Annotated in this window: 104 protein-coding genes, 2 tRNA genes and 1 CRISPR repeat array (1 of these 107 cut by a window edge); of the genes, 37 read left to right on the top strand and 69 right to left on the bottom strand. The window is 62.3% G+C overall.

Going from position 1 to position 114,870, the window contains the following annotated elements:
- From F2P47_RS02405 to F2P47_RS02420, 4 genes are all read right to left on the bottom strand, one after another.
- Nucleotides 1–806 carry the 5' portion of a glutamine synthetase family protein gene (locus F2P47_RS02405; protein WP_152214566.1) on the bottom strand. It extends 559 nt beyond the left edge of the window, so 806 of the gene's 1,365 nt are visible here — the first part of the coding sequence; the start codon lies at nt 804–806; its stop codon lies off the left edge, out of view.
- Nucleotides 807–808: 2 nt separating this feature from the next.
- Complete coding sequence (locus F2P47_RS02410) at nt 809–2,179, bottom strand: aspartate aminotransferase family protein (RefSeq protein WP_152214567.1); 1,371 nt, start codon at nt 2,177–2,179, stop codon at nt 809–811.
- Between the two features lie 127 nt (nt 2,180–2,306).
- Nucleotides 2,307–2,996, bottom strand: a complete 690-nt coding sequence (locus F2P47_RS02415; protein ID WP_152214568.1) for a VOC family protein — start codon at nt 2,994–2,996, stop codon at nt 2,307–2,309.
- A 29-nt stretch (nt 2,997–3,025) separates the two neighbouring features.
- On the bottom strand, nt 3,026–3,676 hold the full coding sequence (locus F2P47_RS02420; protein WP_185680900.1) for a TetR/AcrR family transcriptional regulator: 651 nt from the start codon (nt 3,674–3,676) through the stop codon (nt 3,026–3,028).
- Nucleotides 3,677–3,769: 93 nt separating this feature from the next.
- On the opposite strand from F2P47_RS02420, the gene F2P47_RS02425 reads away from it, so the two are divergent.
- Both F2P47_RS02425 and F2P47_RS02430 read left to right on the top strand, forming a co-directional pair.
- The gene (locus tag F2P47_RS02425; RefSeq protein WP_152214570.1) at nt 3,770–4,921 is read left to right on the top strand and encodes an alpha/beta hydrolase family protein; all 1,152 of its coding nucleotides are present in this window, start codon (nt 3,770–3,772) and stop codon (nt 4,919–4,921) included.
- A 249-nt stretch (nt 4,922–5,170) separates the two neighbouring features.
- Nucleotides 5,171–5,806, top strand: coding sequence for a class I SAM-dependent methyltransferase (locus tag F2P47_RS02430; RefSeq protein ID WP_204886477.1), 636 nt, complete (start codon nt 5,171–5,173; stop codon nt 5,804–5,806).
- On the opposite strand, the gene F2P47_RS02435 is transcribed toward F2P47_RS02430, so the two are convergent.
- Nucleotides 5,803–6,957, bottom strand: coding sequence for a hypothetical protein (locus F2P47_RS02435; RefSeq protein WP_152214572.1), 1,155 nt, complete (start codon nt 6,955–6,957; stop codon nt 5,803–5,805). The two genes, F2P47_RS02430 and F2P47_RS02435, sit on opposite strands and share 4 nt — an antisense overlap.
- A gap of 179 nt (nt 6,958–7,136) precedes the next feature.
- Between F2P47_RS02435 and F2P47_RS02440 the strand changes: the two genes are divergently transcribed.
- Together F2P47_RS02440 and F2P47_RS02445 are read left to right on the top strand one after the other, a co-directional pair.
- Nucleotides 7,137–7,874 carry a DUF707 domain-containing protein gene (locus F2P47_RS02440; RefSeq protein ID WP_185680901.1) on the top strand — a complete coding sequence of 246 codons (738 nt, stop codon included), beginning with the start codon at nt 7,137–7,139 and terminating at the stop codon, nt 7,872–7,874.
- Nucleotides 7,875–7,880: 6 nt separating this feature from the next.
- Nucleotides 7,881–8,654, top strand: coding sequence for a DUF3431 domain-containing protein (locus tag F2P47_RS02445; RefSeq protein ID WP_152214574.1), 774 nt, complete (start codon nt 7,881–7,883; stop codon nt 8,652–8,654).
- On the opposite strand, the gene galE is transcribed toward F2P47_RS02445, so the two are convergent.
- The 5 genes from galE to F2P47_RS02470 all read right to left on the bottom strand — a co-directional run bounded on the left by galE (nt 8,598) and on the right by F2P47_RS02470 (nt 13,921).
- Nucleotides 8,598–9,653 carry a UDP-glucose 4-epimerase GalE gene (gene galE / locus F2P47_RS02450; RefSeq protein ID WP_152214575.1) on the bottom strand — a complete coding sequence of 352 codons (1,056 nt, stop codon included), beginning with the start codon at nt 9,651–9,653 and terminating at the stop codon, nt 8,598–8,600. The genes F2P47_RS02445 and galE overlap by 57 nt on opposite strands.
- Entirely contained in the window at nt 9,650–10,753 is a 1,104-nt protein-coding gene (locus F2P47_RS02455) for an FAD-dependent oxidoreductase (protein ID WP_152214576.1), read from the bottom strand. Before F2P47_RS02455 ends, galE begins: the two co-directional genes overlap by 4 nt.
- A gap of 151 nt (nt 10,754–10,904) precedes the next feature.
- Nucleotides 10,905–11,495, bottom strand: coding sequence for a hypothetical protein (locus F2P47_RS02460; RefSeq protein WP_152214577.1), 591 nt, complete (start codon nt 11,493–11,495; stop codon nt 10,905–10,907).
- 173 nt (nt 11,496–11,668) lie between these two features.
- On the bottom strand, nt 11,669–12,376 hold the full coding sequence (locus tag F2P47_RS02465; RefSeq protein WP_152214578.1) for an FkbM family methyltransferase: 708 nt from the start codon (nt 12,374–12,376) through the stop codon (nt 11,669–11,671).
- A 24-nt stretch (nt 12,377–12,400) separates the two neighbouring features.
- Nucleotides 12,401–13,921 (bottom strand): class I adenylate-forming enzyme family protein, encoded by a 1,521-nt coding sequence (locus F2P47_RS02470; protein ID WP_152214579.1) that lies wholly within the window; start codon nt 13,919–13,921, stop codon nt 12,401–12,403.
- A 492-nt stretch (nt 13,922–14,413) separates the two neighbouring features.
- Between F2P47_RS02470 and F2P47_RS02475 the strand changes: the two genes are divergently transcribed.
- From F2P47_RS02475 to F2P47_RS02490, 4 genes are all read left to right on the top strand, one after another.
- Nucleotides 14,414–14,854, top strand: coding sequence for a cupin domain-containing protein (locus F2P47_RS02475; protein ID WP_152214580.1), 441 nt, complete (start codon nt 14,414–14,416; stop codon nt 14,852–14,854).
- 15 nt (nt 14,855–14,869) lie between these two features.
- Nucleotides 14,870–15,277: a cupin domain-containing protein gene (locus F2P47_RS02480; protein WP_246176703.1), complete on the top strand. Its 408-nt coding sequence runs from the start codon at nt 14,870–14,872 to the stop codon at nt 15,275–15,277.
- A gap of 188 nt (nt 15,278–15,465) precedes the next feature.
- On the top strand, nt 15,466–17,097 hold the full coding sequence (locus F2P47_RS02485; RefSeq protein ID WP_152214581.1) for a recombinase family protein: 1,632 nt from the start codon (nt 15,466–15,468) through the stop codon (nt 17,095–17,097).
- A gap of 628 nt (nt 17,098–17,725) precedes the next feature.
- On the top strand, nt 17,726–18,976 hold the full coding sequence (locus tag F2P47_RS02490; RefSeq protein WP_152214582.1) for a tyrosine-type recombinase/integrase: 1,251 nt from the start codon (nt 17,726–17,728) through the stop codon (nt 18,974–18,976).
- 227 nt (nt 18,977–19,203) lie between these two features.
- On the opposite strand, the gene F2P47_RS02495 is transcribed toward F2P47_RS02490, so the two are convergent.
- The 14 genes from F2P47_RS02495 to F2P47_RS02555 all read right to left on the bottom strand — a co-directional run bounded on the left by F2P47_RS02495 (nt 19,204) and on the right by F2P47_RS02555 (nt 42,213).
- A complete protein-coding gene (locus tag F2P47_RS02495; RefSeq protein WP_152214583.1) occupies nt 19,204–20,460 on the bottom strand; it encodes a type II toxin-antitoxin system HipA family toxin in 1,257 nt (418 codons plus the stop codon).
- The gene (locus F2P47_RS02500) at nt 20,457–20,699 is read right to left on the bottom strand and encodes a helix-turn-helix transcriptional regulator (RefSeq protein ID WP_152214584.1); all 243 of its coding nucleotides are present in this window, start codon (nt 20,697–20,699) and stop codon (nt 20,457–20,459) included. The genes F2P47_RS02495 and F2P47_RS02500 overlap by 4 nt, the downstream gene beginning before the upstream one ends.
- 365 nt (nt 20,700–21,064) lie before the next feature.
- A tRNA-Gly gene (locus F2P47_RS02505) sits at nt 21,065–21,139 on the bottom strand.
- A gap of 287 nt (nt 21,140–21,426) precedes the next feature.
- Nucleotides 21,427–31,122: a CRISPR direct-repeat array (repeat unit 32 nt; unit sequence GTTTCGATCCGCGCCCCCGCGTGAGGGGCGAC).
- A 216-nt stretch (nt 31,123–31,338) separates the two neighbouring features.
- Nucleotides 31,339–31,629, bottom strand: coding sequence for a CRISPR-associated endonuclease Cas2 (gene cas2 / locus F2P47_RS02510; RefSeq protein WP_152214585.1), 291 nt, complete (start codon nt 31,627–31,629; stop codon nt 31,339–31,341).
- 6 nt (nt 31,630–31,635) lie between these two features.
- The gene (gene cas1c, locus F2P47_RS02515; protein ID WP_152214586.1) at nt 31,636–32,670 is read right to left on the bottom strand and encodes a type I-C CRISPR-associated endonuclease Cas1c; all 1,035 of its coding nucleotides are present in this window, start codon (nt 32,668–32,670) and stop codon (nt 31,636–31,638) included.
- Nucleotides 32,667–33,341, bottom strand: a complete 675-nt coding sequence (gene cas4 / locus F2P47_RS02520) for a CRISPR-associated protein Cas4 (RefSeq protein ID WP_152214587.1) — start codon at nt 33,339–33,341, stop codon at nt 32,667–32,669. The genes cas1c and cas4 overlap by 4 nt, the downstream gene beginning before the upstream one ends.
- A 4-nt stretch (nt 33,342–33,345) precedes the next feature.
- Nucleotides 33,346–34,299 carry a type I-C CRISPR-associated protein Cas7/Csd2 gene (gene cas7c, locus F2P47_RS02525; protein WP_152214588.1) on the bottom strand — a complete coding sequence of 318 codons (954 nt, stop codon included), beginning with the start codon at nt 34,297–34,299 and terminating at the stop codon, nt 33,346–33,348.
- The gene (gene cas8c, locus F2P47_RS02530) at nt 34,299–36,077 is read right to left on the bottom strand and encodes a type I-C CRISPR-associated protein Cas8c/Csd1 (RefSeq protein WP_152214589.1); all 1,779 of its coding nucleotides are present in this window, start codon (nt 36,075–36,077) and stop codon (nt 34,299–34,301) included. The genes cas7c and cas8c overlap by 1 nt, the downstream gene beginning before the upstream one ends.
- Nucleotides 36,074–36,766, bottom strand: coding sequence for a type I-C CRISPR-associated protein Cas5c (gene cas5c, locus F2P47_RS02535; protein WP_152214590.1), 693 nt, complete (start codon nt 36,764–36,766; stop codon nt 36,074–36,076). Before cas5c ends, cas8c begins: the two co-directional genes overlap by 4 nt.
- A gap of 55 nt (nt 36,767–36,821) precedes the next feature.
- Nucleotides 36,822–39,074, bottom strand: a complete 2,253-nt coding sequence (locus F2P47_RS02540; protein WP_152214591.1) for a CRISPR-associated endonuclease Cas3'' — start codon at nt 39,072–39,074, stop codon at nt 36,822–36,824.
- Between the two features lie 532 nt (nt 39,075–39,606).
- Nucleotides 39,607–40,719, bottom strand: a complete 1,113-nt coding sequence (locus F2P47_RS02545) for a tyrosine-type recombinase/integrase (RefSeq protein WP_185680902.1) — start codon at nt 40,717–40,719, stop codon at nt 39,607–39,609.
- A gap of 61 nt (nt 40,720–40,780) precedes the next feature.
- Complete coding sequence (locus F2P47_RS17570) at nt 40,781–41,200, bottom strand: hypothetical protein (protein ID WP_185680903.1); 420 nt, start codon at nt 41,198–41,200, stop codon at nt 40,781–40,783.
- An 85-nt stretch (nt 41,201–41,285) separates the two neighbouring features.
- Complete coding sequence (locus F2P47_RS02550) at nt 41,286–41,516, bottom strand: helix-turn-helix transcriptional regulator (RefSeq protein WP_204886479.1); 231 nt, start codon at nt 41,514–41,516, stop codon at nt 41,286–41,288.
- A 607-nt stretch (nt 41,517–42,123) separates the two neighbouring features.
- Nucleotides 42,124–42,213, bottom strand: a tRNA-Ser gene (locus F2P47_RS02555).
- A 170-nt stretch (nt 42,214–42,383) separates the two neighbouring features.
- On the opposite strand from F2P47_RS02555, the gene F2P47_RS02560 reads away from it, so the two are divergent.
- The 8 genes from F2P47_RS02560 to F2P47_RS02595 all read left to right on the top strand — a co-directional run bounded on the left by F2P47_RS02560 (nt 42,384) and on the right by F2P47_RS02595 (nt 48,870).
- Nucleotides 42,384–43,151 carry a CDP-alcohol phosphatidyltransferase family protein gene (locus F2P47_RS02560; RefSeq protein WP_152214593.1) on the top strand — a complete coding sequence of 256 codons (768 nt, stop codon included), beginning with the start codon at nt 42,384–42,386 and terminating at the stop codon, nt 43,149–43,151.
- Nucleotides 43,152–43,278: 127 nt separating this feature from the next.
- The gene (gene rplU, locus F2P47_RS02565) at nt 43,279–43,590 is read left to right on the top strand and encodes a 50S ribosomal protein L21 (protein ID WP_152214594.1); all 312 of its coding nucleotides are present in this window, start codon (nt 43,279–43,281) and stop codon (nt 43,588–43,590) included.
- A gap of 17 nt (nt 43,591–43,607) precedes the next feature.
- Nucleotides 43,608–43,886 (top strand): 50S ribosomal protein L27, encoded by a 279-nt coding sequence (rpmA, locus tag F2P47_RS02570; RefSeq protein WP_152214595.1) that lies wholly within the window; start codon nt 43,608–43,610, stop codon nt 43,884–43,886.
- 205 nt (nt 43,887–44,091) lie between these two features.
- Nucleotides 44,092–44,658, top strand: a complete 567-nt coding sequence (locus tag F2P47_RS02575) for a GNAT family N-acetyltransferase (RefSeq protein WP_152214596.1) — start codon at nt 44,092–44,094, stop codon at nt 44,656–44,658.
- Complete coding sequence (gene obgE, locus F2P47_RS02580) at nt 44,655–45,698, top strand: GTPase ObgE (RefSeq protein WP_152214597.1); 1,044 nt, start codon at nt 44,655–44,657, stop codon at nt 45,696–45,698. Before F2P47_RS02575 ends, obgE begins: the two co-directional genes overlap by 4 nt.
- A 31-nt stretch (nt 45,699–45,729) precedes the next feature.
- Entirely contained in the window at nt 45,730–46,848 is a 1,119-nt protein-coding gene (gene proB / locus F2P47_RS02585) for a glutamate 5-kinase (RefSeq protein WP_152214598.1), read from the top strand.
- A gap of 155 nt (nt 46,849–47,003) precedes the next feature.
- Nucleotides 47,004–48,245, top strand: a complete 1,242-nt coding sequence (locus F2P47_RS02590) for a glutamate-5-semialdehyde dehydrogenase (protein ID WP_152214785.1) — start codon at nt 47,004–47,006, stop codon at nt 48,243–48,245.
- 16 nt (nt 48,246–48,261) lie between these two features.
- Nucleotides 48,262–48,870 carry a nicotinate-nucleotide adenylyltransferase gene (locus F2P47_RS02595; protein ID WP_152214599.1) on the top strand — a complete coding sequence of 203 codons (609 nt, stop codon included), beginning with the start codon at nt 48,262–48,264 and terminating at the stop codon, nt 48,868–48,870.
- Between the two features lie 114 nt (nt 48,871–48,984).
- On the opposite strand, the gene F2P47_RS02600 is transcribed toward F2P47_RS02595, so the two are convergent.
- A complete protein-coding gene (locus tag F2P47_RS02600; RefSeq protein WP_152214600.1) occupies nt 48,985–49,251 on the bottom strand; it encodes a hypothetical protein in 267 nt (88 codons plus the stop codon).
- Nucleotides 49,252–49,351: 100 nt separating this feature from the next.
- Between F2P47_RS02600 and rsfS the strand changes: the two genes are divergently transcribed.
- The 7 genes from rsfS (at nt 49,352) to F2P47_RS02635 (ending at nt 56,494) form a co-directional block, all read left to right on the top strand.
- Entirely contained in the window at nt 49,352–49,675 is a 324-nt protein-coding gene (gene rsfS / locus F2P47_RS02605) for a ribosome silencing factor (protein ID WP_152214601.1), read from the top strand.
- 84 nt (nt 49,676–49,759) lie between these two features.
- Nucleotides 49,760–50,242, top strand: coding sequence for a 23S rRNA (pseudouridine(1915)-N(3))-methyltransferase RlmH (rlmH, locus tag F2P47_RS02610; RefSeq protein WP_152214602.1), 483 nt, complete (start codon nt 49,760–49,762; stop codon nt 50,240–50,242).
- Between the two features lie 147 nt (nt 50,243–50,389).
- Entirely contained in the window at nt 50,390–51,943 is a 1,554-nt protein-coding gene (gpmI, locus tag F2P47_RS02615; RefSeq protein ID WP_185680904.1) for a 2,3-bisphosphoglycerate-independent phosphoglycerate mutase, read from the top strand.
- The gene (locus F2P47_RS02620) at nt 51,930–53,309 is read left to right on the top strand and encodes a murein hydrolase activator EnvC family protein (protein ID WP_152214604.1); all 1,380 of its coding nucleotides are present in this window, start codon (nt 51,930–51,932) and stop codon (nt 53,307–53,309) included. Before gpmI ends, F2P47_RS02620 begins: the two co-directional genes overlap by 14 nt.
- The gene (locus F2P47_RS02625) at nt 53,310–54,635 is read left to right on the top strand and encodes a S41 family peptidase (RefSeq protein WP_152214605.1); all 1,326 of its coding nucleotides are present in this window, start codon (nt 53,310–53,312) and stop codon (nt 54,633–54,635) included. It begins immediately after the preceding gene.
- Nucleotides 54,636–54,735: 100 nt separating this feature from the next.
- Nucleotides 54,736–55,959, top strand: a complete 1,224-nt coding sequence (locus tag F2P47_RS02630; RefSeq protein WP_152214606.1) for a divergent polysaccharide deacetylase family protein — start codon at nt 54,736–54,738, stop codon at nt 55,957–55,959.
- Between the two features lie 16 nt (nt 55,960–55,975).
- Nucleotides 55,976–56,494, top strand: a complete 519-nt coding sequence (locus F2P47_RS02635; RefSeq protein WP_152214607.1) for an RNA pyrophosphohydrolase — start codon at nt 55,976–55,978, stop codon at nt 56,492–56,494.
- On the opposite strand, the gene F2P47_RS02640 is transcribed toward F2P47_RS02635, so the two are convergent.
- The gene (locus F2P47_RS02640) at nt 56,491–57,603 is read right to left on the bottom strand and encodes a hypothetical protein (RefSeq protein ID WP_185680905.1); all 1,113 of its coding nucleotides are present in this window, start codon (nt 57,601–57,603) and stop codon (nt 56,491–56,493) included. The genes F2P47_RS02635 and F2P47_RS02640 overlap by 4 nt on opposite strands.
- A gap of 275 nt (nt 57,604–57,878) precedes the next feature.
- On the opposite strand from F2P47_RS02640, the gene F2P47_RS02645 reads away from it, so the two are divergent.
- Nucleotides 57,879–58,697, top strand: a complete 819-nt coding sequence (locus tag F2P47_RS02645) for a peptidoglycan DD-metalloendopeptidase family protein (RefSeq protein WP_185680906.1) — start codon at nt 57,879–57,881, stop codon at nt 58,695–58,697.
- A gap of 2 nt (nt 58,698–58,699) precedes the next feature.
- Here F2P47_RS02645 and F2P47_RS02650 read toward each other — a convergent pair whose 3' ends face one another.
- From F2P47_RS02650 to F2P47_RS02685, 9 genes are all read right to left on the bottom strand, one after another.
- On the bottom strand, nt 58,700–59,524 hold the full coding sequence (locus F2P47_RS02650) for a ferritin-like domain-containing protein (RefSeq protein ID WP_152214610.1): 825 nt from the start codon (nt 59,522–59,524) through the stop codon (nt 58,700–58,702).
- A 198-nt stretch (nt 59,525–59,722) separates the two neighbouring features.
- A complete protein-coding gene (locus tag F2P47_RS02655) occupies nt 59,723–60,121 on the bottom strand; it encodes a F0F1 ATP synthase subunit epsilon (protein ID WP_152214611.1) in 399 nt (132 codons plus the stop codon).
- Nucleotides 60,122–60,146: 25 nt separating this feature from the next.
- Nucleotides 60,147–61,583, bottom strand: a complete 1,437-nt coding sequence (gene atpD, locus F2P47_RS02660) for a F0F1 ATP synthase subunit beta (protein ID WP_152214612.1) — start codon at nt 61,581–61,583, stop codon at nt 60,147–60,149.
- Between the two features lie 35 nt (nt 61,584–61,618).
- Nucleotides 61,619–62,503 carry a F0F1 ATP synthase subunit gamma gene (locus F2P47_RS02665; RefSeq protein WP_152214613.1) on the bottom strand — a complete coding sequence of 295 codons (885 nt, stop codon included), beginning with the start codon at nt 62,501–62,503 and terminating at the stop codon, nt 61,619–61,621.
- Nucleotides 62,504–62,525: 22 nt separating this feature from the next.
- Nucleotides 62,526–64,055, bottom strand: a complete 1,530-nt coding sequence (atpA, locus tag F2P47_RS02670; RefSeq protein WP_152214614.1) for a F0F1 ATP synthase subunit alpha — start codon at nt 64,053–64,055, stop codon at nt 62,526–62,528.
- Nucleotides 64,055–64,612, bottom strand: coding sequence for a F0F1 ATP synthase subunit delta (locus tag F2P47_RS02675; protein WP_185680907.1), 558 nt, complete (start codon nt 64,610–64,612; stop codon nt 64,055–64,057). The genes atpA and F2P47_RS02675 overlap by 1 nt, the downstream gene beginning before the upstream one ends.
- Before the next feature lie 266 nt (nt 64,613–64,878).
- Nucleotides 64,879–65,535, bottom strand: a complete 657-nt coding sequence (locus F2P47_RS02680) for an FkbM family methyltransferase (RefSeq protein WP_343032300.1) — start codon at nt 65,533–65,535, stop codon at nt 64,879–64,881.
- Nucleotides 65,441–66,082, bottom strand: a complete 642-nt coding sequence (locus F2P47_RS17865; protein ID WP_246176704.1) for a glycosyltransferase family protein — start codon at nt 66,080–66,082, stop codon at nt 65,441–65,443. Before F2P47_RS17865 ends, F2P47_RS02680 begins: the two co-directional genes overlap by 95 nt.
- 207 nt (nt 66,083–66,289) lie before the next feature.
- Complete coding sequence (locus F2P47_RS02685; RefSeq protein ID WP_152214616.1) at nt 66,290–68,467, bottom strand: primosomal protein N'; 2,178 nt, start codon at nt 68,465–68,467, stop codon at nt 66,290–66,292.
- Between the two features lie 184 nt (nt 68,468–68,651).
- Here F2P47_RS02685 and fsa point away from each other — a divergent pair, with 184 nt between their 5' ends.
- The 3 genes from fsa (at nt 68,652) to F2P47_RS02700 (ending at nt 71,089) form a co-directional block, all read left to right on the top strand.
- Nucleotides 68,652–69,305, top strand: coding sequence for a fructose-6-phosphate aldolase (gene fsa, locus F2P47_RS02690; protein WP_152214617.1), 654 nt, complete (start codon nt 68,652–68,654; stop codon nt 69,303–69,305).
- 78 nt (nt 69,306–69,383) lie between these two features.
- The gene (locus F2P47_RS02695) at nt 69,384–70,124 is read left to right on the top strand and encodes a DUF484 family protein (RefSeq protein ID WP_152214618.1); all 741 of its coding nucleotides are present in this window, start codon (nt 69,384–69,386) and stop codon (nt 70,122–70,124) included.
- Complete coding sequence (locus tag F2P47_RS02700; RefSeq protein WP_152214619.1) at nt 70,097–71,089, top strand: tyrosine recombinase XerC; 993 nt, start codon at nt 70,097–70,099, stop codon at nt 71,087–71,089. The genes F2P47_RS02695 and F2P47_RS02700 overlap by 28 nt, the downstream gene beginning before the upstream one ends.
- A gap of 15 nt (nt 71,090–71,104) precedes the next feature.
- Here the strand turns inward: F2P47_RS02700 and lpdA are convergent, their stop codons facing one another.
- The 5 genes from lpdA to sucC form a co-directional block, all read right to left on the bottom strand.
- A complete protein-coding gene (gene lpdA / locus F2P47_RS02705; RefSeq protein ID WP_152214620.1) occupies nt 71,105–72,496 on the bottom strand; it encodes a dihydrolipoyl dehydrogenase in 1,392 nt (463 codons plus the stop codon).
- 36 nt (nt 72,497–72,532) lie between these two features.
- The gene (gene odhB, locus F2P47_RS02710; RefSeq protein WP_152214621.1) at nt 72,533–73,771 is read right to left on the bottom strand and encodes a 2-oxoglutarate dehydrogenase complex dihydrolipoyllysine-residue succinyltransferase; all 1,239 of its coding nucleotides are present in this window, start codon (nt 73,769–73,771) and stop codon (nt 72,533–72,535) included.
- 26 nt (nt 73,772–73,797) lie between these two features.
- On the bottom strand, nt 73,798–76,737 hold the full coding sequence (locus F2P47_RS02715) for a 2-oxoglutarate dehydrogenase E1 component (protein WP_152214622.1): 2,940 nt from the start codon (nt 76,735–76,737) through the stop codon (nt 73,798–73,800).
- Between the two features lie 134 nt (nt 76,738–76,871).
- A complete protein-coding gene (gene sucD / locus F2P47_RS02720; protein ID WP_152214623.1) occupies nt 76,872–77,750 on the bottom strand; it encodes a succinate--CoA ligase subunit alpha in 879 nt (292 codons plus the stop codon).
- On the bottom strand, nt 77,751–78,920 hold the full coding sequence (sucC, locus tag F2P47_RS02725; RefSeq protein ID WP_152214624.1) for an ADP-forming succinate--CoA ligase subunit beta: 1,170 nt from the start codon (nt 78,918–78,920) through the stop codon (nt 77,751–77,753).
- A gap of 427 nt (nt 78,921–79,347) precedes the next feature.
- On the opposite strand from sucC, the gene F2P47_RS02730 reads away from it, so the two are divergent.
- Nucleotides 79,348–81,324: an LTA synthase family protein gene (locus F2P47_RS02730; protein WP_185680909.1), complete on the top strand. Its 1,977-nt coding sequence runs from the start codon at nt 79,348–79,350 to the stop codon at nt 81,322–81,324.
- A 21-nt stretch (nt 81,325–81,345) separates the two neighbouring features.
- Here F2P47_RS02730 and F2P47_RS02735 read toward each other — a convergent pair whose 3' ends face one another.
- The 3 genes from F2P47_RS02735 to mdh form a co-directional block, all read right to left on the bottom strand.
- On the bottom strand, nt 81,346–82,500 hold the full coding sequence (locus tag F2P47_RS02735) for an MBL fold metallo-hydrolase (protein ID WP_185680910.1): 1,155 nt from the start codon (nt 82,498–82,500) through the stop codon (nt 81,346–81,348).
- A gap of 132 nt (nt 82,501–82,632) precedes the next feature.
- A complete protein-coding gene (locus F2P47_RS02740; protein WP_185680911.1) occupies nt 82,633–83,262 on the bottom strand; it encodes a beta/gamma crystallin-related protein in 630 nt (209 codons plus the stop codon).
- Nucleotides 83,263–83,401: 139 nt separating this feature from the next.
- On the bottom strand, nt 83,402–84,394 hold the full coding sequence (mdh, locus tag F2P47_RS02745; protein ID WP_152214628.1) for a malate dehydrogenase: 993 nt from the start codon (nt 84,392–84,394) through the stop codon (nt 83,402–83,404).
- A gap of 416 nt (nt 84,395–84,810) precedes the next feature.
- Between mdh and F2P47_RS02750 the strand changes: the two genes are divergently transcribed.
- Nucleotides 84,811–85,371, top strand: coding sequence for a PadR family transcriptional regulator (locus F2P47_RS02750; protein ID WP_246176705.1), 561 nt, complete (start codon nt 84,811–84,813; stop codon nt 85,369–85,371).
- A 14-nt stretch (nt 85,372–85,385) separates the two neighbouring features.
- Nucleotides 85,386–86,042 carry an O-methyltransferase gene (locus tag F2P47_RS02755; RefSeq protein WP_152214629.1) on the top strand — a complete coding sequence of 219 codons (657 nt, stop codon included), beginning with the start codon at nt 85,386–85,388 and terminating at the stop codon, nt 86,040–86,042.
- A 3-nt stretch (nt 86,043–86,045) separates the two neighbouring features.
- On the opposite strand, the gene zapE is transcribed toward F2P47_RS02755, so the two are convergent.
- Nucleotides 86,046–87,164, bottom strand: coding sequence for a cell division protein ZapE (zapE, locus tag F2P47_RS02760; protein WP_185680927.1), 1,119 nt, complete (start codon nt 87,162–87,164; stop codon nt 86,046–86,048).
- 405 nt (nt 87,165–87,569) lie between these two features.
- Here zapE and F2P47_RS17575 point away from each other — a divergent pair, with 405 nt between their 5' ends.
- The gene (locus F2P47_RS17575; protein WP_185680912.1) at nt 87,570–87,830 is read left to right on the top strand and encodes a hypothetical protein; all 261 of its coding nucleotides are present in this window, start codon (nt 87,570–87,572) and stop codon (nt 87,828–87,830) included.
- A 55-nt stretch (nt 87,831–87,885) separates the two neighbouring features.
- On the opposite strand, the gene arsB is transcribed toward F2P47_RS17575, so the two are convergent.
- Genes arsB through F2P47_RS02785 form a run of 4 tightly spaced genes read right to left on the bottom strand, consistent with a single transcriptional unit; the run spans nt 87,886 to nt 90,303 of the window.
- A complete protein-coding gene (arsB, locus tag F2P47_RS02770) occupies nt 87,886–88,938 on the bottom strand; it encodes an ACR3 family arsenite efflux transporter (RefSeq protein WP_152214630.1) in 1,053 nt (350 codons plus the stop codon).
- The gene (locus F2P47_RS02775; RefSeq protein WP_152214631.1) at nt 88,938–89,450 is read right to left on the bottom strand and encodes an arsenate reductase ArsC; all 513 of its coding nucleotides are present in this window, start codon (nt 89,448–89,450) and stop codon (nt 88,938–88,940) included. Before F2P47_RS02775 ends, arsB begins: the two co-directional genes overlap by 1 nt.
- A gap of 5 nt (nt 89,451–89,455) precedes the next feature.
- Nucleotides 89,456–89,944, bottom strand: coding sequence for an ArsI/CadI family heavy metal resistance metalloenzyme (locus tag F2P47_RS02780; RefSeq protein ID WP_152214632.1), 489 nt, complete (start codon nt 89,942–89,944; stop codon nt 89,456–89,458).
- Nucleotides 89,944–90,303, bottom strand: coding sequence for an ArsR/SmtB family transcription factor (locus F2P47_RS02785; protein WP_152214633.1), 360 nt, complete (start codon nt 90,301–90,303; stop codon nt 89,944–89,946). Before F2P47_RS02785 ends, F2P47_RS02780 begins: the two co-directional genes overlap by 1 nt.
- A 271-nt stretch (nt 90,304–90,574) precedes the next feature.
- Between F2P47_RS02785 and F2P47_RS02790 the strand changes: the two genes are divergently transcribed.
- A complete protein-coding gene (locus F2P47_RS02790; protein ID WP_152214634.1) occupies nt 90,575–91,105 on the top strand; it encodes a hypothetical protein in 531 nt (176 codons plus the stop codon).
- 3 nt (nt 91,106–91,108) lie between these two features.
- On the opposite strand, the gene F2P47_RS02795 is transcribed toward F2P47_RS02790, so the two are convergent.
- The 8 genes from F2P47_RS02795 to F2P47_RS02830 all read right to left on the bottom strand — a co-directional run bounded on the left by F2P47_RS02795 (nt 91,109) and on the right by F2P47_RS02830 (nt 97,864).
- Nucleotides 91,109–91,504, bottom strand: coding sequence for a GFA family protein (locus F2P47_RS02795; protein ID WP_152214635.1), 396 nt, complete (start codon nt 91,502–91,504; stop codon nt 91,109–91,111).
- Between the two features lie 156 nt (nt 91,505–91,660).
- Nucleotides 91,661–92,434: a succinate dehydrogenase iron-sulfur subunit gene (locus F2P47_RS02800; RefSeq protein ID WP_152214636.1), complete on the bottom strand. Its 774-nt coding sequence runs from the start codon at nt 92,432–92,434 to the stop codon at nt 91,661–91,663.
- A gap of 18 nt (nt 92,435–92,452) precedes the next feature.
- On the bottom strand, nt 92,453–94,240 hold the full coding sequence (gene sdhA / locus F2P47_RS02805; RefSeq protein WP_152214637.1) for a succinate dehydrogenase flavoprotein subunit: 1,788 nt from the start codon (nt 94,238–94,240) through the stop codon (nt 92,453–92,455).
- A 22-nt stretch (nt 94,241–94,262) separates the two neighbouring features.
- A complete protein-coding gene (gene sdhD, locus F2P47_RS02810; RefSeq protein ID WP_152214638.1) occupies nt 94,263–94,625 on the bottom strand; it encodes a succinate dehydrogenase, hydrophobic membrane anchor protein in 363 nt (120 codons plus the stop codon).
- A complete protein-coding gene (gene sdhC, locus F2P47_RS02815; protein WP_152214639.1) occupies nt 94,625–95,029 on the bottom strand; it encodes a succinate dehydrogenase, cytochrome b556 subunit in 405 nt (134 codons plus the stop codon). The genes sdhD and sdhC overlap by 1 nt, the downstream gene beginning before the upstream one ends.
- Nucleotides 95,030–95,265: 236 nt before the next feature.
- A complete protein-coding gene (locus F2P47_RS02820) occupies nt 95,266–95,805 on the bottom strand; it encodes a PAS domain-containing protein (protein ID WP_185680913.1) in 540 nt (179 codons plus the stop codon).
- 122 nt (nt 95,806–95,927) lie between these two features.
- On the bottom strand, nt 95,928–96,977 hold the full coding sequence (locus F2P47_RS02825) for a MaoC family dehydratase (protein WP_152214641.1): 1,050 nt from the start codon (nt 96,975–96,977) through the stop codon (nt 95,928–95,930).
- The gene (locus F2P47_RS02830; RefSeq protein WP_152214642.1) at nt 96,974–97,864 is read right to left on the bottom strand and encodes an HpcH/HpaI aldolase/citrate lyase family protein; all 891 of its coding nucleotides are present in this window, start codon (nt 97,862–97,864) and stop codon (nt 96,974–96,976) included. The genes F2P47_RS02825 and F2P47_RS02830 overlap by 4 nt, the downstream gene beginning before the upstream one ends.
- 106 nt (nt 97,865–97,970) lie before the next feature.
- Here F2P47_RS02830 and pdxY point away from each other — a divergent pair, with 106 nt between their 5' ends.
- Nucleotides 97,971–98,816 carry a pyridoxal kinase gene (gene pdxY, locus F2P47_RS02835; protein WP_152214643.1) on the top strand — a complete coding sequence of 282 codons (846 nt, stop codon included), beginning with the start codon at nt 97,971–97,973 and terminating at the stop codon, nt 98,814–98,816.
- Nucleotides 98,817–98,829: 13 nt separating this feature from the next.
- On the opposite strand, the gene F2P47_RS02840 is transcribed toward pdxY, so the two are convergent.
- The 12 genes from F2P47_RS02840 to F2P47_RS02895 form a co-directional block, all read right to left on the bottom strand.
- Nucleotides 98,830–99,852 (bottom strand): aspartate-semialdehyde dehydrogenase, encoded by a 1,023-nt coding sequence (locus F2P47_RS02840; RefSeq protein WP_152214644.1) that lies wholly within the window; start codon nt 99,850–99,852, stop codon nt 98,830–98,832.
- A 20-nt stretch (nt 99,853–99,872) separates the two neighbouring features.
- A complete protein-coding gene (leuB, locus tag F2P47_RS02845; RefSeq protein ID WP_152214645.1) occupies nt 99,873–100,979 on the bottom strand; it encodes a 3-isopropylmalate dehydrogenase in 1,107 nt (368 codons plus the stop codon).
- A 109-nt stretch (nt 100,980–101,088) separates the two neighbouring features.
- Nucleotides 101,089–101,694, bottom strand: coding sequence for a 3-isopropylmalate dehydratase small subunit (gene leuD, locus F2P47_RS02850; RefSeq protein WP_152214646.1), 606 nt, complete (start codon nt 101,692–101,694; stop codon nt 101,089–101,091).
- A gap of 108 nt (nt 101,695–101,802) precedes the next feature.
- The gene (gene leuC, locus F2P47_RS02855; protein ID WP_152214647.1) at nt 101,803–103,209 is read right to left on the bottom strand and encodes a 3-isopropylmalate dehydratase large subunit; all 1,407 of its coding nucleotides are present in this window, start codon (nt 103,207–103,209) and stop codon (nt 101,803–101,805) included.
- Between the two features lie 153 nt (nt 103,210–103,362).
- Nucleotides 103,363–103,758: a 50S ribosomal protein L19 gene (gene rplS, locus F2P47_RS02860; protein ID WP_152214648.1), complete on the bottom strand. Its 396-nt coding sequence runs from the start codon at nt 103,756–103,758 to the stop codon at nt 103,363–103,365.
- Between the two features lie 102 nt (nt 103,759–103,860).
- The gene (trmD, locus tag F2P47_RS02865) at nt 103,861–104,586 is read right to left on the bottom strand and encodes a tRNA (guanosine(37)-N1)-methyltransferase TrmD (RefSeq protein WP_152214649.1); all 726 of its coding nucleotides are present in this window, start codon (nt 104,584–104,586) and stop codon (nt 103,861–103,863) included.
- Nucleotides 104,576–105,151 carry a ribosome maturation factor RimM gene (rimM, locus tag F2P47_RS02870; RefSeq protein ID WP_152214650.1) on the bottom strand — a complete coding sequence of 192 codons (576 nt, stop codon included), beginning with the start codon at nt 105,149–105,151 and terminating at the stop codon, nt 104,576–104,578. Before rimM ends, trmD begins: the two co-directional genes overlap by 11 nt.
- A gap of 15 nt (nt 105,152–105,166) precedes the next feature.
- On the bottom strand, nt 105,167–105,553 hold the full coding sequence (rpsP, locus tag F2P47_RS02875) for a 30S ribosomal protein S16 (protein WP_152214651.1): 387 nt from the start codon (nt 105,551–105,553) through the stop codon (nt 105,167–105,169).
- A 96-nt stretch (nt 105,554–105,649) separates the two neighbouring features.
- Nucleotides 105,650–107,203, bottom strand: a complete 1,554-nt coding sequence (ffh, locus tag F2P47_RS02880) for a signal recognition particle protein (RefSeq protein WP_152214652.1) — start codon at nt 107,201–107,203, stop codon at nt 105,650–105,652.
- Nucleotides 107,204–107,505: 302 nt separating this feature from the next.
- Nucleotides 107,506–107,700: a hypothetical protein gene (locus F2P47_RS02885; RefSeq protein ID WP_152214653.1), complete on the bottom strand. Its 195-nt coding sequence runs from the start codon at nt 107,698–107,700 to the stop codon at nt 107,506–107,508.
- Nucleotides 107,701–107,946: 246 nt separating this feature from the next.
- Entirely contained in the window at nt 107,947–108,435 is a 489-nt protein-coding gene (locus tag F2P47_RS02890; protein WP_152214654.1) for a CinA family protein, read from the bottom strand.
- Nucleotides 108,436–108,439: 4 nt separating this feature from the next.
- Nucleotides 108,440–109,288 (bottom strand): PIG-L family deacetylase, encoded by an 849-nt coding sequence (locus F2P47_RS02895; protein WP_152214655.1) that lies wholly within the window; start codon nt 109,286–109,288, stop codon nt 108,440–108,442.
- A gap of 122 nt (nt 109,289–109,410) precedes the next feature.
- On the opposite strand from F2P47_RS02895, the gene dapF reads away from it, so the two are divergent.
- From dapF to F2P47_RS02915, 4 genes are read left to right on the top strand one after another with little or no spacing between them, the layout of a single operon-like run.
- Nucleotides 109,411–110,283, top strand: coding sequence for a diaminopimelate epimerase (dapF, locus tag F2P47_RS02900; RefSeq protein WP_204886482.1), 873 nt, complete (start codon nt 109,411–109,413; stop codon nt 110,281–110,283).
- Complete coding sequence (gene mtaB, locus F2P47_RS02905) at nt 110,280–111,560, top strand: tRNA (N(6)-L-threonylcarbamoyladenosine(37)-C(2))-methylthiotransferase MtaB (RefSeq protein ID WP_152214656.1); 1,281 nt, start codon at nt 110,280–110,282, stop codon at nt 111,558–111,560. Before dapF ends, mtaB begins: the two co-directional genes overlap by 4 nt.
- Nucleotides 111,557–112,510, top strand: coding sequence for a signal recognition particle-docking protein FtsY (gene ftsY, locus F2P47_RS02910; RefSeq protein ID WP_152214657.1), 954 nt, complete (start codon nt 111,557–111,559; stop codon nt 112,508–112,510). Before mtaB ends, ftsY begins: the two co-directional genes overlap by 4 nt.
- A 2-nt stretch (nt 112,511–112,512) precedes the next feature.
- Nucleotides 112,513–113,139 carry a septation protein A gene (locus F2P47_RS02915; RefSeq protein ID WP_152214658.1) on the top strand — a complete coding sequence of 209 codons (627 nt, stop codon included), beginning with the start codon at nt 112,513–112,515 and terminating at the stop codon, nt 113,137–113,139.
- A 3-nt stretch (nt 113,140–113,142) separates the two neighbouring features.
- On the opposite strand, the gene F2P47_RS02920 is transcribed toward F2P47_RS02915, so the two are convergent.
- A complete protein-coding gene (locus F2P47_RS02920) occupies nt 113,143–114,765 on the bottom strand; it encodes an MFS transporter (protein WP_152214790.1) in 1,623 nt (540 codons plus the stop codon).
- Nucleotides 114,766–114,870: the final 105 nt, after the last annotated feature.

The following is a 114,870-nucleotide window of genomic DNA, read 5'->3' on the forward strand; positions in this document are numbered from 1 at the left end:
AGCGAGACATGCACATGCATGCCGCCGCCGGAGAGTTCCGCATAAGGCTTTGCCATGAAGGTCGCGACATAGCCATGCCGGTCCGCCACGCCTTTCACCAGACGCTTGTAGAGAATGGCGTCGTCCGCCGCGCGCATCGCATCGGCGCAATGAGCGAGCACGATTTCGAGCTGGCCCGGCGCATATTCGGAAATCAGCGTGCGCGCGGGCAGCCCCATCTTCTTCGCGCCCGCAAAGACGTCATTGAGGAAGGGCGAGAAATCTTCGAGATCCTGCATCAGATAGGCCTGAAGATGCGAGGGAGCGAAGCCGTTCGGCGCGGCGGCAGGCTTTGGCTTGCCGGAAAGGGCCGCTTCGCGATCGATCAGATAGAATTCGAGTTCGATGGCGACGACGGGCTTGAGGCCCTGCGCTTCGAGACTGTCGACCACGCGGGCAAGCGCATGGCGCGGATCGGCAGGCGTCGGCGAGCCGTCGCGTTCGTAGGACTCAAGAATGAGTTGCGCGGTCGGCACTTCATGCCAGGGCGCATGGGTGATCGTGCCCGCAACGGGCAAGCAGGGCCGGTCGGAATCGCCCTCTTCCCAGACCAGACCGGTTTCGAGCACGTCCGCACCCAGAATGTCGAGCGACTGAATGGAGCAGGGAAGCGGACGGCCATCGCGATAAGCGGCGGCGAGTTCTTCCGGGCGCAGCACCTTTCCCCGCGCGACGCCCGAAGGGTCGGTCAGGAAAGCCTGAATCTGAACGATTTCCGGATGAGCGGCGAGAAACTCGACCGCTTCCTTTTCATCTGCACGCGCCATGGTCAAATCTCTGCCTCGCCGCAGAGCACGGCGAGCGCTTCGCCGAAACGGGCAATGAGCCCATCGACATCCGCTTCCGTCGTGCTCGGCGCAACGAGGGTCATGTTGTGGAACGGCGTCACCAGCACGTTCCGGTTGAGAAGGAAAAGATGGATCGCGCGTTCGACCGTGTGGTCGATCGCGGCCGCTGCTTCGGCGCCATTTTCGAGCGGGCGCGCGGAGAAGACGAGTTCGGCCCGGGCACCGATCTGCGTGACCGTCCAGGGGAGCCCCGCCCGTGCGACTTCAGCGCGAAGACCTTCGGCCAACCGCTTCGCAAGCCGGGTCATGTGTTCATAGGCGGCGGAGGTCATTACCTCTTCAAGGCAGGCGCGCATCGCGGCCAGCGCCAGCATGTTGCCAGACAGCGTGGTGCCGATGCCGGAATAGCCGGGCGTCTTCGTATCGAGAACGCGGCGCATTTCGGCTTCGACATTTGCGGTGAACCCGAAGACGGCCGTTGGAAGACCGCCCGCAACGGGCTTTCCGAGCACAAAGAAGTCGGGATGGAGATCATGCGCGCGGGTGTAGCCGCCGGGGCCGGTCGAGATCGTATGCGTCTCGTCGAGACAGACCAGCGTGCCGTGTTTACGCGCGGCGGCGAGCAGCCCCTTGATGAAGCCGTGCTTCGGCAACACCATGGCCGTATTGGTGAGCGCCGGTTCAGTCAGGACAAGCGCAATGTCGCCAGCGGCCAGCAGCTTCTCGACGGCGTCGAGATCGTTGAAAGGCGCGGCAACGCTCATCTGCGCGATGTCCTGCACCTGACCGAGAAGGCTCGGCTTCATTTTCGTCTTGCCGCCCTCGAGCTTCACGAAGGCGTCTTCCACCTGACCGTGATAGCAGCCATCGAAAACGAGGATCTTCTGCCTGTTGGTAATAGCCCGCGCCCAGCGCACGACCGCGCGGTTCGCATCGCTTGCCGTCGCCGTCACCTGCCAGAAGGGCAGACCGAAATGGGCTGCGAGAAGCGAGCCGACCTTTGCCGTGAGTTCCGAAGGAAGCATGGCGGTGAGCCCATGCATCGCCTGTTCAGCAATCGCCTTGGCGACCGGCGCGGGCGAATGGCCGAACATGGCGCCCGTGTCGCCGAGGCAGAAATCGGCATAGGCGTGGCCGTCCACATCGGTGACGGTGGAGCCTTTGGCCTCGCGTACAAAAAGGGGGAACGGCGTTTCCCAATCGAGCATCCAGTGGAGGGGGACACCGCCAGGGAAATGCTTTCCCGCCTCTTCCGCCATGCGGCGGGAGACAGGATGCCGCTCGGCAAACCGCGCGCGTTCAGCGGCGATGAGGGCTTCCGCCCGCTGCCTGATTTCCGGCGAGATGGCCATTTTTCGAAAAGAACCCCGGCGACGGCACTAGAGCCAACTTCTTTAGCTCAGAGCTTGCCATGCCGCCTAGGGACATAGGAAGAGCCAGCCTCGCGCCCCCTCCCCTGAGCGCGAGGCCGGTGGCGCGTCACACCGTCTCAGCGACGGGCGGCGCCGTATAGGAAGCCGACTTGGTGATGACCTCGTCGGGAACCTGAAGCATCTGGAGATAGACCTCTTTCGGATAAGCCATATGCGGCATTTCCGGGTCATAGGGCGGCTGCGGGACCGGGCTCGGGCCGCTGTAGGGAGCAGGCGCCTTGAAGCGGGCTGCCTCCTCCGCCGAAATGCCCGCCTTGGCAAGCACAGTGGGATCGATCCACTTCGCCGGATCGACCGCCACGTCGGAAGTCGCGACTTCGAGCGTCATGTGATCCGGACCTGCAAAATAGATCGAGCGGCACATGCCGTGATCGATCGGGCCGATAACATTGACGCCGTGACTGCGGATGCGGTCGCGAATGGCGACAAGGTCGCCATCGGAATCGACGCGGAAGGCGAGATGCTGAAGCGTTCCCGCCGCGCTCGGCAATGCGCCGCTGCCCGCATGGGTGCGGCCGATCTCGATCGGGATCTTGTCTACGTCGGGAAGCTGCACGATCGAGAAATAGCTGTGATCGTTCATGCGCAGGAACGCGTGCAAACCGCCCGGCACGCCATGCATGTCGAACAGCGCGACCAGCGGACAGCCAAGAACCTCCGAAAAAAAGGCGATGTGTTTCTTGATGTCGGAGGCCATGAAGGCCAGATGGTGAATACCCGTCGTTAGCTGAGTCATCCTGTCTCCTCCCATGATGATCTTCGCCTCTATATATCTCGCTCGCTCTTGACGAAGCCGCTGAGCAGAGCGTCAAGAACGAGGCTTTCATGCGCGGCACGACCTTCCGCCGTGTCGGGATCGAAGCCGAAAGTGTCGCGCATCAGCGGCGCGAGATTGATGACGCCTGCGGCGCCCGCCTGCAGCGTGATGACGATCATTTCCGGCGGAAATGGCTTCAGTACACCCGCCTCGATAGCGGCACTCGCAAGCGCGGCAAGCCGCCGGTTGCGATGGCCAAGCACGTGCTCGTCGAGCCAGGCGAGACGCTCGCCGCCCGCCATGCCTTCGAGCGCGACGACGCGGCCAAGCGCCGGATGCTTCCAGCTGATGCGCAGGAAGAAGCGCATGGCGATGCGCAATTGCGCGAGCGGCGATGCGTCCTGCGCGGCGTCGAGCATGCGCTCTTCTTCGGCGATCACCTCGCCGAGGCCGAGCATGGCGCTCCGCCAGAGCTGGTCCTTGTCCTGAAAATGATAATGCAGCGTCGCCTGCGAAAGTCCCGCCGCTTCCGCAATGTCCGACATGGTGACGCGCTCGAAGCCGAGCCGCGAAAACTGGTCGAGCGCGACTTCGCGAATCCGGGCGGCCGTACGCTCGCCCTTCCCCGCCGAAACAGTCGCCGTACCCGCTGCGGCCATATCTGACTCCAAAATCAGTTTTGTTGATTTTATAGTCAAAAAAGATAATTTCAGCAATGACAACGACGACTGCGCCCTGGGGAGGAGATCGCAATGAAGGTGGTACGCGAGCCATATGGCTTTGTTCATGCGGATACGAGCCGGCTGAAGGAGGTCTATGGCGGGCCCACCGGCCAGGTCTTCGTGGAGTGCATGAGGATCAGGCCCGAGACGGGCGAGTCGAAGACCGCAATCCTGTTCAGTCATCCGGTCGGCGGCGGCTCGTTCCTGCCGCTCGTGACCGCGCTCGCGGCGGCGGGCCGCCATGTCATCTATTGCAACCCGCGCTACCGGGGCAACGACACGGCGCTCATCATGGAAAAATGCGTTCTCGACCTCGGCGCCTGCATCGCCGACCTCAAGAAGCGCTTCGGCTATGAAAAAGTGGTGCTGGGCGGCTGGTCCGGCGGCGGCTCGCTCTCTCTCTTCTATCAGGATCAGGCCGAGCATCCGACCATCACCGAAACACCGGCCGGCGACCCGGTGGACATCAGGGGCGCGCGGCTCCAGCCCGCCGACGCCGTGCTGCTGCTTGCGGCCCATATCAGCCGCTCGGTCACGATGACGGAATGGCTCGACCCCTCGATCCTCGACGAGGACAAGCCTTTCGAGCGGGACCGCGAGCTCAACATCTACGATCCGCAAAACCCGAACCAGCCGCCCTATTCGGACGCCTTCGTGCGGCGCTTCCGCGAGGCGCAGATCGCCCGCAACCGCCGCATCACGGCGCGGGTGAAGGCAACGCTTGCGGACCTCAAGGCAAAGGGCGACCCCGATGCCGAACGGCCCTTTTGCGTCTATGGCACCATGTGCGACGTGCGCTGGACCGACCCGATGCAGGACCCTTCGGATCGCCGTCCCGGCACCTGCTATCTCGGAGAACCGAAGATCGCCAATGACGGCCCTGTGGGTCTCGGCCGCTTCACCACGCTGCGCTCCTGGCTGTCGCAATGGAGCTATGACGAGAGCCGCGCGAACGGCATCGTCAACGCGGGCCACATTTCCGTTCCCGTGTTCGTCATCAACAATACGGCGGATCTCGCCTGCACACCGAGCCACGCACAGCGCCTCTACGACGCTGTCGCGTCGAAGGACAAGTCGATCGTCCAGATCGAGGGCGCGGACCACTACTATATCGAAAAGCCCGAACTGCTCCCGAAAGCAGTCGCCGCAGTAAGCGCCTGGCTCGACGCCCACGGCTTCTAGTCGAACGACGACACGCTACACCTGAAAAGGCCGCGCTCCGGCGACCTCGCTGGAGCGGCAAGCGGACGTGCGCGGTTCGAAAGGCATAGCCAGATCGCTATCATAGCGGATCGGTGAAAACTCACTATCGGCCGCAATTGGTGCATGCTTTCGAATGGATGAACGGGTTCACCACGCCTTGGGGCGGGCAACAGCAAGCCTTCGACGATCCGCAGGGAGAACAGGGAATTGACTATGTCCGACGCTCGCATGGAAACATCAGACAACGGATATGTGTTTACCGCCCATTGGTTCGAATACAACGCCAAGAACCTATGGGAGAGGCTGATCCCGCAAGTCAAACCGCAGAAAATTCTCGAGATAGGCTCATTCGAGGGCGCGAGCGCCTGCTACCTCATCGACAAGCTGGGGCCTGAATATCCTCTCGAAATCCATTGCATCGATAGCTGGGAGGGTGGCATCGAGCACCAGACGAGAGGGGTCGACATGAATTCGACCGAGAAGCTCTTCCATGACAATCTGCGTCTTGCGATCGCCGCCTCGCCCAATCCCGTCGATCTGGTCGTTCACAAGGAACGCTCCGACAGCGCGCTCGCCAAGCTTCTCAGCGCCGGAAAGGCCGGCTATTTCGATTTCATCTATGTCGACGGTTCGCACCAGGCGCCCGATGTCCTCTTCGATGCGGTCGTGGGCTTCAAGCTGCTGCGGATCGGCGGGACAATGGCATTTGACGATTATCTCTGGGCGGAACCTCTGCCGGGCGGCAAGGATCCCCTTCGAATGCCGAAACCTGCGATCGACGCTTTCGTCAACCTGAACCTCCGGAAGCTCCAGCTGCTCAATGCGCCCTGTATTCAACTCTATGTTCAGAAGATCGCCGACTAGGCCGAGGGAGCATCGCTCGGTTGCGACGCCACCAGGACCGCCGCCAGGTCCCTTATCCTTTGGGCCTCTGCCCTGAAGGCTTCAACCTGCATCGCGGCCGCCGCCTCGTTCATAGCCAGCTTGGCAAGGGCGATCATGGCGTTCCACTGCCGACGCTCTCTGGCAATTTCAGACCTCATGAGCGCGTTTTGCGCACGCTCGAGAGACAGTTGCCCGGCGAGAAGCCGCACCAGCCCCCTCAGCTCAGCAGAATAGATGCACGCCTGCTCTATGGAAGCGAGATTCTCCGGCTTCTCGTAGCGGCCCCAGTCCGGCTCAAGGTCCCCCATTCGAATGTCGTCGCGGCGGCTTGTCAGCTCAGCATTCGAATCTTCGAATTGTCCCTGGAACATTCTCGCTATTTCCATGCCGACAAAGATCGGCTCGCTGCGCGGAAGATTTTGCACCACCGAATCGCTGAAGAGAAACGGGATCTGAAGAGCATTTCCCAGCGCAATGATGTTCGAGCCGACCGACGTGTTTTGATTTCCAATCACCTTGAGGGCCGCGCGATCAATTGAAAATTGTTCAAAAATATAATCCGCAAACGGCAAATCGCGCTTATAGGAAAAGCACCGGACATTCTCTCGACCGAAGACGCTCTCCCATCGGTCGACGGCCGCATTATAGTCGAAAACAAGGCGGTTTCTGGACTGGCCGTAGAACCACCTCTTGTTGATCTTGACGCCCAGCTTCGAAGCGGTCGAAGCAAAAGAGATGACCGTGTCGATCTGGGGACGTAGATACAGCGCTATCCGGACATCATCGAAATAGTCTTTCAGAAATTCTGCCAGCTGGGCGACCATCTCCCTTGAAGACAGCTTGAAGTGCATATCTTCGAAGGACATGACGCAGACGTTGCATCCGGCCTTCTGCCGGTTTTCAAACTCCGCCGTGAAAGCGCCTAGCGCATTTTGCCGAAAGTATTCAGGCGCCAGCACAGGATCGACGAGGAAGGAGTGGCTGATGCCCTCCGGCCGTCTGTCGACGGCTGAAAAGGAGGTCGGGTACCAGATGCCATTCGCGTTCAGGACGTCCCGGTTTTCGCCGAGCCAGGCCTGCGCGGTCGTGGTGCCGGTTTTGACGGTTCCAATATGCAGGATGAGCTTCATGTCGTTAGCCAGCCAGTCTCACAGATCCCGATCGCGCAGAGATTCCAAAGGTTCCTCAGCATAAGACTGATCAGGCCGGAGCACCGCAAGCCCATGCACCCATTCCCCGGGGCTGGTGCTTTTCCAAAATGGACATACCATGCGCGGTCGGCAAATCAGGCGGGACGACAGGGGTAAGGATGCAACGCGAAAATCTGGTGGTGGTGCGCGCAGGCGACAAGTCGCTGCACCCGCAATGGCTGACCAATGGTGCCCGCAGCTGGGATCTTGCGGTCAGCTATTACGGCGACTACCCGGAGCGCTACAAGGACCAGTACGACCTCCTGCATCTCTACAAGGGGCCGAAGTGGGAGGGGCTTGCCGACTTCATCGCCGGGCACCGCGATCTCGTACGAAAATATCGTTATGTCTGGTTCCCGGACGACGACATCTTTACCACGGCGGAAAACATCGACCGGCTGTTCGAGGTTTGCGCCGACGCCGGCTTCACCGTCGCCCAGCCCGCGCTGACGCGCTACAGCTACTATACTTGGCCGATTACGCGGCGACAGCGCCGCGCAATCTATCGGCGAACCAACTTCGTGGAGATCATGGCGCCGTGCTTCCGGGTTGAGACCCTGGCACTGTTCGAGCCGACCTTCACGCTCAGCTCATCATGCTGGGGTATCGAGTGGCTCTGGTGGGACATGGCGGTAAAGGCCACTGTAGCACGCTTCGGCATTGTGGATTGCGCGGCGGTCTACCACACGCGCCCAGTGGGATCGGCCGGAAGCGGCGGCGCGACGGCCTCTCCCTGGGATGAAAAGCGCAAACTCATGGACGCTTACAAGCTGCAGGAGACGGAGCCGCGCGTATTGGGAACATTTCCGTCGACATGGCGGCAATTTCTATCGCGGCTGTTGCCCAGGGAAAAGTGACGGCTGATGAATATCCAGATCGTGGTCGCCAAATACAAGGAACCCATCGATTGGGTGCGGAAGCTCTCGCGCGACTATTCGCCCATCGTCTATGACAAGTCGCGCAAGAATCTCCATTGGCCTGTCCGCTTCACGATCAGGAACCTCGAAAATGCCGGACGCGAAGCACACACCTATCTGCACTACATGCTGCATGACTACGCGCCCGGAAAATTCGACCGCATCGTCTTCACGCAAGCCGACCCCTTCGAGCACTCGCCTGATTTTCTGAAGCTCCTCGACCGGAACGACGAATGGAAAGACATCCAACCGCTGAGCTGGGGCTACATGCCGCTACACGGAATACCGCCGCGAAAGACCTTGGAGCGGGAGGTTTCCGAATTCATAGGCGATGCCCGCGTCCGCACGGAAGTCTATTCACTGCATAGCTGGGCGCCGATCGGCTACCTTGACGCTGGCGCCGCTGCCATTCTCGACAAATACAACGAGGCGAACGGGTTGGAGCCGGGCGAGAATATAGGCGCGCATTTCCTACGCAAATGCGGACTGGAGAGATTGAGCGAGGAAGCGTCGCGCGCGCATATCGGCAGATTCGCCTATGGCGCAATCTTCTCGGTGGCGGACGGGGTTCTGGCCCATTTCGTCGAGACAAACCGGCCGCAGATTGAACAGATCCTCGATGTGACCAGACAGGATCAGATCAATGCGTGGATGTTCGAGAGACTATGGCTCCACTTCATGGGCCTGCCCTTCATTCGTCTGCCCGACGGGGACGCGTGACATCCAGTCCCAGGCCGTCTGCACGATTGACGACAAATCACCGTATTGAGCGTTCCAGCCCAGAATTTTCCCGGCAAGGCTCGCATCGCCGACCAGCACCGCAGGATCGCCCACACGACGCCGCGCCGAGCGATACCGGATCGGCACGCCGGTCACCGCTTCGCAGGTACGAATGACGTCCAGCACGCTGAACCCATTGCCATTGGCCAGATTGTAGAACTCCGCCGGACGGTCATGCTTCACCGCCCCACTCAACAATCGCTCGGCGGCGAGGAGATGAGCGCGGCAGAGATCGCTCACATGAATGTAGTCGCGCACGCAGCTTCCATCCGGCGTGTCAAAGTCGGTGCCATACACTTCGAGCATCGTCGCCGCGGGGTTACCGCCCGTCTTCACGCGCAAGGCTTCCGCCAGTACCAGCGGGATGAGATGCGTCTCCGGCTCATGTCGCTCGCCGGCACGGCCCTCCCTGTCGCACCCAGCCGCGTTGAAGTAGCGCAAGCCAACGCTTTGCAGCCCATAGGCCTCGCCGAAATCGCGCAGAACCTGCTCCACCATGAGCTTGCTCCGCCCATAGGGATTGATAGGGTTTTGCGAGTGATCTTCGGCAATCGGCACACTCTCCGGCTCGCCATAAGTGGCGCAGGTGGACGAAAAAACGAATTTCCCCACACCATGCTGACGCATGGCGGCAAGCAGGTTCAACGTGCCGAGCACATTATTCTGATAATAGAGATCGGGCTGCACCACAGACTCGCCCACATAGGCGAGCGCGGCGAAATGCATGACAAGATCGAAGGATTGCCCGGCGAAACAGTGGGCGAGCTCTTGCGGCGCGCGCAGATCGCCGACCACAAGGCGCGCGCCGTTCACCGCATCCGCATGACCTCGCGACAGATTGTCGAAGACCACGACCTCGTGCCCCTCATCCTGCAGCGCCAGCACCATGTGCGAGCCGATATAACCGGCGCCGCCAACGACGAGGATTTTTTTCTTCATGATGCGCCCTCCACCGCCGCTTGCCCGATGAGACGCCGCGCCAGCAGACGCGCGCGCGCAATAGCCTGATCCATGTCGTAATAGCGATACTCGCCAAGACGTCCGCAGATCAACACATCCTTGAGCGCCGAAGCGCGCTCGCGATACCTCGCATAAAGCTCGCTATTGGCCTGATCGGGAAAGGGATACTCATATTCCGCCGGATCATCAGGCGTGAAGGGTATTTCCCGTGTCAGCACGGTGCCGCGAATATGGCGCGCCGTTTCGGGCTCCATCATCTGCTTCCATTCGAGAGTACGGATATGGTCGCCATTCAGCGGGTCGGGATTGTTCACCTGCCCGCAGGGTTGCAGCAGATCGGCGTCGACGAAATATTCATGCACGCGGCGCTGTCCGCGATAGACGAGATGTCCCATGTCGAACCCGAAGAACTCGTCGATCGAGCCGGTGAAGACAAGACCCCTGCACGGCTTGAACGCGTCGCGCCGCCTCAGGTAATCCGTATTGAGCTCAACCGGAATGCCATCGAGCATCGCCTCGACCATGCGCGTATAGCCTTCCACCGGAATGCCCTGATGAATGTGGCGCATGAGGCGCGGCTCATCGTCTTCACGCACATCGAAACGCTTGACGAGCCCGGCTGAAAGCGCCGTCGCGGGGACGCCCCACTGCTTCTCCGTGTAGCCCTTCACGAACTTCTCATAGACCAGCCGCGGCATGAGGCCGAGTGCCGCCTCCTCGAAGTTCGCCGGATCGCCGGTGAATTCAGGCCGCCAATCCTTGCCGATCGTCCGCAGAATGTAGCTCCCGGCGATCGGCCAGTTCTCGTGTCGCTCATCGATCAGCGATTTTATGGCGGGCTCATACTTATAGAAGCGCGCGAAGCGATTGACGAATTTCCAGAGGTCGTCGTCATTGGTACGGAAGTAATGCGGCCCGTAAGTGTGGATGCTGATGCCGCTCGGGTGCAGATGATCGTGAACATTGCCAGCGACATGATCACGGCGGTCGAGCACCAGCACACGACACCCCGCATCGCGGAGCGCACGGGCTATCACCGCCCCGGTCAACCCTGCCCCCACTACAATGTAGTCGCTCATGCCTGCTGGTCCCTGATCGAAGCCATGCCGAAGCGCGCGACCGCGCGCCTGAGACTATTCCCAGAGTCCGTCTGCCGACTTTCCGGAAACGCCGGACCCGCTCCAGAGTGATGCGATTCAATGGACATTATCTATCGGGATTCGCCAATGTCTAAACATCGCGGGAGCCGATCAGGGGCCAGTTTCTGATTTTCCGCGCCATACGCCTTTTATAGTCCGCCGAACCCATCCACTCGACCCGCAGTCGCAAATATGGAAAACGAAGTGACGCGGTGAATCTCGAGAGCGCGGAACTTTTGGCCGCGACCTCCCTGCTTTCCTTCGCATCCGGGCCGGCTGACTTCTCAACATGCGAAAAGGCCCGCTCGACCGCATCGCGCAACCTGGCGTCGATCCAGGCCGCATTGGCAACCTGTTCCAGATAGCCCTCCAGGAGGTCGGCTTTGTCGAGATAATCACGCTGCGAATAGAAAGCGAAAATGGCCTTCGGATCGACACAGCCGGCAAAGAACTCGCAGATGGAGAAGGCGCCATCGACAACCCCGCTGGGCTGTGGAACCAGTTTCACTTTCGGGATGCGGCCAAGTTCGTTCAGGAAAAGAAGATCGCTCTGCTCTTCCGTGTTCATCCAGATCTGGTATTCGTCGACAATATCCTCAGAAAGAATCTGAGGAACCAGCAACCGCATATAACGGCGGCGGCCGGCAGGCGTAACACAAACGATACGAAATCCGTCCAGCAACGAAAGCCTCCCCGACCGACAATGACGGCCGATCCACGCTGCATCTTGTAACGCGTCTACATCGACGCAACAAGAACGCCATTCGGCATTGACCGGATTGAACTTTCCGACCAAAGGCGGTCAGCGGGAAAACCATATCACATCTTGGTACGGATAAATCGGACATGAAAGGTCTATGCGCGTCGTTCGTAAACGGTATTCACGAACACCATTTCTTTCGCGTCATAAATCAGCTGCCTGGCCGGCCGGTATCCGATTGATCGCATATATTCATTATATCTCAGCGCCCTGTCATCGATCTCCAGAATAATCAGTGGAGAGCACCTCTCGATAAGTTGCGCAGCGCCATCGAGAATTCGGAATTCATACCCTTCAGTATCGAGGTGTATGATCGAAAACTGATGGTCGGGGAAAAGGTCGTCCAGCCTGAAGACCTTACATTCCTGCGATTCTCCATTTGCAATCGTCAGTTCGCAGGTTTCGGATCTGGGTCCGAGCGCAATCCCGTTTTCAAGCACCTTGACGTGTCTGGTCGTCGACACATCGCCCAGGCCGCAATTGCGAAGGTCCACATTCTTCAGATTATTGATTTCAACCGTCTTCCTGGCACAGAAATAATTTTCATTATTCGGCTCGAAGGTAAAGATCGTACCGGGGCACCCCCTCGATAGAGCCGGCAGGAAATCCCCGAACCCGGCGCCGGCATGGATGACATCCATGCCTTTATGATTGCCGATTATGAAATCTATCGTGCCCGGCTCATGCACCCTCCCGGCCAGAATCGCCTGCGACGTGTAAGTGTATGATGAAGAAGTTGGAACGCAGAACTTCCCGTGCTCGTTATTCACCACTCGATACTCATATTCCTCTTCGATCATCATAGGGCGGCCTCCTCATATTGGAACCTATACCGTCTTGTCGCGGCCTTCCGACGACAAGATCTGGCGCCTGACCTCGTGGCGCAAAATTTTCCCCATCTCGTTTCGTGCAAGAGGCCGGAGGAAGTGAACCTTCACCCTGGAGAAGAACTTGCCAGTCCCGCGCAGCATCGAGGCGATCTTCGCTTGGTCGAACGCATGGTTCGACTCCAGAACGACGTGAAGTTCCTCCTCGCCACAATCTGAAAACATCGACAAGACGCAGACCGCCACGCCTAAGTAGTTCATCAATGGCTCCTCGAGCGACAAGGGCGATACCTTGAACCCCCCAACATTCAGAAGATCCGACACGCGGCCCTGCAGCACGAGGCGGCCGTCAGGTTTAATGAACGCCATATCTCCGGGATAGAAAAAGCCGTCTCTGAAGCATTCGATGGTCGCCGGCGCGTTATTGATATAGGCGTCCACCAGACCGCGGACACCGACGCGCACCCGACCCGTGGTCCCTTGCGGCGCCGGCGCATCATGCTCGTCAACGATCTCAACCAAACGATCCGCAACAAGGCTGTGACTGCGCATATCCCCGATGTCGCGAATAGGAGTGTGTGCAATGACGCCGCCCTCGGTCGACGCAAGGAGGTTGAATAGTCGGGGCGTGATTCTGGCTTTGACCTGCTCGACCTGCTTGTCTGTCATCGCGCCACCGCCAACAGTCAACCGGAGTTGATCATTATACGGAAAGGAGCCCTCGGCTGCGCTGAGAACACTCGCCAACGTGGACGGAACCATGACGGCATGTGTGAGACCCGGTTGCCCCAATGCCAGATGAATATCCCGGCGCTGTTCGAGCACCACCGTGCCACCGACGGTCCAAGGGCTCGCAGCCCAGCGATATCCCGCAGCCGTCCAGGCCGGGAAATCGAACGCGCACAGAACCGTCTCATGATTCATGCCGATGACCTCGGTCTTACGCCGCAAGAACACAGCGTCGGCCTTCGCTGTCATCAGCACCAGCTTGTAATCGCCCGTCGTGCCGGAGGTGCGCAGCAAATGTCCCCCGGCGCCTGAAGTGGATGGCCCTTGATCCAGATCTAGTGCCTCTCCGCCCGCAAGAACAACCTGGACAAGCTCAAGTCCTCTCTGCTCGCAGCGCGAGGCAAGGCTGGGCCACGTGCTGCCCGCGAAGCTGACGACAACGCGCCTGCCCTCCACCACGATCTCATCGAGAGCCGTCGGCCCTGGTACCTGGACCGTCGTCAGGCCGAGGCTGCGCAACGCAAGGCTGCTGATCCAGAACTCAAGCAGGTTTCCGGTCGCGATGATCGCATAGCCGTCTCCGACGCAATTGCGCCGGACGAAAAAATCGCGCGCAAGTGAAATAAGAAGACGGAATTCACCATAGGAAACAGCTCTGCCCCCGTGAACAATGGCCGGCTTATCTGGGCATTGCTTGGCCCAATGAAAAATCGCCTCGGCAATCATGACGCATTCAAATTTTACCCGATAAAAACATGTCTCACTGAAGAACGACAGGCGGCGCTCACGCAAGGTCAATTGCTTCCATTTAGCACGAGTAAATAAACTCAGGCGCCAACGCCGCTATAACCAGGCGACAAGCGAAGCGGCCGACCTCCACGAATGGACGAACGAGAAATCCCTTTCCTCCGACGAAGACCTTCGGTCGGATAGCCTGGGTTCTCGCTTTCTGCTGGGGTTGGATGGGCGGGCTCGCGTCAACCGCTATGCGGTGGCCCTTCTACGGCCTGAGAGCCTTTGGTTCTACGGCATCGCTCGCCTGGTGTGGCGCGAAGGAGTCGCAACAAACCAACCAGCAAAAGCTGCTCTTTGGCCTTCTTGCCATAGCAGCATGGCGGTTGGTTCTGGTTCTGGCCAATATGTTCCTCTAGAGCCAATTGAGTCAGGCGCCTTGGTCGGCCTTCAAGGACACCCTTGGCCGCATTTCTTGAGCAGGATCAGTGACGCTCGACTCTCCTTTGTGAAGCATGGAAGTGCGCTACGCACACCTGAAGGGAGGAGACGATGATGAGTTTTTTCACCCGTACCATTCCGCCCCTGATAATAGGCGGCATTGCACTTTGCGCCCTGGCCGCCCAAGCGGCCGATACGACAGGTATTGTCGCCTACAAGGGCAAGGTATTGCTCGATACGAATACCGACGTTCTGGGCAAGCCGGTAAAATACCCGGAAGGCAAGCCCCGGATCATTTCGGAGATGATTACTCTTCCGGTTGGCGCGACGAGCGAGCCCAACATCCATCAAACGCCAATGTATCTGCAGGTACTCGAAGGCGAACTGACCGTGGACTACGGGACATACGGCAAAAAGGTCTATCGGGCGGGCGAGGCCTTCATCGAGGCGCAAGGCGTGCCACATCACGGCCAGAACACCGGCTCGGGACCGTTAAAGTTCCTCGCCGTTTACATGGGGGCCGAAGGCATCGCCAACGAAGCGAAGCCCTGAACGGCCCTTGGAAACTTGCGACAGATCGAAGCCGGACTGCGATTTAGTGGCGAAGCGCAGGACGGCACCGCTCAGTTAATCCGCAAAGACGAGCAAATGGAAGTTGTCCGCAGCGGCACACGACATGGCCATACCTATCGATTGCTGTCCTACAGCAAGGGACGCAAAAAGACGCTTGAGCCATTCATGATCGAGATGGACAAGGCGGGCGACGTATACCCCCGGTTCCGCCACGAAGGAACCGAGTTCATTTATATGCTCTCCGGTTCAATGGAATACCGCTTCGGCGAAACAACCTACCTGCTGGAACCTGGAGACGCACTGACATTCTCGGCCCACATCGAACATGGTCCGCAGCGCCTGATGAACGATCGAATAAAATTTCTGTCGATCATTTTTTATGACGAGAACATTGATATTTGACGCTGCAACCGAGACTCCCCTAGACGTCGCTCGCAGATTCCCCGCTGAAGGATCACGCTGCAGTCAACGCCGCATTCCTCGGTGCCTAATTCCCGACAAGATCGATTACGGAATGTGCGTTCATCTTCGCCGCTACCCGGCTTCGACCAAGTGCTAATCTGGCACCGGGCGTGTAGCGGAGGTCGCCCATGGCTAAAGAGCCGGTGAAGCCTCAGCGCTGCGCGATCTACACCCGCAAGTCCTCCGAAGAAGGTCTCGAGCAGGAGTTCAATTCGCTCGACGCCCAGCGCGAAGCGGGCGAGGCTTATATCAAGTCTCAGTCACATGAAGGCTGGAAGCTCATCAAGACCGCCTATGATGACGGCGGCTTCTCCGGTGGCAATGTCGAACGCCCGGGACTTCGACGCCTCACGGCCGATATCGAGGCGCGCAAGATCGATATCGTCGTTGTGTACAAAGTCGACCGGCTGACGCGATCACTCTCGGACTTCGCCCGGTTGATCCAGGTCTTCGAACAGAACGACGTCTCCTTCGTTTCGGTAACCCAGCAATTCAACACGACGACCTCAATGGGCCGCCTGATGCTGAACGTGCTCCTCTCCTTCGCCCAGTTCGAGCGCGAGGTCACCGGCGAGCGCATCCGGGACAAGATTGCCGCTTCAAAGAAGAAGGGCATGTGGATGGGAGGCACGGTCCCCATGGGCTACGAGGCCCGGGACAGGAAGCTGCTCATCAAGGAGAAAGACGCGGAAGTCGTTCGCCACATCTTCCGGCGCTACCTCGAACTTGGGAATGTCTCGAGCCTCATGCATGAGCTGAGAGCGCAGGGCACCAGGACGAGGGCCTATACAAGTGAAGCCGGACGCGCCTTTGGCGGACGCCTGTTCAGCCGGGGGCATCTCTACGCCATCCTGAACAACCGCCTCTACCTCGGCGAGATTGTCCATAAGGGTGTCTCTCATCCCGGCGAGCACGAAGCAGTTATCGATCAAACCCTCTGGGATGAGGTCCAGAAGACGCTCGCCTCAAACCGGCACTCTTTCAAAACTGATCTGCGGGTCGAAAGCCCATCCTTCCTGAAGGGGCTCCTCCAAGACTCGGTCGGTAACCGCATGAGCCCAAGCCACGGGCAGAAGAGGCATCACCGCTATCGTTATTATGTCAGCCGCGCCATCCTCGAAGATCGACCAGATGATGCCGGCGCCGTGTCGCGCATCCCCGCGCATGAGCTTGAGCGGCTTGTCGAACGAGAGGTTATGAGAGCCCTCGCCGAGACTGAAGCAACCAGGCTCCAGGCGGGTGAACTCAGCCGGCTTGAGGAAGGACCACGTCGGACTCAGCTGCGCGATCTCATGCGAAAAGTCGTCCTGCGGCACGATACGATCCTCATCGAGATGCAACAGCTCGACGATGCTCAAACCGAAGGCGATCAAGGGCAGGAGCCGCTTATCCTCACCCTGCCATTCGTGCTGCAGAAGCGCGGCGGCAAGTCAAAGCTCGTTACGCACGGGAATGAGCCGGCCTTCATCGAGGGGCCGAGGCAGGTTCTAATCGACGCCATCGCCAAAGCCTGGGGCTGGCGACGCCGGCTTGAAGCCGGGTCAGTGGAATCCGTAACGGCAATTGCCAAAGAGGAAGGCGTCAAGCTCACCTATATCAGCCGCATGCTGCGCTTCGCCTATCTCGCCCCGGACATCATCGAAGCGATCCTCGATGGAACGGCGCCGGACACCTTCAGCGGCATGGCACTGCGTATCCCCCTGCCCCTCGATTGGAACGAGCAGCGCCGCGCCTTCGGGTTTGAGCAAGTTCCTGCATAGCGCACCGATGACACAGGGTGCAGCCAGTCGTCACGAGTAGATTGGCGAACAGCGGCGAGGAGCGCCTCGCTATGGTCCAGATCCCAGCTCCCGCGCTCGGGCCGTCCCCTTTTCAACTGAGAAAGCCTGATCGCAATCTAAGGACGAGCGCCGCGAGGATCCGACTACATGCCCCGCGGAACGACAGCTCGAACCGGGCGTCAATTGAGCCCGGACTACGGTCCGGGCGAGCAGCAAGTCGGCAGCAGAGGGGCTCTCCGACAGGGTTCAACTCAACCACCGGAATTGGCTCTGGAGAAACAGCGCATGAAATACCGTGGGCGCACCGATTTCTGCCTCTCTGCGGTCGCACGATCGGCAAAAGCACGAGCCAAGCCCCGGAAAGATCGGGGGAATTAGGATCGAGGAGAATTGGAGGGATTTCACACGGACTTAGTGGCGGAGAGGGAGTCCGCCATTTAGCTATCTCAATCAATCTCACGCCATCAAATTTCATCCTATATTTTCTTTTAAAAACATAATGTTATACGATTCCATCGATTCAACCCGTATCACTCGGCATCGATAAATCTCACGTCTCGTGTGGGGCTGAGTGTGGGGCCGAGAGCTGAAATTTTCTGAGGAATCGATGGCGCAACTGACCGACACAAAAGCCCGCAACATCACCCCGGACACAAAGCCCCTCGCCGCCGGAGGCGTGTCCGGTCTTTACCTCTTCCCCTCTGCAACTCGGGGCAAGGGCAAATGGATTTTCCGTTTCATTTCGCCCGCCACCGGCAAGCGAAGGGACATGGGACTTGGAACCTACCCGGAGGTTGGCATCGCCGCGGCCCGGAAGGCCGGGCTTGAGGCCCGTATGGTGATCCAGCAAGGAACCGATCCGCTTGAAGCACGGCGCGCCGAGGAAGCCGAAAGACGCGCCCGCTGGGAGATGCCCACCTTCGAGAAAGCCGCGAGGAAAGTTCACGCGGAAATCAAAGACGGCTTCCGCAACGCCAAGCACGCCGACCAATGGCTGAACACATTGGAGACGTACATCTTCCCAGTTCTGGGCGCCCGCCTCGTGAATGAGCTCAAGGCATCGGATTTTGCGGAGGCGTTGAAGCCGATCTGGCTTTCCAAACCTGAAACTGCCTCTCGTGTCCGGCAGAGATGCGACACAGTGATGAAGTGGTGCGCGGCTCAGGACTTCATTGTGGCGAGCCCGGTGGGCGTCGTCGGCAAGCTGCTGGCCAAACAACCCGGCAAGCGGGAGAGGGTGACCCACCACCCTGCCGTCCCCTGGCGCGATCTGCCCTCGCTCGCCCTGCGTCTGTTCAGTAATGACCGGCCCAGCGCGGGCAAGTTGATGCTCGAACTGCTCATTCTGACCGCTACCCGCTCAGGAGAGGTTCGAGGCATGCAATGGGATGAGATCGACTTCAAAGGCGCGACTTGGACAATCCCGGCATCGCGAATGAAGGCGAAGCAATTTCACAGAGTGCCGCTCCCGTCTCGCGCAATCGAGATACTGAAGCGGCAGCGCAAAATGGTTGATGAAGAATGCCCGCTGGTCTTTCCCTCTCGCCGGAATACACCCCTCAGCGACATGACGCTGACGAAACTCCTGCGGGACGCAGAAGTGAGCAGCGACACGCTTGGCCGCGTGGCGACGGCCCACGGGTTCAGATCCGCATTCAGGGATTGGGCGTCAGAGAACGGATATCCGCGGGACCTGGCTGAACGTGCCCTCGCCCACACTATCCGCAACTCGACAGAAGCCGCCTATCACCGCACCGATCTGCTCGAGCAGAGGCGGAAGATGATGGAGGATTGGGCACGGCTTTTGCTGAGCGAGAGTGTCACTGAATATAGAGAGCGAAGGAAATTGGCGATTTAGCCCTTCAGGTTAGAAATCCTGCGGCATAAGGGCCGACCATCGAGCCCGACAGACGCCGAGCCAACGTGCAATTTGAATCAGTTGGTGGGGTCGGTCATTCAAGTCCGACGCGTAGGAGATCGGCGAACAAACGGGCAAGCACTGGATGGTTTGAACCTGCGTGTGGCCGAGCAGGTTGCCGATCATCGGCAGTGTTACAACGCCCATTTAAAGAACAGGCCAGTTCATCATCCAAGAGTCGCTGCACATCGTGCGGCCCTATCAAGGGCAAGATTAGCAAACCGACCAAGCGCAGCCTCATCAAGGCCCGGACTTGCCAGCGTCCCAGCGACCTCCTTCGCCGTAGCCGTTACCCGCTCACAAATCTCACCGACCCGCCGTCGGATAAATGGCAAGCCGAGGCCTGTGTCGGCCGCGAAGGCGGCCCAGCCTCTTGCATCAAGATCGGCAAGCGTCGCCCGCTTACCGATCTTCATCGCAAATCTTGGTGACAGCTCGGGATATGCGACGGTCGCCAACAGATCATAGAGCGGAGCAAGACGAGCGCCTTCGGCTTCGTAGAGAAGCGAGAAGTTCTTGCCGTGCGCGTCCGCGTTCCCGACGATCACATTGAAGATCACGGCATCGAGCAGTTTCAACACATCGACCGCAGGCCTTGCAGCGACGCGGCGGAGAAGTCCGAAGCAATCCTGCAAGGTTGGACCGCCCTCGCTGGCATATTTGGTTTCCGGCGGCACGCCCAGCGCCTGGCAGAAATCCTCCTGGTGAATTCGGCGCACGACCCCATCGTCACCGATGGCGCGGTCATATCTTCGAACCAGCAGGAATGTTCGATCCCTCACAACACGCGCTTCCACCGGCGCGACATCCAAGCCAACGGCAGCGGCAAGACGCATCACGAAGACCTCGTTCTCGGTCGTGGCCGACAAGCGCGCAATCGGGGGCTTGAGAATGTGAGTTGTGGGCTGGCCAGGCGCTGGCAGGGCGACTGCGCCATCCATCAGAACAACCGGCACTTTGGATTGCGCACCGGCGAGCGAGAGGCGCAACCCTTCCTCACCCGCGAGTAGCGGGCGAATGGGCAGCGCGTCCAGCACGCGGATCAAGCCTGCGTCGTCGAGCGGGATTGGCTGCTGATTCAGAGCGGGTGCGGTTGGCGCTTCGCCTGGCGGCAAAAGCTGGAGCGCGCCAGCAACGTCGCCGCCGAGTCGATCGAGAAGAGCAAAATCGTTTCCACGTGAAACGCCAAGCGCCTGAGCCGCCGCGTCGCGCTGGCTTTCCTCGGGCAGCAGACCACCGAAGAACGGACGGCACTCGCGACGGCTGAAGGGCTCTACCCGCTTCGGGAGCGACGCCGACAGAGAGTGTGCGTCGTCGTCATTGAGCCAGTCCTGCGCATAGGCGAAGCCGAGTTCACCATGCTGATCTTGTGTCAGCCGCCCTACGAGACGCCCGTCCCACCAGACCTCAAGGGTGCGCGTCATGTCTTCCGCGTTCCTTTGGTTTCGGGTGGCGGCGTGACCTCCAGTGAGCACCCCAGTGCCGCCAAGACTTGAAGTGTCTTGCCGATTTGCGCGGTTGCCTTGCCTGCTTCGAGATCGACGACGAAGCGCAGGCCGACACCCGCCGCGCCCGCAAGTTCGTCCTGCCGCAGTCCAGCGGCTTTGCGGGTGGTTCGAACGATGTTGCCGATTTCTGCAGGCGTGAGTGTTTTTCTGGCCATGACATTTACCGAACGGGAAAATATCATGGATTTCTGACGGGTGTCTACAAAAATTTCCCGCTCAGGAAATATACCGTGACAAACCGGCTCCAATGCCCCCAATATTCCCGTACGGGAATATTTAATTCAGATCGACGCCCTTGAGCAAAGTCATCCAGAAATTCGGATGCGTCCGGCGTCACAGGGCCTGCGAGACAGAATTGACGCTCTAGTCAAAAGAAGATTTTGGTCTCATCACAGCGACTCTGCGTCGGATTGTGCATAGGTTGCAGCGGTCGGCATCAAAACGTTTTGCATCATTGCCGGGCACCGTATCCAGATGGTTAAACCCGTTTAGCAGGTGATTAGGTGGCACACGTCTACGATGGAGCGGCTGGAGGGATTCGAACCCTCGACCCTCTGGATGGAAGCCAGATGCTCTACCTCTGAGCTACAGCCGCATATCGAACATTGGCGCTCTGTAGCGAGTTTTGCTCGCCCATCCGATCTCGACCGTCAATTTCTAGGCGATCCCTCAACGGAAGTCATTGTTGACAACACGGATCATCCGCAGCGGGATGTTCCCACTGAACAATCTAGATCAAATTTTAACTTGGGTTCCGATATTGCGCTGACCATCCCTCACTGAGTGGTCCGGTTGGGATGTTAGTTCAGGGCCTGCTGTAGCACTATATCGTGAGTGCGCCGGAGCTGGTCCAGCTTGCGCAAGCGGAGACGGCAAGCGCGAGTTTCGATCCACGCCCCCGCGTGAGGGGCGACGCGCGCTCGAGTGGCTCGTCGAGGACAAGATCGCGTTTCGATCCGCGCCCCCGCGTGAGGGGCGACCAGGACCGCGACAAGCTCGCCGCGTCTGGTGACCAGTTTCGATCCGCGCCCCCGCGTGAGGGGCGACTTGGTGCGTCGGCTGAGGATCAGCCTAGCTGGGAGTTTCGATCCGCGCCCCCGCGTGAGGGGCGACACGTTGCCCGGCACATTGACGACGACAAGGAAAAGTTTCGATCCGCGCCCCCGCGTGAGGGGCGACCGCGCGTACCGGCGGCCGATAGCGTAGACAGTGATGTTTCGATCCGCGCCCCCGCGTGAGGGGCGACTGGCTCGACCCGGGAGCCTGGACGGCGTACATGGAGTTTCGATCCGCGCCCCCGCGTGAGGGGCGACTCGTTTCCTCAGCCGCCTTCTGGCAGGCTTCGTTGTTTCGATCCGCGCCCCCGCGTGAGGGGCGACCTCACGAAATCAAAGAGGGCGTCGTCATTACCGAGGTTTCGATCCGCGCCCCCGCGTGAGGGGCGACCCCTCGCCGCCTCCTATTCCGACTTCTTTCGGATGTTTCGATCCGCGCCCCCGCGTGAGGGGCGACCATCGGCCATTTTTGCCCTCGATTTATCCAAGATGTTTCGATCCGCGCCCCCGCGTGAGGGGCGACACGTGAACCGCCTGCCCCAGCTCGACGATGACGCGTTTCGATCCGCGCCCCCGCGTGAGGGGCGACAAGACGCCGGCCTGCCCGCCAGCCTGATCTTCAAGTTTCGATCCGCGCCCCCGCGTGAGGGGCGACGCGCTGTTCGTTACTGCGGGCGTGGACGTGCAAGAGTTTCGATCCGCGCCCCCGCGTGAGGGGCGACGAGATCAGCGGCGATGCCTGGCGCTCATGGATCGTTTCGATCCGCGCCCCCGCGTGAGGGGCGACACGCATGCAAAGCTCACAACCATCCTCTGGATGGGTTTCGATCCGCGCCCCCGCGTGAGGGGCGACTCGTCGGAATCTTTGGTTCCATCCTCTTGGTGTGGTTTCGATCCGCGCCCCCGCGTGAGGGGCGACCACCCGCAAGACGGAATGGTACGGCACGAGCGGAGTTTCGATCCGCGCCCCCGCGTGAGGGGCGACCCTCGTTTTGAGAGAAAAATCATCATATACGATGTTTCGATCCGCGCCCCCGCGTGAGGGGCGACGATCGGCATCGGCGGAATCGTTGAGGCCCTTGCTGTTTCGATCCGCGCCCCCGCGTGAGGGGCGACGCCATGCCTGAGCCGCAATTGCGGTATTGATTGGTTTCGATCCGCGCCCCCGCGTGAGGGGCGACTATCCCGCACCGCCGCCCTGGTCACCGGATTGGCTGTTTCGATCCGCGCCCCCGCGTGAGGGGCGACCGGCAGGAGGGCATGCACTAGCTCGGCCGGAAGAGTTTCGATCCGCGCCCCCGCGTGAGGGGCGACCCTGGCCGCGTGGTTCGGACATCGGTTCGGCGGTGTTTCGATCCGCGCCCCCGCGTGAGGGGCGACTCGCGGCCAGCGTGTCGACGCCATACTTCCGCATGTTTCGATCCGCGCCCCCGCGTGAGGGGCGACCCGCCCGCGCCGCACGATGGTCTCCATCATGCCGAGTTTCGATCCGCGCCCCCGCGTGAGGGGCGACCTTTCGGAACGTTCCCGGTCTATCTGCTTCAGCAGTTTCGATCCGCGCCCCCGCGTGAGGGGCGACTATTGGTCGAGGTCGGGGACGTGATATTGCTCGGTTTCGATCCGCGCCCCCGCGTGAGGGGCGACGTCTCGTCGGCCGACGCCAACGACATCGCCAAGGTTTCGATCCGCGCCCCCGCGTGAGGGGCGACTATGTGCTCGGCGCGGCCGAGACGTGGCTTGAGGCGTTTCGATCCGCGCCCCCGCGTGAGGGGCGACAGTCCTGCGAGCACATGGCTCGCCTGCTCGGCGAGTTTCGATCCGCGCCCCCGCGTGAGGGGCGACGGCGGCGAGCAGCTTGTCCAGCGACGACGTGTCGTTTCGATCCGCGCCCCCGCGTGAGGGGCGACCAGCGAAAGTGACCGTCCCGAAGCCGTCCGAGGTTTCGATCCGCGCCCCCGCGTGAGGGGCGACCGGCGGCGAGCAAGGTCTATGACCTCTTCGTCTGGTTTCGATCCGCGCCCCCGCGTGAGGGGCGACGACGTTGCACGAAATCGGCCGGGCGATCTGGGATGTTTCGATCCGCGCCCCCGCGTGAGGGGCGACCATGTCTTTCGTCTTCCAACCTGCGTTGGAGGACGTTTCGATCCGCGCCCCCGCGTGAGGGGCGACTCCTCGGGCAGGCCCGCATCGTCGATCGCTTCGGCGTTTCGATCCGCGCCCCCGCGTGAGGGGCGACCCTCCGGCAGGCCCGCGTCGTCGATTGCTTCGGCGTTTCGATCCGCGCCCCCGCGTGAGGGGCGACCGTAGGTCTTGGTCGAGCGATACGTCAGCATCAGTTTCGATCCGCGCCCCCGCGTGAGGGGCGACGTCGGCGTCGGTCCCCAAAGCTCGCGGGTATAGCGTTTCGATCCGCGCCCCCGCGTGAGGGGCGACCGCGTCCATACGCCGATGGTGCTTTCGGTGCAGGTTTCGATCCGCGCCCCCGCGTGAGGGGCGACCATCGTGCCTACCGCGCTCCGCCCGCAGGATCAGGTTTCGATCCGCGCCCCCGCGTGAGGGGCGACCGGTTGACCCGGAGCGCGCCCGCGAAGCCGAGCAGGTTTCGATCCGCGCCCCCGCGTGAGGGGCGACTATACAAATCCATCCGCCTGACCAGTTCAGACTGTTTCGATCCGCGCCCCCGCGTGAGGGGCGACCTAGTCCGCCTACATTGGTCTGGACTTGTACCGTGTTTCGATCCGCGCCCCCGCGTGAGGGGCGACATTGGGGCAACGGAAGCCGAGTGACTCTTTTTGCCGTTTCGATCCGCGCCCCCGCGTGAGGGGCGACCGCATCGGCCTCAACCAGCAGCCGGGGGAATGGTGGTTTCGATCCGCGCCCCCGCGTGAGGGGCGACCTCGCATTGCGGCGATAGGTGACGATGCGCGCCAGAGTTTCGATCCGCGCCCCCGCGTGAGGGGCGACAGCCTCGTCGACGCGCATCGTCTGCGTGCCATTGAGTTTCGATCCGCGCCCCCGCGTGAGGGGCGACAGCACTTCATACCCGTCTGTGGCATCAATTACCGGTTTCGATCCGCGCCCCCGCGTGAGGGGCGACGCCCGGCTTCGGCCGGGCCTTTCCGAATGCCACGTTTCGATCCGCGCCCCCGCGTGAGGGGCGACGCGCTTATCGTCGAGATACGCCTCTTCGAGTTTGGCGTTTCGATCCGCGCCCCCGCGTGAGGGGCGACCCGCACAAGGTCAAGACCGCTACCGACCTCAAGGTGTTTCGATCCGCGCCCCCGCGTGAGGGGCGACGACCGAGCGCGTCGACGAGACTGCGCTCGTGGAGGTTTCGATCCGCGCCCCCGCGTGAGGGGCGACCTGTGGCAGACCTCGAAAAACTAAAGGTGGAAGTTTCGATCCGCGCCCCCGCGTGAGGGGCGACGCCGGTTGGCGCGTCATTGTTGCGCGTACACCCGTTTCGATCCGCGCCCCCGCGTGAGGGGCGACCGGCGATCTGAGCCGCAAGCTGCGCCTCAACAGTGTTTCGATCCGCGCCCCCGCGTGAGGGGCGACCCTGTGCGTAGTTGCGGGCATACCTATTGTTGATGTTTCGATCCGCGCCCCCGCGTGAGGGGCGACCCTTCTGGTCGATCACGTCGGCGAGCACCGACAAGTTTCGATCCGCGCCCCCGCGTGAGGGGCGACGTGCGCCGCCTCACGAAGCGCCATGCTTCGGAAAGTTTCGATCCGCGCCCCCGCGTGAGGGGCGACCAGCGAGCCGCGCGCGCAGCGCGAGGGTCTGGAAGTTTCGATCCGCGCCCCCGCGTGAGGGGCGACTGGTGTGGGGCGCATCTCAATGACCTCCTACGAAGTTTCGATCCGCGCCCCCGCGTGAGGGGCGACCGCCGCACGCTGCTTTTGATGCCCCGCTGGGGACAGTTTCGATCCGCGCCCCCGCGTGAGGGGCGACAAGGTGCAAGGCAAGCGCGCGATCCTTGCGAAGTTTCGATCCGCGCCCCCGCGTGAGGGGCGACCCCGTGCGACGGTTCATCACTTCGCCGTAGGCGGTGTTTCGATCCGCGCCCCCGCGTGAGGGGCGACACGGCGATCTGAGCCGCAAGCTGCGCCTCAGTAGTGTTTCGATCCGCGCCCCCGCGTGAGGGGCGACCAAGTCTTCCGGCGGTTTCGCTGGAACGTATGCCGTTTCGATCCGCGCCCCCGCGTGAGGGGCGACCTGCGCCGCGCGCACCGGCTTCACAGCCTTATTCGGTTTCGATCCGCGCCCCCGCGTGAGGGGCGACAGGTCGACAGAGAACGCATGTGCCAGCGACTTGAGGTTTCGATCCGCGCCCCCGCGTGAGGGGCGACAGCGAAGACCCGCGTGCCTTCCGCTGCTTCGAGGTGTTTCGATCCGCGCCCCCGCGTGAGGGGCGACCCACCGCCGGAGCCCGGTGGCGCACCACGATCACGTTTCGATCCGCGCCCCCGCGTGAGGGGCGACCGACCAACCTCGAAATGATCGTTTACGAGGCGAAGTTTCGATCCGCGCCCCCGCGTGAGGGGCGACCAGATACTCGGTAGCCCATTGTCCTTTGGACCAGAGTTTCGATCCGCGCCCCCGCGTGAGGGGCGACCCGAAAAGACGCTGTATTATCTCGACCTCATCGCCGTTTCGATCCGCGCCCCCGCGTGAGGGGCGACGCCGCGAGAAGCTGGCCCACGGCGCGTGTCAGGCTGTTTCGATCCGCGCCCCCGCGTGAGGGGCGACATTGGCTCGTGGACATATGCGGACGCCTCTCGTGGGTTTCGATCCGCGCCCCCGCGTGAGGGGCGACCCGACGCGCGACGCATTTCCAAGCTTGTGCTGGTGTTTCGATCCGCGCCCCCGCGTGAGGGGCGACCGTAGCCATCAGTGCAGCGAGCTAAGCGTCCTGTTTCGATCCGCGCCCCCGCGTGAGGGGCGACTTGGCTCGTGGACATATGCGGACGCCTCTCATGGGTTTCGATCCGCGCCCCCGCGTGAGGGGCGACCAAGACGTGAGTTTCGTTCGGGCGCCAGCGGATGTTTCGATCCGCGCCCCCGCGTGAGGGGCGACGCGAGGAAATGCGGGGCGACATGATCGACCACAGGTTTCGATCCGCGCCCCCGCGTGAGGGGCGACCGACGCGCGACGCATTTCCAAGCTTGTGCTGATGTTTCGATCTGCGCCCCCGCGTGAGGGGCGACTGGCCCATTTTGCTTTATCGGCGGGTTGATAGGCGTTTCGATCCGCGCCCCCGCGTGAGGGGCGACCTCGGCAAATATTTCCGACATTGAGCGGGGGCGGGGTTTCGATCCGCGCCCCCGCGTGAGGGGCGACGCCGACGCGCGACGCATTTCCAAGCTTGTGCTGATGTTTCGATCCGCGCCCCCGCGTGAGGGGCGACGACCCACGACTACGACCCGCTTGACGGCTGAGCCGTTTCGATCCGCGCCCCCGCGTGAGGGGCGACGCTCCAACCATGGCCCCGATCGTCAACCAGAACAGCGTTTCGATCCGCGCCCCCGCGTGAGGGGCGACACCTCACCCGAGACGTTCAGGTCCAGCTTGTCGGTTTCGATCCGCGCCCCCGCGTGAGGGGCGACTCTGCCGCTTTTGCCAGCGATGCGCGAAGCGCCCGGTTTCGATCCGCGCCCCCGCGTGAGGGGCGACAGCCGGGGCAACGAGGCATGGGCCGGTGGACATGGTTTCGATCCGCGCCCCCGCGTGAGGGGCGACAGGAGCTGCATGAGCGGCTTGCCGGCGTCATCATCGTTTCGATCCGCGCCCCCGCGTGAGGGGCGACCGGGCGTCCGTGAGGTCTTCAAGGGCTTCGAGATGTTTCGATCCGCGCCCCCGCGTGAGGGGCGACGTCGCAGGCGGAAAGAAGAGCATCACGCTGACGACGTTTCGATCCGCGCCCCCGCGTGAGGGGCGACAGTGCTTCGTCATAAAATCCGCCAGTCTGTGCGCTGTTTCGATCCGCGCCCCCGCGTGAGGGGCGACACCTCGCCGCGAGGCACGCTCGTGCGCCTCAGGAGTTTCGATCCGCGCCCCCGCGTGAGGGGCGACCTTCTTCGGCCGTGCGAGCGACGTACTCATCGCCGTTTCGATCCGCGCCCCCGCGTGAGGGGCGACCCGGGCGTCCGTGAGGTCTTCAAGGGCTTCGTGATGTTTCGATCCGCGCCCCCGCGTGAGGGGCGACGCTTTCGCATCTGGCGGCCGGTACCGATGGCAGGGTTTCGATCCGCGCCCCCGCGTGAGGGGCGACGATAGGGCCGTCTTGCCGCCGCCAGTAGGAAGCTGTTTCGATCCGCGCCCCCGCGTGAGGGGCGACCACAAGGAAGTTCGTGCCCGCTACTACGACAAGGTTTCGATCCGCGCCCCCGCGTGAGGGGCGACGACTGCCAGACTGACGGGCACTATCTCTGCGCGGTTTCGATCCGCGCCCCCGCGTGAGGGGCGACATTGGCTCGTGGACATATGCGGACGCCTCTCGTGGGTTTCGATCCGCGCCCCCGCGTGAGGGGCGACCATTGGCTCGTGGACATATGCGGACGCCTCTCGTGGGTTTCGATCCGCGCCCCCGCGTGAGGGGCGACAACCACATGTTCGGGAGCGCGAAATGAGCAAGAGGTTTCGATCCGCGCCCCCGCGTGAGGGGCGACGCCTCCAGGAATGAGACGTTATAGGCATCGCGCACGTTTCGATCCGCGCCCCCGCGTGAGGGGCGACGCCGACGCGCGACGCATTTCCAAGCTCGTGCTGATGTTTCGATCCGCGCCCCCGCGTGAGGGGCGACCTCGACGCAGTGGGTGCCGAGGGCGAGCGATATGCGTTTCGATCCGCGCCCCCGCGTGAGGGGCGACCCCTTGCGCGCCATCGATGGTGCTAGGCCCTTCAAGTTTCGATCCGCGCCCCCGCGTGAGGGGCGACCAAGGGCCGTGACTGGCGTTCGTTCGGTGTGTGGTTTCGATCCGCGCCCCCGCGTGAGGGGCGACCAAGGGCATCGACGCGCTGTTTCCGAACGCGGATGTTTCGATCCGCGCCCCCGCGTGAGGGGCGACCGCTCCAACCATGGCCCCGATCGTCAACCCGAACAGCGTTTCGATCCGCGCCCCCGCGTGAGGGGCGACCCGACAACGCGACCGACAACGCGACCGACAGTGCGGTTTCGATCCGCGCCCCCGCGTGAGGGGCGACGGCGCAGGTGCGCAAGATCGGTGATAAGACGAAGTTTCGATCCGCGCCCCCGCGTGAGGGGCGACGCCACCGCGCATGATGCGCTCGGCGAATGAGGCGTTTCGATCCGCGCCCCCGCGTGAGGGGCGACCGACGGCCACGTAGTACTCGCCGGCGGCGATCGGGTTTCGATCCGCGCCCCCGCGTGAGGGGCGACCAATCTCGGTCGCGGTCCGCACCGTGTCGAGCTGCGTTTCGATCCGCGCCCCCGCGTGAGGGGCGACAGCCGCGAAGCGTGCGCAGCAACATCAAGTGGATGTTTCGATCCGCGCCCCCGCGTGAGGGGCGACCACGATGTCGAGCGGTATCAGCTCATGGTTTCGGTTTCGATCCGCGCCCCCGCGTGAGGGGCGACGCCGCCGCGACGAATGACGGCTCGCCGATCGGGGGTTTCGATCCGCGCCCCCGCGTGAGGGGCGACGTGCACGCGCAAGTCCATCATCAACGAGTGCATGTTTCGATCCGCGCCCCCGCGTGAGGGGCGACTTGTCCGCCTGTGGTGCCCTTGGCGATCTTACCCCCCGTTTCGATCCGCGCCCCCGCGTGAGGGGCGACCGCAGAACACGACGTTCTTGGTTTCGTTTTCGGTGTTTCGATCCGCGCCCCCGCGTGAGGGGCGACGCTCTACGCCATGTACCTGCTCGTCACGGCTCGAGTTTCGATCCGCGCCCCCGCGTGAGGGGCGACAACGGGCATAGCCCCCGCCATTCTCGCCCGTCGCGTTTCGATCCGCGCCCCCGCGTGAGGGGCGACCTCAGGGCGGGGCTCCCGGCTCACGTTGGTGGTGGGTTTCGATCCGCGCCCCCGCGTGAGGGGCGACGGCTCGAGGTCTACTGGGAATGGGGCTCGGGTCAGTTTCGATCCGCGCCCCCGCGTGAGGGGCGACCCGACGCGCGACGCATTTCCAAGCTCGTGCTGATGTTTCGATCCGCGCCCCCGCGTGAGGGGCGACAAGGCCCTCGGGGTGGACCTGATAGATCGGCTTGTTTCGATCCGCGCCCCCGCGTGAGGGGCGACTCGCTAACCCCTTATAATATATATCTTTTTAAAAGTTTCGATCCGCGCCCCCGCGTGAGGGGCGACCTTTTCATGATAGTTCCCTCGTTCTCGATTGCCGGTTTCGATCCGCGCCCCCGCGTGAGGGGCGACAACGAAAAGAGCCCGTCGTTCACCGTGTCGGACGAGTTTCGATCCGCGCCCCCGCGTGAGGGGCGACTAGCGAGCGGGCGGCGGATGAGATCGCCTGCATGGTTTCGATCCGCGCCCCCGCGTGAGGGGCGACCACAACACTTGCTCGGCTTGCGGAGAACAATGCGTTTCGATCCGCGCCCCCGCGTGAGGGGCGACGCCGCCGCGACGAATGACGGCTCGCCGATCGGGGGTTTCGATCCGCGCCCCCGCGTGAGGGGCGACGGGGCGAGGACAGTGATTTCGTCCGCGTCCGCGTGTTTCGATCCGCGCCCCCGCGTGAGGGGCGACGCTCATGCCGTCACCTTTGCTGCCCGCGCCTCGATGTTTCGATCCGCGCCCCCGCGTGAGGGGCGACCGAGCCACGGCATGCCCTTGGGGCCGACGGCGTCGTTTCGATCCGCGCCCCCGCGTGAGGGGCGACCCGGCAATGGTCAGGTGATCGTGGTCGAGGGCGAGTTTCGATCCGCGCCCCCGCGTGAGGGGCGACCCGGTACGGCTTCCCGGCGCACACCGCGCACCTGGTTTCGATCCGCGCCCCCGCGTGAGGGGCGACCAGCCACGTGTGCGCGGCCCATTCGTATCATGGTTGTTTCGATCCGCGCCCCCGCGTGAGGGGCGACGTCAGGCTGCAATCGGTCGATGATGACGACGGGCGGTTTCGATCCGCGCCCCCGCGTGAGGGGCGACGGCTGGGGGTGCATCATGGCTGAGGTAATGCCGGTTTCGATCCGCGCCCCCGCGTGAGGGGCGACCGGAGAAAAGAGTGGAACGCGCGGCAAGGAAAGGGTTTCGATCCGCGCCCCCGCGTGAGGGGCGACCAGCGCCGAGAAGCCCAAGGCCGCTCGAGAGCAGAGTTTCGATCCGCGCCCCCGCGTGAGGGGCGACGGACGACTGCCCGAAGAGCGACGAAAGCCCGAACGGTTTCGATCCGCGCCCCCGCGTGAGGGGCGACCCCGACACGGCGGACGTTCAGACCGGCATCCAGAACGTTTCGATCCGCGCCCCCGCGTGAGGGGCGACGGAAACACCTGCGGGCTTATCGTCCATCGGCAGGTTTCGATCCGCGCCCCCGCGTGAGGGGCGACGGTAGATTTGTAACCTGATGACAGAGTTGAGAAAATAGCGCCGATAGCGCGAATCTGCCCAAAGGTGAACAGCAGGCCTGCCCTCCTTCCATTGCCATCCAGAATTTGCTCACGATTTCAAAGAGCTGGTGCCAGTGCGAACCTGTCGGGAATCTCCGGCACCCTTGGGGTTCGCGCCGACTCGATCGGGAGACGCAAGTTGCTCACGCCTCACGCCTACACGATCAGCGTACCCCCTAGATCCTGAGCCGGCCTGGCGCCAACATGCTCCACCTTACGGCGCCAATTCGAACCCAGATAGTAGTAGCGCAGGCTGTCCGATTTCGGATTGATGAGTGCTTCCAGCTGTGCTTTCAGCATGGCCCACTGCGCCGGATCCACCTCGATCTCAAACACCGAATATTGTACGCGCTGACCGAAATCGCGGCAGGCTTTGGCCACAGCCCGCAGCCGGCCCGGCCCGCCCGCCTCCGAAGTGGCGACATCGTAGGTGACAAGCACAAGCATGGCGGTCTATTTCCAGAACCAGGGAGGATAAGCATCGAGATCGCCGCGAAGATGACGCGCAAGCATTTGCGCCTGCAGATACGGCACAAGCCCGAGTGGTGCTTTCTCCTCGAGGAAGAGGTGTTGTCGCTCTTCCTTCTTGCGGCTCTGCCAGGCGGCAAGAACCGTCTTGCGCGCCTCGTCGCGGAGCAGCACTGCGCCGCCTTCCCGCGTTTCGAAATCTCCGGCGCGAAGCTGGCGCCGGTTGATCAGCGACAGCGCCAGCCTGTCGGCAAGCACCGGACGAAGCTCCTCCATCAGGTCGAGCGCCAGACTTGGCCGGCCGGGACGATCGCGATGCAAAAATCCAACCGACGGATCGAGACCGACGCTCTCGCAGGCGCTACGGCAATCATGCGTCAGAAGCGTGTAAAGAAACGACAGAAGGGCGTTAACGGGGTCCAGAGGAGGACGCCGGGAGCGCCCTGTCCAGCGCATCTCGGGGTCCGGCGTCCTGATCAACCGGTCGAAGACTGAAAAGTAGAGATTGGCCGCTTCTCCTTCTGAACCACGCAACTGATCCGTCCCTTCGTTCGACAGTTCCACCCTCCGCAGGATGTCGGCCATCCGCCCCACCACGCTTGATATTGTCGAGCGGCTGGCGGCATCGAACTCATCGCCATAGTCGCGCAGCGCGCGCATCAGCACCGAGCGTTGGTTGGCGACCTTGCCCACGACGATGGACCTGACAATGGCCTCCGGAGTTTCCGATACGCGATATTGCGCGCGCCGCAGCAAAACATTGCCTGTTGTCGGGCCCTCCACGCGCGCCTGGAAGCGGCCGTTACGATCCAGAAGGACGATGGAAATGCCGGCCGTCGCGCAAGCCGCCATCAATGCAGGGGAGACATATATCGGACCGAAAACCACCGCCGAAGCCAGCATGTGCAGAGGCACACGAGCTCGCTCCTCGCCCTCGACCTCTGCGACCAGATTCGCGCCGTCCTTGCGCAGCGTCGCGCCCTCCGTAGTGATGTAAACCGTGTTAAGCAGCTTTTTCACGATGTTGGCTTCTCAGCAATGAGGCGAGAGACCATTCTGGCTCGCCACTCGCGAACCGGCCGTGTCACCGCGTCCGGCCGGCAAAGTTCAAGTAGCGAACAGGCCCGGCATCGTGTCCGGAGGACGGTCGGAGGCGGCGTGACGCCAGACGCGAAGACATCCGCCACCGCTGCCACCGTATCTTCCGTCAACCGGCGCAGTTCTGCGTCGAAGGGCACGACAAGGCGGCGTTTGGTCTCGGCATAGAAAAGAGCGCCCTCCGGCACTGAAACCCGCATCATTTCTTCTAGACATAGTGCCTGCGCGCAGAGCTGCACTTCGTCTGCCCGGTGCAGCTTCGGTTTGCCGCGCTTGAATTCGACAGGATAGGGCACTTCGGCGCCGTCCACGCCCCGGTGAAACTCGACGAGATCGGCGGTGCCCGCAATGTTGAGACGCCTGGAGGCCAGGGGCAGTGCCATCACGCGGCGTACGCCGCGCGCCCTGCGCGATCCCCCTTTGTCGGTAACAGAATGCAGAACCTGACCTTCCGCCGTAAAACGATTCTCGGCCCAAGCGCGTTCAATATGGATCAGCGCCGTTTGCCGCAAACAATAGACCGCATGCTGAAGAGCGGAGAGCGGGACAGGATCACTCTCTTCGGTGAAAGGTTCTCCCGTACCGTTCTCCATCGTTTCACAGCTTCTCCATGATTTCGATACCGGCCGGGAGGTTCCCCCGGTCAATCGAAACGATGTAATCCGCGAAGGTGCGGGCCGGTGCATAATTGCTGATTCGGCTGTCGACTTCGCGGAATTCGCCGTCGATGTTGCGGCCGACCTTTACGCGATCGAAGAGCGCATGAGCCGGCGTATTGCCCAGCGCGTTCTCGTGCTTGAACACAATGAGCTTGCGCGTCGACATTTCGCCGCGTGCAGCGGAGCGATCATGCTCGAACATGCTCGACAAGGCTTCGAACAAAAGTGTGAGATCGGAATCGGAAAAACCCGTGCGTTCGGCAAGTTTGGCCGAAATGAAGCCATGTGCCCGGTAAAGCGCGTAAGGTACGATATATTTGCGCCCCATGGTCCGGTTGTCGGTGCGGTCGTTTTCATCTTCACCGCCCTCCGCACGCTGTTTCTTCTCGGCTTCGTTTGTCGCCGCCATGCGCGTAATCGAAATTTCTTGTGGCACGATCGGCTCGATGGAACTCGCGAAGGTTATCTGCACCGGGCCGCGCACCTGCCCGGCATTGATGCCCGTCGACATGACGGCGCCGAAGGTGCGGACGTCGAAGAAGTTGCGGCACATGAAGTCACGAAGCAGTATGGCTTCAGCGTCGTCCTTCGGATTGAGTTTGGGCTCCTTATCGACCTTTGGGTCGTTGGGACGAAGCGCCTTGTAGGCTTGCCGGTGCTTGTCGTTGAGAATGGCCGCCTCCTCGACATAGATGTGGTGACCCTCAGCAGCCCCCTTTGCAAGGTCGACATAGTTACGCACCTTCCGCTTGAGGCTTACATCCGAAACCAGGCCGTGGTTGGTTTCAGGGTCGAGCCGCGGCAGATTGCCGGCGTCGGGATCGCCGTTAGGGTTTCCCTTGGCGACGTCAAAGAGCAGAACAAAATCATAGCGGTTGGTAATCGCGGTCATTATGCGGCCTCCTCCGTGTCTGCCGTAGCACGTTTGCGGAAGAATTCTCCGCGCTGATGGTAGTAGCCGAGCCCGAACATCGCCTGCTCGGCGGCGTTGAGCGAGGCCGGGAACGGATCGTCTTCCGGCGTCATCGCTTCCATGATCGCGCCGATCGCGCGTTCCAGATTGATGCGCTGGCCGGGACGCTTCTTGCCCACCTTCGCAAGATGGTTGGCCGATCCGCGATCGAGCAGGGCAAAAACATTTCGTGGCGTTGCCGAGGCCGAGCCGTAGAATTTATCCTTGATGGTCGCGTTGACATTACGGCCGAGCGCCGCAGTCTGCGCCTGCTCATAGACGGCGAAGAGTCGCCCGAGCAGATAGCCTTTGTTCCTGTTTTCCGGATCAAGTGCCACAGGCACCTCCCTGCGTTTGTCGCCACTATTCGGCTTCATTCCAAAGTTTCGGACGAGTACCGCCCGCAGAATGCTCGCGCGCAGCGCATTGATCTCTCCATCGGCGCGAATGCGCGCCAGCACGGTCGAAAGCAGCGTCAGCGGATAGCGGGTTCCGCTCAGGATCGACCGCATCCACTCGCCGGCGAGATTGGGCGGCACGTTTTCGCTTTTGCCCAATAGTGCCAATTCCCGCAGATGCCGCCAAAGCGACGGATACGGCTCGCGCCAGGCCGGTTCGACGCGCATGTCGTCGACGAAACGCCGATAGTTTTCCGCCAACACGCCAAAATCGTTTTCAAAATAAAACCGGATCGACAGACGCGCGGCGTTGGGCGCGAGGCCGAGTACATAGAACCGCACGCCTTTCGACAGCTTTGCGTCGAGCGCCTCGATCGGTTCGCCCTTGCGCAGCCTTTCCAGCAGAATGGCTATCTTCTTCGCTGCCGCCTCATCTGACGCCGCGTCATCCGGGTCGCTGAACATTGCGTAGAATGTGCCTTCCGCGAGCTCAGCTGATTCCTCGTCGGAGGTGTCGGCCCAGAATACGGTCGAGGCATCGCCGATCTGGATTCGGTGTTTGCTGTCCCGTTCGAGGAAGCGATTAAGGGCGGCTGTGTAGGCGAAAGCCGCGACTTCCGAGACCGGCGCGTTGTCGCCTTGCTTGTGCTCGTAGGACTCGAATGCGTCGAGGTTGAACGAAACGATCGACCCGCCAGAGGATTGTCCGCCCCAGACGCCTTTTATGGCGGGATGCAACCTCGCGACGGGCCCCCGATTTCCCGTCACAAGGCAGACCTGGGCGTCGGTGGTGTTCTCCCCGCCGATATGGGTCCACAGAGCCTTAGCTGCCGGCCGGGCGTGGAGCCAGAGGCTCTGTGGCCGGTCCGCCTCCAGAACAAAGATCACGTTCTGGTCTTTGAGTTCGTCCGACCAGAGAGGTTCGGCAAATTGTTCGGGTGTCCATCGCCTTAAAAACAAAAGCAACGCTTTCAGCCCAGCATCGGCAGTGCCGCCTAGCTCCCTTTCGTGTCGCTCCTTGAACGCGGCGTGTTCTTGCGCCGTACGCTTTCCCTCCCCGGCTGTCACGCCAAGCACGTAAGAGGTCTTATCCCACAAGAAGCTCGGAGCAATGCCGGCTGTGCGTTTCGCAGGCTGCGGCACCGCCATGGGACGCGGCTTGCGCTTTCGACCTTCGCCGTCTCGCCAATCGATAACATTCGCAACCGAGCCATCCTCGTTCAGGCTGACGATCACGCCGATATTCTGCATCGAATAGCCGAAGGGCGGCGCATCTGGCAGGCGGTCATAGGCGCGGACGAGCGAGGCGAGGATGCTCATTTGCGAATCTCCGCCGAACCGGGCTGGGGCACCTTCATCACGCCGTCTTCGAGGACGGCGCGGAAGAACATCGACGGCTTGCCCTTTGCCCCATGGTCGATGTCCCACAGCATGAAGCCGAGATCGCGGGGTGCGCCAAAACCGAGATCCCTCGTCTTCTCCAGCGGTTCGGGCATAGGCGCGTCCGGTTCGATCAGCTCGAAGCAGGCGGCAAATTCCCGCGTGCCGAGGCAGGGCTGGTGAAAGCACTGGCCGCGCCGCGCCCGGCGGCTGAAGATGTCGAGATGCTTGCCTTCGTTGTCCTCCGCGTCGGCGCGGGGCGTCAGCTCGAAATGCGCCTCGATCACATAGGCGGGCTTGACCAGAACCGTGGAGGCGCGCTGTTGGCGGTCTTCGTCGACGAGGAGTTGCAGTCCTTCCAGATCGCCACGCTTCATCGCGCTCTTGATCTTGCTGGCAGGTGCCTTGCTGCCGACCTCATTTCGCCGAATCGACTGGAACCGGGGTGTCTCCAGGACGTGGATTGCATCGATCGCCCAGCGGATGGCGGGCTTCCAGTGGATCGCTTCAAGGATGCCACGCGCGGCGGAGGGCGTCATCACGTCGTAGCTGACGCGCTCGACTTTCATTTCGGGGCGCGTAAAGCAGCCATGGTCGCCCCATACCTTTAATCGGATGCCAAATGCCATCTTCCCCTCGCCGCTTAAAATGGCCACCACTGTCAGGCTTCTGACTCATCCTTGATCAAATTATTGAATTCTCTGTCGTCAGATATTCAGCATCTTCCCACAATAGCCCAATCTCGTCCTTATACAAATCTTCGCTTTTCAGGACAGCAAACTGATCGCCACGCAAATCCGGCCTTACGAAGGTCACATGTCCGCTGCGAATCAACAAGGCCCGAGCTCGCGGGGGCACCTGCACGACATAACTCTGCAACTTTCGCGCAAGACTGCCGGACGACAGTTGTTCGATGGAGAGTTCCGCGACAGCCTTCCTTGCCCGATCATCGAACTGAATGATCACGGGCTCCATCCTGCTTTCGATCATGCGGAACTTTTCAGCAACCGTGCGGAAGGCGAAGTCCGCACCATCCCGATTGATGACGAAATCCTTGAAAATTCCTCTTTCGTCGAGCTTTGACCCGGCCCGCCAATAGACTTCGCCGAAATAATTTTCAATTGCGTCGAGCGATAGCAGATCGTCGTGCCGGTCGACCATACGGCTCATGTCGCCGATCAGGCCGGCAATCTCGCGGGGCGGCTTGTAGTCCGGCGTGGAAAAGACGGTGACCACGCTCTCCTGCCATGGATTCCGGCCTTCCCGATTGCAGCGTCCCGCAGCCTGGACGATGCTGTCGAGTCCCGCCTCCGCGCGCCAGACCTTCGGAAAGTCGACATCCACGCCTGCCTCTATCAAGCTCGTCGCAATGACACGGCAAGTTCGTCCGTCTTTCAGTCGCTTACGTACGCCAGTGAGAATCTCACGCCGATGCGCCGCGCACTGCCGCGTTGTCAGATGCACCAACCCGTCAAGCCCTGCCTCTCCGCCTTCCCTGTAGAGCTCCAGCGCATGCTTGCGGCTGTTGACGATGACCAGCGCCTGCGGCTCCCTGCCGATGGCCCCTATCAAGGCGTGGTTATCCATCTCGCCGACGCGCTCGATGCGGGCGCGGCGCAGCCGGAGAGCGAGATCATGCGGGTCCGGCGCCAATTCACGGTCCTTCTGAAGATCGAGTCCCTCGGGAAAGCCTGGCGCGCCGAGCGCCGGCTGTGTGGCGGTACACAGAACGATCGTACAGCCGAAGAGGCACGCCAGCGTATCCAGCATGCGAACGCAAGGGATGAGCAAGTGCCGTGGAATCGTCTGCGCCTCATCAAGTATGATGATTGACCCTGCGATGTTGTGCAACTTGCGCGCCTTCGACGTCCTTGTGGCGAAGAGGCTTTCGAAGAGCTGAACATTCGTGGTTATGACAATCGGCGCCGCCCAGTCTTCCATGGCGAGCTTCAGGCGGTCGCGGCTGGTTGGTCTCCGTTTCGTGTCCGGATGCTCCTCGTCGATCGCCGAGTGATGTTCGAGAATGTGTTCGCTGCTCAGAACGTCGCGGAAGATATCCGCAGTCTGATCGACGATGGATGTGAAAGGTATCGTATAGATGATCCGGCGATGTCCGTGCGCCTTGGCGTGGTCCAGCGCAAAGCCGAGCGAAGCCAGGGTCTTGCCTCCGCCTGTCGGGACCGTCAATGTGAAGAGGCCGGGAGACATCCCGGCCTTGCCGCGCACATGGGTCAGAATGTAACCGCGCAGTTGGTTGATATCCCCGTCACCGCGCTTCCCGGTCATATAGGCGTTAAAACGGACCAGAAATTCCGGCAGCATGTCCTGAAGCGAAGCCCAATGCCGGTCGGGCTGCCGTCCATCCAACGTCGAATAGAAGCGCTCGGTATCCTTGAAATCCGCATCCACTAGGCAGGAAAAGAGAAAGCGCACGACGACCGAAAAGTCGAAACCTGCATAGGCCTTTCGTTTACCTATCGCCTCCATGAGTCGATTCGGCATCAGGCGCGCCAGATCGAAGGCAAGTTCGTCGCGCCAGACAGGGTCGAGCTTGTCCTCATAACGCTCGATCCTGCGTTCAAAGCATCCGATTTCGTCCGTATTCCGATCAGGCAGACCGGCATGGTGTCCCAGAATCCCGTAGGCAATGAATTCCACCATGGCGCCATCGGCGCTATCTGCCGCGACGAGTTTTTTCAGCAGGGCGGCCCCGGCAGTCGAATGATCGACGCGAATGTTCTGGCCTTCAAGCCTTCGTTGAAAATCCGGATTGTATTTGCCGAGATCATGGAAGAGGCCTGCTAGATATGCGGCCTTATCCAAACCGATGTGCTCAGCAAGGTCGGAAGCCAATTTGGCTACGGCCAACAAGTGCTCTTGGAGCGGTTGCCAATCGCTTTTATCTCGAGAGGTGCCGGAATGAGCAAAATACGGCATATGACCGCTGACCTGCCGGATATTTTGTACTAGATTAATAAAGAGTATTGCACAGTTGATGTCTCTTCTAGAAGGGACATTAGCGGCTTAAACGTTTGCGGTGCTGTCGCAACCCGCATCTCAGCGACTTCACTTTCTCGTCTGAACTCGGTCCGTTACCAGTTTGAGGCGAGGGCTCTGCAATCCTGAGATCGCTTTCCGATTGGAGTCGAAGGTTTTCCTGATCCTCGCTCGACAAATCGCTCATCGCCAAGCCGATCAGCCTGCTCAGATACATGCTGAGGAGATTGGCAGCGCCATCGTGTCGTCCGCGGAAAGGGGCAACTTGTCGGCCATCCTCAACTCTGGCACGCCTACGCGCTTGAATGAAGGCTTCATACGTCAGCACCCACCGTTCGGGTGACCTGAGCGCCAAGGTCGATATGGAGGCAATTCGCCGTTAGTGTCAGGCAATCCTCAACGACAGATGGTGTACGACTAACCCTCTGATTTCCTCGACAAGAGGTTCCTTCAAGCTCGTCGAGACACGGAACTATTCAGCCGACCTCTCTTGCCGTGCAAAGATTCTGGCTGCTTGCGCCAAGGCGGGATTGGCTCTGAACAAGGACAGAAAAGCCACGGTCCCCTCGTCCATAGTTTCGTCCATCGACCGGCCCAGCGCGCCAAGCACGTGCCGACGACGCTCATCTGACGGCACGCCATAGTGCTGAAGGGTTGTATTGAGCGAGTTGTGACCGAGATTGAGCGACCAGGCCCACAGCTCTTCCACCGTATCGCACATTCCGAGCCCCAAGCGGGTCAGCGTCTTTCGGAATGCGTGAGGCGTGTAGTAGCTGATGCCCGCATCCTCAAATGCGCGTTTGAATATCCGTCTTATGGGTGCGGAGTTAGACCAGCATTCGCGCGCAATCTCGCTATCGCCGTTGGCACCCAGCTCACCGTTCCGAGGAAAGAGCGGATCGTCGGGTGAATAGCCGCGCTGGCAGAGCTCCAGCGCCCAGTCCGCAACCATCTGCTCGATATCATTGCCAACAGGAAAGAATGACGTCACCTGGCTCTTCGAGAATTTGACGCGAACGACGCCTGCATCCTGAAAGACCGTCCTTGAGACCATATCGAGATGCCTGAGATGCAATGAGGCAACCGCGTTGACCCTGATCCCCGTCAAATACATGAAAGCAACAATTGCCCTGTCCCGGCGAGCATGAAGCGTTTCTCCGGGCATGGTCGAGAGGATGCGGCGGACCTCGTCCGGCGTCGGAACCGGTTTGGGAGGCAGCGTACGTGCCAGCATGACCTCACGACGCGGCGGCGCAAAATAATCCACCTCGGTCGCATTCATGCTGCGATAGCCCCTCTGCTCGACGAGCCAGGCAAAGAATGCGCGACAGTGTCCGAGCGTATGAATGATCGTAGAGGCGCTGAGGGGCTGGCCATCGGCGCGGCTCGCGCGAGTCATCAGATGGTCCTTGAAGCCGATGATCTGCTCGCGATGAAGCAGCCTGAAGTCACGATGACGCGTAAAGACCTCAAATTCGGTCAATGCTGACAGCGCCGCATCCATGCTCTTCTCACTGAGCCCTTTGGCATGCCGGAGATGCGCCTGATACGCCAGACGGCGGCGATCATTTTTCGGGTTCGACATTTCGACAATCCTGAATTGCTCAATGCACAACAACAGCGAGAACAGGGTCCTCACACTAGTGTCATTTCTCGTCTCTGCTCTTGACCGCATATTTTTCGAAGAATGCGGACGTCCCCTGCGGGCCCACAAACCGAAAGACTGCGCCACGGCAATCCGGGCACACGCCCGTGATACGAGCTGCGCCTTTGCGGGATGGGATCGCCTCAATCTCGCCGTCAAGCGGCAGCTTGGGACGCTTGCACCCGACACAGAAGAATTCATGCGGCTCCAACCGACATCGCAGATTCTGCCTTCGCTGCAGATGAAAGCGATTGAGCTCGTCGCCGCGGAACGCCACCGGCTTCTGATCGTCGATTGGGTGAAGCCCCTGCTTGATCCAGTTCAGGGGGGTGTTTCTGCTGACGTCATAGAGCGAACGGGTCGCCTTGAGGTCATAGACCCAATTTGATTTAGCCTTGTTGGGATGGTGACGGCGGCGCATCAGCAGCCTCCCTCACGGCCGATTGAAATCTCGACGTGGAGAGATGGCTGAGAAACGCCGTACCAGGCAGGCACAAGGAAGGCCATCATTTGCCCGCCCTCCTTGCGATTTCGAAGCGCAACAGGTCAGTCTCGCACCAGCGTGTGGTCCCCTTTGAAAGACGAACAGGCTCCGGAAATCCGTCCTGCTCCTTGACCCAGCGCCAGACCGTCGCAATGCCGACGCGATAGCGTGTGGCCACCTGCCTCACTGTGAAATAGCGCTCCAGCAAGTCGGCGGGCATCTGAGAGGACGGAAGAAGGGCTGCGCCCTCCATTTTGTTCGCAGACGAGACTGATTTTTCAGATGTGGTCTTGCGCGAGCTTGCGCTCTCACACCCGGCCTTCCGCCGCTTCCTGCGCACAGGCACCGCATCAGCGGGTTCAGCAGGACGCATCTCATCCGCCGCGCCGGCTTTATTAGAGGGCGCCGGAGATCGTGCCGGGGCAGGAGCCGCAACACCTTGTTCCTGCCTGTGAGGTACGGGCAGGTCGAGCTGACCGAACAGACCGGGCTGCGAATGAAGATCGTCTGGAGGAATTGGCATACGCGTCCTTCTCCCCGCTTTGCGGGCTGATGAAGGCGCGTCATGCGCTCAAACTGAAAATGCAGTCAGGCTGGCAGAGGTAAGGAAGTCCCCGATCTCGTCTGACCTAAGGAAAGGCTGAACCGATTCGGCCAATGCAGCAACTACTCGTCGCACCTCATCCCGCAGCCGGGCAACAAATCCCAACGAGGTTTTTTCAGGCGCTCCTCACCTCAAATTCGGACAAATCCCGGATCAGGCAAGCCACGCTGGCATTAATGGGATGTGGGGCTGGATGATGGGCCAGAGTATGCCGCATCATAAATATTTATATATTTCAATAGGTTGCAATGATTTTTGGCGGAGAGGGAGGGATTCGAACCCCCGATAGAGTCACCCCTATGCCGCATTTCGAGTGCGGTGCTTTCAACCACTCAGCCACCTCTCCGCGAGGTATGGGGCCGGCGGCGAAGCGCCCGGCTGCCATGTGGAAGCGGCGCGGAATGTAGACCGAGGCATTGCGCGGGCACAAGTGCCTGATCGGCCATAAATCTCTCCTTTTTACGCCCAGGCGCAGAAAGGGCGTTTTGGCGAGCCCGATCCTGCTAAACTTTCGTTATGAGCGATGCACGCACAGAGCAGAAACCATCGAGGCCCGGAGCGGAACGGCTACGCCCGCGCGTCTTCGCGGCCTGGGCTGTCCATGCCTTCACGGCGTCGGGGGCTGTGGTCGGGCTTCTCGCCATTTCGGCCCTGATTGCCGGGGACCTGCGCCTCGTGCTGCTCTGGCTGGGCGCGGCGCTCCTGATCGACGGGTTCGACGGACCCATGGCGCGCAAGGTCCGGGTCACGGAATTCGCGCCCCGCTTCGACGGCGCAATCCTCGACCACATCATCGACTACCTGAATTACACGGTGATTCCGGCCCTCATTGTCTACCGCTTCGGCATGGTCCCGCCGGGCTTCGAGATCCCCGCCGCCGCCTATATCATGACGACATCGCTCTATTGCTTCGGCAACAAGGACATGAAGACGACGGACAATTATTTCTCGGGCTTCCCGGCCGTCTGGAACCTCGTCATCCTCTATTTCTACCTGACGACGAGCGGCCCCTGGGTGAACCTGACGGCCATCGCGGTGCTGGGGGCGCTGACCTTCGTTCCCCTCAAATTCATCCATCCCTTCCGTGTCCGGGCGCTCAGGTCACTAAATCTTCTCATGACGGGCGCCTGGGGGGCGCTTACCTTCACCCTCGTCCTCGCAAGTGGGCCAAGCCTTACCCCGGCGAAAGCCATGCCGGTGGCCTATGGGGCTTTCTTGCTGGTATCTGTCTATTTCCTCGGAGTCTGCCTCTGGCGGTCGTTCCGACGGCCCGAAAGGGTCTGAAAGGGCCGGTTCCCAAGGCCTTCTCGCCTTGACAGGCAGTCTTCCCCCTGTATATTCCCCCCCAATTCGGCCCGGGCCGCGGCACTTCCGCCGCGCCTGGCCCTTTTCCGTTATATGGTGGTTTCCCATGTTCGCAGTCATCCGGACCGGCGGCAAGCAGTACAAAGTCGCTAAAGACGAACTCCTTGAAGTCGAGCGCGTCGAAGCGAACGCCGGCGACAAGATCGACCTTCCGGTCCTGATGATCGGTGGCGAAGGCAGCGCGACGAAGATCGGCGCGCCGCTCGTCGAAGGCGCGAGCGTGAAGGCCGAGGTCATCGAAATGACCCGCGGTCCGAAGCTCACCGTCTTCAAGAAGCGTCGTCGTCAGAATTATCGCCGCAAGAACGGCCATCGCCAGGATCTGATGCTCGTCAAGATCGTCGAGATCGCAGGCTGAGGCAGGAGTAGAGACAAATGGCTCATAAAAAAGCAGGCGGTTCATCCCGCAACGGTCGCGATAGCGCCGGTCGCCGTCTCGGCGTGAAGAAGTTCGGTGGTGAGGCTGTCATCTCCGGCAACATCATCATCCGTCAGCGCGGCACCAAGGTGCATCCCGGCGCCAATGTCGGCATGGGCACGGACCACACCATTTTTGCGACGACCGAAGGTGTTGTTTCCTTCCGCGCGCGCAAAAACGGCCGCACCTACGTATCCGTCATGCCGGCCGGCGCACCGGCCGCTGCGGCCGACTGAAGACGCGAGGTTTCGCCACCTCGCAGGTGGCGACCATCGAAATCGAGAGGGAGATGGGCCGCCATCTCCCTTTTTTAATGTCCTCCCTGTGCCCTTCGCAGATATCGCGGCGAGGCGCGGGAGGGCTGCGAAGGGCACTGCTCCCTCTCTGTTTTTGGCCGCGTGCCCGTTCTGCGAACGGCACTCCGGTCCGGGAGAGCACCCGATGCAGGACGTTCTGAGAACGGACCGGCTGGTCCTGAGGCACTTCAATCTCGACGACGCGCCGCGCGTTCAGGCGCTCGCCGGCAACTGGAAGGTGGCGAGCATGCTGGCTCGCGTGCCCTATCCCTACAAGGACGGCCTCGCCGAACAATGGATCGCGACGCATGACGCGCGGCGCGCTGCCAAGCAGGGCTATGCCTATGCGATCGAGCGGAATGGCGAGCTTGTGGGCTCGATCGGCCTCGACTCGTCAGACGAAGACAGCAATGCCTTCGAACTTGGCTACTGGATCGGCGAAGCCTGGTGGAGCCTCGGCATTGCGACGGAAGCCGCGAGGCGCCTCGTCGTCGAGACTTTCGCTCGGCTTCCCGTCGAAAGGCTGACGGCGGGACACTTTGTCGAGAATCATGCTTCGGGCCGCGTTCTGACCAAGCTCGGCTTCCGCTATATTGCGGAAAATGAAATCTGGTCCGAAGCGCGGCGCGCAAAGCTGCGCGGCCTCCGGATGGAACTGCCGAGGACGCGCGCGGCAACGCACAACCTTCTCGCAAGCGAGACGACAGAATGAAATTTCTCGACCAGGCGAAAATCTACATCCGGGCTGGCGACGGCGGCGCCGGCGCGGTGAGCTTTCGCCGCGAGAAGTTCCTCGAATTCGGCGGCCCCGACGGCGGCGACGGCGGCAAGGGCGGCGATGTCGTGATCGAATGCGTCGAGGGCCTGAACACGCTCATCGACTATCGCTACCAGCAGCATTTCAAAGGCAAGACCGGCATGCATGGCATGGGCCGGAACCGCCACGGCTTCAACGGCGACGACGCGGTGCTGAAGGTGCCCGTCGGCACGCAGGTCTATGACGAAGACGAGGAAACGCTGCTCGCGGACCTCACGGAAGTCGGCCAGCGCGTCGTGCTGCTCAAGGGCGGCAATGGCGGCTTCGGCAACGCGCATTTCAAGAGCTCGACCAACCGCGCGCCCCGCCGCGCCAATCCCGGCCAGGAAGGCCAGGAAATGTGGATATGGCTGCGGCTGAAGCTCATTGCCGATGCAGGCCTTGTCGGCCTGCCCAATGCAGGCAAGAGCACGTTCCTCGCCAAGGTGAGCGCGGCGAAGCCGAAGATCGCGGACTATCCCTTCACCACGTTGACGCCGGGCCTCGGTGTCGTGAGCATCGACGCGCGCACCTTCGTGCTGGCCGACATTCCCGGCCTCATCGAAGGCGCGAGCGAAGGCGCAGGGCTCGGCGACCGATTCCTCGGCCATGTGGAGCGCTGCCGCGTTCTCGTCCACCTCGTCGACGGGACGCAGGAGGATGTGGCGGAGGCCTATCACGTCATCAGGAACGAACTCGAAGCCTATGGCGCCGAGCTTGAAGACAAGCCGGAAATCCTCTGCCTCAACAAATGCGACGCGCTGTCGGAAGAAGAGCGCGAGGAAAAGCGCAAGGCGCTGGTAAAGGCGAGCCGGCGCAAGAAGGTGCATCTCATCTCCGGCGTCTCGGGCGAAGGCGTCGACAAGGTGCTGCACCTCGTCGCCGACGAGATCGCCGCCGCCAATGCCGTGGAAAAGAAGGCGGCCGAAGAGCCGGAAGAAGGATGGCGTCCATGACCGGACAAGGAGTTCGCCGCGAGGTCATGAAATGATCGCGCGTCTCAGCAATGCCCAGCGCGTCGTCGTCAAGATCGGCTCGGCCCTTCTGACCGACAAGGAAACCGGCAAGCTCAACCGCACATGGCTCCACGCATTCGTGGAAGACGTGGCGACGATGCGCGCACGTGGGCAGGAAATGCTGATCGTGTCCTCCGGCTCCATCGCGCTCGGCCGCCGCGCGCTCGGCCTTCCCTCCGGCAAGCTGAAGCTTGAGGAGAGCCAGGCGGCGGCCGCCGTCGGCCAGATCAGCCTCGCCCATGCCTATCAGGAAATCCTCAGCGCCTATGGCCGCAATTGCGCCCAGATCCTGCTGACGCTCGACGACACGGAAGAACGGCGACGCTATCTCAATGCGCGCTCGACGCTGAACACGCTGCTGCGCTTTGGCGCCGTGCCCGTCATCAATGAGAACGACACGGTGGCGACGAGCGAAATCCGCTACGGCGACAATGATCGCCTTGCCGCCCGCGTGGCGAGCATGATCTCGGCGGATTGTCTTGTGCTGCTCTCCGATGTGGACGGCCTCTATACCGCGCCTCCCTCCGAGCCCGGCGCGACGCATATTCCCGAAGTCGCCGACATCACGCCCGAGATCATGGGTATGGCGGGCGACGCCGCGAGCGAAATGAGCCGCGGCGGCATGAAGACGAAAGTCGCCGCCGCCCGCATCGCGACCGATGGCGGCTGCAACATGGCGATCGCCAATGGCCGGACGCTGCACCCGCTTCGCGCGCTGGAAGAAGGCGCGCGCTGCACATGGTTCACGGCGCGCACCACGCCTGTCGCCTCGCGCAAGCGCTGGATTTCCGGCAGCCTCAAGACCATGGGTTCGATCACCGTCGACGATGGCGCGGTCAATGCGCTGCGCCATGGGCGGAGCCTTCTCCCGGCAGGCATCACCACCGTCGAGGGTCGCTTCGAGCGCGGTGACGCGCTGAGCATCCTCGACGAACAGGGTGTCGAGATCGCGCGCGGGCTGTCAGCCTATTCGAGCGAGGATGCCCAGCGTATCAAGGGCCATAACAGCAGCGAGATCGAGGAGCTTCTGGGTTTCGCGGGCCGCGCCGAAATGGTGCACCGCGATGACCTGGTGATGACGAAGGCCTGAGACAAAGCCCGTGCCGGCCACACGTCCTTCCGGTAGCCCGGCTGTGGCCCTTGCGGTAGGGTCGACGGCGCTACACATGAGAGAACGAGCAGAAAACAGGTGGCCTCGTGAGCATTGTGAAAATCGACGCAGACCGGAACAGCGTTGCCGCCATCATGACGGAGATGGGCAAGCATGCCCGCGCCGCCGCCGAAAAGCTCAGCATGGCGCCGACCAAGCAGAAGGATGCGGGCCTCATCGGCGCCGCCATGGTCATCCGCGCCAATGTCGACGACATCCTCGCGGCCAATGCGAAGGATCTCGCCGCCGCGAAGGAGAAGGGTCTTTCCGGCGCGATGCTCGATCGCCTGCTGCTTGATGAGAAGCGCATCGAAGCCATGGCCAAGGGGCTTGAGGATATCGCCGCCCTGCCCGATCCCGTTGGCTCGAAGATCGCCGAATGGGACCGTCCGAACGGCCTCCACATCGAGCGCATCCGTGTGCCGCTCGGCGTCATCGGCATCATCTATGAAAGCCGCCCCAATGTGACGGCGGACGCGGGCGCGCTTTGCCTCAAGTCGGGCAATGCCGCGATCCTGCGCGGCGGCTCGGAGAGCAGCCATTCGAGCCGCATCATCCATGAATCGCTCGTCGAAGGCTTCATGGCCGCCAACCTGCCCGAACATGCGATCCAACTCGTTCCGACGACAGATCGCGCCGCTGTCGGCGAAATGCTGGCAGGCCTCAATGGCAATATCGACGTCATCGTGCCCCGCGGCGGCAAGAGCCTTGTCGCCCGCGTGCAGGCGGAGGCGCGTGTGCCTGTCTTCGCCCATCTTGAAGGCATCTGCCACGTCTATGTGGACAAGGACGCCGACCTCGAAATGGCGCGCAAGATCGTGATGAACGCGAAACTGCGGCGCACCGGCGTTTGCGGTTCGGCGGAAACGCTGCTCGTCGATGAAGCCTGCGCCGCGACGCATCTTCCCGTTCTGGTGAAAGACCTCATCGACGCGGGCTGCGAAGTGCGCGGCGACGAGCGCACCCGCGCGGTCGACGCCCGGGTGAAGCCAGCGACCGAAGCCGACTGGAGCACCGAATATCTCGACGCGATCATTTCCGTCCGCGTCGTGAACGGCATCGAGGAAGCCATGCGCCACATCGCGCACTATGGCTCGCACCATACGGAGTCGATCGTCACCGCGAACCAGAAGACTGCCGATCGCTTCCTCGCCACTGTGGACAGCGCCATCGTGCTTCACAACGCCTCGACGCAATTCGCCGATGGCGGCGAATTCGGCATGGGCGCGGAAATCGGCATCGCCACCGGCAAGTTCCATGCGCGCGGGCCCGTCGGCGTCGAGCAGCTGACGAGCTTCAAATATGTGGTGCGCGGCACCGGCCAGATCAGGCCGTGACGGGCGGGCGCCTCTCATGAAACGCAACGAAGCGCTGGCACCGGGCATGACGGTCGGGTTGCTCGGCGGCTCGTTCAATCCCGCGCATGAAGGCCATCTGCACCTCACGCGCATGTGCCTGAGGGCGCTCGCGCTTGACCGCATCTGGTGGCTCGTTTCGCCCCAAAACCCGCTCAAAAGCGCATCCGGCATGGCGCCGCAGGCGGCCCGCGTGAAGGCGGCGGAAGAACTCGTCGCAAAGTCGGGCGAACCGGGCATCGTCGTCACGGACATTGAAACACGGCTCCGTACGCGTTTCACCATCGACACCGTGCGCGCGCTGAAGGCACGCCACCACGATATCCGTTTCGTCTGGCTGATGGGCGCCGACAATCTGTTGCAACTTCCGCGCTGGGCGAAATGGCGCGAGCTCACCCGCGAAGTCCCGATAGCCGTCTATCCGCGGCCCGATTTCACGTTGAAGGCGCGGCTTTCGCCCGCCGCGACGATGCTGAAATCCGCAACGCTCGATCAGAGCGACGCCGCCCTTCTCGCCCACGTCGCCCCGCCCGCCCTCGTCTTTCTCGAGGGGCCTGAACATCCCGCCTCCGCGACCTCTATACGTGCAGCGCGCGGAGAGTCATAAAGGCGTTCGATTCAACGGATAGATTGAACTCGGAGCGTCCCGCCCCTAATCTTGGGGTAGCCGAATCCGCTTCGGCGGTCGGCTTCGATCCTCGAGTCAGGACAGAAGGAGCCATTACCTGAGCAGCCCCAAGAAGGACCCCAAGGTCCAGCGCAAGCCCGCAAGCGCGTCGAAGGCAGCCGCCAAGACCACGAAGCGGCCCGCAACCAAGACGGCAGCGACGGCAAAGAAAACCGCCTCGGCACCGAAGAAGGAAGCGGCCCCCAGGAAGACCGCTGCTCCGAAGAAAGCGGTAACGCCGAAGAAGGCAACGGCGCCGAAGGCAAAGGCCGCAGAAAAGGCTCCGGCAAAAAAGCCCGCCGCCAAAAAGGCGGCAGCCACGAAAGTAGCGGCCCCAAAAGCCGCGACGAAAAAACCCACCGCGAAAAAGGCCTCAAAAAAGACCGATGCCGCGCAGTCGAAGGCTGCCGCCCACCTCGCAATGGTTCTCAAGAGCCTCGATGAGGACAAAGCCGCGGATATCGTTTCCATCGACCTCGCCGGGAAGACTCCGATCGCCGACTACATGGTCGTCGCGAGCGGCACGTCGGCGCGTCATGTGGCTGCCGTCGCCGAGCATCTCATTCGCCGCCTGAAGGAAGGCGGCTATGGCGCGGCGCATGTCGAAGGCCTGCGGCAGGGCGACTGGGTGCTCATCGACAGCGGAGACGTGTTGATCCACATCTTCCGCCCCGAGGTACGCGACTTCTACAAGCTGGAAAAAATGTGGTCGGCCAACATTCCGGCCGAACAAGCCGCCGTCTAAAGGCGGCCCGCATTTCCGGCTACTGCGCGACAAGGCACAGCGGACAACCGCTGTGCCGCTTGCGCGCCCGATGAAAGGCCCCTCATGCGCATCGACATCTGCGCCGTCGGCAAGCTTCGCGCCGGACCCGAGAAAGCGCTTCTCGATGATTATGTCTCTCGCACTGAAGCCGCCGGTCGCGGTATCGGCATAACCGCGCTCAATCTGAAAGAGGTCGAGGAAAAGCGCCGGCTCGAACCAGCGCCCCTCAAGGAGAGTGAAGCGGCGCTGCTGCGCGCGGCGCTCCCTCGCGGCGCCATTCTCGTGGCGCTGGACGAGCGCGGCCGCGCCGAGCCGAGCGAAGCCTTTGCCAAGCGCCTCGGCCGGTGGCGGGACGAAGGGCAATCCGACATCGCCTTCATCATCGGTGGCGCGGCGGGCCTCGCGCCGGCGTTGCGCGAGGAAGCTGCCCATGTCCTCGCCTTCGGCCCCATGACCTGGCCGCACATGCTCGTGCGCGTGATGCTGGCCGAGCAGATCTACCGCGCCGTGACCATCCTCGCCGGACATCCCTATCATCGCGCCTGATCGCCAGACTGCAGTGCGCACGGAATGATCAATATGACTGCGATGGCGCATCGTGGTCATGGACAGGATTCACACCTTGGAATAGTTTCAGTTGTACTGCGTGGCGAACATGCAGACATTGAGTCGGGGCTGATTAATTCAAGAACTATGAGCGGATTTGTCGGCGTCAGACCTCTGGTACTCGTCCTTCTGGACGGCTGGGGCATTCGCGCGGAGCGCGAGGGAAATGCGCTTGCGATGGCGCGTACGCCGATCTATGACCGATTGGCCGCCGCTTCCGCGCAGACGCTTCTTTCCGCTTCGGGCGAGGATGTGGGCCTCGCGCCTGGAAAGCCCGGCAACGCCAAGGCGGGCTATCTGACGCTCGGCGCGGGCCGCCCGGTGGAACAATCGATCCTCCGCATCAACCGCGCCATTCAGCAGGACGATGCCCGCGCCATCAGCACCAATCCCGCGCTCACCAGGCTCATCCAGCGCGCAAGGTCGCGCGGCGGCGCTATTCATCTGATCGGCATGGTGTCGCCGGGCGGCATCGCCGGGCATCAGCATCACCTTGCGGTTCTGGCGGCGTTGCTCAGCCATGAAGGCGTGCAGGTCTGGGTCCATGCGGTCATGGACGGGCAGGACTCGGCGCGACAGGGCGGCGTCGACTATCTTGCCGAATTTTTCGACGACATCTCGGGGGCCGAACATGCGAGCCTCGGAACCATCATGGGCCGCGCCTATGCCTTCGATGAACCGAGCGAGGGCGATCTTCTGAAATCGGCGCTGAAAGCGATCCTCACCGCGGAAGCACCGCGTACGGAATATCCAGCGGCCTATCTCAACGACGCCTACAAGAAGGGCTTTGCCGACGATCGTGTGCCCCCCGCGGTCTCCGCGAAATACAGGGGCATCCGTCAGGACGACGCGGTTCTGCTCGTCAATCTGCAGCCGGACCTCGGCCGCACGCTTATCGAAGCTCTGCTCGACGGCCCTGCTGCCGGATTGCTCTCAGGCATGGCTTCGCTTTGCGAACTCGAAGGCCGCACAAAACCGCATGTCGATCCGCTCTTCGTCCTGCCACCGGTCGCGCCGACGCTCAGTGAAACCATCGCGCGCGCCGGGTGCTCGCAGCTTCTGCTGACGGAAACCATCGCCGAAACGAACCTCTCGCTTTTCATGCGTGGCGGCATCGGCGAAATCTATGACGGCGAGACGATCGGCGTCGCCGAGAGCCCCCCCTTCGCCAAGCTCGAAAAACGCCCCGATCTCGCCTCCGCCGACCTCGTCGCCGAAGCGATCGATGCGGTGCGCAAGGGCGATCGCGATTTTGTCGGGCTGCATTTGCCGAACGTCGGCATCCTTGGGCGCACCGGGAATCTGCGTGCGACGGTTGAGGCCGCCGAAGCCATCGACAAGCATCTGGGCAGGCTCGCGGCGCAGGTCGAGAAGCGGGGCGCCGTCATGGTCGTGACGAGCGCTTTCGGCAAGGGAGAGGTCATGGTGGACCCGGCGACGGGGGCGCCCTGGCGAGGGCCGACCTCTTCACGCACCCCCTTTATCCTGAACGGCACGGAGAAACACTCCACGCTTCGCCCCGGCACGCTGGCCGATGTCGCGCCGACTCTGCTCGGCCTGATGGGCCTTGAGGTTCCGGCGGGCATGACGGGACGCTCGCTCCTTGCGGGCGCAGAACAGGCCGTCCGTGTCACGGCCTGAAACCATAGCCTCGCTCGCGCTGGCCGCAATGCTAGCCCAGACGATCACCGCGCCCTGGCTCAATCCCGCGCGGGCCGAAGTCGCGGATCCCTCGACGCTTGAAAACCTGAAGCACGAACTCGACACCAGCGTCGAGCGCAAGAAGGCGCTTGAGGCGCAGTCGGAAGACGCCCGCAAGGAAATTGCCGAAATCCGCTCGCGCCTCATCGAAACGGCGGCGAATGTCCAGGCGCGCGAGAAGGATGTCTCGGCCTCCGAGGACCGGCTGACCGCGCTGAAGGCCGCCGAGGCGGCCCTGCTTCTCCGGCTCGAACATCGCCGCAGCGAGATGGCGGATCTGCTCGCAGCCCTTACCCGCCTCGACCGCCACCCCCCGCCCGCCCTCGCCGTCCGCCCCGACGACGCGCTGGGCGCGATCCGCAGCGCCATCCTGCTCGGCTCCGCAGTGCCGGAACTTCGCGCCGAAGCGCTGGCGCTGAAGGCAAAGCTCGAGGAATTGTCGCGGCTCAGAGCCAGCATCATGGCCGAGCGGAAGACCCTGGCCGATGCCCAGGCATCGCTAGAGCGCGACAGGGCGAGGCTCGAGACCCTGTTGAACAAGAAGGTCGCCCGCCAGCAGAAGCTTGTCGCAGCGGCAGAAACCGAGCAAAGCCGGGCCGAACGGCTTTCCCGTCAGGCAACCGACCTTACCGACCTGATCAGCCGGCTGGAGGCCACCGCCGCCCAGCGCATCCCCATGCCTCGACCCGACCCCGCCCGTATGAGGCCCGTGGCCACGCCCGAGCCGGTTGTCGCGGCCGGAGGGCAACCCACCTCCGCCGAGGGCGAACAGGTGGCCGCCCTGAGCCCGCCCCGCAGCGAGGGCACTTTGCCTTCATCACGCCTTTTTTCGGAGGCAAAAGGACTTGTTCGCCTGCCGGTAACCGGGCCTGTGCTAAGAGAATTTGGTGCACCCAACGGTCTTGGCGGGCGGATGCAGGGCCTCCAGATTGCAACCCGGCCCGATGCACAGGTTGTGGCGCCTTTCGACGGCAAGATCGTCTTCGCGGGCCCCTTTCGTCGCTATGGGCAACTCTTGATAATATCGGTGGGCGAGGGCTACCATGTGCTGTTGGCGGGCATGAGCAGAATCAACGGAACGGCGGGCCAGACCGTTCTTGCTGGCGAGCCCGTCGGCACCATGGGCCCGTCTCTCTCACCAGACAGTTTGGCTGAAGACGGCGGGGCAGCCGGACGGGACGGCGGCTCCGACGGAAACACGAAAGCGGGCCAAAGGCCGATGCTTTATATCGAATTCCGGAAAGATGGCGACCCGATCAATCCCCGCCCGTGGCTGATGATGAGTGACAAGAAGGCTCGTGGATAAATGAACAAGTCTGTGATCGGCGGTTTTGCGATTGGCACGATCGTCTCGGCCCTCACCGTATTTGCGTTGCAGCCGGGGAACCTCAACAGCATTGCCGAAGCGGCGGATAGCGACACCTATCGCCAGCTCAATCTTTTCGGTGACGTTTTCGAACGTGTCCGCGCCGACTATGTCGAGCCGACGGACGACGCGAAACTTGTCGAATCCGCGATCAACGGCATGTTGACCTCGCTCGATCCGCATTCGAGCTACATGAACCCCAAGAGCTTCCGCGACATGCAGGTGCAGACGCGCGGCGAGTTCGGCGGTCTCGGCATTGAGGTCACCATGGAGAATGGCGTCGTGAAGGTCGTGACGCCGATCGACGAGACGCCGGCGAGTCGCGCCGGCCTTCGCCCCAATGACTACATCACCCATATCGACGGCAAGCCGATCCTTGGCATGACGCTGAGCGATGCGGTCGACAAGATGCGTGGGCCGGTCAATACCGCGGTCACGCTGACGATCGTGCGCAAGGGCGCCGACGAACCCTTCGACGTGAAGCTCACGCGCGACATCATCACCATCAAGTCGGTGAAGTACCATCGCGAGGGTGACATCGCCTATCTGCGCATCACATCGTTCAACGAGCAGACCGGCGAACTGCTGGAAGAAGCGATCCAGACACTGAAGAAGCAGATTGGGCCTGCGAAGGTGAAGGGCTATGTCCTCGACCTGCGCAACAATCCCGGCGGCCTTCTCGAGCAGGCGATCGCCGTCAGCAGCGACTTCGTCAGCGAGGGCGAGATCGTCTCGACGCGCGGGCGCCATGCGGAAGACACGCAGCGCTACAATGCGCGGGGCGGCGATCTGACCGGCGGCAAGCCCGTGATTGTCCTCGTCAATGGCGGCTCCGCCTCGGCGTCCGAAATTGTCGCGGGCGCGCTGCAGGATCATCGCCGCGCGGTGATCCTCGGCACACGCTCCTTCGGCAAGGGTTCCGTGCAGACCATCATTCCGCTCGGCTCGGACGGCGCGCTGCGCCTGACCACGGCGCGCTACTTCACGCCTTCGGGACATTCGATCCAGGCCAAGGGCATCGTGCCGGATATTCAGGTTGAGCAGAACACCGACCCTAAGCTGAAGAAGCGCACGCTCGTCACCGGCGAAGCCGAGCTCCCCGGCCACCTTGCCGCCGAAGACGGCGCCAAGGAAATCGCAGGCTCGGATTCCTTCGTGCCCACCGACAAGAAGGATGACAAGCAGCTTCTCTATGCGATCGACCTGCTGAATGGCGTCCGCAAGGATGCCGCTTTCAAGAGCGCGTCCTCGGCGAGCGCAAACTGACGGGACGCGAGCTGAGCGAGTAAAGGGCACCAGGGGGGCGAAGGCGTGATGGCGTCGGCTGAGACACGGCTCGGGCAGGCCATGCAGCAGGACATCCGCAATGCCGCGTGATGCGTTGTCTGCCATGAATGCGGACGAGCCACGCCGCCCGGGGCTGCTCGCCATCGCGACGATCGTCGTCGCGCTTGTCTATGGCGGCACGTTGGGCTGGCTGCTCCTCTCCGACAACAGGCTCGCGGGTGAGCCGGTGGTGCGCCTCGCCGTCGCGCCTGAGCCGGCGCCGCCGCCCGCAACGCCTGCCGAGCTTCGCCCCGGCAACCCCGATGAAGAGCCGACCACGCCGAAGCCAACGACGACGCTCCCGGACACCGACCAGCCGAGCGCCGACGAGCAGGCCCTTCTTGAAGCCGCCAAGCGCGTCGAGCAGGGCGACGAGGCCGCGCCGGCCGACGGCGTCAGGATCGTCGGCGCCGAATCGACCTCAAGCGACGACACCGCGCCCACAGCCGATACCATCGGACCGCTCCGGCACGTGCCAGATCCCGCGCTCGTCGCCAATAGCGCGCAGGGGCCGTTGCCGGTCATCGCCAAGGACGGACGGCAGGCATGGAAAGTCTATGCGCGTCCGCTCCCGAAAGGCCTGGCCGAAGGCCCCCGCGTCGCCATCGTGGTCAGCGGCATGGGCATCAGCGAGAGCGCGACGGCCCATGCAATCGAGACCCTGCCGCCGGAGGTGACACTCTCCTTTGCGCCCTATGGAGCGAAGCTTCAGGACTGGATCGACAAGGCGCGCGCGGCTGGCCACGAGGTTCTGCTCGAACTGCCAATGGAGCCCTTCGGCTATCCGCAGAATGATCCGGGGCCCTATACGCTGCTCACCAATCTGCAGCCACCCGAAAATATTTCGCGCCTCGAGTGGCAGATGAGCCGCTTCACCGGCTATGCAGGCGTCATGAACTATCAGGGCGCGCGCTTCACGAGCACGGCGGCCGCCCTTTCTCCCATCCTCTCCGCCCTCAAGGGGCGCGGCCTGATGTATGTCGACAATGGCACCTCGCAGCGCAGCCTCGTGCCGAAGCTCGGTGGCGAAATCGGTCTGCCCGTCGCTCAAGGTACGCGCATGGTCGATCCAGTGCAGAACCCCGACGTGGTCAAGCAGTCGCTCTCCATGCTCGAGGACGGCGCGAAGCAATCCGGCCTCGCGGTCGGCATCGCATCGGCCTTCCCCGTCACCGTCGATGAAGTGGCGCATTGGGCAAAAGGACTGAAGGCCAAGGGCGTCGTGCTGGTTCCCGTGACGGCGACCGTCGGCGGACCCAAATAACGGGAGTGAGAGTGAAATGGTGAAGCGCGACGAGCGGAAGACCGTCGATCCCGAGAGTCTTCCCTATCGGCCCTGTGTCGGCATCATGCTCATCAACAAGGATGGCCTCGTCTGGGCGGGCAACCGCATCCAGGAAGTCGACACGGGCTCGCCCCTCACCTGGCAGATGCCGCAGGGCGGCGTCGACAAGGGAGAGGAGCCGCGCGACGCAGCCCTCCGCGAGCTGAAGGAAGAGACCGGCGTCGACAATGCCGAGATCATCGGCGAAACCTCGGACTGGCTCACCTACGACCTGCCGCCCCATCTCATCGGCCACGCGCTTAAAGGCAAATATCGCGGCCAGAAGCAGAAATGGTATGCGATGCGCTATCTGGGCCGCGATGAGGATTTCGACCTCACCGCCGATGCACATCAGGAGTTCAGCGAGTGGGCCTGGGTGCCGGTGAGCGAGCTCGTCGAACTGATCGTCCCCTTCAAGCGCGGCGTCTATGAACAGATCGTCCGCGAACTCGGGCCGCTCGCAAAACCTCTCTAGCTGCCCGCCCCCCATTCCCCAAGCGTCACCGAGATTTTCGCCGATAGCGGCAAGACCTTCTGCCTGAAGACGTAGTCCGCATAATCCCAGCGCGACGTCCGCTTGAGCGCGAATATCTGCTGAAGGTTTTTGTCGGTCGACTGGATCAGCTCCGCCAGCCGATCGAACTTCGCCTGATCGCCCGGTCTGGCCTTGGCGCGCAGCCCGGCAAGGACACCGCCCGAGGTCTGGAAAGACTCATAGGCCGCCTCGACCTCGATCGGCATCGTCATCACTCGCGAGCGTAGAAAGAGAGCCAGCCCTGCCCGCATGGTCCGCACATCGCCACGCAGCCGCGCCAGCGCATCGACACTCGATGCACTATCGGATCCGTTCGAGGTCATGATCGATTGCAGCATCAGGTCGCAGAGCCTCAGAGCTTCATCGAAGGCGGGGGCGACCTCCTCATCATAGAGCCTCAATCCGGGAAAGCGGTTGGGTGTGCCGACAAAGCTTGCCAGCGTCCGCTCCTCCGCGAGAAGCTCCTCGGAAGTTCTTCGAAATTCCGTAAGCTGAAGAAGCTGGCGGCCATCTGTCCAGCCGCGCGAATTCTTGACGATTGCGTTCTGCGACGCCTCGAAGAGCTGCACGCTGCGCTGCCATTCTGTTTTGAAGCCCACGCTGCCCGTGAGAACATATCCCCGCAGTGCAATCAGGCTCGCCTCATTCGCGGCCGCGTTGTCAGCAAGCAGCGCATCATGTCCGCGTGATGCAAAAAGCCTCGCAAGGTTCCCTTCCGGATCGACATCGAACGCGGCGGTCTGCGGCGCTGATGTATCTCTGCCCTGCGCGTTCCGCATGTAGTCGGCAAGCACCAAGCCGCCGCCGACGGCCCATACTGCCGCGAAAAGAACAATCCCCAGCTTGAGAAGAGAACCCCGCCTCAAGACCGCCGAGCTGAGGAGCCACGCTGCACCGGGACCGAATGTCGCAGCGCTCGCCTGCCGCTTGCGCCACCGGCGCTGACGGGGCCGGCGCAGCCTTGCAGGTGCGCGTTCATCAGGGCGCGGCGGAAGCCCGTAGCGGTCGCGCCAGTATTGCTCGCTCATATTCGTGGATCGACTGCGCATTCTGCTTTCGCCGTTCCCTTTCACGCCCCCTTCTACTAACGAGGTATGACCCGGAAAGTGCCGCGGGAAGGCAGAACGTCTCTTCCAGATTGATCGCCAGAAGCGAGCCCGAAGGCGAGCCCGAAGGCGAGCAATGTGCAAAAGGAGATGAAAACGCGATCACGCTGAGAGTATTGCCTTCGGTGGAACAAAAACGGCGGCCATGCGCTCTTTCCTCAAGAAGGATTTTTGTTCGGGGTAAGGATGGACCGTGTTCAGACCACCGTAGCGTTGTCATGAGCATACTGCGGCACGTCGCGAATGTTTGCCTTGGTGCCGCCTGCCTCATGGGGCTCGGCTTCAGCCTCGATCTCGATGAAGTACGCGTTTTACTTACATCGATATCGGGTGACGAAGTGCCCGCGCCCAACCTTGGCGATTGCCTGCACAATGTCGACAGGTCGTACTGGCCGCGCACCTATGCGGCAATCTGCAAGGATATTCGCGCAGGAATTGCTGCCGAACTGACGCCGGTCCCCGCGGCGGCCACACCGCTGACGAGGCCAGCCACGCACGAGCCGCCCGTGTTGGCGCCTGCCAGGTCGGCGCCAGTTGCGCGGAATTCGACGGCGGCGAATGTCGAGCCCGCAGCCCCCCGGCAAAACACCGAACCGCATTCATGCAACATCGGCGAGACCGGTATGCTGACGCTCCGGCAGGGAGACGCGATCCGGCGCCGGTCGGCGCATTTTCCCGGAGTCACGCCGACGGCGCAAAACACAGGCGGCCTCGCCCTTGGTGTGCCGCCCTACTGCGATCTCGAAAGCCCGGTCGCCGGACAAGTCCTCTTCGCAGGCGAGTTCAAGGGCTACAAGAGTGTGCTCATTATCGGCCTTGCAGGTGGGCACAGGCTCGTGATCGCAGGCCTCGGGACGCTCGCCGTCAAACGGGGCGAGGCTATCGCGCGGGGGCAAATCCTCGCCGCAAGTTCAGCCGACCCCGCGCCTGCGCTCGCAACGGCCTTTGGGGGCGAGGCAGCGTCGCTCATCTATTTCGATATGAGAAATCGCGAGGGAGGCGCCGAACCGTTGCCCTGGCTCTCCGCCGCGAGCTGACGTCAGAGCGAAGCGCTTGCCAACCGCCTCGCACGGAGGCTCCAGAAAGCCCAGACGGCCGAGCCGACGACGCGCATGACGAAGCCATGCGGCTTCAACCCGGCCGCTTTACCAACCATGGAGACAAGCCTGTCGACATGCTGGCGTCGATAAAGCCCGAGCGCGCGCTTTTCATAGGCCTTCGCAAAACGCACCCGCTCATAGGGAACGCTTCCGTCGGACGGCGTGTTGGCGGAGTAATAGGCGCAGGCCAGTTCGTCGTCATCGGCCTCCGAGACGCGTCCGATTGCGATGCGCGCGCGGGCCAGAACCGAAGGCTGGTCTTCGCCGAGCGCGTTGAACTGATCATAGAAAAGCTTGTAGTGGCGGAACTCATCCGCCGCGACATTCGCGGCGATCTGCTTCAACACCGGTTCGTCCGTCGCATCCTTGATCGCCGTGTAATAGGACGAGGTACCGCTTTCCACGACACAGCGTGCAACCAGCTCGCCGGCACGACTACCGCGCACCGACTGGATCGCGTCTGTCGGAATCTTGTAGCCGTCGCGGAAGCGTTTGAAGGCGGCCTCGAAACTGAAGCTCGGATCGGCGAGCTCGGCCCAACGGGCGAGCGCCGCACCGTGCTGCACTTCTTCCTCGCCCCAGCGATGGATGATTTCCTTCACATCCGGACGGTCGGAGAAGATATTGCAGAGATAGGTGACGTAGTCGGGCGCATTGTACTCGACCATGGCCGCGGCCTTCACCGCGCGCAGAATATCCTGATCGACCTTGGACGCATCGAAATCCGCCCATTTGATATCGTCGAGTGTCCAGTGACGGCTCATCTTTCGATCCAGCTCTTCTGCGTTCCGCTTCCCAGCCCCCTACCAAGCACTATTGGAAACCATATCGCAATGGTACCAATGGGTTAAGGCCGCAACACGCGCCAAAAAACCGCAGCCCGCCCCAACCAAGAAGCTGCGGCGCCCAAAACAAAAGGGCGGCGCCACGGCACCGCCCTTCGGTATGGATTATGGCCTCTTTCAGAGGGCGTGACGCATCTGCTTCAGATGGTCGAGCTTCTCCTGGGCCATCAGACGCGCATCGTCGCTCTTCGCGTCGGCAACATCTTCCTCGGCATAGCCAATCTCGAGATCGAGCCTCGCCTGATCGAGTTCCTCGACCGGAATCGTGTACTCGGCCAGGACCGTGAGGCCGGACGGCGTCACTTCGGCGAACCCGCCCCGCACGAAAATGCGGCGCTGCGGCTTGCCGGCCTCGTCGACGTTGATCACGCCCGGACGAAGCGTCGTCATCATGGGCGAATGACCGGCCAGAACGCCGAAGTCGCCTTCCTTGCCGGGCACGGTCACCATGTCGACATTCTCCGAGAGGAGAAGCCGTTCCGGGGACACGAGGTCGAAATGCAGCTTATCGGCCATGAGGCTCGTTCCGTCCTAGATCTGCTCAGGCAGCTTCCGCCGCGAGGCGTTCGGCCTTCTTCATCGCGTCTTCGATCGTGCCGACCATGTAGAAGGCAGCTTCCGGCAGATGGTCATAGTCGCCATCGCAGAGGCCCTTGAAGCCCTTTACGGTGTCCTTGATGTCGACGAGGCAGCCCGGCGTACCGGTGAAGACTTCGGCGACGTGGAACGGCTGCGACAGGAAGCGCTCGATCTTGCGCGCGCGGGCGACGACGAGCTTGTCCTCTTCCGACAGTTCGTCCATGCCCAGGATCGCGATGATGTCCTGCAGCGACTTGTAGCGCTGAAGGATTTCCTGTACGCGGCGGGCCGTATCGTAGTGCTCCTGACCGACGACGCGCGGCTCGAGAATACGCGAGGTCGAGTCGAGCGGGTCAACGGCGGGATAGATGCCCTTTTCCGAGATCGCACGATTGAGAACGGTCGTCGCGTCAAGATGCGCGAAGGAGGTGGCAGGCGCCGGGTCGGTCAAGTCGTCGGCGGGCACGTAAATGGCCTGCACCGAAGTGATCGAACCCTTGGTCGTCGTGGTGATGCGTTCCTGCAGCGCGCCCATGTCGGTCGCGAGCGTCGGCTGATAGCCCACGGCCGAAGGAATACGGCCGAGAAGCGCCGACACTTCCGAACCCGCCTGCGTGAAGCGGAAGATGTTGTCGACGAAGAAGAGCACGTCCTGGCCCTTGTCGCGGAAATGCTCGGCGACGGTCAGACCCGTCAGAGCGACGCGGGCGCGGGCTCCCGGGGGCTCGTTCATCTGGCCGAACACGAGGGCGCACTTCGAACCGGTCGTATCGCCGTTGTTCTCGCGCGGGTCCTTGTTCACGCCCGACTCGATCATCTCGTGATAGAGGTCGTTGCCTTCGCGGGTACGCTCACCGACGCCGGCGAACACGGAGTAGCCGCCATGCGCCTTCGCGATGTTGTTGATGAGCTCCTGGATGAGAACCGTCTTGCCCACGCCGGCGCCGCCGAAGAGGCCGATCTTGCCGCCGCGCGCATAGGGCGCGAGAAGATCGACGACCTTGATGCCCGTGACGAGCATTTCGGCTTCCGTCGACTGCTCGACGAAGGCGGGCGCGTCCTGATGGATCGCGCGGGTCGCGTCGGCCTTCACGGGGCCGGCTTCGTCCACCGGCTCGCCGATGACGTTGATGATGCGGCCGAGCGTGCCGTCGCCGACGGGAACCGAAATCGCGCTCCCCGTGTCGCGCACTTCCTGGCCGCGCACCAGACCTTCGGTCGTGTCCATCGCGATGGTGCGAACCGTGTTCTCGCCCAGATGCTGCGCGACTTCGAGAACGAGGCGATTGCCGCCATTGTTCGTCTCAAGCGCGTTCAGAATGGCCGGCAGCGCGTCGGTGAACTGGACGTCCACGACGGCACCGATGATTTGTGCGATCTTTCCGACTGGGTTGCTCATTGGGCTTCCTTAATCTTCCCGTCAGGGGCAAGTCTTTAGAGGGCTTCGGCGCCCGAAATGATTTCGATCAGTTCTTTGGTGATCATCGCCTGACGCGAGCGGTTGTAGGTGATCTGGAGCTTCTTGATCATCTCGCCCGCATTGCGCGTCGCGTTGTCCATCGCAGACATCTTGGCACCGAACTCGCCCGCGACATTCTCGAGGAGCGCCTTGAAAATCTGCACCGCGAGATTGCGCGGAAGCAGGTCCTTCAGAATTTCGGCTTCGTCCGGTTCATAGTCGTAAACAGCGCCGCCAAGGTCGACACCGCCCTGGCCTGCGGCCGGCACGCTCGCCGGGATGAGCTGCTGCGCCGTCGGCACCTGGGTCACCACGTTGACGAACTTCGAGAAGAAGATCGTCGCGACGTCGAACTCGCCGGCCTCGAACATGCCGAGCACCGCCTGAGCGATTTCCTCAGCTTGTGCAAAGCCGATCGAGCGAATTCCGGTGAACTCGTAGCTCTTCACGATCTTGTCGCCGAAAAGGCGCTTCAGCGCATCGCGGCCCTTGCGCCCGACGGTGACGATCTTCACCGTCTTGCCGTCACGCTGGAGCTTGTAGATGTGCTCGCGCGCGAGGCGCGAGATCGACGAGTTGAAACCACCGCAGAGACCGCGATCGGCGGTCGCCACGATCACGAGATGGACCAGATCGTTGCCCGTGCCCGCGAGGAGCTTCGGAGCGTCGTCACGGCCCGCCATTCCCGCAGCGAGATTGGCAAGCACATTGTCCATGCGCGTCGCATAGGGACGCGCCGCTTCCGCAGCTTCCTGCGCGCGACGAAGCTTCGCGGCGGCGACCATCTGCATCGCCTTCGTGATCTTCTGCGTCGCCTTTACGCTCGCGATGCGGTTTCTTAGGTCTTTGAGGCTCGCCATGAGGCCTTACCCGGTTCTTAGATCAGGCAAACGCCCTGGTGAAGCTTTCGACCGCAGCCTTGAGCTTGGCTTCCGTGTCGTTCGAGACCTGTTTCTCGGTGCGGATCGCATCGAGAATGCCGGTGTGGCTCGTGCGGATATTGCGCAGGAGCTCCTGCTCGTAACGACCGACATCGGAGACCGGCAGCTTGTCGAGATAGCCGTTCACGCCGGCATAGATCACGACCACCTGCTCTTCGACCTTGAGGGGCGAGAACTGGGGCTGCTTCAGCAGTTCCGTCAGGCGCGAACCACGGTTCAGAAGGCGCTGCGTGGCCGCGTCGAGATCGGAGCCGAACTGCGCGAAGGCCGCCATTTCGCGGTACTGGGCGAGCTCGCCTTTGATCTTGCCGGCAACCTGCTTCATCGCCTTGATCTGGGCGGACGAGCCGACGCGCGACACCGAGAGACCGACGTTCACCGCCGGACGGATGCCCTGATAGAAGAGATCCGTCTCGAGGAAGATCTGGCCGTCAGTGATCGAAATCACGTTGGTCGGAATGTAGGCCGACACGTCGTTCGCCTGCGTCTCGATGATCGGGAGAGCAGTGAGCGAACCCTTGCCGTTCTCGTCATTGAGCTTCGCAGCGCGTTCGAGCAGACGGGAATGGAGATAGAAAACGTCGCCCGGATAGGCTTCGCGTCCCGGCGGACGACGCAGCAGAAGCGACATCTGGCGGTAGGCGACGGCCTGCTTGGAAAGATCGTCGTAAACGACAAGGCCATGCATGCCATTGTCGCGGAAATATTCACCCATGGTGCAGCCGGCGAACGGCGCCAGGAACTGCAGCGGCGCCGGCTCGGAGGCCGTCGCGGCGACGATGATCGTGTACTGAAGGGCGCCGTTTTCTTCCAGCGTCTTCACGATCTGCGCAACCGTCGAGCGCTTCTGGCCGATGGCGACGTAGATGCAATAGAGCTTCTGACCTTCGTCGTCGCCCTGGTTGAGCGGCTTCTGGTTCAGGATGGCGTCGATGGCGATGGCCGTCTTGCCGGTCTGGCGGTCGCCGATGATCAGCTCGCGCTGGCCGCGGCCGATCGGGATCAGCGCGTCGATGGCCTTGAGGCCCGTCTGCATCGGCTCATGCACCGACTTGCGGGGAATGATGCCCGGCGCCTTGACGTCGACGCGACGGCGCTCGTCCGACACGATCGGACCCTTGCCGTCGATCGGGTTGCCAAGCGGGTCGACGACGCGGCCGAGAAGGCCCTTGCCGACCGGCACGTCCACGATGGAGCCCGTGCGCTTCACCGTATCGCCTTCTTTAATGTCGCGGTCGTTACCGAAGATAACGACGCCGACATTGTCGCTTTCAAGGTTCAGCGCCATGCCGCGGATGCCGCCGGGGAACTCGACCATTTCGCCCGCCTGGACGTTGTCGAGACCGTAAACGCGAGCAATACCGTCACCGACGGAGAGCACCTGGCCGATCTCCGAGACCTGCGCATCCGCGCCGAACCCTTTGATCTGCTGCTTGAGGATTGCGGAAATTTCCGCAGCCTGAATGTCCATCAGGAGGCCTCTTTCATGGCAAGCTTGAGAGAATTGAGCTTGGTCTTGAGAGACGAATCGATCATCCGGCTCCCGACCTTGACGATGAGCCCACCGAGGAGCCCCTCATCGACGCGTGTATTGATAAGAACGTCGCGCCCCGTCGCAGCCTTGAGCGCCGTCTTGAGGCTCGAAAGCTGTGCGTCGGAGAGCGGATGGGCGGAAGTCACATCGGCCGAAACTTCGCCGCGCTTGGCCGCCAGAAGACGGTCAAAACCCGTGATCATGTCCGGCAGCGCAAAGAGGCGCCGGCGCTTGACCACGAGACCAACGAAATTTGCAACGAGCCCCTTGATGCCGGCGCGATCGAGAATGGCCGCGAAGGCGCGGCCCTGCTCGTCGGCGCCAAGCACGGGGCTCAGCACGACACTTTTGAGATCGGCGCTGCCGTCGATCAGCGACCGAATACGGCCGAGATCAGCCGCAACCGCATCGAGCGAGCCTTCGCTCTCGGCGAGTTCGAACAGTGCCGTTGCGTAACGGCCGGCCATGCCGGAAACGATGTGTTCAGATGCCACTTGGCGCGCTCGCCCGTAGGTTCTTGGCGATCAGTGCACCGGCTGCGGAGCGGCACACCAACCAATTGAATTCACTAGCTTATTTTTGCCAAGGGATGAGAGAGGTTCCGCTGCCCCCAAGGCCGCGCGTTTGGTAACATAAGCCCCGCGCATGTGCAACATCCCGGCCTGCAAATGGTGGAGTGCGACATTCTGGACAGGTGAGACGGCAAAACGCCGCCATCCGGGGCGGACAGCGGCGCTCTATAGGTGCCCCGAAAGCAGGATCAGGCGGCAACGGCCAGAAAATTGACCGCATGCACGCAGTGGAAGCGGTTCTTGATCCTGTAGCCATGGTCCCGGCACCAGGTCTCGAAGTCCGGAATCTTGTCCCGGAACACCTCGACCATGAGAACCGGCCGATTTTGGCCGATGATCCGCGCCGCCCCCTCCAGGACGTCAAATTCCATGCCTTCGACATCGATTTTTATGAAATCGACGGCCTCGCCCTTGAGCCGCTCGTCCAGCGGGTAGACTTCGAGCTGCCCCTCGCCGCTTTTCGCGAGCCGAGCCGCGCCGAGATTATTGTCATAGGGAAGCTCGACCGAAAAAGTTCCGTAGCTGGCGCCCGCACCTATGCCGATACCGCGTGGGTCGACAACCGCATCGAGACCATTGGCTTCGATGTTCCGGCGCAGCAGGTCGATTGCGGCGGGGTTCGGCTCGAAGGGGAAGATTTTTTTCGAGTCCATGTGATGGGCGTAGAAGGCGAGATGATTACCGATATTCGCGCCCACCTCGACGATGGTCTTGCCGGAGCCAACCACGTCGCGCACCACTTTCAGTTCCTCAATCTCGAAGAATTGCCCCTGCAGGTGATGTTGCTGAATGATGTCGGAGGGATTGTCGATGGCGAAGCGCGTTGCCTTGCCGTCGAAATTCACGTCGCAGGAAAAGTTCAGCGCCTTGCAGTAATCGTGAACGACGGCTTGCACGGCGCGATTCCACTCCCTGCCGACTGCGGACCGCGGACCGCGGACCCGTGGAATGATAACCACGGCGATTGATGAAGAAGATTTCCGGCACCTTGGCGCAGCGATATTTGCTCCAGAGACCGAGATAGAATTTGAAGTCCTCGCCCGTATCCATCTCCGTGTCGAACTTCACAGCTGCGGCGCATTCGGTGCGAACGAAAAGACCCATCTGCAGCGTCAGGAACGGCGGCGTCGAAAGAATGTCCGCCACACTCTCGGTGGCGACAAGCTGCCCTTCACGCAGCTTGAGCTGGTCGGTTCCGAAGATGTTCTCGCAGATGTTGCCCCAGACGGCATCGTAGCGGTCATAATATTTTCCGAATGCGGCGAATGCACCGACATTGAAAAGATCATCCGCATCGAGAAAGAAGAGCCAGTCGCAGCCAAGCGCCGCCGCCTCGTCAATGCCCGCATTGCGACGTGCGGACCGGCCATGCTGCCCCTCGAGATCCCACATGGGCAGAATCTCCAGTGCCTTGAAGGGCCCCTGCCCATGCTCCCATGCCGCCTCGATCGAACGGCGGCAGGTCTCGTAGGTCTCCTTATGCCCCGGACCGACCGGGGTAATGACGGCGCATTTCATATGGATCTCACGGGCTGATGTTCACGTCCCGTAAACCATACGAACGAATGCTTAATGAAATGCTTTCAGCAGGCGGATGGCCTAGAGAAAGCTGTAAGGGTCGATATCGACCGAGACCCGGATTGCCGCAGGCACCTTCATCTCGCCAAGCCATGCCTGCATATAGGCCTGGATATTGACGTTGCGCGTTGCCTTGACGAGGAAGCGAAGGCGCGTGCGCCCCCGGAGCAGCGCGAGTGGCGCGGGCGCGGGCCCCAGCACCGATACATCCTCCGCCCGAGGCGCATGCCGCGCCATCTCGCGTGCGAATTTCTGCGCAAGCGCCGCATTCTCCGACGAGACGACAATGCCGACGAGCCGTCCGAAAGGCGGGAGACCCACGCGCTCCCGCGCCTCGGCCTCGCGCCGCAAGAACGCATCGCGCTTGCCCGCAACAAGCGCGCGCATGACGGCATGTTCGGGCATATATGTCTGAAGAAAGACGCGGCCCGGCCGCTCGGCTCGGCCCGCTCGCCCGGCTACCTGTTGCAAGAGCTGAAATGTGCGCTCGGCCGCGCGCAGGTCGCCATTCTCCAGCCCCAGATCGGCATCGACGACGCCGACCACCGTAAGCCAGGGGAAGTGGTGTCCCTTCGCGACGATCTGTGTGCCGACGATGATATCGACCTCTCGCGCCTCGATCGCGCGGAACATCTCCTCGTGCGATTGCGGACCCCGGAGATTGTCGCTCGACAGAACGGCGAGCCGCGCCTCGGGAAAGCGCTCGGCCACTTCCTCGGCGATGCGCTCGACTCCCGGACCGCACGCAATGAGCGAATCCTCCGCCCCGCATGATGGGCAGGCCTTGGGGACGGGTGCCGAATAACCGCAATGATGGCAGACGAGTTCGCGGCGAAAACGATGCTCCACGAGCCATGACGAACATTGCGGACATTCGATGCGATGTCCGCAGGTCCGGCAGAGCGTCAGCGGGGCATAACCGCGCCGGTTGAGAAAGAGCATTGCCTGCTCACCGGCGGCGAGCGCATTCGCGATCTCGTTGACCAGAAGCGGCGCGAGCCAGCGTCCGCGCTCGGGCGGCTCGGCGCGCATGTCGATCGCGGTGATCGAGGGTAGCTCCGCAACGCCATGCCGTTCCGGCAGCACGATGCGTTCATAACGCCCCTGCTCCGCATTGACCGAGCTTTCGAGCGAAGGAGTCGCGGAGCTGAGGATGATCGGGAACTGTCCAAGCGAGGCGCGCACCACCGCCATGTCGCGCGCATGATAAGTGACGCCCTCTTCCTGCTTGAAGGCGGCTTCATGCTCTTCGTCAACGACAATGAGGCCGAGTTCGGGAAAAGGAAGAAAGAGCGCCGAGCGCGCGCCGACGACGACACGAGCGCGGCCCTCCGCAACACCGCGCCAGACGCGCGTGCGCTCGCGGCTCGAAAGTTCCGAATGCCACTCGGCGGGGCGGCAATGAAAGCGCCCCTCGAAGCGATCGAGAAACTGGCTCGTCAGCGCGATTTCCGGCAAGAGGATCAGCACCTGCCGCCCTTGCGCCAATGCCTCGGCCACCGCCTCGAAATAAACTTCCGTCTTGCCAGATCCCGTCACGCCGTCGAGAAGAATCGCAGCGAAGCGGTTCTCGTCGACGCGTTTGCGAAGCGTCTCTGCGGCCACCAGCTGTTCAGGTGAGAGCGACTTCGAAACGGCCCCGATGTCCGGCACAGGGAACGGCGCCTCGGTTGGCAGATCGACAGGCACCAACGCCCCGGCATCGACAAGGCCGCGCACAACGCCATCGGAAACGCCCGCCTCTTCGGCGAGCTCGCGTGTGGTGCGCGCAAACTGATCCATTGCTGTGTCGACAACGCGCTGCCGCGCGGGCGTCATGCGCGCGGGGCGCTTGTCTACAAGACGGTAGGCAGTCCGCATGCGCTGCGGCTCAAGCGCGCCGGGCGCGCGAATGGCGAGGCGAAGCACGGAACCGCGCGGATTGAGCGTATAGGCCGCAAGCCAATCCACAAATCGCCGCAACACCCCCGGCATGGGCGGCACGTCGAGCACTTCGAGGATTGGCTTCAACCGTTTCGGATCGACCTCGCCCGTCCCCTCGCCCCACACGACGCCGAGAATCTGCTGCGCGCCCAAGGGCACAATCACATAGGCGCCCGGCTCCGCGATTAACCCGTCAGGAACCTCATAGTCGTAAGGTGCTGGCAGGGCGAGCGGCATGAGAACGCTGACGCTTTTCGGCAATGTCTTAACGGGCATCCGCTCTACTTCGGGGAGAAAAGTTCAAAGGCGACGCGACAGTGTAATACCTGATAAAGCAAGCGGAATGTCGCCGCTTGCACCTGAAGCCCCGATGGGCAAAAAAAGAAAAAAAGACGGTTGCGCCGCGACCTCTACTGGACTGACATAAGCGGCTGACACCGCATCAAGAGCAAAGCCCCAAATGAAGTTTTTTGTCGACACTGCCGATATCGCCGAAATCAAGGACCTGGCTGCCACCGGCCTCCTCGACGGCGTGACCACCAACCCCTCCCTGATCGCCAAATCCGGCCGCAACTTCCTCGAAGTGGTCGAGGAAATCTGCGGGATCGTCGACGGGCCGGTCAGCGCCGAGGTGACGGCTCTCGAAGCCGACGAAATGCTCAAGGAAGGGCGCTTCCTCGCCAAGATCGCCAAAAACATCGCCGTGAAAGTGCCGCTCACCTGGGCGGGCCTCAAGACCTGCAAGACGCTGACCGGCGAAGGCACGATGGTGAATGTCACCCTCTGCTTCTCTGCGAATCAGGCGCTGCTGGCGGCCAAGGCCGGTGCAACCTTCATTTCACCATTTATCGGGCGTCTCGACGACATCAACCTCGATGGCATGGAACTCATCGAAGAGATCCGGACCATCTACGACAATTACGATTTCAAGACCCAGATTCTCGCCGCTTCGATCCGCACCGCGAACCATGTGAAGGACGCGGCTCTGGTCGGTGCCGACGTCGCGACGGTTCCGCCGGCAGTCCTGCGCGGCCTCGCGGCCCATCCGCTCACCGACAAGGGGCTCGAGCAGTTCCTCGCCGACTGGAAGAAGACGGGGCAGAAGATTCTCTGAGACCTCCGGGGCACTTTGGGCACGGGCTTGCCCCGGAACACGACAAACAGACAAGCCAGATGAAGGTAGTCCGACGCCATGAGCCACTATAACGACCGCAACGAAGCCGAGCAGCGCATCAGGCGTTCCGAGCCGAGCCTTTCCGTGGCTCAGGTGCGGGACTACCTGCTGGCGCATCCCGACTTTCTGGCCAACGATCCGGAGCTGGTTGCGGCTCTCGCGCCGTCGCGCATGGAAGGCCACAACGTGGTCGACATGCAGCAGTTCATCATCGGCAAGCTTCAGAATCAGGTCCGCACACTGCGCGACATCCAGTCGGACCTGATCGAGGCCTCGTCGCTGAACAGCCTTGCCCGCGAACAGGTGCATCAGGCCGCGCTCGCCCTTCTCGATGCGCGCGACTTCGAGCACCTGATCGACTTCATCACCGCGCCCGACGGTCTCGCGCGCGTCCTCGGCTCGCGCGCCTGCGCTATCTGCATTGAAACGACGAATGGCGTCTCCGCCATCGGCGTGCGCAGCGTGCGTGTGCTCGAGCCGGGCGGCGTCGCCCGCATGATGGGTGGCGTGGTCCCCTATCGTCTCGTCGCCAATGTGTGCGGCAGCCGCGGCCTCTACAATCACCTCGCCGACGAAGTGCAGTCGGAAGCCCTTGTCAGGCTCGAATTCTCGCGCGTCTCGCCGCCCGGCCTGCTCGCGCTTGGCGGTTTCGAGCCGGAACAGTTCCATCCCGATCAGGCGGCAGACCTTCTCGAATTCCTGGGCCGCGTCGTGGAACGCTGCGTGCGTCGATGGCTCGAGCTGCCGCCGGACCTCTGACGGGCGCTCACGCGCCCACGCCCGACGAGGCGGCCGCATCGATCGCCGCCGCTTCGGACCTGCGCCTCGAATTTCGATCCTGGTATTCGCATCTGATGGCGGAGCGCCGCGCAAGTCCGGCAACGCTCGTTTCCTATCTGCGCGACCTCACCCGCTTCTTTGAATTTCTCACCGACCACCTCGGCGGTCCCGCCGATCTCGATGCGCTGCGGAAACTCGAACTGCGCGACTTTCGCGCCTTCCTGACGCTTCGCCGCAACGAGGGCCTGCAAAGCCGGAGCCTCGCCCGCGCCCTGTCGAGCATCCGCTCCTTTTTCCGCTTCCTCGACCGCGGGGGCATCGTTTCCAATGCCGCGCTCACGGCGCTTCGTTCGCCGAAAATCCCGCATGCGATTCCGAAACCCCTGACGCCCGATGCCGCCCTCACTCTCATCGACGAGGCGAGCGAGCGCGACGGCACGCCCTGGATCGCCGCGCGCGACGCAGCCATTCTCACGCTGCTTTATGGGTGTGGGCTCCGCATCGCGGAAGCGCTTTCTCTCAACAAGAGCGACGCGCCGCTCCGCGATACGCTGCGCGTCATCGGCAAGGGCCGGAAGGAACGCATGGTTCCCGTGCTCGCTGTCGCGCGCGAAGCCGTCGACGATTATCTGCGCCTATGCCCCTTCGGCCTCATGCCCGACGATCCATTGTTCGTCGGTGCGCGCGGTAAGCGCGTCGATCAGCGCATCGTGCGCGAGGTGGTTATTCAGCTCCGCCGCAGGCTCGGCCTCGCAGATACGGTGACGCCGCACGCGCTGCGCCACAGCTTCGCGACGCACCTCCTCGCGGGCGGCGGCGATCTTCGGACCATTCAGGAATTGCTGGGCCATGCCAGCCTGTCGACCACGCAGATGTATACCGAAGTCGACAGTCAGCGGCTTCTCGACGTCTACGACAAGGCGCATCCGAGAGCCGGGCACTGAGGCCCCGCGCGCCGATCACATATGGATCGGCACACCCGTCACCGCCAGCGCAGCTTCCTTCACCGCTTCCGACAGCGTCGGATGAGCGAAGCACATGCGCGCGATGTCCTCGGAGCTGCCCGAGAACTCCATCGCCACGACGGCCTCCTGGATGAGCTCGCCCGCATTGGCGCCGATGATGTGAACACCGAGGATACGGTCGGTCGCCTTGTCCGCGAGGATCTTTACAAAGCCTTCGGTCGTCTTGTTCGCCTTGGCGCGGCCATTGGCCGTGAAGGGAAACTTGCCGGCATTATATTCGACGCCGTCGGCCTTGAGCTGCTCTTCGGTCTTGCCGACCGAGGCGACTTCCGGCGCGGTATAGACGACGCCCGGGATGACGTCGTAATTCACATGGCCCCAATGGCCGGCGAGCTGCTCGGCGAGCGCAACGCCTTCTTCCATGGCCTTGTGAGCAAGCATGGGGCCCACGATCACATCGCCAATGGCATAGATGCCATCGACATTCGTCTTGAAATGCTGATCGACCTCGACGCGGCCGCGCTTGTCCGTCGTCACGCCGACATTCTCAAGGCCGAGCCCGCCCGTATAGGCGACACGTCCGATCGCAACCAGCACAACATCGGCTTCGAGAATCTGCGTCTCGCCGCCCGCCGCGGGCTCCACCGAAACCTTGAGGCCGGACTTCGTCTTCTCGACCTTCGTCACCTTCGAGCCGAGCTTGAACTCGAAGCCCTGCTTCTTGAGGATGCGCGTGAAATTCTTGACGACCTCGCCATCCATGCCCGGCAGGATATCGGGGAGGAATTCGACCACCGTCACCTTGGCGCCGAGACGGCCCCAGACGGAACCGAGCTCAAGCCCGATGACGCCGCCGCCGACGACCAGCAGCCGGCCCGGCACCTTGTCGAGCTTCAGGGCACCGGTCGAGGAAACGACCGTCTTCTCGTCGATCTCGATACCCGGAAGCCGCGCAACGTCGGAGCCCGTGGCGATGACGATGTTCTTTGTCTCAAGCAAGCGGTCGCCGACCTGAACCTTGCCCGGCGCCTTGATGACGCCCTCGCCCTTCACCCATTCGATCTTGTTCTTCTTGAAGAGGAACTCGATGCCCTTGGTGTTGCCGTCGACAGCCTCGTCCTTGAAGGCGATGAGCTTCTTCACATCGATCTTCGGCGTTCCGACGTCGATGCCCATGCCCGGAAAGGCGTGTTGCGCCTCGGCGAAAAGCTCAGAGGCATGAAGAAGCGCCTTGGACGGGATGCAGCCGACATTGAGGCAGGTGCCGCCCAGAGCGTCGCGCTTCTCGACGCAGGCGACCTTGAGGCCGAGCTGCGCCGCCTTGATCGCGCATTCATATCCGCCGGGTCCCGCACCGATGACAACGAGATCGAAACTGTCAGCCATGGCAGGAACCTTTCATACCGGACGTGAAACGGACAATCAGAGATCGAGGAGAAGGCGCTGCGGATCTTCGAGCGCTTCCTTGACACGCACGAGGAAGGTCACCGCTTCCTTGCCATCGACGATGCGGTGATCGTAGGAGAGCGCCAGATACATCATCGGACGAATTTCGACCTTGCCGCCGATGGCGACGGGGCGCTCCTGAATCTTGTGCATGCCAAGCACGCCGGACTGCGGCGCGTTGAGGATCGGCGTCGACATCAGCGAGCCATAGACGCCGCCATTCGAGATCGTGAACGTGCCGCCCTGCAGCTCTTCGAGCTTCAGGTGTCCGTCGCGGGCGCGCTTGCCGTATTCGTTGATCGTCTTTTCGATATCGGCGAAGCCGAGATCCTGCGCCTCGCGCACCACCGGCACGACAAGACCGCGATCGGTGCCGACCGCCACGCCGATATTGTAGTAGTTCTTGTAGATGAGGTCGTCGCCATCGATCTCGGCATTCACCGCCGGAATTTCCTTCAGCGCCGCGATGCAGGCCTTGACGAAGAAGCCCATGAAGCCGAGGCGAACACCGTGCTTCTTCTCGAAGACATCCTTGTACTGATTGCGAAGCGCCATGATCGCCGTCATGTCCACCTCGTTGAAGGTGGTGAGCATGGCCGCCGTGTTCTGCGCTTCCTTGAGGCGCGTCGCGATCGTCTTGCGCAGGCGCGTCATGCGGACGCGTTCCTCGCGCGCCGACTGATCGGCGGATGTGGGCACACGCAGCTGAACGGGTGCGGCCGGGGCTGCCGCGGGCTTCGCCGCCGCTTCCAGCGCGTCGCCCTTCGTGATGCGGCCGTCCTTGCCTGTGCCTTCGATCTTCGAGGTGTCGAGAGCGTTCTCCTCGGCGATGCGGCGCACGGAAGGCGCGAGACCCTCGGCAACCGCAGGCTTCGCCGCAACAGGTGCGGGCTTCGGAGCGGGCGCGGCGGCGGGTTTCGGCGCGGCGGCCTTCGGCTCTTCCTTCTTCGCGGCGGGCTTCGCCGAGACCTTGCCGGCGCCTTCGCCGATCGCGCCGAGAATGGCGCCGATCGCAACCGTCTCGCCGACCTTGACCGAAATTTCCGACAGCACGCCCGAAGCCGGCGACGGCACTTCCACCGTCACCTTGTCGGTTTCGAGCTCGACCAGCGGCTCATCCACCGAAACGGCGTCGCCGGGTTGCTTGAACCACTGCGCGACCGTCGCCTCCGTCACCGATTCGCCGAGTGCCGGCACCTTGATTTCCGTGGCCATTCTCTTTCCGCCTTTCAGAGGAAGTCTCAGTCGATCTGCAACGCGTCCGACAGAAGCTGATTCAGTTGCTGGAGATGCTTGCTCGCAAGGCCGACCGCCGTTGCCGCGGAGGCGGGTCTGCCCGTGTAGCGCGGACGGCGGTAACGCGCGCCGACCTGCCCCAGCACCCATTCGATATTGGGCTCCATGAAGGTCCATGCGCCCATGTTCTTCGGCTCTTCCTGGCACCAGACGATTTCCGCCTGGGGGAAGCGCGCCAGTTCCGTCATCAGCGACTTCGCCGGGAACGGATAGAGCTGTTCGACGCGCATGAGGTAGACATCGTTGATGTCGCGCTTCTCGCGCTCCTCGTAGAGGTCGTAATAGACCTTGCCCGTGCACATGACGACGCGCTTGATCTTGTCGTCGCTGACGAGCTTGATCTTCTCGTTCTTGAGAAGCTGCGCATCGTCCCAAAGTACACGGTGGAAGGTCGAGTCGGGTCCGAATTCCTCAAGCTTCGACACGACGCGCTTGTGCCGCAGCAGCGACTTCGGCGTCATGATGATGAGCGGCTTGCGGAACTTCCGATGCATCTGACGGCGCAGAATGTGGAAGTAGTTCATCGGCGTCGTGCAGTTCGCGACCTGCATGTTGTCTTCGGCGCACATCTGCAGATAGCGTTCGAGACGAGCCGAGGAATGCTCGGGGCCCGCGCCTTCATAGCCATGCGGCAGAAGCATCACGAGACCCGACATGCGCAGCCACTTGCGCTCGCCAGACGAGATGAACTGGTCGATCACCACCTGGGCGCCATTGGCGAAGTCGCCATACTGCGCTTCCCAGAGCACCAGCGCGTTCGGCTCGGCAAGGCTGTAGCCATATTCGAAGCCGAGCACCGCATTTTCCGAAAGCATCGAGTTGATGACTTCGTAGGGCGCCTGATTCTCCGCCACATGGTTGAGCGGAATGTACTTGTCTTCGTTCTCCTGATCGTTGAGCACCGAGTGACGCTGCACGAAAGTGCCGCGCTCGGAGTCCTGACCGGAGAGACGAACCTTGAAGCCTTCCCTGCAGAGCGTGCCGAAGGCAAGCGCCTCTGCCATGCCCCAATCGAAGCCTTCTCCGGTCTCGATCATCTTGCGGCGATTGTCGAGGAAGCGCTGGATGGTCTTGTGGACGTTGAAGTCGTCGGGCACCTCGGTGAGGCGCTTGCCGACGTCGCGCAGAATGTCGAGGTCGACACCTGTCTCGCCGCGCTGCGCCTCGCCTTCGGCCCGGCCGAGGCCCGACCAGCGGCCGTCGAGCCAGTCCGCCTTGTTCGGGCGGAAGCTGTTCGAGGCTTCGAGCTCTTTGTCGAGTTCGGCCCGGAAGGCATCCTGTCGCCGGTCGAATTCTTCCTTTGTGATGAGGCCCTGACTGATGAGCCGCTCGGAATAGATTTCGAGTGTCGTCGGGTGGCTCCTGATCTTCTGGTACATCAGGGGCTGCGTGAAGCTCGGCTCGTCGCTTTCATTGTGGCCGAAGCGGCGATAGCAGAACATATCGACGACGACAGGCTTGTTGAAGCGCTGGCGGAACTCCGTCGCGATCTTCGTCGCATGGACGACCGCTTCCGGATCGTCGCCGTTCACATGGAAGATCGGCGCCTGCACCATCTTCGCGACGTCAGAGGGATATGGCGACGAGCGCGAGAAGATCGGGCTCGTGGTGAAGCCGATCTGGTTGTTGATGATGAAGTGGATCGAGCCGCCCGTGCGGTGCCCCTTGAGGCCCGAAAGACCCAGGCACTCGGCAACCACACCCTGGCCCGCGAAGGCCGCGTCGCCATGGATGAGCAGCGGAATGACCGAGCCGCGCTGCGTGTCGTGAAGCTGATCCTGCTTCGCGCGCGCCTTGCCGAGCACAACAGGATCGACGATTTCGAGATGCGAGGGATTTGCCGTCAGCGACAGATGCACCTTGTTGCCGTCGAACTCGCGGTCTGACGAGGCGCCGAGGTGGTACTTCACGTCGCCCGAACCGTCGACATCTTCCGGGTTGGCAGAGCCGCCCTTGAACTCGTGGAAGATCGCGCGATAGGACTTCGACATCACATTGACGAGCACGTTCAGACGCCCGCGATGCGCCATGCCGAGCACGATTTCCTTGGCGCCGAGATTACCGCCGCGCTTGATGATCTGTTCGAGCGCCGGGATCATCGCTTCCGCGCCATCGAGGCCGAAGCGCTTGGTGCCGATATATTTGATGCCCGCGAAACGCTCGAAGCCTTCCGCCTGAATGAGCTTGTCGAGAATGGCGAGTCGGCCCATCTCGGTGAAGGTGACTTCCTTGTCCGGGCCTTCGATGCGCTCCTGGATCCAGGCCTTCTCTTCCGGATCGCCGATATGCATGAACTCGACGCCGATCGTGCCGCAATAGGTGCGGCGCAGAATGTCGAGCATCTGGCGCACGGTCGCAGTTTCGAGGCCGAGCACATTGTCGATGAAGATCGGACGGTCGAGATCGTCAGGACCGAAGCCGTAGCTTTCCGGCTGAAGCTCGGGATGCTCCGACTTCGGACGAAGCTGCAGCGGATCGACATCGGCGTCGAGATGGCCGCGAATGCGATAGGCGCGGATCATCATGAGCGCGCGCACCGAATCGAGCGTCGCGGCGCGGATCTCCGCCTCGCTCGCTCCACCCTTACGCTCGCTGATCTTCTGCTTGATCGGGCCCTCGGTCGTGGCCCAGTTGCCGTCGAAGGCCGAAATGAGGTCGCCCGTGGCAGCGACGGGCCAATCCGCCCGCTTCCAGGAGGCGCCCCTGGCCTCCTTCAGCACATCTTCGGGCGCATCGCCGAGACCGTCGAAGAAGGTGCGCCACTCCGCATCGACCGACGAGGGGTCCTGCTGGTAGCGGGCATATAGCTCTTCGACGAAAGCTGCGTTGGTTCCGTAGAGGAAGGACGTCCGCTCGAAGCGCTCATTCGCGCCGTCATTGCTCATTCGGTGTCCGGTGCGAGGAGCCCTCGCACCCCCTTATTGAGAGAGGCTGTTGCCCGGACCAGATCCGGACAGTTTCAACACGCTCGACAACTATATGCGGGATCGCCGGCCGGGGCCGCGATCCCGCAATCTCTTCAGAGCCCCTTCAGAACCTCGACCAGCGTCGTGCCGAGCGCCGCCGGCGAAGGCGAGACCCGGATGCCGGCCGACTTCATGGCCTCCATCTTGGCTTCCGCGGTGCCGCGGCCGCCGGAGACGATGGCGCCCGCATGACCCATGCGGCGGCCGGGAGGGGCCGTGACGCCGGCGATGAAACCAACCATCGGCTTCTTCACCTTCGACGACTTGATCATGTCGGCAGCTTCTTCCTCGGCCGTGCCGCCGATTTCACCGATCATGATGATCGATTCCGTCTGCGGGTCGGCAAGGAACATCTCGAGCGCGTCGATGAAGTTCGTTCCATTGACCGGGTCGCCGCCGATGCCGATGCAGGTCGACTGGCCGAGGCCCGCCGCCGTCGTCTGGGCGACGGCTTCATATGTAAGCGTGCCCGAGCGCGAAACAATACCGACCGAACCCGGCTTGTGAATGTGGCCCGGCATGATGCCGATCTTGCACTGGCCCGGCGTGATGACGCCCGGGCAGTTCGGGCCGACGAGGCGCGTCTTCGAACCCGAAAGCGCGCGCTTCACCTTGACCATGTCGAGAACGGGGATGCCCTCGGTGATGCAAACCGCAAGCTCGATGCCTGCGTCGATCGCCTCGAGGATCGCGTCGGCGGCGAAGGGCGGCGGCACATAGATGGCAGACGCCGTGGCGCCGGTGCGCTCGACCGCTTCCGCGACCGTGTTGAAGACGGGCAGGCCCAGATGCGTCGTGCCGCCCTTACCCGGCGAGGTGCCGCCCACCATCTTGGTGCCGTAAGCGATCGCCTGTTCCGAGTGGAACGTGCCCTGCTTGCCGGTGAAACCCTGGGTAATGACCTTGGTTTCCGAATTGACGAGAACAGCCATTTACGCAGCCTCCTTCACGGCCTTGACGATCTTCTCGGCCGCGTCGGCGAGATTGTCGGCGGAAATAATGGGCAGGCCCGATTCGGCCATGATCTTCTTGCCGAGTTCGACGTTCGTGCCTTCGAGGCGCACGACCAGCGGAACCTTCAGGCTCACTTCCTTCGCGGCGGCGATGACGCCTTCCGCGATGATGTCGCAGCGCATGATGCCGCCGAAGATGTTGACGAGGATGCCTTCGACATTCTTGTCGGATAGAATGATCTTGAAGGCCGCCGTGACTTTTTCCTTCGTCGCGCCGCCGCCCACATCGAGGAAGTTGGCGGGCTCGGAGCCGTAATATTTGATGATGTCCATCGTCGCCATGGCGAGGCCGGCGCCGTTGACCATGCAACCGATCTTGCCGTCGAGCTTGACGTAGTTGAGGTCGTACTTCGACGCCTCGACTTCCGCCGGATCTTCTTCCGTGATGTCGCGGAGTTCGACGATGTCCTTGTGACGGTAGAGCGCGTTGTCGTCGAAGCCGACCTTGGCATCGAGGCAGACGAGCTTGTTGTCGCCCGTGACGACCAGCGGATTGATCTCGAGCTGTGCCATGTCTTCGGCGACGAAGGCCTTGTAGAGCTTGTCGACCAGCGCCACGGCCTGGGCGTTGAGATCGCCTTCGAGACCGAGTGCGAAGGCCACCTTGCGGCCATGGAAGCTCGAAACGCCGGAGGCCGGATCGATCGAGAAGGTCAGGATCTTTTCCGGCGTCGAATGCGCCACTTCCTCGATGTCCATGCCGCCTTCGGTGGACACGATGAAAGCGATGCGCGAGGTCGCGCGATCGACGAGCACCGAGAGATAAAGCTCGCGGGCAATTGAGGAGCCTTCCTCGATATAGAGGCGGTTGACCTGCTTGCCGGCCGGGCCCGTCTGGTGCGTCACCAGCGTGGAGCCGAGGAGCCGCGTCGCTTCGCTCTTCACATCATCGAGCGACTTCACGACCTTGACGCCGCCGGCCTTGCCGCGCCCACCCGCATGGATCTGGGCCTTTACGACATAGACGGGGCCGCCGAGCTTCTTGGCGGCTTCCACCGCTTCGTCCGGCGTAAAGGCGGGAAAGCCCTTGGGCACCGCGACGCCATATTTCGCGAGCACGGCCTTGGCCTGGTATTCATGGATATTCATGCGATCCGTCCGGCATGAGGGGCGGCGGAAGGTCGCAGGCCCCGATGGGAAATCGTATTTGCGGGGAGTTATAGCACCCGCGAGGCCAGGCGCAACAGCCAAATGCTGAATCCGGATTCACTGTATCTCACCCGCTAACCTACAGAATTCTCAGTACAAATTTTTGGGCGCCGACGTTAGGGCAGGCTGCCCAAGCTTTGTGCAATGGCAGATCTGTGACCTCGGCGGCGGCGGCGAAATTCATTTAATCCCTGTGCCCAAGATAGAAATGTTAGATTTAAAAACTTGCCGATCCCCATATTCTGGCGAGCTCTCCCGTTAGAAACGGTCCCCGGCCTGCGCGGCTCACCAAGAAAAATCGGTCATCAAGATTATGTCAGCTCCTCAAGGCCGCCTGCAGCAGTGGCTGCACTCAATCTCTCCGCGCGTGAAATTCGCCGCCCTTATGGGTTGCGCCTCCCTCATCGCCTTCACGCTGCTGCGCCTGGTCTTGACCACGCTCCTCGCGACACCCGTCGCGGAGCGGCCGCTTGCCGACATCGCCGCCGCTTTCGGCCTGGGTGCGCTCAGGGACATGGCCGTCGCCGCCCTGTTCGGCCTCTCATTTCTTGCATTCCTCAATATGCGGGCACGGTGGAAGTCGCGCTTCGGACGCGCACTGCCCCTCACTTTACTCACGCTCGCTCTTTTCCTGATCGTCTTCAGCGCCGTCGCCGAAGTGTTCTTCTGGAACGAGTTCGACAGTCGCCTCAACGGCATCGCGCTCTACTACCTCATGTTCCCGCGCGAGGTGATCGGTAACCTGCAGGAATCCTTCAACGTCGCGCTCTACATGCCGATGGTCGCCGCTGCCGCGATCGGCATCGCGCTTGCGCTGCGCATGCGTCTTCGCCGCGCGGTGGATGCTGTGCCTGCAAAGAGGCTGCGCCTGCGGGAATATGCGGGCGCCGCCGCACTTGCCATCGCTTCGGTATTTACGCTTCACACAGCGAGTGGCGACGTCAGCGCCAATCGTGAAATCAACCAGCTTGCGGAGAACGGCTGGTCGACCTTCGTCGCCGCCGGCCTCTCGAACGATCAGGAATATGACGGCATCTACCCGACCATGAACGAGAAGGAGGCGATCGAAATCGCACGCTCGCTCGTCGCTCAGGACAACACGACCTTCATCGATCAGACGGATGCACGCAGCCTGCGCCGCTGGGTGGAGAACGGCCAGAACCCGAAGAAACTCAACATTGTCATCGTGACGAATGAATCCTTCGGCTCGAAATTCGTCGGGGCACTCGACAGCAGCAAGCGCCCGAGCCTCACGCCCGCGCTCGACAAGCTTTCGGGCGAAGGCCTCTTCCTCACCAACATCTATGCCTCTGGCGACCGCACCGTGCGCGGTCTCGAAGCGACCGAAACCGCCTTCGCGCCGATTCCCGGCATTTCGACGGCGCGGCGGCCGGAGTCCGAAGGCATGTATTCGCTTCCCTTCCTGCTGAAGAGCTTTGGCTATCGCGCTGCCGTTCTCTACGGTGGCCGCGCCGTTTTCGACAACATGGGCAATTACTGGAAGGGCATCGGCTTCGATCCGGTCTGGGATCAGGCGGATATTCGCCATGAGAGCTTCACCACCGCATGGGGCGTTTCGGACGAGGACCTCTACACCGAAGCTCTCTCGCGCATGGACGAGATGTCAGCGGAACAGAAGCCCTTCCTTCTGACCATGATGACGGTGTCAAACCACCGCCCCTATCGCTTTCCGCAGACGCATGTGAAGTGGAGCGACGATCTCAAGGCGCGCGAAAACTCGGCGCATTACGCGGACTGGGCCTATGGCGATTTCATCGAGCGCGCGCGCAAGCACGCCTGGTTCGATGACACGGTCTTCGTCTTTGTCGCCGATCATAGCGAGAAGATCAACGGCGCGGCGCAGGTGCCGCTGCAGGACATGCGCATTCCGGTCATCATTTACGCGCCCAGGCATATCGCGCCGAAGCGCATCGACACGCTCGGCGCACAGATCGACCTCATCCCGACGCTGTTGGGCGAACTTGGCTTCTCATACGTCAATCCGTTCTTCGGCAAGGACCTTCGCCGCATACCGCCGGATGGCGGATGGATTTCCGCCGCGCATAATTTCTCGATCGCCTTCGGGCGGCCGGGGCATGTCGCGGTGCTGGAGCCCGACGCACCGAGCAAGGGATACAGCTTCGAGGCTGGCCTGACGCCGCTTGTGCCAGAGACGGCAAATGCCGAAACGCTGAAGCAGGCGATCGCACTGACGCAAACCGCACATCACATGTTCTACGCCCATCAATACCACATGGCGCAGAACGATGAATGGCCGGCCTATATACCGAACCAGAACACGCCGGCTCAGAAGCCCGCGCTCGACCAGATCACGCGCCCCTGAGACATCCGTACAGAAATCAAATCACAGAAGATCCGAAATAGAGATCTCCTGCGACCCCGTCGGCAGCGTGATCATCATGCCGTCATAGCCGAGCCGTGTATCGCCCGCGCCCCGCGCTTCGTCGACGCCGCGAAGGAATATGTGCCGCATCAAGGCATTGGGAAGCGGCGGCACGACATGCGAATAGACAAGAAGCTTCACATGAGCCTCGTTGGCGATCTCCGCCGCCTCGACCGGCGAGGTGTGATAATTGATCGTGTCGCGCGCCATTTTGGCGAGACGGTGAATGCCTGCGTTATCGAGCCCCGCCGCAATATTGCGCACCATCTCGACATTGAGCGCCTCATGCACCAGAAGATCGGCATCCTTCGAAAATACCGCGACATTATCGAACTTCTTCGTGTCGCCGGAGACGACGGCGACGCGGCCCAGATATTCGATCCGGTAGCCGATGGCCGGCTCGACCGGATGATGATTGACGAGAAAGGCCGAAATCTTGAGCCCATCCTTGTCGAAGACGGTAACGGACTGGCCGAGATCCGGCTTCGGGATTTCATGCGCTATGATGCGCGCCCCTTCGGGCGCGAGATAATCCGTCCCGTGATGGACGATGCGAAAGCCGGAGTCCGAATCATAGGCCATCGCGAACCCCCGCACGACATCCGCCGTACCGCTGACGCCATAGGCGTCGCCCTCGATATCGAGCGGCGCCTTGATCTCCTGCGGCCTCCCGGGGCCGAAAACCTCGAGAGGCACCTTGCGTCCAGCAATCCAGCTCTGGACCGCAAACTCCCCGAGCGCGCCGATATGGTCGGAATGGAGGTGCGTCAGCAGCACGGTGTCGATGGCTGAGGCAGGCAACCGCGTCTGCGCGAACTTCGCCCAGGAGCCTGGACCTGTATCGATGATGACGATGTGTCCGCCCGCAACGACTGCTGTGCAGGCATTGGCCCGCGACGGATCCGGCATGGGCGACCCCGTGCCGCACAGCACGATGTGGAGCCCCTTGTCCGTCAGCAAGGCACCGCGGTCGTTCGCGGCGAGCCTACCTGCAATGACGCGCCTCGTAATGCCGTCCTGCAATGACGGCACTGTCCAAACGGCCGCAAAGACCGCCAATCCCAGCGCCACCACGACCGCCGCGAGCACTGCAGCAAACCTTGCCTTGCGTCCCATGACCCTCTCCCCTAAATTAATGGTAAACATTAATTTGTTTTCACCTGCCGATCAAGCCCGTATCCAAACGAAAGCGGGCGGACATTTCTGTCCGCCCGCATGATGCACCCTGCTCTGGAAGCGGGGATAAGCTCAACGAAGCCGCCTGATCGATGAAATCTTGTCGTTGAAACCCATCCGGTCGAGATTGGCGATGCGCCCGTCGACGGTAACGCAGCGCCCGCGATAGCGGATATGCTCACAAACCTCCCAGACGCCATCACTGACATCGATGCTCGAGATTCGGTCGTTGATTCCATACCGCCCCAGATCCGGCACGTCGCCGCTGAAGCTCATGGATCCGCCCGAGAAGCGGAAATCCTGAAAGACCGTGATGCCGCCGGCGCGATCCCGCGGCCCCGGAGAAGGATAGCCGCCACCATAGCCACCGCGATCGTCGACCCGCCTGATCGACGATACCTTGTCGTTGAGGCCGATCTCCCGGAAGTCGGCGACATCGCCGTCGACCACGATGCAGCGTCCGCGATAATGGACGTGCTCGCAAATCTCCCAGGCGCCGCCCCGTACCGAAATGCTCGATGCAGCATCATTGATGCCGAGTTCACCGAGGTCCGGGACGTCGCGGTCGATCCTGACGGCGCCGCCGCCGAACCTCTCATGCTGATAAAGCACGGCAGCGCCCCGTGCCTCGGCGAGGCCGGGAAGCACCATGACCATCACGACAACTGCCGCAAGGGCCTTCGCACCGATCTTCAATTTCATGGATTCCCCGTCCCTCATGTCCTGTGAGCCAGCTTAACGCGCCGACATCGCTCCGCAAAGTCGCGCCCGCTTTCCGGAAACAAAACGGGCGGACATTTCTGTCCGCCCGTTCGGCAAGCGAAGCTCGAAAGCTTCGGGATTATTTCTTCTTGCCCTTCGGCGCGGCGCCCTTGGCGACGCTCGGGTCGATCTTCTTGCAGGCATCGATGAGGCCGACGACCGAGTCGACCGACTTCTGGAAGGCCTTCTTTTCAGCGGCATTGAGCTCGATCTCGACGATGCGCTCGACACCACCCTCGCCGATCACGACCGGCACGCCGACATAGATATCCTTCTGGCCATACTCGCCGTCGAGATAGGCGGCGCAGGGCAGAACGCGCTTCTGGTCCTTGAGGTAGGCTTCGGCCATCTGGATGCCGGAGGCAGCAGGCGCATAGAAGGCCGACCCTGTCTTCAGCAGGCTGACGATCTCGGCGCCGCCGTCACGCGTACGCTGAATGATCTGGTCGAGCTTTTCCTTCGTCGTCCAGCCCATCTTGACGAGATCGGGGAGCGGGATGCCAGCAACCGTCGAATAGCGCGGCAGCGGAACCATCGTGTCGCCATGACCGCCGAGCACGAAAGCCGTTACGTCTTCAACCGAGACCTTGAACTCTTCGGCGAGGAAGTAGCGGAAGCGCGCCGAGTCGAGAACACCGGCCATGCCGACGACCTTGTTGTGCGGCAGGCCCGAGAACTGGCGCAGCGCCCAGACCATCGCGTCGAGCGGATTGGTGATGCAGATGACGAAGGCGTTCGGCGCATACTTCGCGATGCCTTCGCCAACCTGCGCCATGACCTTGAGGTTGATGCCGAGAAGATCGTCGCGGCTCATGCCCGGCTTGCGCGGCACGCCGGCGGTCACGATAACCACATCGGCGCCCTTGATGCCCTTGTAGTCGTTCGCGCCGGACAGCGCTGCATTGTAGCCTTCGACGGGCGAGGTTTCGGCGAGATCGAGCGCCTTGCCCTGGGGCAGGCCTTCCGCGATGTCGAAGATGACGACGTCGCCGAGCTCCTTGAGCCCCGCGAGCAGAGCAAGCGTGCCACCGATCTGACCGCCGCCGATAAGTGCGATTTTCTTCCGAGCCATTTGAAAAGCCTCCGGGTGTCTTTGCAGGTGGATCGGCGGCCGTCCCGGCCGGATCGCGCGCCGCGAGGTTGGGTTATCGGGGATGCCTAGTAGCGTGAATCAGCACATTTCGCAATGAAGGCAGCCCAGCATCGACGAAAATTCGTCGATTCCGCACTGGCAAGGATCGCACCTCTCCTTTGTCGCGTTTGTCTCGCCGACAACAAATTTCGGACTGACGCGGAAAGCCCCTCCGGGGAGGCACAACCGGAAATCGCTACAGCGCACCACGGCCACGCCGCCATCAAGCCCCCCGCGAGGAATTCGCAAGATGCCGTTTCCCTTGGCGCTGCCCATGCACTTACCCCTTGACTTCGATGTGTTTCGATATATCTTTTCATCGATAGTAAGATATATCTAAATACATCGAGGTAAAAATGTTCAGACATTTCATGAGAGGCCACAGGCATGAGCACGGCCGTGGCGGTTGGGGCCAGCGGGATCGCTACGGTTTTGGCGAGCGTCGCGGCGGCCGTCGTGTTCGCGCCTTCGAGCAGGGTGACCTGCGTTTCGTCATCCTGAAGCTGATCGCGGACGAGCCACGCCACGGCTACGACATCATCAAGGCGATAGAGGAAACCTTCGGCGGCAATTATTCCCCGAGCCCGGGCGTCGTCTATCCGACGCTGACAATGCTCGAGGATCAGGGCTTCGCGACCGTGACACCCGGCGAGGGGTCGAAGAAGCTCTACACGCTTACAGCCGAGGGCCGCGCCTTTCTCGACGACAACAAGGCAACCGTCGATGCGATCTTCAAACGCATGGATGAGGTAAGCCGCCGCTTCCGTGGCGGACCAGCGCCTGAAATCATCCGCGCTGTCGAGAACTTCCACACCGCGCTGAGGTTGCGCTTCGACCGGGGAACGCTCGCGCAGGAAGAGGTCGCGGCCATCGCCGAGGTCATCGATGTCGCCGCGGCGAAAATCGAACGTAGTTGAAGAAGGACGAACCAATGTCTCGCTCCCTCGTTCCCGATGCCGTTGCCGGCTATGTCACCTCCCTCATCGCCGCCGAAACCGATGCACAGAGGCGGCTGCGTGCGGAAACCGCCAGACTGCCGATGGCGATGATGCAGATCGGCGCCGATCAGGGAGCGTTTCTCACCTTCCTTGTCGGTGCCATTGGCGCGCAGCGCGCGATCGAGATCGGCACCTTCACCGGCTACAGCGCCATCGCGATTGCTCGCGCGCTGCCGAAAAGCGGCCAGCTTCTGTGCTGCGACGTCAACGAGCAATGGACCGCCATTGCACAGCGTTACTGGAACGAGGCGGGCCTCGACAAACGCATCGAGCTGAAGCTCGCCCCCGCGCTCGATACGCTCGAAGCGCTGATCGGCAAGGGCAAGGAAGGAAGTTTCGACTTCGCCTTCATCGATGCCGACAAGACAGGCTACGATGCCTATTACGAGGCCTGCCTGAAGCTTCTGCGACCCGGCGGCGTGATCGCCCTGGACAACATGCTCTGGGGCGGCGCGGTGACCGACCTGAAGATCAATGACAAGGACACGGTCGCGATCCGCGCTCTCAACGAGAAGATCGCGAACGACGCCCGCGTCGACGCCTCGCTCGTCACCATTGGCGACGGCGTCATGCTTGCCCGCAAGAAATAGGGATTAGTCCGCCGCGCGCAGGCTCAGATAGTCGGCGCTCTGCATTTCCATGAGCCGCGACACCGTGCGCTCGAAGGCGAAAGCGCCATCGCCCTTGGGATAAAGCGCCGAGGGCTCGGCAGCCGCCGAGATGATGAGCTTGGTCTTGGCCTCGTAAAGAGCATCGACCAGCGTTACGAAACGCTTGGCCTCGTTGCGGCGCTCCGGACTCATCGCAGGAACATCGTCGACAAGAACGGCGTGGAATGACTGCGCGATCTTGATGTAGTCGGCGGCACCAAGCGGCTTCGCGCAGAGATCGTTGAAGGAAAACCGTGCGACGCCATGCGCCGCTTCCGGCACTTCGACGGCGCGTCCCTTGAGCGCCAGCGTCGTCGGATGACCGTGTGGCACATCCGCAAGCTTCTGGAAGGCGCGGTTCATGGCCGCGCGCGATTGCGGTCCGAGCGGCGAGTAATAGACCGGGAGGCCCATCATGCGATCGAGGCGATAATCGGTGTCGCTGTCGAGATGGACGACATCCATGCGTTCCTTCACGAGATCGATGAAGGGGAGGAAGCGCTGGCGGTTAAGTCCGCCCGCATAAAGATCGTCCGGCGCAATATTCGACGTCGCAACCACGACGACACCGAGATCGAAAAGCTGCGTGAAGAGCCGGCCCAGAATCGAAGCATCGGCAATATCCTGCACCTGGAATTCGTCGAAGCAGAGCAACGCCGCTTCCCTGGCGACCTCTTCTGCGACGGGCGGAATGGGATCGCCGCCCTTCACCACGCCCGCCTTTTCGCGCTGACGCCACTGAAAGATGCGCTCATGCGTTTCGAGCATGAAGGCATGAAAGTGGACGCGGCGCTTGTGGCGCACACGCACATGCTCGAAGAAGAGATCCATGAGCATCGATTTGCCGCGCCCGACGCCGCCCCAGATGTAAATGCCTTCCGGCGGCGTCACGGGCTTGCTGAAGCCGAGACGGGCAAGCGGACCGACCTTCTTGCCGGGCTGCCAATGCGCGAGCTCATCGGCCAGATGCTGCAAGCGTTCCGCCGCGCGCGCCTGCGCGGCATCGGCGGCAATTTCGCCGTGCTCCACCCTCTGACGATAGACGATGAGCGGCCCCTTCATGATGCCCACGATCCGCGCCTCTGCGTTGCCCGATCGGAAGGAACGCGTTTGTCGTGTGCGTTAGCCGTCATGATCCATTCACTCGATCGCCCGCGGGAAAACGCCCGCCGATCCCGCGCCTTCAACTCGCCCTACTTACCCTGCAAGACGCGCGCCGGGCAAGGCAGGCGGCCGCCAATCCACTGACTCCGTTCCTTTTTTCGACAAAAACATGTGCTTCTTGTGGCGTTGCAGAAAATAAATGGCATTCCATAAGTCGTTTCGCAGTAGCGCTTGGCAGCCATTCGACTAGCATTCGCTTGGATCAGCCGGGGATTCGTCCCGGGCGATCTGGCGGGAACCGGCGTTTTTGTCCGGACCGCTTTGCCAATCCGACCGAAGAAAACAGGTCAGAGGAATTTTCGAATGTCCAACACCGTGAAAGTCATCATTGCAGTTATCGTCATCGCCCTGGTGGTGATCGTCGGCTTCAGGCTCACGAACAAGCCCGCCCCGACGGAGACGACGGCCCCCGCGACCACCGAAACGGCTCCGGCCGAGACGCCCGCGCCGGCCGAATCCTCGGCTCCGGCTGAGTCCACGGCTCCCGCCGCTCCGGCTGAGTCGACCGCTCCGGCCGCGCCGGCCGAACAGGCTCCGGCGACCCCGGCCGCTCCGGCCCAGTAAGAACGACGGCCTCTGGCCAGTCGCAACCCGCGCGCCGCAAGGTGCGCGGGTTTCTTTATGCTGAAAAACTCCTGCGCCAGCGGAGCGCCACACGCACGAGCAGGATCAGCACCGGAACTTCGACCAACGGTCCGATAACGGTGGCAAAGGCGACCGGCGAAGCGATACCGAAAGTCGCGATGGCAACCGCGATTGCCAGTTCGAAATTGTTACTGGCTGCCGTGAAGGAGAGCGATGTCGTGCGCTCGTAATCCGCGCCGAGCATCTTGCTCATCGCGAAGCTGATGCAGAACATGATGACAAAATAAAGCGATAGCGGCACGGCGATGCGGAGCGCATCAAGCGGCAGCGCGAGCACGGCATCGCCCTTCAGCGCAAACATCACGAGAATGGTGAAGAGCAGCGCGACAAGCGTAACCGGCGCGACGCGCGGCACGAAAACCTCGTCATACCAATCCGCGCCAAAACGCGGGCGGAGAATACGCCGCGTCACAAATCCCGCCGCGAATGGCAGTCCAAGATAGACGAGCACCGCACCCGCGATCAGCCAGAAGGACACCGCGATCACCTGCCCCTCGAGACCGAAGAGCGGCGGCAGCACATTCAGGAAAAACCACGCATAGAGACTGAAGAAGAGGAGCTGGAAAATGCTGTTGAAGGCTACCAGAGCCGCCACATATTCCGCGCTTCCCCTTGCCAGCTGATTCCAGACGATAACCATGGCGATGCAGCGCGCAAGACCAATGAGAATGAGGCCGGTCATATAGGCAGGCTCGTCGCGCAGAAAGATAACGGCCAGCGCAAACATCAGCGCCGGACCGATAAGCCAGTTCTGTATGAGCGACAACGCGAGAACCTTGCGATCCTCAAAGATGCGCGGAAGCTCCTCATATTTCACCCGCGCCAGCGGCGGATACATCATCAGCACGAGACCGATGGCGATGGGAATATTCGTCGAGCCTATGGAAAGCCTGTCGAGCATCGCCGGAACGCCCGTGAAGAACGTTCCCACGGCGATACCCGCCGCCATGGCGGCGAAGATCCAGAAGGTCAGATAACGATCGAGAAAGCCGAGACGCGACGGCGCCTTTTCCTGAGGAAACGCCATCAGTCCGCACCGGCTGGACTGTTTCCGCCGAGTTCGTCGAGCTTGCGCTTCAGCGCCATCCCCTCAAGGCTGCGGAGCGGCAAGCTCGTGAAGAGATCAATGCGGCGACGAATCTGCATGAAAACGTCGACGAATTTGCGCCTGATCGCATCTTCCGACCCGGTCATCGCCGCCGGATCCTCGAAAGGCCAATGCGCGCTTGTCGGATGGCCGGGCCATATGGGGCATACTTCACCCGCCGCGTTGTCGCAAACAGTAATGATGAAATCCATCTGTGGCGCGCCGGGAACGGCGAACTCGTCCCATGATTTTGAGCGCAGGCCCTCTACCGGAAGGCCCGCCGAGCGCAGCACTTCGATGGCATAGGGGTTCACCCTGCCGTTCGGATGGCTTCCCGCGCTGAAAGCACGGAAGCGCCCCGCGCCATGCGCGTTGAGATAAGTCTCGGCAAGGACGCTACGCGCGGAATTGCCCGTGCAAAGAAAGAGCACATTGTAAATCTGATCCGACATGAAACTCACCCACAGCAGGAAGGCGTTGGCTTCGCCGCGGCAACTATCTCCGCCTTCGGCGCGGAGCAGCCGCAGACCGATGCGTCGTCGCCCATGTCGAGCTTCTCGAGCAGCGGGCCAGTGCCGAACTCCTCCATCACATGATGCGTATAGAAGGCTTCCCAGCGGACGCCGTCGGGATCGGCGGTCCAGCTCTTCTCGGACTTCGCATAGCAGCAGGTCGTCATGCCTTCCGGCAGATAGGGCGCTTCGGCCTCTTTCAGCCGCTCGAAAATCGGATCGAGCTCGGACGCGCTCTCGACCTGAATGCCGGCATGGCCAAAGCCCTTGTCGCCGGAAAGCGTCTCGACGACGAAATTGACGCGCGGATCTTCGAGCATCCACTTCGCATAGCCTGGACGGCGCACCGTCGGCTCCTCGCCGAACAGCGTCGAATAGAATGCGACTGATTTTTCAAGATCGGCGACGCCGAAGCTCACATGCAATCTCTTCATCACGCACACTCCTTTTTGCGTTGACCTGCCCGGTTGCCAACCGTGCCACAGGCACCCTGACAGCAATCTTCGAGCAGGAATTCGGTGAGGCCGCGCATGGCCGAAAGATCGGCCTTGTAGACGATCGAGCGCCCGTCGCGCCGCGAGGTCACGAGCCCAGCATGGGCGAGTTCTTTCAGATGAAAGGAAAGCGTCGCGGGCGGAACGTCGAGCGCCTCGGCGATGTCGCCCGCCGCAAGCCCGCCCTCCCCCTCCTTCGGGGAATGGGCACGAACGAGCGCGCGGTAGATCGCGAGGCGGGTTTCCTGGGCGAGCGCCGACAGGGCGGCTATGGCGGCTATGGCGGCTTCTGATTTCATATTTCCAATATTGTGGAAATATGAAATAGAGTCAAGGCCCTCCCGTTCACCGGCGGTTCAGCTTTGCCGTGCAATCCTTCAATCGTCGGCATTGACGTTGACACCTCGGCTGAGCCCCGGCTGCGCTTGTCGCCCCGGCCCATCTCCAGCCACAGAATGTGCGGCCCGCGTCTCCCCCCCTTAGGCGCGGGCCGTTTCATGTCTGCCCGCCGCCTTTGCGTAAAGCGCCGTCCGGGTGCAGCATGGAACCGAACATTCGGGAGGATTTCACATGCTCCGCCTTGCCACCGCCCTGGCTACCTGCCTGCTGCTCACCGCCTGCTTCATCAGCAAGGCGCCCCTCTTCGGCCCCGCCGAGGCCGACTACCCGATTGCGGCCGGCAGCCGCTTCGCTGTCTACAAGCTCGACGAAAACGGCAAGCGCATCGGCGACGCGCCACGCCATGTCACCATCACGCGCAAAGGCGCGGACTATCTCTATACGGTCGATGGCGAGGACCCGGTGGCCGGGTTGATGGACGATATCGGCAATGGTGACTTCATCGCGCTTGGCCGCGGCGAGAAGCCCGACGATGCGGTGATGTATGGGCTCTTCCGCAGAAAGGGCGACGGCTGGCTGCGCTACTCGCCCAATTGCAGCGACTTCGCCCGTGTTGCCGCGAAACACGGCCAGAGCCGCGAGACGTTCAACATCACACCGAGCGGCAATGACTGCGCCTTCTCGACCTATGCCGACCTCAAACGCGCCATGGCGGCGCTGGTCGAATATTCCGCGCCGGACAATGAGTATGTGAAGGAGTGAGCGCTAGTCCTTGCTCAGATGCGCGAGCGAGGCGCCGTTCGCTTCCCAGTTCCCGCCGTCGAAAGGACGGATTTCGACATGGCCGAACTCCGCGCGGTCGAGGCAGCGGAAATTGACGCTCCAGCCATCCGGATTGGAGCGCGGCACATAAAAGGGTTTGACGCCGCAGACAGAGCAGAAGAGGTGCTTCGCCGTACCCGTGTTGAAGGTGTAGGCGGTGAGCTTGTCCTCGCCCGACAAAATGCGGAAGCGCGAGGCCGACACGATGAGATGCAGGAAACCCGTCTTCGCACAGATCGAGCAATTGCAATCGTCGATCACGACGTCGTCCGGTGCCTCGACCTCGAATGTGACGGCGCCGCAGTGGCAGGCGCCCTTATGCCAGTGTCTTTCGCTCATGCGTGGATTATGCGCGTCGAATGATTGTCGACAAGCCCATCTCACAAACAGGTGTCATCCGGGCCTCGTGCCGGGATCACAGCAGAGACGCCGGTCGCGGTCACAAACAAAAAGGCCGCTCGATGAGCGGCCTTTTCAACTTCGATATCCGAACGATCAGGCGCGATCGACCATCATCTGCTTGATCTCGGCAATCGCCTTCGCCGGGTTCAGACCCTTCGGGCAGGCCTTGGCGCAATTCATGATGGTGTGGCAGCGATAGAGCTTGAACGGGTCCTCAAGGCGGTCGAGGCGTTCATTCGTCTGCTGGTCACGGCTGTCCGCAAGCCAGCGATAGGCCTGAAGCAGCGCGGCCGGACCGAGATAGCGGTCGCCGTTCCACCAGTAGGACGGGCAGGACGTCGAGCAGCAGGCGCAAAGAATGCACTCGTAAAGGCCGTCGAGCTTTTCGCGGTCTGCGGGCGACTGCGTCCATTCCTTCTTCGGCTCTTCGCCCTTGGTCTGCAGCCAGGGCTGCACATAGGCGTGCTGCGCGTAGAAGTTGGTGAGATCGGGGACGAGGTCCTTCACCACCGGCATGTGCGGCAGCGGGTAGATCTTCACGTCGCCGCCAATCTCGTCGATGCCCTTTGTGCAGGCCAGCGTGTTCGCGCCGTCGATGTTCATCGCGCAGGAACCGCAGATGCCTTCGCGGCAGGAGCGACGGAACGTCAGCGTCTGGTCGATCTCGTTCTTGATCTTGATCAGCGCGTCGAGAACCATCGGCCCGCACTTGTCGAGATCGACCTCATAGGTGTCGATGCGCGGGTTCTGGCTGTCGTCGGGCGACCAGCGATAGATGCGGAAACGCTTTACGCGCTTGGCACCCTCCGCCTTGAAGGTCTTGCCTTCGGTGGGAACGGAATTTTTCGGCAGTGACAATTGGACCATGATCGAACCCTTCGCGCGTCAGTACACACGCGCCTTCGGCTTGATGTACTCGATTTCATCCGAGAGCGTGTAGGCGTGGACGGGGCGATAGTCGACGGAAGGAGCGCCCGTCTTGGTGTCAACCCAGCACAGCGTATGCTTCATCCATTTCTCGTCGTCGCGGTTCGGGAAATCCTCGCGGGCATGCGCGCCGCGGCTTTCCTCGCGGCCGACAGCGCCCTCGACGGTCGCGATCGCCTGAACGATGAGATTGTCGAACTCCAGCGTCTCGATGAGATCTGAGTTCCAGATGAGCGAACGGTCGGAGACGCGAATATCCGGAATCTCCGAGAACACGTCGGCGATGCGCTGCTTGCCCTGACGAAGCGTTTCGCCGGTGCGGAACACGGCGACGTCTTCCTGCATTGCGCGCTGCATCTTGAGGCGGAGCGCGGCGGTCGGGGTGTTGCCCTTGGCATTACGGAAATGGTCGAGGCGCGCGATCGAGTTCTCGCCCGCGTCCTTCGGCAGTTCGGGCTTCGCCTTGTCCTTCAGAAGCTCGGCGGCGCGGATGCCGGCGGCGCGTCCGAAGACGACGAGGTCGATGAGCGAGTTGGAGCCCAAGCGGTTCGCGCCGTGGACCGACACGCAGGCCGCTTCGCCGATCGCCATCAGGCCCGGCACGACCGTGTCCGGATTACCGTCCTTCAGCGTCAGCACTTCGCCGTGATAATTCGTCGGAATACCGCCCATGTTGTAGTGGACGGTCGGCAGAACCGGGATCGGCTCCTTCGTGACGTCGACGCCCGCGAAGATGCGCGCCGATTCCGAAATGCCGGGCAGGCGCTCATGCAGGATCTTCGGATCGAGATGATCGAGGTGAAGGTAGATGTGGTCCTTGTTCGGGCCCACGCCGCGGCCTTCGCGGATTTCGATCGTCATCGCGCGGGAAACGACGTCGCGCGAGGCGAGGTCCTTCGCCGACGGCGCATAACGCTCCATGAAGCGCTCGCCAGCCGAGTTGACGACATAGCCGCCTTCGCCGCGCGCGCCCTCGGTGATGAGGCAGCCCGCGCCGTAAATGCCGGTCGGGTGGAACTGCACGAACTCCATGTCCTGGAGCGGCAGGCCGGCGCGCAGCACCATCGCATTGCCGTCGCCCGTGCAGGTATGGGCCGAGGTCGCCGAGAAGAAGGCGCGGCCATAACCACCAGTGGCGAGAATGACGATGCTGGAACGGAAGCGGTGAAGCTCGCCGGTCGCCATGTCGAGGGCAACGACGCCAACGCACTTGCCATTGTCCATGATCAGGTCGATGGCGAAATACTCGATGAAGAATTCCGCATTGTGCCGGACCGACTGGCCATAAAGCGTATGCAGCATCGCATGGCCGGTACGGTCGGCGGCGGCGCAGGTGCGCTGCGCGATGCCTTCACCGAAATTCGTCGTCATGCCGCCGAAGGGACGCTGATAGATCTTGCCGTCTTCGGTGCGGCTGAAGGGCACGCCGAAATGCTCGAGCTCATAAACGGCGTCAGGCGCATGGCGGCAGAGATATTCGATCGCATCCTGGTCGCCGAGCCAGTCGGAGCCCTTGACCGTGTCGTACATGTGCCAGCGCCAGTCGTCCGGCCCCATATTGCCGAGCGAGGCGGCCACGCCGCCCTGCGCCGCGACCGTGTGGCTGCGCGTCGGGAACACCTTCGTGATGTTCGCGGTCTTCAGACCGCGCTCGACGCAACCGAGCGTCGCACGGAGGCCGGCGCCACCGGCGCCCACCACCACCACGTCGAAGGTGTGATCGTTGAAGCTGTAACTCGCCGTCATGGGACTTGCTTTCGAGACGTGTTCAGAAGCCGATGAGAATTTTCAGCGCCGCATAGATGCTGCCGAGACCGACGGCGACGCAGAAAAGGATGTTGACCGTCTTGGCCAGCACATGGAGGAAGCTGCCATGCACGTAATCTTCGATGACCTCGTTCATGCCGATGCGCATGTGAGCGACGGTCGCGAGGATCGTGACAATGACAAGAAGCGAAACGATCGGATTGCCGAGATAGTGGCGCGCCGTTTCATAGTCGGTGCCCGAAAGCGCGAGGATCAGCGCGATCAGGAAAAGAGCGAGCGGGATGAGCGCCAGCGCGGACTTGCGCTGAATGCTGAAGGCGCGCGTCGCGGCCTTCACAGGGCTGTTGGAAGCAGAGGCGGCCATCAGAGCACCCCACGGAGTTTGAAGGCGACAATCCAGACGATGATCGTGGCGGCGAAGCCGAGAACCGCGGCGCCCCAGCTGATGAAATCAGCCTGGCGAAGCTCGAAGGCGCGGATGTTGTCCCACATCAGGTAGCGGATGCCGCTGAACAGATGGTGGAGAAGCGCCCAGGTGAAGCCGAAGAGGATGAGCTGGCCGAGCCAGGAGCCCGCGACCGACTGGAAGGTCGCGTAGGCGTCGGGGCCCATCGCCACGGAGAGAAGCCACGCCGCGAGCAGCAGCGTGCCTGCGTAAAGGCCGACACCGGTGATGCGATGGATGATCGACATCGCCATGGTGATGGTGAAGCGGTAAATCTGAAGGTGCGGCGAAAGCGGCCGCGCGGCCTGTCGCGTCTCTGCCATTCGAAGGTCCCCGAAATGGGTCAGCGGGTGGGGTTGTTGTCTGTTGTTTATCCCCTGCGCCCCCTGAACGCAAATGCCGATGCGGGTGCGGAATGACGATTTTCCAACGATTAATCCGTGAGAATCGCTCGCAATTCCTCCGGCGCAATCGAGGTGCGGAGAACGCTGCGTAATGATCCGCTGCCCCGGTGTGACCGTTCGCTAGCGCAATATTTCAGAGTGACAATCGAGGGGGTTCAAGCTGGGCTGAGACCGAAAGAGCCGGTCGGAACGCCGAAACCGATATCCAGCCAGTGCCAGAGGGTCGAATGCTCCACGCGGTCCACATGGGGCCGGGGCGCCAGCGTGCGCATCTCGAAATTCACATAGATGACGATGTGATCGGCTTGCGGGCGACCCCGGGAGATCGGCAGGATCGTATATTCGTAGGGCATGGTCGCGCCATCGGCGATCTGCGCCGGCGTGACCTGCCACAATCCGCAAGGCTGCGCGAGGCAAGCCATCACGCTGTCATAGGCGAGCGTCTTTATCGCCGGATCGACCAGCGCGAGATAGTCGAGCCCGGTCAGATCGGTCTTGAAGAAATCGAAAAATCCAGAGCCGACCAGCCGAAAAGGCAGAGACGCCTTGTTCGGGTCGGGCTCGATAATGGCGAACCAGCGGGCGAATTTCGCGAAACGCTTGAGATCGATGGCGCTGCGGTCGGGAAAGGCCTCATCGCCCTTCGCAACCCTCCAGGCCTCCTCAAAGGCAAGACTCTGCGCCGACCGTGCCATCGGCACTTGCGCAGAGGTTGAGCTTTCATCGGAATGTGAAGAGAACATCGGGCCGCCCGTCTAAATCACCATCAACTTAACGGGCGGCCCTGAATGAATGTTAAAGGCCCCTCCCGAACGCCTTATCGGCGCGGCATCAGCACCCAGTAGTCTAGATCGAGAATGACCCCTTCGGCATAGCCCTTTTCGAGCGGACCGGGGAAAGCGCCACAGGGCAGGTCCTTCGTCGCGATGGTCCGCAGCCGGAGGGCGCCAAGATCATCGCGTCCCTCAAGCGGCGCCTTGGCCAGAACTTCCGACCACGCAAAGACCGTATTGCCTGCAAAGCAGGGAGCAACATGGCGCCCGCCATTGATTGCAGCGACGAGCACGGCGTTGCCGAGCCCGTTGAAGCTGAGCGCACGGGCGAGAGAAATCACATGGCCGCCATAGATGAGGCGGCGGCCGAAGCGGCCCTGCCCCTCGGTGAACTGGTTGAAGTGCACCTTCGCCGTGTTCTGATAGAGACGCGTCGCCATCATGTGCTCGGCCTCTTCGATGGTGACACCATCGACATGGTCGATCTTCTCACCGGCCTCGTAATCATCCCAGAGATGGGGCGAGCCGGAGGCTTCCACGTCGAAGCCCCTGAAGCTCGTGCCCTGCGGCACGAAGAGGCTCGACGCATCGACGGCGGAGGCGAGCGCCGGCACTTTCGCCTCGGGCGCGGGCGATGCCTTGTCGCGCTTCCTGACCATCACCCAGCGCACATAGTCGATGACGACTTCGTCCCGCTGGTTGCGGCCGGTGGACCGCACATAGACGACGCCGGTCGCACCGTCGGAATTCTCCTTCAGGCCGATCACCTCGGAGACGGTCGAAAGCGTGTCGCCCGGAAAGACGGGGCGGTGAAAGCGGCACTCGGCATAGCCGAGATTGGCAACCGCATTGAGCGAGATGTCCGGCACCGTCTTGCCGAAGACGACATGGAAGGCCAGAAGATCGTCGATTGGCGACTGCTTGTAGCCGGCTTTTCGCGCCACCTCGTCGGAGGATTGGAGCGAGAAGCGCGAACCGAAAAGCGCCTGATAAAGTGCGCGGTCACCCTCGGTCAGCGTGCGCGGCGTCGCGTGGCGCAGAACCTGGCCGATCCTGAAATCCTCGAAGAAATTTCCCGCATTGGTCTTGGTCATGCTTCAAGCTCCGCAATGGCGTCGGCGATGGCGACTGTGCGCTTGGCGATTTCGGCATGGAGGATCTCCACCATGCGGCCATCGACCTTGAGCACGCCCTTGCCCTTGTTCTCGGGCAGTTCGAAAGCCTCGATGGTCTTGCGCGCGAAGGCGACCGTCTCCGGATCGGGCGAGAAGATGGTGTTGCAGGGCGCGACCTGCGAGGGATGGATCAGCGTCTTGCCGTCGAAGCCCATGTCGCGGCCCTGTTCGCAAATCGCGGCGAAACCTTCCTCGTTCTTGATGTCGTTATAGACGCCGTCGAGCGCAACGATGCTATAGGCGCGCGCCGCGATGATCGACAGGCCGAGCGACGTGAGCATGGGCACACGGTCCTGCGTATGCGCTGCGCGCAGCTCCTTGGCGATATCGTTGGTCCCCATGACCCAGGCCGTCATGCGCGAGCGCGGCTCGGCGGCCTTGGCGGCGATGGACTGGATGTTGAGGATCGCGAGCGGCGTCTCGATCATGCACCAGAGTTGCAGCCCCTCATGGGCGCCTGCCTGGGTCAGCGCCGTCTCGGCGCGGGCGACATCCTCGGCCGAATTGACCTTCGGCACCAGAATGGCGTCGGGCCTTGCGGCGACGGCAGCCTTGATGTCCTCAATGCCCCAGGGTGTGTCGAGGCCGTTCACGCGAATGACGATCTCGCGCTTGCCATAACCGCCCTGTTTGACGGCGGCCACCACCTGCGCGCGCGCCTCTTCCTTCGCGTCGGGCGCCACGGCGTCCTCAAGGTCGAGGATCAGCGCATCGGCGGGAAGCTCGCGCGCCTTCTCCATCGCACGGGCGTTGGAACCCGGCATATAGAGGACACTGCGGCGGGGGCGGGCGGTCACATCGGCCATATGATTTCTCCAAAGTCGGCGCTTTTCTCGCAAGAGCGAAGCGGACACTATAAACCTTGGGCGGCACTGTGAAGCGGTTTCCGGGGTGGGGCCATGAGGAGCAGGAATGGCGACGATCCTTTCCATCTCGAGCCAGGTCGTCTATGGGGCGGTCGGGAACACGGCCTCTGCCTTCGCCATGGAGCGCCTCGGCCATGAGGTCTGGGAAGTGCCCACCACCCTCCTCGCCCACCATCCCGGCTATGGCAAACCGGAAGGCGTGAAGCTCGCCCCCGACCTGATCGTGGGCCTCATCCGCTCGCTGGACGAGCGCGGTTGGCTCACTCGCTGTGATGCGGTCTTTTCGGGTTACCTCGCCGAAGCCGATCAGGCCGATGCCGTGGCCGAAGCGGTCGATCGGGTGAAGGCCGCCAATCCCGACGCGCTCTACCTCTGCGACCCCATCGTCGGCGACGGCACCGAACCCTATGTGAGCCGCGAGGTCGAGACGGCACAGGCCGTGCTTGCGAGAAGCGCGGACATCGTCACGCCGAACTGGTTCGAATTCTGCCGTCTTGCTGGCGAGACGCCCGCCGACATACGCGCCGCGATCCCGCTCGCGCGCAAGCTTGGCCCGAAACTCGTCGTCATCACCTCCGCGCCCGCGCCGGAAGGCCGCGTTTCCAGCGTCGCCGTCGAAGCCAAGCGCGCTTATCGCGCCGAGACAGCCTTCCATGGAGAAGCGAATGGCAAGGCCATGCCCAAAGGAACTGGCGACCTCTTCGCCGCTGTCTTCCTTGCAAGGCTTCTCAACGGCATCAACACGCCGCAAGCGCTTGCCCGCGCCGCGGCTTCCACCGCCGCTCTCGTCAAGTCGAGTGTCGAGGCAGGTCGCGCTGAACTCGCGCTTGCGCACGACCAGGCCATGCTTTCCGAGCCGGGACTATTGCCGAATATCGAGATAATCGGCTGATCGGCTCTACGGATCAGGCCGCCTTCTTCAGGAAACGCGAGCCGAGGATTTCCGCGATCTGCACGGCGTTGAGCGCCGCACCCTTGCGCAGATTGTCAGAGACGACCCAGATCGCGAGGCCGTTGTCGACAGTCGGGTCCGTGCGGATGCGGCTGATATAGGTGGCGTAATCGCCGACGCATTCGAGCGGCGTCACATATCCGCCGTCCTCGCGCTTGTCGACGACGAGGCAGCCCGGCGCCTCGCGAAGGATTTCACGCGCCTCCTCATCCGAGATCGGGTTTTCGAATTCGATGTTGATCGCTTCCGAATGGCCGACGAAAACCGGCACACGCACGCAAGTCGCGGTCAGCTTGATCTTGGGATCGAGAATCTTCTTCGTCTCGACCACCATCTTCCACTCTTCCTTCGTGTAGCCATCCTCCATGAAGACATCGATATGAGGGATGACGTTGAAGGCGATCTGCTTCGTGAACTTATGCTTCTCGACCGGATCGTTGACATAGATCGCGCGGGTCTGCTCGAAGAGCTCGTCCATGCCATCCTTGCCCGCGCCGCTGGTCGACTGATAGGTCGAAACGACGACGCGCTTGATCTTCGCCGCATCATGAAGCGGCTTCAGCGCGACGACCATCTGCGCCGTCGAGCAGTTGGGGTTCGCGATGATCATCTTCTTCTTGTAGCCGGCAATCGCGTCGGCATTCACTTCCGGCACGATGAGCGGCACGTCGGGATCCATGCGGAACTTCGACGAATTGTCGATCATGACGCAGCCGGCGGCGCCGATGCGCGGCGCCCATTCGGCGGCAACCGTCGAGCCCGCCGACATGAGGCAGATGTCGGTGCCCGCGAAGTCGTAATTCTCGAGCGCCTTCACCTTCAGGATCTTGTCGCCATAGGAAACTTCCGTTCCCTGGCTGCGGCGCGAGGCAAGCGCGACCACCTCATCCGCCGGGAATTCCCGTTCGGCGAGGATGTTCAGCATCTCGCGGCCCACATTGCCCGTGGCGCCGACAACAGCGACTTTGTAACCCATGGTCGTTCTCCTGACGGCTCTTACGCGTTCAGCCGGTCGAGTTCCTTGAGGATCGCATCGCCCATGGCGACCGTTCCAACCTTTGTCATGCCCGGCTGCATGATGTCGCCGGTGCGAAGACCGTTGGCCAGCACCGCATCGACCGCCTTTTCGAGCAGGTCGGCGCAGGCGCCGCGATCGAAGGTGTAACGCAGCGCCATGGCGAGAGAAAGGATCGAGGCGATCGGATTGGCCGCGCCCGTGCCCGCGATGTCAGGCGCCGAGCCATGCACCGGCTCGTACATGGCGTTCGCCTTGCCATTCGCATCCTTCGCGCCGAGCGAGGCCGAAGGCAGCATGCCGAGCGAGCCCGTCAGCATCGAGGCGATGTCGGACAGCACGTCGCCGAAGAGATTGTCGGTGACGATGACGTCGAACTGCTTCGGATTGCGCACGAGCTGCATCGCGCAATTGTCGGCCAGCATGTTGTCGAGCTTCACGTCGGCGAACTTCTCCGCGTGGAGCTTCGCGACTTCCTCATACCAGAGCACACCCGTCTTCATGACGTTGCGCTTTTCGACCGACATGACGCGGTTGCCGCGCTTGCGGGCGAGATCGAAGGCCACTTCGGCGATGCGGCGGATTTCATGCGTCGTATAGACCTGCGTATCGACGCCGCGGCGTTCGCCATTGCCGAGATCGGTGATCTCTTTCGGCTCACCGAAATAGACGCCGCCGGTCAGCTCGCGCACGATCATGATGTCGAGGCCCTCGACGATCTCGCGCTTCAGCGACGAGGCATCGGCCAGCGCGGCAAAGCAGAGCGCGGGACGCAGATTGGCGAAGAGTTCGAGATCCTTGCGCAGACGCAGCAGGCCCGCTTCCGGGCGGCCTTCATAAGGCACGTTATCCCACTTGGGTCCGCCCACCGCGCCAAGGAAAACGGCGTCCGCCGCCTTCGCCTTCTCGATGGTCGCATCCGTCACCGCGACACCATGCTTGTCGTAGCAGCAGCCGCCGACAAGCTCATGCTCGACAGTGACATCGAAGCCGCGCTTCTGCTTGTACCAGCCAAGCACACGCTCGGCTTCGCCCATGACTTCCGGGCCAATGCCGTCGCCGGCCACGATCAAAATCTTCTTCGTCATTTCGCTTTCTTTCTCATCGTCATTGCCGGGCTTGACCCGGCAATCCAGACACTTGTGCCGTGCGTGCCGCGCTGGATGCCCGGGTCAAGCCCGGGCATGACAAAAAGGGTTACAACCAGGGCTGCTCCGCCGCGTGGCGCTTCTCATAACTCGCGATGGTATCGACCTTCTTCAGCGTGAGGCCCACGCCATCGAGGCCTTCGAGCATGCAATGCTTGCGGAAGGGATCGATATCGAACTTGATCACGCCGCCGTCCGGTCCGCGAATCTCCTGTGCTTCGAGATCGACGGTGACGACCGCGTTGGAGCCGCGCTCCGCATCATCCATCAGCTTGTCGACATCGGACTGCGGCAGAACGATCGGCAGAATGCCGTTCTGGAAGCAGTTGTTATAGAAAATGTCGGCGAAGCTCGGTGCAATAACGCAGCGGATGCCGAAATCGACCAGCGCCCAGGGCGCATGTTCGCGCGACGAACCGCAGCCGAAATTCTCGCCGGTAACGAGAATTTGCGCGTTGCGATAGGCGGGCTTGTTCAGCACGAAGTCCGGCTTCTCGTTGCCCTTCTCGTCATAGCGCATTTCGTCGAAGAGGTTCTTGCCGAGACCGGTGCGCTTGATGGTCTTCAGGAACTGCTTCGGGATGATCATATCGGTGTCGATATTGATCAGCGGCATCGGCGCCGCGACGCCCGTGAGCTTGTTGAACTTGTCCATTGTTCTTCCTTTCTCGTCATTGCCGGGCTTGACCCGGCAATCCAGAGCCGCGTGCTCCATGCCGGTCGCCTGGATGCCCGGGTCAAGCCCGGGCATGACGGTCAAAAATTAATCGAACGTCCTCACATCGACGAAGTGTCCCGCGATCGCCGCCGCCGCCGCCATGGCGGGGGAGACGAGATGCGTGCGTCCGCCGCGGCCCTGACGGCCTTCGAAATTGCGGTTGGACGTCGAGGCGCAACGCTCGCCCGGCTGAAGCTTGTCGGCATTCATCGCAAGACACATGGAGCAACCCGGTTCGCGCCACTCGAAGCCGGCCTCGATGAAGATCTTGTCGAGGCCTTCGGCTTCCGCCTGCTCCTTCACGAGGCCGGAGCCCGGAACGACCATGGCGTTGACGGTCGGCGCGACATGGCGACCCTTGGCGATAGCAGCGGCGGCGCGCAGATCCTCGATGCGGCCATTGGTGCAGGAGCCGATGAAGACGCGGTCGATCTTGACCTCGATGATCGGCGTGCCGGCCGTGAGGCCCATATATTCGAGCGCGCGCTCCATCGCGTGACGCTTGCCCTCGTCGGCGGCCTTCGCCGGATCGGGGATGCGATCCGTGATCCTGATCACGTTTTCAGGGCTCGTGCCCCAGGTGATCATCGGCGGCAGGTTCGCGATGTCGATATTGATCTCGGTGTCGAAATGCGCGCCTTCGTCGGACGGCAGCGTCTTCCAATAAGCGACCGCCTTCTCCCAGTTCTCGCCCTTCGGCGCCATGGGACGGCCCTTGAAATATTCAAAGGTCTTTTCGTCCGGCGCGATCATGCCGGCGCGCGCGCCCGCTTCGATCGTCAGGTTGCAGACGGTCATGCGGCCTTCCACCGAAAGATCGCGGATCGCCTCGCCCGCATATTCGACGACATAGCCGGTGCCGCCCGCCGTGCCGATATGGCCGATGATGGCGAGCGCGATGTCCTTCGCCGTGAAGCCCGCGGGCGCCTTGCCGATGACATTGATGCGCATGTTCTTGGCCTTGGCCTGGATGAGCGTCTGGGTCGCGAGCACATGCTCGACTTCCGAGGTGCCGATACCATGCGCCAGCGCGCCGAAGGCGCCATGCGTCGAGGTGTGGCTGTCGCCGCAAACGATGGTCGTGCCCGGCAGCGTGAAGCCCTGCTCAGGCCCGACGATGTGGACGATGCCCTGACGCTTGTCGCTCATCTCGAGATACTGGACGCCGAAATCCTTGGCGTTGTGCTCGAGCGTCTCGACCTGGATGCGGCTCTCCTCGTCGACGATGCCTTTCGAGCGGTCGGTCGTCGGCACGTTGTGGTCGGCGACGGCGAGCGTCTTGCCCGCCGCGTGAACCTTGCGGCCCGACATGCGCAGTCCTTCGAAAGCCTGCGGGCTCGTCACTTCATGCACGAGGTGGCGGTCGATATAGAGGAGGCCGGTGCCATCCTCCTGCATGTCCACCAGATGGGCATCCCAGATCTTGTCGTACATGGTGCGGGGTGCAGCCATTTTCTTTCTCCTTTTACGGGCGCTTCGGATTGCGGTCGCGCGCACCGTTCAACGTCAAATCAGATAAGAGAGGCGGCCAAAAACGAAAAGCGGGCGTGGGGCCCGAGGCCCCAGCCCGCTTTTTGCGTCTCGTCCAATCGTCTACCGACGAAATCAGGCGGCGCCGTTCTCTTGCGAGCGGGCTTTGTTGTCCTGCTTCTTCTCGGTAATTCGAGCCGACTTCCCGCGACGGCCACGCAGGTAGTAGAGCTTCGCGCGACGAACGCGGCCCCGGCGCACGACCTTGATCGAGTCGACCAGCGGGCTGTAGAGCGGGAATACACGCTCGACGCCTTCGCCGTAGGAAATCTTGCGAACCGTGAAGTTCTCGTTGATCCCGCCGCCCGACCGCGCGATGCACACGCCTTCATAGGCCTGCACGCGCGAACGCTCGCCTTCAACGACCTTCACACTGACGATCACTGTATCGCCGGGCGCGAAATCGGGAATCTCCTTACCGCCGGAGAGGCTTCCCATCTGCTCCTGCTCGATCAGCTCAATGATATTCATCGGTTTAAACCTCAGGTATTGAAGGCGCCGGAGCCGGGCCCTTTCGGGGCTCTTTACGGGGAAACCCCGTCCGGAAGCGCGCTTCACTATCACACTTCAATGTCACTGGCGACTGTCTTTGGACCGACTCGCGAGAAATTTCTCCCAGAGGTCGGGTCGCCGCTCCTTCGTCAAAGCCTCGGCCATGGCCCGTCGCCAGGCCTTGACCTTCGCATGATCCCCGGAAGTCAGAACCGCCGGGATCTCGCGCCCCTCGAATAACTGGGGGCGCGTGTATTGCGGGTATTCAAGCAACCCGCTCTCGAAACTCTCCTCCTCGCCCGAGGCTTCCTTGCCCATGACGCCGGGCAGGAGCCGGACCACCGCGTCCAGAAGCGCCAGAGCCGCAGGCTCGCCGCCCGAAAGGACGAAATCGCCAAGGCTTACCTCTTCCAGCCCGCGGGCCTCGATCACCCGCTCGTCGAGCCCCTCGAAACGCCCGCAAAGAAGCGTCACACCGGGTCCCGCCGCCAGTTCCCGGACCCGCTCCTGATCGAGCGGCTTGCCCCGGGGACTCAAATAAATCAACGGCTTGGCCGATCCGGTCCCATGCACCGCATCGATCGCCGCCGCAACCACATCGGCCCGCATCACCATGCCGGGCCCGCCGCCCGAAGGCGTGTCATCGACCGAACGGTGCCTGTCCGTCGCAAAGCTCCGGATATCCACCGCATCAAGGGCCCAGGTCCCCGCTTCGAGCGCCCGTCCCGCCAGCGAGATGCCAAGCGGCCCCGGAAACATTTCCGGGAAGAGCGTCAGAACCGTTGCCTTCCAGGGGTCAGCCATCATGGCCCTCCCCGGCTTCGGCCTCCGGGCCCCCATCGAAGAGACCCGCATCGAAAATCCCGTGCGGCGGATCGATCACGATCCGCCCCGCCTCGATCCCGACCTCCGGCACATTCTCCTCCGTGAAGGGGAGAAAGACCGTCGGGCCACCTTCGGGGCGCTTGATCTCAAGGAGATCGCCCGCGCCGAAATTCTCGACCCCGACGACCTGCCCGTAGACCCGTCCGTCTGCGCCCACAGCTTCGAGCCCGATGAGGTCGGTGTGATACCAGCCCTCATCCTCATCGGTTTCGGGCAGGCGCGCCCGGTCGACATAGAGCTCGGTCCCACGCATGGCTTCCGCCTTGTCGCGGTCGCCAACGCCTTCGAGGCGGCAGATCACGACGCCCTTGGCCCTGCCCATCGCTTCGATCCTGAAGCGGCGGTGTCCATCCTTCGTCTCGACCGGGCCGTAGGCGGCAACCGCCTCCGGCTCTTCCGTGAAGGGCTTCACCTTGACGAGACCGCGCACGCCATGCGCGCCCACAACGACGCCGAGACAGACTCTCTTCTGCTGGCTGTCAGCCATGGTGCCGGCGAGAGCTTACGCCTCGGCCGGGGCCTCGGCGGCAGCTTCGGCAGCGGCCTTCGCCTCCTCAGCGGCAGCGGCAGCAGCGGCCAGACGCTCCTGCGCCTTCGCCTTGGGCTTCGCCTTGACCGGGTTCGCCTTCGCCGGGCGCTTCAGCAGGCCGGCGGCATCGAGGAAACGCTCGACGCGGTCGGTCGGCAGCGCTCCAACGGAGAGCCAATGCTTCGCACGCTCGAGGTCGAGAACCATGCGTTCCTTGTGGTCCTTCGGCAGGAGCGGATTGAACGTGCCGATCTTCTCGATGAAGCGGCCGTCACGGGGCGAGCGCGTGTCCGCGATCACGATGCGGTAGAAGGGACGCTTCTTGGCGCCGCCACGGGCGAGCCTGATCTTGAGAGCCATGTTTTTGCCTTTCAGTGAAACTCGAAACTTCTAAATCCATGCGCGGCGAGAGCCGTGCAAAACTCCTGAACCCATGCGCCAGACCCGGCGCAAAACTCACTTCTTCTTTTTGCCGCCCGGCAGGCCCGGAAGGCCGCCACCGGGAAAACCGCCACGCCCGGGAAGTCCCGGAAGACCGGGAAGCTTCGGCCGGCCACCAGCGCCGAGACCGGGAAACCCGCCGGGCATTCCGCCCGGCATGCCACCTGGAGGCAGCATGTCCTTCAGCGCGTCAGGATTATTCGCAAGCTCCGGCGGCATTTCGGGCATGCCTCCGCCGAAGAGCTTGCCGAGAAGGCCGCCGCCCTTCTGCCGCGCCATCATCTTCATCATGTCGGCCATCTGACGATGAAGCTTCAGGAGACGGTTGATCTCCTGCACCTCGGTGCCGGAGCCCGCCGCGACGCGACGCTTGCGGCTCGCATTGAGAAGCGCGGGATTGCGGCGCTCGGCCTTCGTCATCGAAGAGATGATCGCGGTCTGACGCTTCAACACGCCGTCGTCCATATGCGCATTCGCCATCTGCGCCTGCGCTTTCGCGACGCCGGGCAACATGCCGAGAACGCCCTTCATGCCGCCCATGCGCTTCATCTGCGCAAGCTGCTCGGCCAGATCGTCGAGATCGAACTGACCCTTCTTCATCTTGGCGGCGATCTTCTGCGCCTTTTCGGCGTCGATCGTTTCCGCCGCCTTCTCGACGAGGCTGACGACGTCGCCCATGCCGAGGATGCGACCCGCGACGCGGTCCGCCTTGAAGTCTTCAAGCGCGTCGAGCTTTTCGCCCGTGCCGAGGAGCTTGATCGGAACGCCGGTGACCGCGCGCATGGAAAGCGCCGCGCCGCCGCGCCCGTCGCCATCCGTCCGTGTCAGGACGATACCGGTAACGCCGATGCGATCCTTGAACTGCTGCGCCACATTGACGGCGTCCTGACCGGTCAGGCTGTCGGCGACCAGAAGCGTTTCATGCGGTTGCGCGACGTCGCGCACTTCCGCGACTTCCTGCATCAGCGCTTCGTCAATATGGATGCGGCCCGCCGTGTCGAGCATGACGATGTCATAACCGCCGAGCCTCGCGGCCTCGATGGCGCGCCGCGCGATCTGCACCGGCTGCTGGCCGGCAATGATCGGCAGCGTCGCGACGCCCGTTTGCTCGCCGAGGATCTTCAGCTGCTCCTGCGCAGCCGGACGGCGCGTGTCGAGCGAGGCCATGAGAACGCGGCGCTTGTCGCGGCTCTCGAAGCGCTTGGCGATCTTGGCGGTCGATGTGGTTTTGCCTGAGCCCTGAAGGCCGACCATCATGATGGCGACGGGGGCCGCGGCGTGGAGCGAGATCGACGTGTCGACCGCCCCGCCCAGCATCTCGACCAGTTCGTCATGAACGATCTTGATGACCTGCTGGCCCGGCGTGATCGACTTCAGCACCTCGACGCCGACGGCGCGGGCCTTCACCTTGTCGATGAAATCCTTGACGACGGGCAGCGCCACGTCCGCCTCGAGCAGCGCCCGGCGGACTTCGCGCATGGCTTCGTCGACGTCCTTCTCCGAGAGCGCACCGCGCCCTCTGAGCTTCGTAAAGACGTCGCCGAGGCGACCTGTCAGGCTTTCGAACATGAGGCTCTCGCCATACCGTTCAGATAAATGGGCCGTTCAGATAAACGGGCCGTTCAGACAAAGCAGAAACGCACCCGCGAGCGAATATCGCCGGCGGATGTTGACCCGGGCTCAATGCCTCGGGCGGATCGGGGCGCAACAATGTCCCGAAAGTTGGGGCGGAAACTAGGGCCGCGGGCCCAAAGAGTCAATCCGGGGGGGTAGCCAGACGAGGCCATACCCCCGGAGAAACTCATCGTATCGTAACGAAGTAAGGCGGCGATGGACCATCGCCCATGGTCGCTGCCGTCAACGGACCCGGGTTACTTCGGCCTCTTGCCCGGCTTCGCCGGTTTGCCATCCTCTTTTTCTTCGTGCGTGATGGTCGCCATCGACTCCACCCAGCGCGGCACCCCGGGATCTGCTTCCTGCTTGAATTGTGAAATCTTCTGGCCGAGCTGCTTCAGCTCATCAGATTTCGGCGCATCGGAATCGAGGGGTTTTTTTGTTTCGGCCATTTAAATCTCCCTGTTCGGGACGCCCTCATCCATGAACCGGATTTCTCCGCGGCAAGGCGCGACGGGACAATTCTGGGCAGCGTCACATGGCGGGGATCCGAAGCCGGAACGATGCGCTCTGCTGGACATGCCCTGACAGAAGCCTACGGGAAAAATGCCGCCAGCGACAAATTGATCTGGTTCATTGACTTGAATTAACGAAGCGTCCACTCGAACAAAGGGCCTAAATCCCACAACCTCTTGATTCTACTCAAGATTTCGGAGAAGAAGCTCCAGCCCGGCCTTGGCGAAGGCGCGCATGTTCGCGACCCGATCATCCACCCCGGTCCTGACGGTCATATTCTGCTCGGCAGGACCGGCAAGGGCGAGACAGGCTGTTCCGGCCGGATCGCCATAACGGCTGCCCGCAGGCCCCGTAGCGCCGATCTCGGCCAGCGCCCAGGTCGAACCAAACTGGGTGCGAAGCGTATGGCCAAGCAGGGCAACAAAAGCTTCGCTTAGCGGCTTTTCGGCCTTCGCCTCAATGATCGTCTCGGCAGGAAGGTCGATCAGAACCTCCCTCGCCTTCTTCGTGTAGACGACCGCGCCACCCAGATAATAAGCCGAGGCTCCCGGCACCGACAGAAGCGCCGCCGACATAAGCCCTCCGGTCGAGGACTCCGATATGGCGATGGTCTCGCCGCGCGATTTCAAAAGCGCGCCGATCCGCTCGGCAATTGGAAGAAGATCCTGCATGTGTCTAACGCCGCTCCTTGAGTTCGGTCACCTTATAGAATTCATCGCCCCAGAGAAGGTAATAGAGACGTGCCGACAGGCGATAGGTCGTTGGTATCGAATATTCCTGCGAGGCGTGGATTTCCCAGCCCCGCAGGCGGGTCGAGAGCTTCGCCTTCATTGCGAGGTCGGGCGCGGGCTCATTGGCGGCGACGAAGGCCCCCGCCTCCCCGCCAATGGCGCGAATGCCCCTGCGCGGCGCGACCACATAGGCGATCCATTTCGCTCCCCTATAGCCATCGACAGCGGGCATCTCGCTCAGTCGGTGCGCCGCCGCCTGTGCGGCCAGGCCGATCCGCATATGGTCAGGATGACCGGATTCGCCGCTCGCGGGCCAGAAAGTGACGATGAGATCCGGCTTGTATCGCTCCATCGCCTCCTCGACGCGGGCAGTGAGCCTCTCGAAATCGACCCCCGCGAGCCCGGAATCCGGGAAATCCCAGACCTCCTGCTCGTCGATGCCCAGCGCATAGCCGCTTTTGAGAACCTCGGCGGTCCGCACCTGTGCAAGATCGCGCTGCCGGGCAACCTTGGGCACCTGCGACCCCTTCTCACCCCGCGTCGCGGTAACAAGCGCGGTAAAGGCATGGTCGCGAGCCTTTGCGGCCTCGAGAAGACCCGCCACCCGTAATTCATCGTCGGGATGAGCGAAGACGGCCAGAACCCGGGTCGCGCCGAGCTCGCCTGCAACCGAAGGAACCTCCCGCGCGGAGGGTTCGGAAAAAAGGCTGCTCGCCCAGACGAAAAGCCCCGCGCACAAGAAGCCCGCGGCGAGCGCGAGCCCCGCCAATATGCTCAACGCCTTTTTTCGCATGTCCTCCCCCGGGCAAGGTGCTCATACTAGCAGCTTCAGCGAAGCGGTGCGCAAAGGGGCAAGGACCGGCGCGGCGCAAACGACTGGTATTTCGACCCGAAAAGCGCCATATACGGGCCATCATGATAACCTCGGGTGTGCATTTCCGGAAGATGAACGGGCTCGGCAACGACTTCGTCGTGCTGGATGTCCGCTCGCATCCGCTTGCCCTTTCAGATGACGCCACCCGCGCCATTGCCGACCGCGACAAGGGCATCGGCTGCGACCAGCTCATCACCATCGAAAATCCCCGCGCCGGTGGCGACGCCTATATGGGCATCCGCAATGCCGACGGCTCGACGGTCGGCGCCTGCGGCAATGCAAGCCGCTGCATCGGACGCCTGATCCTCGACGAGACGGGCAAGAGCGAAGTGCGCCTCGAAACCCCCTCCGGCATCATCGTCTGCTCCGACGCGGGCGATGGCCGCATCACCGTCGACATGGGCGAGCCGCGCCTGAAGTGGGACGAGATCCCGCTTTCGGAAGAATTCGCCGATACGCGCCAGATCGAGCTTGAGGTCGGGCCGCTCGGCAATCCGGTCATGCATTCGCCTGCCGTGGTCAGCATGGGCAATCCGCATGCGATCTTCTTCGTGAAGGACGCAGACGCGATCGACCTCGGCAAGATCGGCCCCATGCTCGAGTATCACCCGCTCTTTCCCGAGCGCGCCAATATCTCGGTCGCGCAGGTGCTGTCGCCGACGCATATCAAGCTCAAGGTCTGGGAGCGCGGTACGGGCCTGACGCGCGCCTGCGGCACTGCCGCCTGCGCCACGGGCGTCGCCGCCGTGCGTCGCCACCTCGCCGAGCGCAAGGTGACGATCACGCTGCCGGGCGGCGATCTCGATATCGAATGGCGCGAGGCGGACAACCATGTCTACATGACCGGCCCGATCGAATTCGAATTCGACGGCGACCTCGATCCGCGCCTTCTCGCCGGAGGCGTCGTCGCATGACCCGCACACCGGACAAGAAGACCCCTGAGATCGTCACCTTCGGCTGCCGCCTCAACACCTATGAGTCCGAGGTGATGAAAGGCCATGCGGAAAAGGCGGGCCTCGAAGGCGCGATCATCTTCAATACCTGCGCGGTAACGAACGAAGCCGTGCGCCAGGCCCGGCAGGCGATCCGCAAGGCGCGGCGCGAAAGCCCCGATGCCCGCATCATCGTCACCGGTTGCGCGGCGCAGGTGAACCCGCATGAATTCGCCGCCATGGCGGAAGTCGATCTCGTTCTCGGCAATGACGAGAAGATGCAGGCCGAAAGCTGGCAACCCGCCCGCGCGCTACACGCCAATGAGCGTGTGCGCGTCAACGACATCATGTCGGTGAAGGAAACGGCCGGCCATCTCGTGCAGGGCTTCGAGGGCCGCGCCCGCGCCTTCGTGCAGGTACAGAACGGTTGCGACCATCGCTGCACCTTCTGCATCATCCCTTATGGCCGCGGAAATTCGCGCAGCGTGCCTGCCGGCGAAGTCGTGGCGCAGGTTCGCGCACTGGTCGAAAGCGGTTACCGCGAAGTCGTGCTCACCGGCGTCGACATCACCTCTTATGGCGCGGACCTTCCGGGCAGCCCGAGCCTCGGCAATCTTGCGCGGCGCATCCTGAAGCTCGTGCCGGAACTCGAACGCCTGCGCCTTTCCTCCATCGATTCGATTGAAGCCGATGACGAGCTCATGCGCCTCATCGCCGAGGAAGAACGGCTGATGCCGCATCTCCATCTCTCGCTTCAGGCGGGCGACGACATGATCCTGAAGCGCATGAAGCGCCGCCATCTTCGCGCGGATTCGATCCGCTTTTGCGAGGAAGCGCGCCGCCTGCGTCCCGATATCGTGTTCGGCGCGGACTTCATCGCTGGCTTCCCGACCGAAACGGACGAAATGTTCGAGAACACGCTGCGCCTCGTCGACGAATGCGGCCTCACCTGGCTTCATGTCTTCCCCTTCTCTCCGCGTCCCGGCACACCCGCCGCACGCATGCCGCAGCTCGACCGCGGCCTCATCAAGGCGCGCGCCGAACGGCTGCGTCTCAAGGGCACCGAGCGCGTTCGCCTGCACCTCGAAGCGGGCCTCGGCCTGACGCGCCCCGTTCTGATGGAAAGCGAGACACTCGGCCGTACACATCAATTCACGCCCGTGCGACTGACCGACGCCAGCGTCCGCCCCGGCGAAATTCTCGACGTCCGCCTCGCCTCCCATGACGGCGCCTCCTTCCAGGGTCTCAGGGCGGCATGAGCGAGACCGGTACACCAGAGGAACAGCAGAAAAAGAAGTCCTTCTTCCAACGGATGAAGGACGGGCTTTCGCGCTCGACCCGCACCATCTCCGACGGTATCACCGGCATCTTCATCAGGAAGAAGCTCGACCGGGCGACGCTCGACGAACTGGAAGAGCTTCTGATCGCTGCCGATCTCGGCATCGACACGGCGGCCAGCGTGGCGGATGCCGTCGGCAAGGACCGCTACGACAAGGAAGTGACGCCGGAGGAAATCCGCGGCATCGTTGCCAGCGAAATCTCCAAGGTGCTCGCGCCCGTCGCCAAACCATTTGCCATCGACGCGGAGAAGAAGCCCTTCGTCGTGCTGATGGTCGGCGTCAACGGCGCCGGCAAGACGACGACGGCGGCAAAGATCGCGGCCAAGGCCAAGCGCGACGGCAAGAGCGTGATGCTGGCGGCGGGCGATACGTTCCGCGCAGCAGCGGTCGAGCAGCTCAAGGTCTGGGGCGAACGCATCGGCGTGCCTGTGGTGACCACGAAAGTCGGCGGCGACGCGGCAGGCCTTGCCTATGAGGCGCTCGCTCGCGCGAAGGAGGAAAAAACCGACCTCCTCCTGATCGATACGGCGGGCCGCCTTCAGAACAAGGCCGACCTCATGGCCGAGCTTGAGAAGATCGTGCGCGTGTTGAAGAAGCTCGATCCGGAAGCACCCCACGCGACGCTTCTGGTGCTCGACGCGACGACCGGTCAGAACGCCGTCAATCAGGTCGAAATCTTCGGCAAGATCGCCAATGTGACCGGCCTTGTGATGACCAAGCTCGATGGTACGGCGAGAGGCGGCATTCTCGTCGCCATCGCCCAGCGCTTCGGCATGCCGGTGCATCTCATCGGCATCGGCGAGGGTATCGACGATCTGCAACCCTTCGACGCGGACACATTCGCCCGCGCGATCACGGGAGCGAATTGAATATGAGCGAGGCACAAGAAAGCCAAGGCCCCACTGCAGCACAATGGCTTCGCATGGGGCTCGAGCTCGGACCGCTCGTCGTCTTCTTTCTGGTGAACGCGAAGGGCCACCTCATCTTCGGCGGCGAGCCCAGTCACAATATTTTCTATGCGACCGGCGTCTTCATGGTCGTCACGGTGATCTCGCTCGCCGTGTCCTACTGGAAATTCCGCCGGGTGCCGACCATGCCGCTCGTCACGGGCGTTTTCGTCGTCGTCTTCGGCACGCTGACGCTGGTGCTTCAGAACGATGTCTTCATCAAACTGAAGCCGACGCTGGTGAACTCGCTCTTTGCGGCGGCCCTTCTCGGCGCGGCTGCCACGGGCCGCCCGTTGATGAAGCAGCTTTTCGACGCCGCCTTCGACCTGACCGACGAAGGCTGGATGATCCTGACCCGGCGCTGGGGCTGGTTCTTCCTCTTCCTCGCGCTCGTCAACGAAGCGGTGTGGCGAAGCTTCAGCACCGATTTCTGGGTCAGCTTCAAGCTCTTCGGCATCATGCCACTGACCATCGTCTTCGGCATGGCGCAGATGCCCGTGCTGACGAAATACGCCACCAAAGAAGCGTCGGACGCTCCCAGCGCCGACTAAGCCTCAAGCTCCGTGATGAATCTCGCGGTCCTTCGTTTCCGGCAGGAACAACACGCCGACGACGAAGCAGACACCGGCGATGACGATCGGATACCAGAGCCCGCTATAGATATTGCCGGTCGCCGCGATCATCGCGAAGGCGACGGGCGGCATGAAACCGCCAAACCAGCCATTGCCGATGTGATAGGGCAGCGAGAGCGACGAATAGCGGATGCGGGCCGGGAAAAGCTCGACCAGCATCGCCGCGATAGGCCCATAGGTCAGCGCCGCGAAGATGACGAGCACACCGATCAGCAGCACGACCATCGGCGCGTTGATCTCCAGCGGATCGGCCTTGTCGGGATAGCGCGCCTGGGAGAGCGCCGCCGTCAGCGCCGCTTCGAATGCGATAGCCTTTTCCTTCGCGCCCGCCACCTTCGCATCATAAGAGGCGACCAGAGCGCCGCCGACATGAATCCGGGCAGTGGAGCCTGCCGGCAGGCTCAAATTCGAATAGGGCACGCCGCGCTTCACCAGCGCACTTTTCGCTACGTCGCATGACGAAGTGAAGGCCGATGTTCCGACCGGATTGAACTGGAGCGAGCATTCCGCCGGATCGGCGCTGACCGTCACCGGAGCCGTCTCCTGAGCGCGTTCGAGCGCCGGATTGGCGAAATGCGTGATGCCGTGGAAGATCGGCATATATGTCAAGGCGGCGAGCAGACAACCCGCCATGATGATCGGCTTGCGGCCGATCCTGTCCGAGAACCAGCCGTAAATGACGAAGAAGGGTGTGCCTATCACGAGGCCGCCCGCAACGAGCAGGTTCGCCGTTTGCGGCTCGACCTTCAGAACCTGCGTGAGAAAGATGAGCGCATAGAACTGGCCAGTGTACCAGACCACGGCCTCACCCATCGAAAGCCCGAAAAGCGCCAGCAACACGATCTTGAGGTTCGACCATTTGGCGAAGCTTTCGCGCAGCGGCGTCTTTGACCCCTTGCCCTCCTCCTGCATGCGCTTGAAGACCGGCGACTCGTCAAGCTGCAAGCGGATCCAGACCGACACGCCGAGCAGCAGAGATGAGAGCAGGAAAGGCAAACGCCAGCCCCAGGTTTCGAAAGCCTCGGTCGACATCAGCGAACGGCAGGCCAGAATGACGAGCAGCGAAAGGAAAAGCCCCGCCGTGGCCGTCATCTGGATCCATGACGTATAGGCGCCGCGACGCTTCGCTGGGACATGTTCGGCAACATAGGTTGCCGCGCCGCCATATTCGCCACCAATCGCGAGACCCTGAAGCATGCGCAGGAGGACGAGGAGCAGCGGCGCGAGGAGGCCGACCGAGGAATAGGTGGGGAGCAGGCCAACCAGGAAGGTCGCCGCACCCATGACGAGGATCGTGACGAGAAATGTGTGCTTGCGGCCGACAATGTCGCCCAGCCGCCCGAAAACGAGCGCACCGAAAGGACGCACCGCAAAACCCGCCGCAAAAACGAGCAGCGCAAAGATGAACGCAGCCGTCTCGTTGACGCCCGCAAAAAACTGCTTCGAGAAAATGGCGGCAAGAGCGCCATAAACGAAGAAGTCGTACCACTCGAACATCGTGCCGAGCGACGAGGCGAAGATCACCTTGCGCTCTTCCGTCGTCATGCCCTGCGCACGCGGGCGGCGCACCTTTACATTCGTTGCCACTATTCTCCCCCCCTCCAATGCCCGTCGCGGCGGGCACGGTCTTCATCAGGCCTCCAACCTCCC

It is taken from the genome of Parvibaculum sedimenti (assembly GCF_009184905.1).
GTDB classification, from domain to species: domain Bacteria; phylum Pseudomonadota; class Alphaproteobacteria; order Parvibaculales; family Parvibaculaceae; genus Parvibaculum; species Parvibaculum sedimenti.

Coding starts and splice junctions, on each gene's coding strand:
- F2P47_RS02410 (WP_152214567.1), bottom strand. CDS start 2,179: ATGGCCATCTCGCCGGAAATCAGGCAGCGGGCGGAAGCCCTCATCGCC.
- F2P47_RS02415 (WP_152214568.1), bottom strand. CDS start 2,996: ATGACTCAGCTAACGACGGGTATTCACCATCTGGCCTTCATGGCCTCC.
- F2P47_RS02420 (WP_185680900.1), bottom strand. CDS start 3,676: ATGGCCGCAGCGGGTACGGCGACTGTTTCGGCGGGGAAGGGCGAGCGT.
- F2P47_RS02425 (WP_152214570.1), top strand. CDS start 3,770: ATGAAGGTGGTACGCGAGCCATATGGCTTTGTTCATGCGGATACGAGC.
- F2P47_RS02430 (WP_204886477.1), top strand. CDS start 5,171: ATGGAAACATCAGACAACGGATATGTGTTTACCGCCCATTGGTTCGAA.
- F2P47_RS02435 (WP_152214572.1), bottom strand. CDS start 6,957: ATGAAGCTCATCCTGCATATTGGAACCGTCAAAACCGGCACCACGACC.
- F2P47_RS02440 (WP_185680901.1), top strand. CDS start 7,137: ATGCAACGCGAAAATCTGGTGGTGGTGCGCGCAGGCGACAAGTCGCTG.
- F2P47_RS02445 (WP_152214574.1), top strand. CDS start 7,881: ATGAATATCCAGATCGTGGTCGCCAAATACAAGGAACCCATCGATTGG.
- galE (WP_152214575.1), bottom strand. CDS start 9,653: ATGAAGAAAAAAATCCTCGTCGTTGGCGGCGCCGGTTATATCGGCTCG.
- F2P47_RS02455 (WP_152214576.1), bottom strand. CDS start 10,753: ATGAGCGACTACATTGTAGTGGGGGCAGGGTTGACCGGGGCGGTGATA.
- F2P47_RS02465 (WP_152214578.1), bottom strand. CDS start 12,376: ATGATGATCGAAGAGGAATATGAGTATCGAGTGGTGAATAACGAGCAC.
- F2P47_RS02475 (WP_152214580.1), top strand. CDS start 14,414: ATGATGAGTTTTTTCACCCGTACCATTCCGCCCCTGATAATAGGCGGC.
- F2P47_RS02485 (WP_152214581.1), top strand. CDS start 15,466: ATGGCTAAAGAGCCGGTGAAGCCTCAGCGCTGCGCGATCTACACCCGC.
- F2P47_RS02490 (WP_152214582.1), top strand. CDS start 17,726: ATGGCGCAACTGACCGACACAAAAGCCCGCAACATCACCCCGGACACA.
- F2P47_RS02495 (WP_152214583.1), bottom strand. CDS start 20,460: ATGACGCGCACCCTTGAGGTCTGGTGGGACGGGCGTCTCGTAGGGCGG.
- F2P47_RS02500 (WP_152214584.1), bottom strand. CDS start 20,699: ATGGCCAGAAAAACACTCACGCCTGCAGAAATCGGCAACATCGTTCGA.
- cas2 (WP_152214585.1), bottom strand. CDS start 31,629: ATGCTTGTGCTTGTCACCTACGATGTCGCCACTTCGGAGGCGGGCGGG.
- cas4 (WP_152214587.1), bottom strand. CDS start 33,341: ATGGAGAACGGTACGGGAGAACCTTTCACCGAAGAGAGTGATCCTGTC.
- cas7c (WP_152214588.1), bottom strand. CDS start 34,299: ATGACCGCGATTACCAACCGCTATGATTTTGTTCTGCTCTTTGACGTC.
- cas8c (WP_152214589.1), bottom strand. CDS start 36,077: ATGAGCATCCTCGCCTCGCTCGTCCGCGCCTATGACCGCCTGCCAGAT.
- cas5c (WP_152214590.1), bottom strand. CDS start 36,766: ATGGCATTTGGCATCCGATTAAAGGTATGGGGCGACCATGGCTGCTTT.
- F2P47_RS02540 (WP_152214591.1), bottom strand. CDS start 39,074: ATGCCGTATTTTGCTCATTCCGGCACCTCTCGAGATAAAAGCGATTGG.
- F2P47_RS02545 (WP_185680902.1), bottom strand. CDS start 40,719: ATGTCGAACCCGAAAAATGATCGCCGCCGTCTGGCGTATCAGGCGCAT.
- F2P47_RS17570 (WP_185680903.1), bottom strand. CDS start 41,200: ATGCGCCGCCGTCACCATCCCAACAAGGCTAAATCAAATTGGGTCTAT.
- F2P47_RS02550 (WP_204886479.1), bottom strand. CDS start 41,516: ATGGAGGGCGCAGCCCTTCTTCCGTCCTCTCAGATGCCCGCCGACTTG.
- F2P47_RS02560 (WP_152214593.1), top strand. CDS start 42,384: ATGAGCGATGCACGCACAGAGCAGAAACCATCGAGGCCCGGAGCGGAA.
- rplU (WP_152214594.1), top strand. CDS start 43,279: ATGTTCGCAGTCATCCGGACCGGCGGCAAGCAGTACAAAGTCGCTAAA.
- rpmA (WP_152214595.1), top strand. CDS start 43,608: ATGGCTCATAAAAAAGCAGGCGGTTCATCCCGCAACGGTCGCGATAGC.
- F2P47_RS02575 (WP_152214596.1), top strand. CDS start 44,092: ATGCAGGACGTTCTGAGAACGGACCGGCTGGTCCTGAGGCACTTCAAT.
- obgE (WP_152214597.1), top strand. CDS start 44,655: ATGAAATTTCTCGACCAGGCGAAAATCTACATCCGGGCTGGCGACGGC.
- proB (WP_152214598.1), top strand. CDS start 45,730: ATGATCGCGCGTCTCAGCAATGCCCAGCGCGTCGTCGTCAAGATCGGC.
- F2P47_RS02590 (WP_152214785.1), top strand. CDS start 47,004: ATGACGGAGATGGGCAAGCATGCCCGCGCCGCCGCCGAAAAGCTCAGC.
- F2P47_RS02595 (WP_152214599.1), top strand. CDS start 48,262: ATGAAACGCAACGAAGCGCTGGCACCGGGCATGACGGTCGGGTTGCTC.
- rsfS (WP_152214601.1), top strand. CDS start 49,352: ATGGTTCTCAAGAGCCTCGATGAGGACAAAGCCGCGGATATCGTTTCC.
- rlmH (WP_152214602.1), top strand. CDS start 49,760: ATGCGCATCGACATCTGCGCCGTCGGCAAGCTTCGCGCCGGACCCGAG.
- gpmI (WP_185680904.1), top strand. CDS start 50,390: ATGAGCGGATTTGTCGGCGTCAGACCTCTGGTACTCGTCCTTCTGGAC.
- F2P47_RS02625 (WP_152214605.1), top strand. CDS start 53,310: ATGAACAAGTCTGTGATCGGCGGTTTTGCGATTGGCACGATCGTCTCG.
- F2P47_RS02630 (WP_152214606.1), top strand. CDS start 54,736: ATGCCGCGTGATGCGTTGTCTGCCATGAATGCGGACGAGCCACGCCGC.
- F2P47_RS02635 (WP_152214607.1), top strand. CDS start 55,976: ATGGTGAAGCGCGACGAGCGGAAGACCGTCGATCCCGAGAGTCTTCCC.
- F2P47_RS02640 (WP_185680905.1), bottom strand. CDS start 57,603: ATGCGCAGTCGATCCACGAATATGAGCGAGCAATACTGGCGCGACCGC.
- F2P47_RS02645 (WP_185680906.1), top strand. CDS start 57,879: ATGAGCATACTGCGGCACGTCGCGAATGTTTGCCTTGGTGCCGCCTGC.
- F2P47_RS02650 (WP_152214610.1), bottom strand. CDS start 59,524: ATGAGCCGTCACTGGACACTCGACGATATCAAATGGGCGGATTTCGAT.
- F2P47_RS02655 (WP_152214611.1), bottom strand. CDS start 60,121: ATGGCCGATAAGCTGCATTTCGACCTCGTGTCCCCGGAACGGCTTCTC.
- atpD (WP_152214612.1), bottom strand. CDS start 61,583: ATGAGCAACCCAGTCGGAAAGATCGCACAAATCATCGGTGCCGTCGTG.
- F2P47_RS02665 (WP_152214613.1), bottom strand. CDS start 62,503: ATGGCGAGCCTCAAAGACCTAAGAAACCGCATCGCGAGCGTAAAGGCG.
- atpA (WP_152214614.1), bottom strand. CDS start 64,055: ATGGACATTCAGGCTGCGGAAATTTCCGCAATCCTCAAGCAGCAGATC.
- F2P47_RS17865 (WP_246176704.1), bottom strand. CDS start 66,082: ATGTGGGATCTCGAGGGGCAGCATGGCCGGTCCGCACGTCGCAATGCG.
- F2P47_RS02685 (WP_152214616.1), bottom strand. CDS start 68,467: ATGCCCGTTAAGACATTGCCGAAAAGCGTCAGCGTTCTCATGCCGCTC.
- fsa (WP_152214617.1), top strand. CDS start 68,652: ATGAAGTTTTTTGTCGACACTGCCGATATCGCCGAAATCAAGGACCTG.
- F2P47_RS02695 (WP_152214618.1), top strand. CDS start 69,384: ATGAGCCACTATAACGACCGCAACGAAGCCGAGCAGCGCATCAGGCGT.
- F2P47_RS02700 (WP_152214619.1), top strand. CDS start 70,097: ATGGCTCGAGCTGCCGCCGGACCTCTGACGGGCGCTCACGCGCCCACG.
- lpdA (WP_152214620.1), bottom strand. CDS start 72,496: ATGGCTGACAGTTTCGATCTCGTTGTCATCGGTGCGGGACCCGGCGGA.
- odhB (WP_152214621.1), bottom strand. CDS start 73,771: ATGGCCACGGAAATCAAGGTGCCGGCACTCGGCGAATCGGTGACGGAG.
- F2P47_RS02715 (WP_152214622.1), bottom strand. CDS start 76,737: ATGAGCAATGACGGCGCGAATGAGCGCTTCGAGCGGACGTCCTTCCTC.
- sucD (WP_152214623.1), bottom strand. CDS start 77,750: ATGGCTGTTCTCGTCAATTCGGAAACCAAGGTCATTACCCAGGGTTTC.
- sucC (WP_152214624.1), bottom strand. CDS start 78,920: ATGAATATCCATGAATACCAGGCCAAGGCCGTGCTCGCGAAATATGGC.
- F2P47_RS02735 (WP_185680910.1), bottom strand. CDS start 82,500: ATGGGACGCAAGGCAAGGTTTGCTGCAGTGCTCGCGGCGGTCGTGGTG.
- F2P47_RS02740 (WP_185680911.1), bottom strand. CDS start 83,262: ATGAAATTGAAGATCGGTGCGAAGGCCCTTGCGGCAGTTGTCGTGATG.
- mdh (WP_152214628.1), bottom strand. CDS start 84,394: ATGGCTCGGAAGAAAATCGCACTTATCGGCGGCGGTCAGATCGGTGGC.
- F2P47_RS02750 (WP_246176705.1), top strand. CDS start 84,811: ATGTTCAGACATTTCATGAGAGGCCACAGGCATGAGCACGGCCGTGGC.
- F2P47_RS02755 (WP_152214629.1), top strand. CDS start 85,386: ATGTCTCGCTCCCTCGTTCCCGATGCCGTTGCCGGCTATGTCACCTCC.
- zapE (WP_185680927.1), bottom strand. CDS start 87,164: ATGAAGGGGCCGCTCATCGTCTATCGTCAGAGGGTGGAGCACGGCGAA.
- F2P47_RS17575 (WP_185680912.1), top strand. CDS start 87,570: ATGTCCAACACCGTGAAAGTCATCATTGCAGTTATCGTCATCGCCCTG.
- arsB (WP_152214630.1), bottom strand. CDS start 88,938: ATGGCGTTTCCTCAGGAAAAGGCGCCGTCGCGTCTCGGCTTTCTCGAT.
- F2P47_RS02775 (WP_152214631.1), bottom strand. CDS start 89,450: ATGTCGGATCAGATTTACAATGTGCTCTTTCTTTGCACGGGCAATTCC.
- F2P47_RS02780 (WP_152214632.1), bottom strand. CDS start 89,944: ATGAAGAGATTGCATGTGAGCTTCGGCGTCGCCGATCTTGAAAAATCA.
- F2P47_RS02785 (WP_152214633.1), bottom strand. CDS start 90,303: ATGAAATCAGAAGCCGCCATAGCCGCCATAGCCGCCCTGTCGGCGCTC.
- F2P47_RS02790 (WP_152214634.1), top strand. CDS start 90,575: ATGCTCCGCCTTGCCACCGCCCTGGCTACCTGCCTGCTGCTCACCGCC.
- F2P47_RS02795 (WP_152214635.1), bottom strand. CDS start 91,504: ATGAGCGAAAGACACTGGCATAAGGGCGCCTGCCACTGCGGCGCCGTC.
- F2P47_RS02800 (WP_152214636.1), bottom strand. CDS start 92,434: ATGGTCCAATTGTCACTGCCGAAAAATTCCGTTCCCACCGAAGGCAAG.
- sdhA (WP_152214637.1), bottom strand. CDS start 94,240: ATGACGGCGAGTTACAGCTTCAACGATCACACCTTCGACGTGGTGGTG.
- sdhD (WP_152214638.1), bottom strand. CDS start 94,625: ATGGCCGCCTCTGCTTCCAACAGCCCTGTGAAGGCCGCGACGCGCGCC.
- sdhC (WP_152214639.1), bottom strand. CDS start 95,029: ATGGCAGAGACGCGACAGGCCGCGCGGCCGCTTTCGCCGCACCTTCAG.
- F2P47_RS02820 (WP_185680913.1), bottom strand. CDS start 95,805: ATGGCACGGTCGGCGCAGAGTCTTGCCTTTGAGGAGGCCTGGAGGGTT.
- F2P47_RS02825 (WP_152214641.1), bottom strand. CDS start 96,977: ATGACCAAGACCAATGCGGGAAATTTCTTCGAGGATTTCAGGATCGGC.
- F2P47_RS02830 (WP_152214642.1), bottom strand. CDS start 97,864: ATGGCCGATGTGACCGCCCGCCCCCGCCGCAGTGTCCTCTATATGCCG.
- pdxY (WP_152214643.1), top strand. CDS start 97,971: ATGGCGACGATCCTTTCCATCTCGAGCCAGGTCGTCTATGGGGCGGTC.
- F2P47_RS02840 (WP_152214644.1), bottom strand. CDS start 99,852: ATGGGTTACAAAGTCGCTGTTGTCGGCGCCACGGGCAATGTGGGCCGC.
- leuB (WP_152214645.1), bottom strand. CDS start 100,979: ATGACGAAGAAGATTTTGATCGTGGCCGGCGACGGCATTGGCCCGGAA.
- leuD (WP_152214646.1), bottom strand. CDS start 101,694: ATGGACAAGTTCAACAAGCTCACGGGCGTCGCGGCGCCGATGCCGCTG.
- leuC (WP_152214647.1), bottom strand. CDS start 103,209: ATGGCTGCACCCCGCACCATGTACGACAAGATCTGGGATGCCCATCTG.
- rplS (WP_152214648.1), bottom strand. CDS start 103,758: ATGAATATCATTGAGCTGATCGAGCAGGAGCAGATGGGAAGCCTCTCC.
- trmD (WP_152214649.1), bottom strand. CDS start 104,586: ATGATGGCTGACCCCTGGAAGGCAACGGTTCTGACGCTCTTCCCGGAA.
- rimM (WP_152214650.1), bottom strand. CDS start 105,151: ATGGCTGACAGCCAGCAGAAGAGAGTCTGTCTCGGCGTCGTTGTGGGC.
- rpsP (WP_152214651.1), bottom strand. CDS start 105,553: ATGGCTCTCAAGATCAGGCTCGCCCGTGGCGGCGCCAAGAAGCGTCCC.
- ffh (WP_152214652.1), bottom strand. CDS start 107,203: ATGTTCGAAAGCCTGACAGGTCGCCTCGGCGACGTCTTTACGAAGCTC.
- F2P47_RS02885 (WP_152214653.1), bottom strand. CDS start 107,700: ATGGCCGAAACAAAAAAACCCCTCGATTCCGATGCGCCGAAATCTGAT.
- F2P47_RS02890 (WP_152214654.1), bottom strand. CDS start 108,435: ATGCAGGATCTTCTTCCAATTGCCGAGCGGATCGGCGCGCTTTTGAAA.
- F2P47_RS02895 (WP_152214655.1), bottom strand. CDS start 109,288: ATGCGAAAAAAGGCGTTGAGCATATTGGCGGGGCTCGCGCTCGCCGCG.
- dapF (WP_204886482.1), top strand. CDS start 109,411: ATGATAACCTCGGGTGTGCATTTCCGGAAGATGAACGGGCTCGGCAAC.
- mtaB (WP_152214656.1), top strand. CDS start 110,280: ATGACCCGCACACCGGACAAGAAGACCCCTGAGATCGTCACCTTCGGC.
- ftsY (WP_152214657.1), top strand. CDS start 111,557: ATGAGCGAGACCGGTACACCAGAGGAACAGCAGAAAAAGAAGTCCTTC.
- F2P47_RS02915 (WP_152214658.1), top strand. CDS start 112,513: ATGAGCGAGGCACAAGAAAGCCAAGGCCCCACTGCAGCACAATGGCTT.
- F2P47_RS02920 (WP_152214790.1), bottom strand. CDS start 114,765: ATGACGACGGAAGAGCGCAAGGTGATCTTCGCCTCGTCGCTCGGCACG.